Annotated in this window: 122 protein-coding genes and 2 pseudogenes (1 of these 124 running past the window's edge); 66 read left to right on the top strand and 58 right to left on the bottom strand. The window is 68.1% G+C overall.

Annotated elements, in window-relative coordinates; genetic code table 11:
• On the bottom strand, positions 1 to 341 hold the 5' portion of the coding sequence (locus ABD255_RS05505; RefSeq protein ID WP_344210433.1) for a DoxX family protein. Its footprint begins 52 nt before the window's first position; the window shows 341 of its 393 coding nt (coding positions 1–341); the start codon lies at positions 339 to 341; its stop codon lies off the left edge, out of view.
• Positions 342 to 638: 297 nt separating this feature from the next.
• On the opposite strand from ABD255_RS05505, the gene ABD255_RS05500 reads away from it, so the two are divergent.
• Complete coding sequence (locus ABD255_RS05500) at positions 639 to 1,493, top strand: SDR family NAD(P)-dependent oxidoreductase (RefSeq protein WP_344210431.1); 855 nt, start codon at positions 639 to 641, stop codon at positions 1,491 to 1,493.
• Between the two features lie 34 nt (positions 1,494 to 1,527).
• Here ABD255_RS05500 and ABD255_RS05495 read toward each other — a convergent pair.
• The 4 genes and pseudogenes from ABD255_RS05495 to ABD255_RS05480 all read right to left on the bottom strand — a co-directional run.
• A pseudogene (locus ABD255_RS05495) lies at positions 1,528 to 1,804 on the bottom strand (IS701 family transposase); the annotation flags it as partial.
• 515 nt (positions 1,805 to 2,319) lie between these two features.
• Entirely contained in the window at positions 2,320 to 2,715 is a 396-nt protein-coding gene (locus ABD255_RS05490) for a RidA family protein (RefSeq protein ID WP_344210429.1), read from the bottom strand.
• Between the two features lie 38 nt (positions 2,716 to 2,753).
• A complete protein-coding gene (locus ABD255_RS05485) occupies positions 2,754 to 3,104 on the bottom strand; it encodes a VOC family protein (protein ID WP_344210427.1) in 351 nt (116 codons plus the stop codon).
• 52 nt (positions 3,105 to 3,156) lie between these two features.
• The gene (locus ABD255_RS05480; RefSeq protein WP_344210425.1) at positions 3,157 to 3,651 is read right to left on the bottom strand and encodes an SRPBCC family protein; all 495 of its coding nucleotides are present in this window, start codon (positions 3,649 to 3,651) and stop codon (positions 3,157 to 3,159) included.
• 246 nt (positions 3,652 to 3,897) lie between these two features.
• On the opposite strand from ABD255_RS05480, the gene ABD255_RS05475 reads away from it, so the two are divergent.
• Complete coding sequence (locus ABD255_RS05475; protein WP_344210423.1) at positions 3,898 to 4,350, top strand: SRPBCC family protein; 453 nt, start codon at positions 3,898 to 3,900, stop codon at positions 4,348 to 4,350.
• On the top strand, positions 4,347 to 4,697 hold the full coding sequence (locus ABD255_RS05470; protein ID WP_344210421.1) for an ArsR/SmtB family transcription factor: 351 nt from the start codon (positions 4,347 to 4,349) through the stop codon (positions 4,695 to 4,697). The genes ABD255_RS05475 and ABD255_RS05470 overlap by 4 nt, the downstream gene beginning before the upstream one ends.
• Before the next feature lie 49 nt (positions 4,698 to 4,746).
• Here ABD255_RS05470 and ABD255_RS05465 read toward each other — a convergent pair whose 3' ends face one another.
• Complete coding sequence (locus ABD255_RS05465; RefSeq protein ID WP_344210418.1) at positions 4,747 to 4,878, bottom strand: hypothetical protein; 132 nt, start codon at positions 4,876 to 4,878, stop codon at positions 4,747 to 4,749.
• A 145-nt stretch (positions 4,879 to 5,023) separates the two neighbouring features.
• Positions 5,024 to 5,635, bottom strand: a complete 612-nt coding sequence (locus ABD255_RS05460) for a winged helix-turn-helix transcriptional regulator (RefSeq protein ID WP_344210415.1) — start codon at positions 5,633 to 5,635, stop codon at positions 5,024 to 5,026.
• Between the two features lie 260 nt (positions 5,636 to 5,895).
• Between ABD255_RS05460 and ABD255_RS05455 the strand changes: the two genes are divergently transcribed.
• The gene (locus ABD255_RS05455; protein WP_344210413.1) at positions 5,896 to 6,189 is read left to right on the top strand and encodes a hypothetical protein; all 294 of its coding nucleotides are present in this window, start codon (positions 5,896 to 5,898) and stop codon (positions 6,187 to 6,189) included.
• A 121-nt stretch (positions 6,190 to 6,310) separates the two neighbouring features.
• On the opposite strand, the gene ABD255_RS05450 is transcribed toward ABD255_RS05455, so the two are convergent.
• Positions 6,311 to 6,892 carry a dihydrofolate reductase family protein gene (locus tag ABD255_RS05450; protein WP_344210411.1) on the bottom strand — a complete coding sequence of 194 codons (582 nt, stop codon included), beginning with the start codon at positions 6,890 to 6,892 and terminating at the stop codon, positions 6,311 to 6,313.
• Between the two features lie 160 nt (positions 6,893 to 7,052).
• Between ABD255_RS05450 and ABD255_RS05445 the strand changes: the two genes are divergently transcribed.
• Positions 7,053 to 7,259 carry a hypothetical protein gene (locus ABD255_RS05445; protein WP_344210409.1) on the top strand — a complete coding sequence of 69 codons (207 nt, stop codon included), beginning with the start codon at positions 7,053 to 7,055 and terminating at the stop codon, positions 7,257 to 7,259.
• Between the two features lie 65 nt (positions 7,260 to 7,324).
• Here the strand turns inward: ABD255_RS05445 and ABD255_RS05440 are convergent, their stop codons facing one another.
• A complete protein-coding gene (locus ABD255_RS05440) occupies positions 7,325 to 8,206 on the bottom strand; it encodes a LysR family transcriptional regulator (protein WP_344210407.1) in 882 nt (293 codons plus the stop codon).
• A 102-nt stretch (positions 8,207 to 8,308) separates the two neighbouring features.
• Between ABD255_RS05440 and ABD255_RS05435 the strand changes: the two genes are divergently transcribed.
• The 10 genes from ABD255_RS05435 (at position 8,309) to ABD255_RS05390 (ending at position 18,798) form a co-directional block, all read left to right on the top strand.
• Positions 8,309 to 8,917 carry a dihydrofolate reductase family protein gene (locus ABD255_RS05435; protein ID WP_344210405.1) on the top strand — a complete coding sequence of 203 codons (609 nt, stop codon included), beginning with the start codon at positions 8,309 to 8,311 and terminating at the stop codon, positions 8,915 to 8,917.
• A gap of 184 nt (positions 8,918 to 9,101) precedes the next feature.
• Entirely contained in the window at positions 9,102 to 9,362 is a 261-nt protein-coding gene (locus tag ABD255_RS05430) for a hypothetical protein (RefSeq protein WP_344210403.1), read from the top strand.
• Between the two features lie 120 nt (positions 9,363 to 9,482).
• The gene (locus tag ABD255_RS05425) at positions 9,483 to 10,748 is read left to right on the top strand and encodes a S1 family peptidase (protein WP_344210400.1); all 1,266 of its coding nucleotides are present in this window, start codon (positions 9,483 to 9,485) and stop codon (positions 10,746 to 10,748) included.
• Between the two features lie 160 nt (positions 10,749 to 10,908).
• On the top strand, positions 10,909 to 12,174 hold the full coding sequence (locus ABD255_RS05420) for an ROK family transcriptional regulator (protein ID WP_344210398.1): 1,266 nt from the start codon (positions 10,909 to 10,911) through the stop codon (positions 12,172 to 12,174).
• Positions 12,158 to 13,021: an ABC transporter permease gene (locus ABD255_RS05415; RefSeq protein ID WP_344210395.1), complete on the top strand. Its 864-nt coding sequence runs from the start codon at positions 12,158 to 12,160 to the stop codon at positions 13,019 to 13,021. The genes ABD255_RS05420 and ABD255_RS05415 overlap by 17 nt, the downstream gene beginning before the upstream one ends.
• On the top strand, positions 13,018 to 13,833 hold the full coding sequence (locus ABD255_RS05410) for an ABC transporter ATP-binding protein (protein ID WP_344210393.1): 816 nt from the start codon (positions 13,018 to 13,020) through the stop codon (positions 13,831 to 13,833). Before ABD255_RS05415 ends, ABD255_RS05410 begins: the two co-directional genes overlap by 4 nt.
• A 15-nt stretch (positions 13,834 to 13,848) precedes the next feature.
• Entirely contained in the window at positions 13,849 to 14,856 is a 1,008-nt protein-coding gene (locus tag ABD255_RS05405) for an aliphatic sulfonate ABC transporter substrate-binding protein (RefSeq protein WP_344210390.1), read from the top strand.
• Positions 14,853 to 16,358 (top strand): sulfatase family protein, encoded by a 1,506-nt coding sequence (locus tag ABD255_RS05400; RefSeq protein WP_344210388.1) that lies wholly within the window; start codon positions 14,853 to 14,855, stop codon positions 16,356 to 16,358. The genes ABD255_RS05405 and ABD255_RS05400 overlap by 4 nt, the downstream gene beginning before the upstream one ends.
• Positions 16,355 to 17,803: a sulfatase family protein gene (locus tag ABD255_RS05395; protein WP_344210386.1), complete on the top strand. Its 1,449-nt coding sequence runs from the start codon at positions 16,355 to 16,357 to the stop codon at positions 17,801 to 17,803. Before ABD255_RS05400 ends, ABD255_RS05395 begins: the two co-directional genes overlap by 4 nt.
• Positions 17,800 to 18,798: a formylglycine-generating enzyme family protein gene (locus ABD255_RS05390; RefSeq protein WP_344210384.1), complete on the top strand. Its 999-nt coding sequence runs from the start codon at positions 17,800 to 17,802 to the stop codon at positions 18,796 to 18,798. Before ABD255_RS05395 ends, ABD255_RS05390 begins: the two co-directional genes overlap by 4 nt.
• A 9-nt stretch (positions 18,799 to 18,807) precedes the next feature.
• On the opposite strand, the gene ABD255_RS05385 is transcribed toward ABD255_RS05390, so the two are convergent.
• Together ABD255_RS05385 and ABD255_RS05380 are read right to left on the bottom strand one after the other, a co-directional pair.
• The gene (locus ABD255_RS05385) at positions 18,808 to 19,500 is read right to left on the bottom strand and encodes a hypothetical protein (RefSeq protein WP_344210382.1); all 693 of its coding nucleotides are present in this window, start codon (positions 19,498 to 19,500) and stop codon (positions 18,808 to 18,810) included.
• Between the two features lie 109 nt (positions 19,501 to 19,609).
• Positions 19,610 to 20,104, bottom strand: a complete 495-nt coding sequence (locus ABD255_RS05380) for a DUF1269 domain-containing protein (protein WP_344210380.1) — start codon at positions 20,102 to 20,104, stop codon at positions 19,610 to 19,612.
• A 340-nt stretch (positions 20,105 to 20,444) separates the two neighbouring features.
• Here ABD255_RS05380 and qcrC point away from each other — a divergent pair, with 340 nt between their 5' ends.
• Both qcrC and ABD255_RS05370 read left to right on the top strand, forming a co-directional pair.
• Positions 20,445 to 21,293, top strand: a complete 849-nt coding sequence (qcrC, locus tag ABD255_RS05375) for a cytochrome bc1 complex diheme cytochrome c subunit (RefSeq protein WP_344210542.1) — start codon at positions 20,445 to 20,447, stop codon at positions 21,291 to 21,293.
• 230 nt (positions 21,294 to 21,523) lie between these two features.
• Positions 21,524 to 24,085 carry a helix-turn-helix transcriptional regulator gene (locus tag ABD255_RS05370; RefSeq protein WP_344210378.1) on the top strand — a complete coding sequence of 854 codons (2,562 nt, stop codon included), beginning with the start codon at positions 21,524 to 21,526 and terminating at the stop codon, positions 24,083 to 24,085.
• An 11-nt stretch (positions 24,086 to 24,096) separates the two neighbouring features.
• Here the strand turns inward: ABD255_RS05370 and ABD255_RS05365 are convergent, their stop codons facing one another.
• Complete coding sequence (locus tag ABD255_RS05365) at positions 24,097 to 24,312, bottom strand: hypothetical protein (RefSeq protein ID WP_344210376.1); 216 nt, start codon at positions 24,310 to 24,312, stop codon at positions 24,097 to 24,099.
• A gap of 401 nt (positions 24,313 to 24,713) precedes the next feature.
• Between ABD255_RS05365 and ABD255_RS05360 the strand changes: the two genes are divergently transcribed.
• From ABD255_RS05360 to ABD255_RS05340, 5 genes are all read left to right on the top strand, one after another.
• A complete protein-coding gene (locus ABD255_RS05360; RefSeq protein ID WP_344210374.1) occupies positions 24,714 to 25,214 on the top strand; it encodes a DUF1269 domain-containing protein in 501 nt (166 codons plus the stop codon).
• A gap of 16 nt (positions 25,215 to 25,230) precedes the next feature.
• Positions 25,231 to 26,724: a Na+/H+ antiporter NhaC gene (nhaC, locus tag ABD255_RS05355; RefSeq protein WP_344210372.1), complete on the top strand. Its 1,494-nt coding sequence runs from the start codon at positions 25,231 to 25,233 to the stop codon at positions 26,722 to 26,724.
• An 8-nt stretch (positions 26,725 to 26,732) separates the two neighbouring features.
• Complete coding sequence (locus ABD255_RS05350) at positions 26,733 to 28,178, top strand: basic amino acid/polyamine antiporter (RefSeq protein WP_344210370.1); 1,446 nt, start codon at positions 26,733 to 26,735, stop codon at positions 28,176 to 28,178.
• Positions 28,179 to 28,224: 46 nt separating this feature from the next.
• Positions 28,225 to 29,481, top strand: a complete 1,257-nt coding sequence (locus tag ABD255_RS05345) for an arginine deiminase (RefSeq protein WP_344210368.1) — start codon at positions 28,225 to 28,227, stop codon at positions 29,479 to 29,481.
• Positions 29,482 to 29,627: 146 nt separating this feature from the next.
• Complete coding sequence (locus tag ABD255_RS05340; protein ID WP_344210366.1) at positions 29,628 to 30,200, top strand: HdeD family acid-resistance protein; 573 nt, start codon at positions 29,628 to 29,630, stop codon at positions 30,198 to 30,200.
• Positions 30,201 to 30,283: 83 nt separating this feature from the next.
• On the opposite strand, the gene ABD255_RS05335 is transcribed toward ABD255_RS05340, so the two are convergent.
• Together ABD255_RS05335 and ABD255_RS05330 are read right to left on the bottom strand one after the other, a co-directional pair.
• A complete protein-coding gene (locus ABD255_RS05335; protein ID WP_344210364.1) occupies positions 30,284 to 31,366 on the bottom strand; it encodes a hypothetical protein in 1,083 nt (360 codons plus the stop codon).
• Entirely contained in the window at positions 31,363 to 32,412 is a 1,050-nt protein-coding gene (locus ABD255_RS05330; protein WP_344210362.1) for a lysylphosphatidylglycerol synthase domain-containing protein, read from the bottom strand. The genes ABD255_RS05335 and ABD255_RS05330 overlap by 4 nt, the downstream gene beginning before the upstream one ends.
• Before the next feature lie 180 nt (positions 32,413 to 32,592).
• On the opposite strand from ABD255_RS05330, the gene ABD255_RS05325 reads away from it, so the two are divergent.
• The gene (locus ABD255_RS05325; RefSeq protein ID WP_344210360.1) at positions 32,593 to 33,702 is read left to right on the top strand and encodes a S1C family serine protease; all 1,110 of its coding nucleotides are present in this window, start codon (positions 32,593 to 32,595) and stop codon (positions 33,700 to 33,702) included.
• A 15-nt stretch (positions 33,703 to 33,717) separates the two neighbouring features.
• Here the strand turns inward: ABD255_RS05325 and ABD255_RS05320 are convergent, their stop codons facing one another.
• Positions 33,718 to 34,122 carry a DUF2550 family protein gene (locus ABD255_RS05320; RefSeq protein ID WP_344210357.1) on the bottom strand — a complete coding sequence of 135 codons (405 nt, stop codon included), beginning with the start codon at positions 34,120 to 34,122 and terminating at the stop codon, positions 33,718 to 33,720.
• Positions 34,123 to 34,334: 212 nt separating this feature from the next.
• Here ABD255_RS05320 and ABD255_RS05315 point away from each other — a divergent pair, with 212 nt between their 5' ends.
• A complete protein-coding gene (locus tag ABD255_RS05315) occupies positions 34,335 to 35,315 on the top strand; it encodes a GlxA family transcriptional regulator (protein WP_344210355.1) in 981 nt (326 codons plus the stop codon).
• Positions 35,316 to 35,317: 2 nt separating this feature from the next.
• Here the strand turns inward: ABD255_RS05315 and ABD255_RS05310 are convergent, their stop codons facing one another.
• The 3 genes from ABD255_RS05310 to ABD255_RS05300 are packed head-to-tail and all read right to left on the bottom strand — an operon-like array spanning position 35,318 to position 39,888.
• Positions 35,318 to 37,033, bottom strand: a complete 1,716-nt coding sequence (locus tag ABD255_RS05310) for an ABC transporter ATP-binding protein (RefSeq protein WP_344210353.1) — start codon at positions 37,031 to 37,033, stop codon at positions 35,318 to 35,320.
• Positions 37,030 to 38,859, bottom strand: a complete 1,830-nt coding sequence (locus ABD255_RS05305) for an ABC transporter ATP-binding protein (protein ID WP_344210351.1) — start codon at positions 38,857 to 38,859, stop codon at positions 37,030 to 37,032. Before ABD255_RS05305 ends, ABD255_RS05310 begins: the two co-directional genes overlap by 4 nt.
• Before the next feature lie 33 nt (positions 38,860 to 38,892).
• Positions 38,893 to 39,888: an alpha/beta hydrolase gene (locus tag ABD255_RS05300; protein ID WP_344210349.1), complete on the bottom strand. Its 996-nt coding sequence runs from the start codon at positions 39,886 to 39,888 to the stop codon at positions 38,893 to 38,895.
• Positions 39,889 to 39,964: 76 nt separating this feature from the next.
• Between ABD255_RS05300 and ABD255_RS05295 the strand changes: the two genes are divergently transcribed.
• On the top strand, positions 39,965 to 40,522 hold the full coding sequence (locus ABD255_RS05295; protein WP_344210347.1) for a TetR/AcrR family transcriptional regulator: 558 nt from the start codon (positions 39,965 to 39,967) through the stop codon (positions 40,520 to 40,522).
• A gap of 5 nt (positions 40,523 to 40,527) precedes the next feature.
• Here ABD255_RS05295 and ABD255_RS05290 read toward each other — a convergent pair whose 3' ends face one another.
• Positions 40,528 to 41,130 (bottom strand): dihydrofolate reductase family protein, encoded by a 603-nt coding sequence (locus ABD255_RS05290; protein WP_344210345.1) that lies wholly within the window; start codon positions 41,128 to 41,130, stop codon positions 40,528 to 40,530.
• Positions 41,127 to 41,972, bottom strand: coding sequence for a metalloregulator ArsR/SmtB family transcription factor (locus tag ABD255_RS05285; RefSeq protein WP_344210343.1), 846 nt, complete (start codon positions 41,970 to 41,972; stop codon positions 41,127 to 41,129). Before ABD255_RS05285 ends, ABD255_RS05290 begins: the two co-directional genes overlap by 4 nt.
• A 144-nt stretch (positions 41,973 to 42,116) precedes the next feature.
• Between ABD255_RS05285 and ABD255_RS05280 the strand changes: the two genes are divergently transcribed.
• From ABD255_RS05280 to ABD255_RS05250, 7 genes are all read left to right on the top strand, one after another.
• On the top strand, positions 42,117 to 42,293 hold the full coding sequence (locus tag ABD255_RS05280) for a hypothetical protein (RefSeq protein ID WP_344210341.1): 177 nt from the start codon (positions 42,117 to 42,119) through the stop codon (positions 42,291 to 42,293).
• Positions 42,294 to 42,379: 86 nt separating this feature from the next.
• On the top strand, positions 42,380 to 43,321 hold the full coding sequence (locus ABD255_RS05275) for an ABC transporter ATP-binding protein (protein ID WP_344210339.1): 942 nt from the start codon (positions 42,380 to 42,382) through the stop codon (positions 43,319 to 43,321).
• 50 nt (positions 43,322 to 43,371) lie between these two features.
• Complete coding sequence (locus ABD255_RS05270) at positions 43,372 to 44,124, top strand: hypothetical protein (RefSeq protein WP_344210337.1); 753 nt, start codon at positions 43,372 to 43,374, stop codon at positions 44,122 to 44,124.
• Between the two features lie 76 nt (positions 44,125 to 44,200).
• Positions 44,201 to 44,899 carry a response regulator transcription factor gene (locus tag ABD255_RS05265; RefSeq protein ID WP_344210335.1) on the top strand — a complete coding sequence of 233 codons (699 nt, stop codon included), beginning with the start codon at positions 44,201 to 44,203 and terminating at the stop codon, positions 44,897 to 44,899.
• Positions 44,896 to 47,484: a DUF4153 domain-containing protein gene (locus ABD255_RS05260; RefSeq protein ID WP_344210332.1), complete on the top strand. Its 2,589-nt coding sequence runs from the start codon at positions 44,896 to 44,898 to the stop codon at positions 47,482 to 47,484. Before ABD255_RS05265 ends, ABD255_RS05260 begins: the two co-directional genes overlap by 4 nt.
• A 142-nt stretch (positions 47,485 to 47,626) precedes the next feature.
• Positions 47,627 to 48,442 carry a matrixin family metalloprotease gene (locus ABD255_RS05255; protein WP_344210330.1) on the top strand — a complete coding sequence of 272 codons (816 nt, stop codon included), beginning with the start codon at positions 47,627 to 47,629 and terminating at the stop codon, positions 48,440 to 48,442.
• A gap of 71 nt (positions 48,443 to 48,513) precedes the next feature.
• Positions 48,514 to 48,912 (top strand): YchJ family protein, encoded by a 399-nt coding sequence (locus ABD255_RS05250; protein ID WP_344210328.1) that lies wholly within the window; start codon positions 48,514 to 48,516, stop codon positions 48,910 to 48,912.
• Between the two features lie 11 nt (positions 48,913 to 48,923).
• Here the strand turns inward: ABD255_RS05250 and ABD255_RS05245 are convergent, their stop codons facing one another.
• Together ABD255_RS05245 and ABD255_RS05240 are read right to left on the bottom strand one after the other, a co-directional pair.
• On the bottom strand, positions 48,924 to 50,099 hold the full coding sequence (locus ABD255_RS05245) for a serine hydrolase domain-containing protein (protein WP_344210326.1): 1,176 nt from the start codon (positions 50,097 to 50,099) through the stop codon (positions 48,924 to 48,926).
• A 47-nt stretch (positions 50,100 to 50,146) separates the two neighbouring features.
• Entirely contained in the window at positions 50,147 to 51,055 is a 909-nt protein-coding gene (locus tag ABD255_RS05240) for a DMT family transporter (RefSeq protein ID WP_344210324.1), read from the bottom strand.
• Positions 51,056 to 51,093: 38 nt separating this feature from the next.
• Between ABD255_RS05240 and ABD255_RS05235 the strand changes: the two genes are divergently transcribed.
• From ABD255_RS05235 to ABD255_RS05215, 5 genes are all read left to right on the top strand, one after another.
• Complete coding sequence (locus ABD255_RS05235; protein WP_344210322.1) at positions 51,094 to 51,597, top strand: MarR family winged helix-turn-helix transcriptional regulator; 504 nt, start codon at positions 51,094 to 51,096, stop codon at positions 51,595 to 51,597.
• A 104-nt stretch (positions 51,598 to 51,701) separates the two neighbouring features.
• Entirely contained in the window at positions 51,702 to 52,016 is a 315-nt protein-coding gene (locus ABD255_RS05230; protein WP_344210320.1) for a hypothetical protein, read from the top strand.
• Between the two features lie 49 nt (positions 52,017 to 52,065).
• Entirely contained in the window at positions 52,066 to 52,344 is a 279-nt protein-coding gene (locus tag ABD255_RS05225) for a hypothetical protein (RefSeq protein WP_344210318.1), read from the top strand.
• 59 nt (positions 52,345 to 52,403) lie between these two features.
• Positions 52,404 to 53,036 (top strand): hypothetical protein, encoded by a 633-nt coding sequence (locus ABD255_RS05220; protein ID WP_344210316.1) that lies wholly within the window; start codon positions 52,404 to 52,406, stop codon positions 53,034 to 53,036.
• 129 nt (positions 53,037 to 53,165) lie between these two features.
• A complete protein-coding gene (locus ABD255_RS05215) occupies positions 53,166 to 53,657 on the top strand; it encodes an MSMEG_6728 family protein (RefSeq protein WP_344210314.1) in 492 nt (163 codons plus the stop codon).
• Here ABD255_RS05215 and ABD255_RS05210 read toward each other — a convergent pair.
• Complete coding sequence (locus ABD255_RS05210; RefSeq protein ID WP_344210312.1) at positions 53,654 to 54,109, bottom strand: hypothetical protein; 456 nt, start codon at positions 54,107 to 54,109, stop codon at positions 53,654 to 53,656. The two genes, ABD255_RS05215 and ABD255_RS05210, sit on opposite strands and share 4 nt — an antisense overlap.
• A gap of 116 nt (positions 54,110 to 54,225) precedes the next feature.
• Between ABD255_RS05210 and ABD255_RS05205 the strand changes: the two genes are divergently transcribed.
• Both ABD255_RS05205 and ABD255_RS05200 read left to right on the top strand, forming a co-directional pair.
• Entirely contained in the window at positions 54,226 to 55,185 is a 960-nt protein-coding gene (locus ABD255_RS05205) for a ring-cleaving dioxygenase (protein WP_344210310.1), read from the top strand.
• Complete coding sequence (locus ABD255_RS05200) at positions 55,182 to 55,811, top strand: alpha/beta hydrolase (RefSeq protein WP_344210308.1); 630 nt, start codon at positions 55,182 to 55,184, stop codon at positions 55,809 to 55,811. Before ABD255_RS05205 ends, ABD255_RS05200 begins: the two co-directional genes overlap by 4 nt.
• A gap of 80 nt (positions 55,812 to 55,891) precedes the next feature.
• On the opposite strand, the gene ABD255_RS05195 is transcribed toward ABD255_RS05200, so the two are convergent.
• Together ABD255_RS05195 and ABD255_RS05190 are read right to left on the bottom strand one after the other, a co-directional pair.
• On the bottom strand, positions 55,892 to 56,014 hold the full coding sequence (locus ABD255_RS05195) for a 50S ribosomal protein L36 (RefSeq protein ID WP_344210306.1): 123 nt from the start codon (positions 56,012 to 56,014) through the stop codon (positions 55,892 to 55,894).
• Positions 56,015 to 56,077: 63 nt separating this feature from the next.
• Positions 56,078 to 56,428, bottom strand: a complete 351-nt coding sequence (locus ABD255_RS05190) for a UBP-type zinc finger domain-containing protein (RefSeq protein WP_344210304.1) — start codon at positions 56,426 to 56,428, stop codon at positions 56,078 to 56,080.
• Positions 56,429 to 56,572: 144 nt separating this feature from the next.
• Here ABD255_RS05190 and ABD255_RS05185 point away from each other — a divergent pair, with 144 nt between their 5' ends.
• From ABD255_RS05185 to ABD255_RS05170, 4 genes are all read left to right on the top strand, one after another.
• A complete protein-coding gene (locus ABD255_RS05185) occupies positions 56,573 to 56,872 on the top strand; it encodes a DUF4287 domain-containing protein (protein ID WP_344210300.1) in 300 nt (99 codons plus the stop codon).
• Positions 56,873 to 56,882: 10 nt separating this feature from the next.
• Positions 56,883 to 57,359 (top strand): nucleoside deaminase, encoded by a 477-nt coding sequence (locus ABD255_RS05180; RefSeq protein WP_344210298.1) that lies wholly within the window; start codon positions 56,883 to 56,885, stop codon positions 57,357 to 57,359.
• 71 nt (positions 57,360 to 57,430) lie between these two features.
• Positions 57,431 to 57,754 carry an alpha/beta hydrolase family protein gene (locus tag ABD255_RS05175; RefSeq protein WP_344210296.1) on the top strand — a complete coding sequence of 108 codons (324 nt, stop codon included), beginning with the start codon at positions 57,431 to 57,433 and terminating at the stop codon, positions 57,752 to 57,754.
• Entirely contained in the window at positions 57,751 to 58,005 is a 255-nt protein-coding gene (locus tag ABD255_RS05170) for an alpha/beta hydrolase (protein WP_344210294.1), read from the top strand. Before ABD255_RS05175 ends, ABD255_RS05170 begins: the two co-directional genes overlap by 4 nt.
• 21 nt (positions 58,006 to 58,026) lie before the next feature.
• On the opposite strand, the gene ABD255_RS05165 is transcribed toward ABD255_RS05170, so the two are convergent.
• Complete coding sequence (locus ABD255_RS05165; protein WP_344210292.1) at positions 58,027 to 58,722, bottom strand: hypothetical protein; 696 nt, start codon at positions 58,720 to 58,722, stop codon at positions 58,027 to 58,029.
• A 105-nt stretch (positions 58,723 to 58,827) separates the two neighbouring features.
• Between ABD255_RS05165 and ABD255_RS05160 the strand changes: the two genes are divergently transcribed.
• The 5 genes from ABD255_RS05160 to ABD255_RS05140 all read left to right on the top strand — a co-directional run bounded on the left by ABD255_RS05160 (position 58,828) and on the right by ABD255_RS05140 (position 64,310).
• Positions 58,828 to 59,583 (top strand): TrmH family RNA methyltransferase, encoded by a 756-nt coding sequence (locus ABD255_RS05160; RefSeq protein WP_344210290.1) that lies wholly within the window; start codon positions 58,828 to 58,830, stop codon positions 59,581 to 59,583.
• Positions 59,584 to 59,845: 262 nt separating this feature from the next.
• On the top strand, positions 59,846 to 61,489 hold the full coding sequence (locus tag ABD255_RS05155) for a type 2 periplasmic-binding domain-containing protein (protein WP_344210288.1): 1,644 nt from the start codon (positions 59,846 to 59,848) through the stop codon (positions 61,487 to 61,489).
• 2 nt (positions 61,490 to 61,491) lie between these two features.
• A complete protein-coding gene (locus tag ABD255_RS05150; protein ID WP_344210286.1) occupies positions 61,492 to 62,427 on the top strand; it encodes an ABC transporter permease in 936 nt (311 codons plus the stop codon).
• Positions 62,424 to 63,299: a carbohydrate ABC transporter permease gene (locus ABD255_RS05145; protein WP_344210285.1), complete on the top strand. Its 876-nt coding sequence runs from the start codon at positions 62,424 to 62,426 to the stop codon at positions 63,297 to 63,299. The genes ABD255_RS05150 and ABD255_RS05145 overlap by 4 nt, the downstream gene beginning before the upstream one ends.
• 24 nt (positions 63,300 to 63,323) lie before the next feature.
• A complete protein-coding gene (locus tag ABD255_RS05140; protein ID WP_344210283.1) occupies positions 63,324 to 64,310 on the top strand; it encodes a LacI family DNA-binding transcriptional regulator in 987 nt (328 codons plus the stop codon).
• Here the strand turns inward: ABD255_RS05140 and ABD255_RS05135 are convergent.
• A complete protein-coding gene (locus ABD255_RS05135; RefSeq protein WP_344210281.1) occupies positions 64,307 to 64,816 on the bottom strand; it encodes a methylated-DNA--[protein]-cysteine S-methyltransferase in 510 nt (169 codons plus the stop codon). The genes ABD255_RS05140 and ABD255_RS05135 overlap by 4 nt on opposite strands.
• Entirely contained in the window at positions 64,813 to 65,235 is a 423-nt protein-coding gene (locus tag ABD255_RS05130) for a DUF1622 domain-containing protein (protein WP_344210279.1), read from the bottom strand. The genes ABD255_RS05135 and ABD255_RS05130 overlap by 4 nt, the downstream gene beginning before the upstream one ends.
• A gap of 82 nt (positions 65,236 to 65,317) precedes the next feature.
• Here ABD255_RS05130 and ABD255_RS05125 point away from each other — a divergent pair, with 82 nt between their 5' ends.
• The 5 genes from ABD255_RS05125 (at position 65,318) to ABD255_RS05105 (ending at position 67,710) form a co-directional block, all read left to right on the top strand.
• A complete protein-coding gene (locus tag ABD255_RS05125) occupies positions 65,318 to 65,530 on the top strand; it encodes a hypothetical protein (RefSeq protein ID WP_344210277.1) in 213 nt (70 codons plus the stop codon).
• A 1-nt stretch (position 65,531) separates the two neighbouring features.
• Positions 65,532 to 66,062, top strand: coding sequence for a molybdenum cofactor biosysynthesis protein (locus ABD255_RS05120; RefSeq protein WP_344210275.1), 531 nt, complete (start codon positions 65,532 to 65,534; stop codon positions 66,060 to 66,062).
• Between the two features lie 161 nt (positions 66,063 to 66,223).
• Entirely contained in the window at positions 66,224 to 66,793 is a 570-nt protein-coding gene (locus ABD255_RS05115; RefSeq protein ID WP_344210273.1) for an RNA polymerase sigma factor, read from the top strand.
• Complete coding sequence (locus tag ABD255_RS05110; RefSeq protein ID WP_344210271.1) at positions 66,774 to 67,088, top strand: hypothetical protein; 315 nt, start codon at positions 66,774 to 66,776, stop codon at positions 67,086 to 67,088. The genes ABD255_RS05115 and ABD255_RS05110 overlap by 20 nt, the downstream gene beginning before the upstream one ends.
• Before the next feature lie 61 nt (positions 67,089 to 67,149).
• Entirely contained in the window at positions 67,150 to 67,710 is a 561-nt protein-coding gene (locus ABD255_RS05105) for a DJ-1/PfpI family protein (protein WP_344210269.1), read from the top strand.
• 27 nt (positions 67,711 to 67,737) lie between these two features.
• Here ABD255_RS05105 and ABD255_RS05100 read toward each other — a convergent pair whose 3' ends face one another.
• Positions 67,738 to 67,995, bottom strand: coding sequence for a hypothetical protein (locus tag ABD255_RS05100; RefSeq protein WP_344210267.1), 258 nt, complete (start codon positions 67,993 to 67,995; stop codon positions 67,738 to 67,740).
• Between ABD255_RS05100 and ABD255_RS05095 the strand changes: the two genes are divergently transcribed.
• Positions 67,994 to 68,491 (top strand): class E sortase, encoded by a 498-nt coding sequence (locus tag ABD255_RS05095; protein ID WP_344210265.1) that lies wholly within the window; start codon positions 67,994 to 67,996, stop codon positions 68,489 to 68,491. The genes ABD255_RS05100 and ABD255_RS05095 overlap by 2 nt on opposite strands.
• Positions 68,492 to 68,494: 3 nt before the next feature.
• Here ABD255_RS05095 and ABD255_RS05090 read toward each other — a convergent pair whose 3' ends face one another.
• Both ABD255_RS05090 and ABD255_RS05085 read right to left on the bottom strand, forming a co-directional pair.
• Positions 68,495 to 68,917 (bottom strand): hypothetical protein, encoded by a 423-nt coding sequence (locus tag ABD255_RS05090; RefSeq protein ID WP_344210263.1) that lies wholly within the window; start codon positions 68,915 to 68,917, stop codon positions 68,495 to 68,497.
• 43 nt (positions 68,918 to 68,960) lie between these two features.
• Entirely contained in the window at positions 68,961 to 69,695 is a 735-nt protein-coding gene (locus tag ABD255_RS05085) for an SAM-dependent methyltransferase (protein ID WP_344210261.1), read from the bottom strand.
• Positions 69,696 to 69,749: 54 nt separating this feature from the next.
• On the opposite strand from ABD255_RS05085, the gene ABD255_RS05080 reads away from it, so the two are divergent.
• Positions 69,750 to 70,184: a GNAT family N-acetyltransferase gene (locus tag ABD255_RS05080; RefSeq protein WP_344210259.1), complete on the top strand. Its 435-nt coding sequence runs from the start codon at positions 69,750 to 69,752 to the stop codon at positions 70,182 to 70,184.
• Between the two features lie 21 nt (positions 70,185 to 70,205).
• Here the strand turns inward: ABD255_RS05080 and ABD255_RS05075 are convergent, their stop codons facing one another.
• The 3 genes from ABD255_RS05075 to ABD255_RS05065 are packed head-to-tail and all read right to left on the bottom strand — an operon-like array spanning position 70,206 to position 72,136.
• A complete protein-coding gene (locus ABD255_RS05075; RefSeq protein WP_344210257.1) occupies positions 70,206 to 70,607 on the bottom strand; it encodes a PPOX class F420-dependent oxidoreductase in 402 nt (133 codons plus the stop codon).
• 31 nt (positions 70,608 to 70,638) lie between these two features.
• Positions 70,639 to 71,358, bottom strand: coding sequence for a hypothetical protein (locus ABD255_RS05070; protein WP_344210255.1), 720 nt, complete (start codon positions 71,356 to 71,358; stop codon positions 70,639 to 70,641).
• A 10-nt stretch (positions 71,359 to 71,368) separates the two neighbouring features.
• Positions 71,369 to 72,136 (bottom strand): SDR family NAD(P)-dependent oxidoreductase, encoded by a 768-nt coding sequence (locus ABD255_RS05065; RefSeq protein WP_344210253.1) that lies wholly within the window; start codon positions 72,134 to 72,136, stop codon positions 71,369 to 71,371.
• Positions 72,137 to 72,333: 197 nt separating this feature from the next.
• Here ABD255_RS05065 and ABD255_RS05060 point away from each other — a divergent pair, with 197 nt between their 5' ends.
• Entirely contained in the window at positions 72,334 to 73,530 is a 1,197-nt protein-coding gene (locus ABD255_RS05060) for a neutral zinc metallopeptidase (protein ID WP_344210251.1), read from the top strand.
• Between the two features lie 25 nt (positions 73,531 to 73,555).
• On the top strand, positions 73,556 to 74,878 hold the full coding sequence (locus ABD255_RS05055; RefSeq protein WP_344210249.1) for a neutral zinc metallopeptidase: 1,323 nt from the start codon (positions 73,556 to 73,558) through the stop codon (positions 74,876 to 74,878).
• A 21-nt stretch (positions 74,879 to 74,899) separates the two neighbouring features.
• On the opposite strand, the gene ABD255_RS05050 is transcribed toward ABD255_RS05055, so the two are convergent.
• Complete coding sequence (locus tag ABD255_RS05050) at positions 74,900 to 75,355, bottom strand: GNAT family N-acetyltransferase (protein ID WP_344210247.1); 456 nt, start codon at positions 75,353 to 75,355, stop codon at positions 74,900 to 74,902.
• 225 nt (positions 75,356 to 75,580) lie between these two features.
• Here ABD255_RS05050 and ABD255_RS05045 point away from each other — a divergent pair, with 225 nt between their 5' ends.
• Positions 75,581 to 76,540 carry a mechanosensitive ion channel family protein gene (locus tag ABD255_RS05045; protein WP_344210245.1) on the top strand — a complete coding sequence of 320 codons (960 nt, stop codon included), beginning with the start codon at positions 75,581 to 75,583 and terminating at the stop codon, positions 76,538 to 76,540.
• A 132-nt stretch (positions 76,541 to 76,672) separates the two neighbouring features.
• Here ABD255_RS05045 and ABD255_RS05040 read toward each other — a convergent pair whose 3' ends face one another.
• From ABD255_RS05040 to ABD255_RS04990, 11 genes are all read right to left on the bottom strand, one after another.
• On the bottom strand, positions 76,673 to 77,203 hold the full coding sequence (locus ABD255_RS05040; protein WP_344210243.1) for a hypothetical protein: 531 nt from the start codon (positions 77,201 to 77,203) through the stop codon (positions 76,673 to 76,675).
• A 55-nt stretch (positions 77,204 to 77,258) separates the two neighbouring features.
• Complete coding sequence (locus tag ABD255_RS05035; RefSeq protein ID WP_344210241.1) at positions 77,259 to 78,056, bottom strand: IclR family transcriptional regulator; 798 nt, start codon at positions 78,054 to 78,056, stop codon at positions 77,259 to 77,261.
• A gap of 65 nt (positions 78,057 to 78,121) precedes the next feature.
• Entirely contained in the window at positions 78,122 to 79,066 is a 945-nt protein-coding gene (locus ABD255_RS05030; protein WP_344210239.1) for a beta/alpha barrel domain-containing protein, read from the bottom strand.
• Positions 79,063 to 80,310, bottom strand: a complete 1,248-nt coding sequence (locus ABD255_RS05025; RefSeq protein ID WP_344210237.1) for a CaiB/BaiF CoA transferase family protein — start codon at positions 80,308 to 80,310, stop codon at positions 79,063 to 79,065. The genes ABD255_RS05030 and ABD255_RS05025 overlap by 4 nt, the downstream gene beginning before the upstream one ends.
• 27 nt (positions 80,311 to 80,337) lie before the next feature.
• On the bottom strand, positions 80,338 to 81,774 hold the full coding sequence (locus ABD255_RS05020; RefSeq protein ID WP_344210235.1) for a GntP family permease: 1,437 nt from the start codon (positions 81,772 to 81,774) through the stop codon (positions 80,338 to 80,340).
• Between the two features lie 160 nt (positions 81,775 to 81,934).
• On the bottom strand, positions 81,935 to 82,960 hold the full coding sequence (locus ABD255_RS05015) for an N-acetylglucosamine kinase (RefSeq protein WP_344210233.1): 1,026 nt from the start codon (positions 82,958 to 82,960) through the stop codon (positions 81,935 to 81,937).
• Between the two features lie 2 nt (positions 82,961 to 82,962).
• Positions 82,963 to 84,216 carry a 6-phospho-beta-glucosidase gene (locus tag ABD255_RS05010; RefSeq protein WP_344210231.1) on the bottom strand — a complete coding sequence of 418 codons (1,254 nt, stop codon included), beginning with the start codon at positions 84,214 to 84,216 and terminating at the stop codon, positions 82,963 to 82,965.
• Positions 84,213 to 85,112, bottom strand: a complete 900-nt coding sequence (locus ABD255_RS05005) for a carbohydrate ABC transporter permease (protein ID WP_344210229.1) — start codon at positions 85,110 to 85,112, stop codon at positions 84,213 to 84,215. The genes ABD255_RS05010 and ABD255_RS05005 overlap by 4 nt, the downstream gene beginning before the upstream one ends.
• Positions 85,113 to 85,122: 10 nt before the next feature.
• Positions 85,123 to 86,076, bottom strand: a complete 954-nt coding sequence (locus ABD255_RS05000; RefSeq protein ID WP_344210227.1) for a carbohydrate ABC transporter permease — start codon at positions 86,074 to 86,076, stop codon at positions 85,123 to 85,125.
• A complete protein-coding gene (locus tag ABD255_RS04995; RefSeq protein WP_344210225.1) occupies positions 86,076 to 87,404 on the bottom strand; it encodes an ABC transporter substrate-binding protein in 1,329 nt (442 codons plus the stop codon). Before ABD255_RS04995 ends, ABD255_RS05000 begins: the two co-directional genes overlap by 1 nt.
• A 102-nt stretch (positions 87,405 to 87,506) precedes the next feature.
• Entirely contained in the window at positions 87,507 to 88,706 is a 1,200-nt protein-coding gene (locus tag ABD255_RS04990) for an ROK family transcriptional regulator (protein ID WP_344210223.1), read from the bottom strand.
• Between the two features lie 225 nt (positions 88,707 to 88,931).
• Between ABD255_RS04990 and ABD255_RS04985 the strand changes: the two genes are divergently transcribed.
• Positions 88,932 to 90,629 carry an ABC transporter transmembrane domain-containing protein gene (locus ABD255_RS04985; protein ID WP_344210221.1) on the top strand — a complete coding sequence of 566 codons (1,698 nt, stop codon included), beginning with the start codon at positions 88,932 to 88,934 and terminating at the stop codon, positions 90,627 to 90,629.
• A complete protein-coding gene (locus ABD255_RS04980) occupies positions 90,626 to 92,398 on the top strand; it encodes an ABC transporter ATP-binding protein (protein WP_344210219.1) in 1,773 nt (590 codons plus the stop codon). Before ABD255_RS04985 ends, ABD255_RS04980 begins: the two co-directional genes overlap by 4 nt.
• Here the strand turns inward: ABD255_RS04980 and ABD255_RS04975 are convergent.
• The 6 genes from ABD255_RS04975 to ABD255_RS04950 form a co-directional block, all read right to left on the bottom strand.
• A complete protein-coding gene (locus tag ABD255_RS04975) occupies positions 92,376 to 93,053 on the bottom strand; it encodes a uracil-DNA glycosylase (protein WP_344210217.1) in 678 nt (225 codons plus the stop codon). The genes ABD255_RS04980 and ABD255_RS04975 overlap by 23 nt on opposite strands.
• A 5-nt stretch (positions 93,054 to 93,058) precedes the next feature.
• Entirely contained in the window at positions 93,059 to 93,787 is a 729-nt protein-coding gene (locus ABD255_RS04970) for a class I SAM-dependent methyltransferase (protein WP_344210215.1), read from the bottom strand.
• A gap of 228 nt (positions 93,788 to 94,015) precedes the next feature.
• On the bottom strand, positions 94,016 to 94,471 hold the full coding sequence (locus tag ABD255_RS04965; protein WP_344210213.1) for a GNAT family N-acetyltransferase: 456 nt from the start codon (positions 94,469 to 94,471) through the stop codon (positions 94,016 to 94,018).
• Between the two features lie 70 nt (positions 94,472 to 94,541).
• The gene (locus ABD255_RS04960; protein ID WP_344210211.1) at positions 94,542 to 95,063 is read right to left on the bottom strand and encodes a DUF1990 domain-containing protein; all 522 of its coding nucleotides are present in this window, start codon (positions 95,061 to 95,063) and stop codon (positions 94,542 to 94,544) included.
• 171 nt (positions 95,064 to 95,234) lie between these two features.
• Positions 95,235 to 96,248, bottom strand: coding sequence for an LCP family protein (locus ABD255_RS04955; protein ID WP_344210209.1), 1,014 nt, complete (start codon positions 96,246 to 96,248; stop codon positions 95,235 to 95,237).
• Positions 96,249 to 96,342: 94 nt separating this feature from the next.
• Positions 96,343 to 97,155: a helix-turn-helix transcriptional regulator gene (locus ABD255_RS04950; protein ID WP_344210207.1), complete on the bottom strand. Its 813-nt coding sequence runs from the start codon at positions 97,153 to 97,155 to the stop codon at positions 96,343 to 96,345.
• A gap of 72 nt (positions 97,156 to 97,227) precedes the next feature.
• Between ABD255_RS04950 and ABD255_RS04945 the strand changes: the two genes are divergently transcribed.
• Both ABD255_RS04945 and ABD255_RS04940 read left to right on the top strand, forming a co-directional pair.
• Entirely contained in the window at positions 97,228 to 98,037 is an 810-nt protein-coding gene (locus ABD255_RS04945; RefSeq protein WP_344210205.1) for a phytanoyl-CoA dioxygenase family protein, read from the top strand.
• A gap of 192 nt (positions 98,038 to 98,229) precedes the next feature.
• A complete protein-coding gene (locus ABD255_RS04940; RefSeq protein WP_133804103.1) occupies positions 98,230 to 98,523 on the top strand; it encodes an HU family DNA-binding protein in 294 nt (97 codons plus the stop codon).
• Between the two features lie 22 nt (positions 98,524 to 98,545).
• On the opposite strand, the gene ABD255_RS04935 is transcribed toward ABD255_RS04940, so the two are convergent.
• A complete protein-coding gene (locus ABD255_RS04935) occupies positions 98,546 to 99,667 on the bottom strand; it encodes an NHL repeat-containing protein (protein WP_344210203.1) in 1,122 nt (373 codons plus the stop codon).
• Positions 99,668 to 99,877: 210 nt separating this feature from the next.
• Between ABD255_RS04935 and ABD255_RS04930 the strand changes: the two genes are divergently transcribed.
• Positions 99,878 to 101,833 (top strand): M13 family metallopeptidase, encoded by a 1,956-nt coding sequence (locus ABD255_RS04930; RefSeq protein ID WP_344210202.1) that lies wholly within the window; start codon positions 99,878 to 99,880, stop codon positions 101,831 to 101,833.
• Between the two features lie 62 nt (positions 101,834 to 101,895).
• On the opposite strand, the gene ABD255_RS04925 is transcribed toward ABD255_RS04930, so the two are convergent.
• The 3 genes and pseudogenes from ABD255_RS04925 to ABD255_RS44010 all read right to left on the bottom strand — a co-directional run.
• Positions 101,896 to 102,384 carry an SAM-dependent methyltransferase gene (locus ABD255_RS04925; protein ID WP_344210201.1) on the bottom strand — a complete coding sequence of 163 codons (489 nt, stop codon included), beginning with the start codon at positions 102,382 to 102,384 and terminating at the stop codon, positions 101,896 to 101,898.
• Positions 102,385 to 102,409: 25 nt separating this feature from the next.
• A complete protein-coding gene (locus tag ABD255_RS04920; RefSeq protein WP_486336043.1) occupies positions 102,410 to 102,994 on the bottom strand; it encodes an NsdA family TPR-like regulatory protein in 585 nt (194 codons plus the stop codon).
• A 13-nt stretch (positions 102,995 to 103,007) separates the two neighbouring features.
• Positions 103,008 to 103,877 (bottom strand): annotated as a pseudogene (locus ABD255_RS44010) (NsdA family TPR-like regulatory protein); the annotation flags it as partial.
• Positions 103,878 to 104,054: 177 nt separating this feature from the next.
• Between ABD255_RS44010 and ABD255_RS04910 the strand changes: the two are divergent.
• The 3 genes from ABD255_RS04910 (at position 104,055) to ABD255_RS04900 (ending at position 106,680) form a co-directional block, all read left to right on the top strand.
• A complete protein-coding gene (locus tag ABD255_RS04910) occupies positions 104,055 to 104,291 on the top strand; it encodes a hypothetical protein (RefSeq protein WP_344210198.1) in 237 nt (78 codons plus the stop codon).
• Between the two features lie 314 nt (positions 104,292 to 104,605).
• Positions 104,606 to 105,580, top strand: coding sequence for an MvdC/MvdD family ATP grasp protein (locus ABD255_RS04905; protein WP_344210197.1), 975 nt, complete (start codon positions 104,606 to 104,608; stop codon positions 105,578 to 105,580).
• A complete protein-coding gene (locus ABD255_RS04900) occupies positions 105,577 to 106,680 on the top strand; it encodes a methyltransferase domain-containing protein (protein WP_344210196.1) in 1,104 nt (367 codons plus the stop codon). Before ABD255_RS04905 ends, ABD255_RS04900 begins: the two co-directional genes overlap by 4 nt.
• Positions 106,681 to 106,755: 75 nt before the next feature.
• Here the strand turns inward: ABD255_RS04900 and ABD255_RS04895 are convergent, their stop codons facing one another.
• Positions 106,756 to 108,189: an aminopeptidase P family protein gene (locus ABD255_RS04895; RefSeq protein ID WP_344210195.1), complete on the bottom strand. Its 1,434-nt coding sequence runs from the start codon at positions 108,187 to 108,189 to the stop codon at positions 106,756 to 106,758.
• Between the two features lie 53 nt (positions 108,190 to 108,242).
• Entirely contained in the window at positions 108,243 to 108,665 is a 423-nt protein-coding gene (panD, locus tag ABD255_RS04890; protein ID WP_344210193.1) for an aspartate 1-decarboxylase, read from the bottom strand.
• Between the last annotated feature and the right edge of the window lie 279 nt (positions 108,666 to 108,944).

The raw sequence follows: 108,944 nt of genomic DNA, 5'->3' as shown, positions 1-108,944 counted from the left end.
GCACCGAGGTAGAAGAAGTTCAGCGCGACGAATTTGTACTGGCCGTAGCGGGTATGGGTGAGCATCGCGCCGATCATCAACAGGATCCAGCAAACCGCGGTCACCGGCACCATCACCGGTGCGATGTCGAGCAGGGCAGGCAGGATCAGGCCGGCCGCGGCCAGGATCTCGAGCACGCCGAGGGTTCTGACGAAACTGGCGCCGGCGTGCTCGGTCCATCCCCCACCGGACTTTCTGCCCAGTTCGTCCAGCTTGTCCTTGGGCATCAACGCCTTGGTGGCGCCGCCGAACAAGGCGAGGGCGGCAAGCAGCCCGGCGACGATCCAGAGGGCGAGGTTCATCAGCTTCTCCTTGAGGTGCAGGCGCGTCGGGCCCGTTATCGATCCGGCCGAGCCGTTCGTCGCCGCCGGGCAGCCGAACGCTGCCGTTCGCGGCGTCACCGTTGGCTTCCCGACGGTGCAACTGGTCGGGCATCAGACCCCGCCCGTACCGGGTATGTGACACCACCTAGCTATGACGTGCGCCACATCAACTGATGTGGCGCACGTCATGTAGCTGCGGTGTCACAAAGGACGGAGTCGCCGGCGCCTTATGCCGGACCAGAGGGCTCGATCTCGGATCAGGACAGGAACCAGTTGATGACTATGACGGAGCAAGGAACGGGTTCGCTGGCAGGGAAGGTGGCGGTCGTGACCGGGGCGGGATCCGGTATCGGCGCGGCGACTGCGGCAACGCTGGCGGCCCGGGGAGCGCGGGTCTGCTGCGCCGGCCGTAATGTCGAGCGGGTTGAGCGGACGGTCGAGAAGATCGTGGCTGCTGGTGGCGAGGCGTTCGGGCTGCGGGTCGACGTGGCATCGCCGGAGGACAACGATGCGATGGTTCGCGAGACGGTCGCCCGTTACGGCGCCGTACATGTCGCCCATCTCAACGCTGGAACGGGGCACTGGGCCGGCGTACTGGATTACCCGTTGGAGGAGTGGGACCGCACGATGGCGGTGAACCTGCGCGGTGTCCTGCTCGGTTTGCAAGCGGCGGGCCGGGCAATGCGCGACGTGGGTGGTGGCTCGGTCGTGGTCACCTCGTCGGCGGCCGGGCTCACCGGTGTTCGGATGTCGTCGGCGTACTCGGCGTCGAAGCACGGTGTGATCGGGTTGGTGAAGTCGGCTGCCCTGGAGCTGGGGCCGGTCGGTATCCGGGTCAACACCATCTGCCCGGGGTACATCGCCAGCAACGACCTCATGCGGAAGATGGGCGAGGAGCTCGACGTCGACAGCCGATTTCCACTGCGCCGGCCGGGGCGCAGCGAGGAGGTCGCCGACCTGGTCGCGTTCCTGGCCAGTGACAGCGCGGCGTTCATCACCGGCAGCGTGTTCACCATCGATGGCGGCTGGCTGGCCGGCGGCATTGATCTCCTCCCGGACGATTCCGCGGAGCAAACAACCAGCGCCGACCGGGTTGCCGCCCTGGCCAACACGTACTCCCCGAACTTGTAGTGCTCGTTAGTACTACAGCCGTAGGTCGTGATCTTCATGCTTGAGCGGCTCGACGCCGGTAGTGGCTGGTCTGGGATCGAGCCTGCCGGCGGCGTCGCCAGAAGGACCAGCGAAGTCGGTAGAGAGGGTCGTCAAAGACGGTCCGGTTGACGAGCGTGATGAACAGTCGTTGGATCTCGTCACAAGTGAGCGGTATCAGCTCGTCGGGCGAGGGATACCCTCGTGTTCGTTCGCGCGGAGGACAGCGAGGAAGGCATGCGCGAGCATGGCCAGGGTGCCCAGCGGGACCAGAACGGGTAGCGGTGGACCTGCTGCTTGGCTTGCGCAGTGCCTCCTAAGCCGCTTAGGCGCGGTGGATCGCCCCGCCTTGCACGCAACCGACACTCGTGCTCCTCGCCGGCAGCGGGCAGTACCGCACGCGGTGGTTCTGCGAGTACCGCCACTGCCTGATCATGATGTCCAGCATTTCGTCGGCTTTGTGGCGTGGAGGCACCCGTCGGCCGAACGTCGTGGGGCAGTTTGGCCTTGTCGAGAATCGCTTTCCAAGCGTCGTTCTCGGTGGCTGTAACCGGCTTGAACCAGCGGGATTCCTGCACGCGACTGCGATCGTCGTGCGGATCGAACCCACACGACTCCAGATCGGTGTAGACGGTCTGGCGGGTTTAGCCGCGCGGCCTCGGCCAGCGTGCTGACGTTCGTTTCGCCGTAACGCCACGCAGTGAAGGGGCCCTGCGGATCACGCTACGGTCCGCTTGTCACCAAGTACAGTGAGTGCGCCTGCTGCAATTGATTGGGACGTGCGTTCGACGGCCGGTGACGGCGGCGGTCAGTCGGTGACGGCGATGGCGTCGATCTCGATCAGGTATCCGGGTGCGGCCAGTGTTTCGACTCCGATGAGTGTGTCGGTGGGTTTGTGGTCACCGAACAGCTCGATGCGGGCCTGCTCGATGATCGGCAGGTACTCGCGGCGGTGGCCGACGACGTGGATGCCGAGCCTGACGACCTGGCTGGGCCGCGCACCGGCCGCGGACAGCGCTCGGCCAAGGTTGGCGAACACCTGCTGGGCCTGGCTGGCGAGGTCACCAGCGTGGACCAGGTTGCCGTCGGAGTCGTCGGACATCTGGCCGGCGATGAAGACGAGTTTGCCTCCCGTCGCGGTGATCACGTGGCTGTACGTCGTCGGCCGGTCCAGGCCGTCCGGCTGGATGATCTCCAAGGGCATTGCTTCCGTCCTCCCAGGGGCTGACGAGCTGGTCGGCGTTATGTGTCCTGGCTGAACTGAATGATCTGAAGGTAGTTCCCGTCGGGGTCGGCGAACGTTCCGAACCGGCCGGATGGGCGGTCCGCGACCGGTGTCAGCCAGGCAACGCCGGCAGCCTGAAGCTGCGCCTCGACGGCGTCGAAGTCGTCGACGTGGAAGTTGAGGATCATCCTGCCCGGCTGGGTGTTCTTCGGGTCGACGTCGTCGCGCTGGTCGATGACCAGCAGGAAGCCGCCGAGGTCGATCGGCCCGTTGCCTTCATGGTCCGGCGCGAGCGTGTTGCGGTACCAGTCGCGCAGTTCCGCAGGCCGCCTCGAGCCGAGGAGGATGCTGCCGGGTCGTGCATTCATGAAAAGGGTCTCCTTGCCGTTGATGTAGCCGACTTCTGTGTTCAGCCGGGGTCTAGCCGGCGACGGATTCCATCCGGGCGCCGATGACCTCGACGTCGTCGGTGATCTCGTTGGGCAGACCTGTGCCGGTGGTGATGAGCTTGCGGAGGCTGTGTCCGACGTAGAAGCCCCAGCTCTTGTGGCAGACGTCGTAGCACTCGAATTCCGGTACGAGGCCGACGTGGGTGAAACGCAGTACGGTCCGGCCGTCAGCTCCCGCAGAGATCTCGAAGCGGATCTCTGTGTCGGTCCACTCCGCCTGGTCCTGGACGAAGGAGAAGGTGTTGTCGAGAACACGCCAGACCACTCGTTGGCTGGGAACTACGTCGACCAGCCGGATCCGGCTGTGGTGAACGTCCGGTACGTCGTACACGAACTCGTCCGCCGGTGCCGCGGTACTGCCGGTGATGTTCTTCGACCACCAGCCCCGGACGTCGATGACCGCCTCGAACACCTTCGCGGGCGTCTGGTCGAACTCCTGGATGATGCTGGTGCCCTGCTCGGTCACGGTCTGCCTGCTTTCGTTCGTGGGACGAGGCTGCGATGGAACGCAACGTTTGGTTGCGTCAGAATGTATCGAGAATTTGGGTGTAGTGCAACCGATGGTTGCTCTATATGATCACAGAGCAGTGGGAATCTGTGCCCAGAGCAGCGATGCCGTTCTTTGTTGCACAACCTTTGGTTGCGCGACGTCGGGCGAGCTGTTAGCTTGCCAGGCAACGACTGGTTGCATGTTCAGGAAGCGGTGAAGGGTATGGAGTACGGCAGCATCGAACGGGAGATCCACGTCGACGCCTCGCTCGAAGTGGTCTACGAGGTCATCAGCAGCCCCGAGCACATCTCGGAGTGGTGGGCCGACTCTGCTGCGGTCGAAGCGAGGCCCGGCGCGGTCGGTGAGCTTGTCTGGGGCGACCGGGTCGAGGTGGTTCCGATCACTGTGGTGAACGCTGACGCGCCTCGCTTGTTCTCGTTCCGTTGGGCCTATCCGGACGGTAGGGCCGACGACTCCGCCAACTCGCTGCTGGTCACCTTCGAGCTCACCCCGTCGGGCACCGGTACGAAGATCCGGCTCACCGAGACCGGGTTCCGGGAGATGGGCTGGGAGGCCGCGAAGCTGGAGGAGCAGTACCGCGACCACGGCGCCGGCTGGGACATCTTCGTTCCGCGACTGGGCGAGTATCTCTCGCGGCTGGTCTCGAGCCGATGAGCGTCGCCGTCGATGACGACCTGTGGTCCGCGGTCGGGGATCCGACTCGTCGGCGGATGCTCGATCTGCTCCTCGCCGAAGGCGACGGCACGGCAACCAGCCTCAGCGAGCAACTGCCCGTCACCCGGCAGGCCGTCGCGAAACATCTCGGTGTGCTCGACCGCGTCGGCCTGGTGCACGCCTCGCCGGCCGGACGGGAGAAGAGGTACCAGGTGGACGAGGCGCAACTCGCTCGCGCGGTCGCTCAGTTGTCCTCGGTAGGGGCAGCGTGGGACGCCCGGCTCCGACGTATCAAGCGGATCGCTGAGGCGATTCAACGCGGCCAGGACCAGCACGGAAAGCGATGACAGCAAGCATTCTGCTTCGCCGATGAGCTCGGGAAGAGGAAACCAACGATCATTCGTTGCGTAGGACCTCGGCGATTGCGACGCGGGCGGCGGAGCGGGCCGGGACGTAAGCGCCGGCGGCCGCGATCAGGATGCCGGCGAGGATGAGCAGGACGAGCAGGGCGACACGGTGATGCTTCACGCCACAGGCGCGCTGGGATGCGTCCGTGTCGCGGGCGTCGATGGAACAGCTTCTCGAGCACGAGAATCCTGCGGTCAGGAAGGCTGCACGGACTGCTGTTCGTAGGTTCGATGCCGGCTGGGGGACGGGCGGTCGTCGAGAAGATCTATGCGGTGGCTCCGTATAGCGATAACAGGTGGTTGAGGGCCTGGAGGTCGCCGACGAGGGCGACGGTGCCTTCGGTGAGGGCGGAGTCGAGGGATGCTGGGTTGGCCAGCAGGCTGCCGAGTGTTTTGGGGTCCGTGCGGAGCGAGATGTCGGCTGTGGTGGGTTCACCGGTCCGTACCTCGACCTTGCCGGAGTCCACGGAGACCGTCCAGACCGAGCCGTCGAGGTCGAGGCGACAAACGATCGGCGGTGCTGCCGGGTCGGGATGGGCGCCGATTCGCAGGAAGTTCAGCACCGAGGTGGCGCTGAGCGAGGTGGGCTCTGGGGGGTGCGGGGCATCGATCCCCCATTCGCTCAGGCCGAGGACGATCGGTTCCAGCTTCCGGCCCCACTCTGTCAGTTCGTAGACCTGCGGGCCTGCCGTTGGCGCCAGTTTGCGGCGACGGATCACCCCGTGATGTTCGAGTTCTCGAAGTCGGTCGGCAAGCAGGTTGGAGCTCGCGTTGGGCAGGGCGTGCCGCAACTCGGAGAAGCGTTGAGGGATCAAGGTCAGCTCCCGGATGACGAGCAGTGCCCACCGCTCCCCGACGACGTCGAGAGCCCGAGCCATCCCACATGAGTCCCGGTAACTACGGCTGGTCGGCATGGCTACTCCCTCTCGGCATGACCACTCCCTGCTTGCATCCAACCCGATCCTAACTCAGAACCAATAATGGTTGTTTTTAACAACTCATTGCGGTTATCGTCGGCAGCAGAGCCTGGCGGACCAGCGCCAAGGTCGCGCAACAACCCGGCAGACAGGAGCCTGCAATGAGTACTTCGCTTTCGACACAGACCCCAGCCTCAGCTCAGAAGCCCCATGCGACGATCGTGGATCCCGATGCGCACCAGGTCTTGTTCGAGAATGAACACGTTCGGGTGATCCAGGCGCGCGCCTCACACGGTTGGGAGAGTGCGATGCACTCGCACCAGCCGATGCTCGTGGTCAACCTCGGCTCCGGGCGACAGAAGGTGACCTGGGCGGACGGGACGACGCAGATCGTGGATCTGAACCCCGGTGCGGTCGTCTGGCAGGAAGACGCTTTCGATCACGCCTGGGAGTTGCTGGCGGGCGAAGTGAACGTGGTGCTCGTTGAGGTCAAGTCGGCAACCGACGGTAAATAAGGGCTCGCGGGGGCTACCGGGTCTGGTTGCCGTCGAGCTTCACACAGCCGGTCAGGCCGCAGCCGGGATCTCGGGGCCAGCTCGCTGTACTTGCAGTGGGCGGTGGGCGTGCAGGACGGGCTCAGGCATGCAGGGTGGGTCGGTAGATGAGTTCTTGGGTGTGGCCGTCGAGCGTGCGGGTCTCGATCAGTTCAAGGTCGAAGTCGGCCGCATCCTGGAAGATCGGATCGACCCCGGTCTGACCGGTGATCACAGGAAAGAGCGTTACCTGGACGCGGTCGACCAGACCGGCGGCCATCAGGGCCCGGTTCAGCGACAGGCTGCCGTGTGAGCGCAGCGGCACCTCGGACTCCTCCTTGAGGCGGGCGACGATGTCGACGACGTCGCCGCTCACGACGGTTGCGTCCGGCCAGTCGAGGGGTCCTTCCAGCGTGCTCGACACCACTGTTGCCGGGAGGTTTCTCATCCGGGTGACCCATGGGTCAAAGGCCTCGGAATCCTCGGTGCTCGAGGCCAGCATCTGCGCGTGCGCCCGATACGTGTTGGCCCCGAAGACCATCCGCTGCTCCTCGCCGTACAAGGCGAGGCGGTGCGCGAGCAGTTCGGGGCCTTGCTTGCCCCAGTAGCCGCCCCAGTCGCCGCCGTCATAGGCGCCGAAGCCATCGAGGCTGGAGAAGACGTCGAAGGTGTAGGTAGCGGTCATGATGCTCTCCCTGAGTACGGCGGGTCGCCCGGTCGGCGGCCGCTTACCCCCACTACGAACACCTCGGCGCCGATTCGACCGCCTCCCGGACTTCTTTTAAGGCTGTCTGAAGGGTGGGGCGGACGCTGGTGGTGTCCGGTACCACAGGGAGGGGAAGGTCATGGATAGCGTGTACACCGAGGAGACCGCGGGGAAGCAGGAACGGCCGAAGTTGCGGTTTCCGATGATGAAGAACGATCAGGGTGGGATCGGGGGCGTGCATCTCGGCGATGTCTGCCACAACCACGTCCTCACCGAGGTCTACGCCGACTTCGACGGTGAGGGGCACCTCGTCGAACTGCACACCCACGACATCGGTAGCTGCTGACCGCAGCAGCCAGGCTGGCGATTCGGCGGCTGTCAGGCAGCCGTCGGATCCCACTCCGACTGTGTTCAGCGCGATGTGGTCGGCGGCGTGGTTGCTTCGGTGAGGGCGGCCAGTACTGCGGCGACGGCGGGTGGGTCGGGTGGGTCGCCGTAGGTGGCGGCGTAGATCTGGCGGTGGAAGCTGGGGAGTTCGGCGGCGTGGATGTCGGGTCGGCGGTGGGCTTGGAGCGCGAGGCCGGGCAGGGTGGTGACGCCTATGCCGGCGGCGACGAGAGCTTGCACGACCACGATGTCGTCGCTGTGTGAGGCGATCCTGGGGGTGAAGCCTTCTCGCCGGCACACGGCGAGCAGTTCCGCCTCGCACCGAGCGCAGCCGCCGATCCAGGCGGAGTCGCGGTGGTTCGCGAGGTTGTCGTCGGGTTGCCGGCTGATGAGGTAGATCGGGTCCTCGCCGACATGGAGGAGGCGGAATCCCTCTTCCCCGACCGGGGCGTCGGCGTACCGGAAGACGAGCGCGACGTCGATCTCGCCGTGTCGCAGCATCTGTAGCGCTTCGACCGGGTGCTGGTCGATCAGGCTCAGCTCGATGCCCGGGTGCGCCCGCGTCAGCGCGGCAGCCGCCTTCGGCACGATGGTGCTCAGCGCCGATGCGTTGGCGGCCAGCCGGACCCGCCCTGCCTGCAAGCCGACCTGGGCCGCGAGTTCGTTGGTCGCCGCGTCGACCCGTCCCAGGATCTCGGCGGCCCGGTTGGCGAGCAATCGCCCTTCCGGCGTCAGCCGGATCCCGCGACCTACCCGTTGAAGGAGCTTGACGCCGGTGGTCGCTTCCAGGCGGGACAGGTGGTGGCTCACCGACGGCTGGGAATAGTGCAGCTCTCTTGCCGCTTCGGTCACCGACCCGTGCCGGGCCACCGCGGCCAGCACCTTGAGATGGACCAGATTGAGCATAGATCAAAGATATCGATGTGATCCGCGCCCAATTGGCATTGGACGGCATGCTTCGTCTCTTTGATGCTGTTGCTACGGAAGCTGACGGGAAGGAGAGAGCAAATGGGCAGGGTGATCAGCGACATCACGATCTCGGCCGACGGGTACTCGGCCGGGCTCAACCAGAGCGAGGAACGCCCGTTCGGCGACGACGGCGGCGACGGCTGGGCCGACAAGCTGCACGCCTGGTACGCCGAAACGCCCGAGGAGAACCGGGAGGAGGTCGACCAGACGATCGCCGCCAAGGCATTCATCATGGGGCGCAACATGTTCGGCCCGGTGCGTGGCGAGTGGGATCGACAGTGGAACGGCTGGTGGGGCGACAATCCGCCGTACCACGCTCCGGTGTTCGTGCTCACCCATCACGCGCGCGAGCCGCAGCCGATGGACGGCGGTACGACGTACTACTTCGTCACCGACGGAATCGAGTCAGCACTGGCACAGGCTCGCGCGGCGGCCGGCGACGGCGATATCGCGATCCAGGGCGGCGCGACCACCGTCAATCAGTACCTCGCCGCCGGTCTGATCGACGAGTTGCGGCTGCACATCGCGCAGTTGACGCTCGGCGCCGGCACGCGGCTGTTCGAGGGTGTCCCACCGCTGAAACTCGAGCAGGTGAAGTCGCGGGCGACGACCGTGGCCACGCACGTGACCTACCGCGTGCTGCGCTGAACTGGAGGGCTCGGTGAACGGATAATCGGTTGCCTGGTGGTGACGGTGCTGGATGCAATGTCCGGCATGGTCACCCAGGTACGCCCGTCATCGGAGCGGACTGACGGATCAGCCGTTCAGATCGGCGCTCTCGTTCCGCTGACTCGGCCTGGCTGGGTCGAGGCAGACGGTTCTCCGCGAGCGGTTGGCCGAGGCGCCCTCGTTCGTCGCCTTCGAGGGCTACGACACGATCGCCGTCCTCGCCGATGTACTGCGCTCTCACGGCGCGGACCGGGCGCGCACTGCCGAATCCTGGCCGCGCGTCGCAGTCGAAGGCACCCGCGGGCAGATCCAGTTCTCCCGCACACCAGGCATCAGCGTCTGGCAATGGGCTCGGACCCCAATCCAAGTTGTCGATCGAGATCCGGCGAGCCCCGACCGCTTCCGGATCCTCCACGCCAGCTGAGAGAGCAGACCTCAAGTTCGCGGTGTCGGATTTGCCGGTAGTTGCAGAGCGGATCCGTATCGCCGGGTCCTGTCCGCTGCCTAGGGTCGACTGTATCCACAGACTCAGTGAGGAGAGTTCGTGCACAGACGTTTCGTCGCCGGCCTGGGATTTGCGACCATCCTGATCGCTTCCCTCGCATTGGCGCCAGCCCAAGCCAGGCAAACCCAGAACGCTGATCCAGCCAAGCCGACCCTGATTCACGGCTACGACCGCTCGATGCTCGAGGCCTTGGCCACGTCGCGCAACTCGACGATCGAGGCCGCGGCGGCGCACCTGACCGCACAGTCGAAAGCCGTCTCCGCTCTGCGGAAACTGCAGGCCTCGTCGCCCGATGTCGACGGGTCGTACTTCGTCGACTCCGACGAAGCGCTGCGGGTCAACGTGTCCTCGGCCGCGACCGCGGCGAAGGCCCGCGCGGCCGGGCTCGTCCCTCGGATCGCCATCCGTGGGCTCAGTGATCTGGATGCGCTCTCGAAGCAGGCCGCCCAGTTGGCCGAGGACGCAGGCGTCGACGACTTCAGGTCCACCAGGCTCGACGTGGAGGCTCAGGAGGTCGTCGTCACGTTGGGCCAATCGCCCGGCGCCAAGAAGCTCGGTCTGCGCCTGGACAAGATTCCGGGGGTCGGCGTCGAGTACGCCGCACCCGGCGACAAGTTGCCGCAGCCCGCTGCCACGCACATCGGCGGCAACGGGATGGAGATGTCCAGCGACGGCGTGAACGGTTCCGGAGTCTGCACGCAGGGGTTCAGCGGTCTCAGGCAAGGGGCCCTGATGATGCTGACCGTCGGCCACTGCTTCCTGGGCTCCGGCGACTACGCGTATGCCGGGCCACCGAGTACCTCCACTTATCTCGGCCGGATCATCGGCAACGGGTACCGGTACTTCGCACCGAAGACCGCGCCGGCGCCCGACGTGGCGCTGCTGGCCCTGACAGCCTCGGCAGGGGCCTACTCGAGCATCAACACGCATGTGGCGGAGGGTTACCGCCCGATGGCGACCATGCAGGTCCCATCGAAGAACTTGTCAGTCTGCAAGTCCGGCACGAGGTCGGGATGGTCCTGTGGGCTGGTGGGTGATCCTGCCGGATCGGTCGAGTGGGCCAACGAGCACGGAGCCTCCATCGGGTACGTCGGGCCGCTGTGGTTCGCGGACTTCTGTGTGGTCGGCGGCGACAGCGGCGGACCCATCGTGGCGGGCAACAACGCGATCGGGCTCGTCTCGGCCAAGTACACCAACAACTGTCCCGTCAACTCGGCGTGGACGCACCGGATTCACAATCAGACGCTGTTCACCGCGTTGAACGTCGTCCTGAACTCCTACCCCGGCACCACGACGAACTTCTGATCCCCGAGCCCACCCACTGCCGGCGGTAGTCGCAGTGGGTGGGCTCGTATGACGCCGGCGCCCGGCCGGCGCCGCGGTCACTCTCCAGAGTCCGAACAAACTCGGGCTTAATTTGTCCGGAGTCTTGACGGAAAAATTCGGTCGTCCCTACGGTGCGGGCATGTCGAGCCAGCCGGGAGTGCACGCACTCGTTCGCCGTACCCATGAGGAACGCGTACTGCGTGCCCTCCGGGAGGGCGGCGCGATGAGCCGCGGCGAGATCGGGGCGATCGTCGGTCTGTCCCGCTCGACCCTGTCGGAGATCACCGGGCACCTGTTGCAGCGCGGCGCGATCGTCGTGGTCGACACCGATGCCGGGCGGCGAGAGGGTAGCGGGCGGCCCGCCGAACGGCTGGCGCTCGACCCGGGCTCCGGCCAGTTCATGGGGATCGACTTCGGCCACCGGCGGGTCCACGTGGTGGTGGCCGACGCCTCCCACGAGATCTTGATCTCGGGCTCGACGCCGTACCACGACGACACCCCCTGGGCGGAGCGGATCAGCCACGCGTTCGCCATGATCGACCGGCTGAGCGCCGAGGCGAAGGTCCACTTCGGCGCGTTGCAAGGCATCGGCATCGGCGTCCCCGGGCCGTTCCCAAGGCCACCGGCCGCGAGCCCGCGCCCCACCACAGGGCCGGCCGGGCGCGGCTGGGCGGACGGCCTCAACGCGGCCTTCACCGACCGCTTCGCGGCGCCCGTACTGATCGACAACAACACCCGGCTGGCCGGTCTCGCCGAGGCGATCAGTGGCGGCAACGGCGGCGGCAACGGCGTCGATGACCTCGTCTACGTAAGGCTGTCCGACGGTGTCGGCGGCGGCCTGGTCGTCGGCAGCCGGCTGGTGACCGGCTCGGCCGGACTGGCCGGAGAGTTCGGGCACGTCACCGTCGAACCGGACGGCACCGAGTGCCGCTGCGGCAAGTTCGGCTGCCTGGAGACCGTCGCCTCGGTCCCTGCCATCCTGCGCCGCTGCCAGGAACTCGGCGTCCCGCTCGCCGACCTGACCGAACTGGAGTCGGCGGTCCGTCGCTCCCATCCGGTCGTCGACCAGGTACTACGCGCTGCCGCGGCCGCCGTCGGCCGGGTCGTCGGCGTCACCGCGATGAGCTTGAACCCGGCCAAGATCGTGATCGGCGGCGAGATCACCCGGATCGCCCCGGTGATCGTGCAGCAGGTCGCCGCCACGGTGGCGTACGAACTGTTCCCCAGCAGCGCGCCGGGACCTGCCGTCCTCGCCGCCCAGTTGTCGCACGAAGCCGGCGCCGTCGGCGCGCTGGCCGCACTGTTCCACAGCAGTCCGCTGCTGGTGGGTTATCCCGAGGCCGACGCCTGGCCCACCCCACGCCACCTCACCCCTGAAGGAGTGGCTCATGGCCGTTCTCACTAACCGCGACACCGCCGGCACCGCACCGCCGGCCGGCGACCGTCCCCAGGACACACCCAGACGGCGGCCTCCGAAGGCACCCCAGGTGTCGGCGGGCCGGGTTCAGCGCCGCGGTCTGCCGCTCGCACTCAACGCGGTCTCCGTGCTGCTCGGCATCGGGCTCTGGTGGCTCCTTGCCGAACTCGGCCTGAAACTGCCGACGCCACCTGAGGTGGTGAAGCAGGCAGGCACGTTGATCGCCAACGGCACGCTCGGCAAGGACGTCCTGGCCAGCCTGATCCGGGTACTGGCCGGCTTCGCGCTGGGCACCGCGGCCGCCGTACCGATCGGCTTCCTGATGGGCTGGTACGGCGTCGTCCGCGGCCTGGTGGAGCCGTGGGTGCAGTTCTTCCGGACCATCCCGCCGCTCGCGATCATCCCGCTCGCGATCGTGTTGATGGGCATCGGCGAGGCGCCGAAGATCTTCGTCATCTTCCTGGCCGCCTTCCTGGCGTGCGTGATCTCGACCTTCCAGGGCGTCGTGAACGTCGACAAGACGCTGATCAACGCGGCCCGGGTACTGGGCGCCAACGACCTGACCATCTTCGCCCGGGTAGTGGTTCCCGCGTCGACGCCGTTCATCCTCGTCGGCATGCGGGTCGGGCTCGGTTCGGCCTGGGCGACCCTGGTGGCCGCCGAGTTGATCGCCGCGCAGCAGGGACTCGGCTACCGGATGCAGAACGCCCAGTTGTATTACGACCTGCCGACGATCTTCGTCGGCCTCATCTCGATCGGGATTCTCGGCCTGCTGATGGACCGGCTGCTGTTGCTGGCCGAGCGCAGGCTGACCGGCTGGCAGGAGCGACGATGACGACCGATGCCCTCACCACCACCAAGATCTCGGTCCAGGGCGTGACGAAGACCTATCCGCTCGGCCGGGAGACCTTCACCGCCCTCGACCGGGTGTCACTCGACATCGCCGACAACGAGTTCGTCACCGTGGTCGGGCCGTCGGGCTGCGGCAAGTCCACCTTGATGAACATCCTCGCCGGGCTGGACGAACCGACCGACGGCAAGGCGCTGGTGGACTCGGTCCAGGTGTCCGGCCCGTCGCCGGAACGCGGCGTGATCTTCCAGCAGTACGCGCTGTTTCCCTGGCTGACCGTCCGGCAGAACGTGGAGTTCGGCCTGCGGACCGCGCACGTACCGCGGGCCGAGCGGCGGGCGCGAGCGCAGTACTTCATCGAGATGGTCGGTCTGGAGCAGTTCGCGGACGCGCTGCCGAAGATGCTGTCCGGCGGGATGCGGCAGCGCTGCGCGATCGCCCGGGCGTACGCCGTCGATCCGTCGATCCTGCTGATGGACGAACCGTTCGGCGCGCTCGACGCGCTCACCCGGGTGAAGCTGCAGGAGCAGTTGCTGGACACTTGGAGCAAGGAACGCCGCACGGTGCTGTTCATCACCCACGACGTCGACGAGGCCGTCTTCCTGGCCAACCGGGTGATCGTGATGGCCGCCCGGCCGGGCCGGATCTACGACGTCGTCGAGGTCGACCGGCCCTACCCACGGACCGAGGAGTTCCGGCTCAGCCCGGAGTTCGCCGCGCTGCGCAACCGCGTCTGGCACTCCGTCTACCACCAGGCAGGCCGTACGGCCGCCGACTCGCCGTCGCCGACGGCCTGACCCCGAAGGATCCAGATGCCTTCCTCTATCACCCGGCGGCGCTTCGCCGCCGCGCTGGCCGGGCTCGCCCTGACCACCACGATCGTGGCCTGCAGCAACGACCCGGAGAGCGGCGGCGCGGACACCCAGCAGGTGACGTTCGGCTACATCGCCGACTACAACGGCACCAGCCTGCTCGCGATCGCCGACGACCAGAAGCTGTGGAGCAAGCACGGCCTGAAGGTGGACGCCAAGGTCTTCACCAACGGCCCGCTGCAGATCCAGGCGCTCGGCACCGGCGACCTCGACTTCGGCTACATCGGCCCCGGCGCGATGTGGCTGCCCGCCTCCGGCCAGGCCAAGGTGGTCGCGATCAACACCCTCGGCAACGCCGACCGGGTGATCGCCCAGCCCGGCATCGACTCGATGGAGCAGCTCAAGGGCAAGACGATCGGCGTCCCCGAGGGCACCTCCGGCGACATGATCCTCACCCTGGCCCTGCAGAAGGCCGGGATGACCAAGGCCGACGTCAAGGTGGTGCCGATGGACGCCTCGACGATCGTCGCGGCGTTCGCGTCGAAGAAGATCGACGCGGCCGGCTTCTGGTACCCGGCGATCGCCACCATCAAGAAGCAGTTGCCCGATCTGGCCGAGCTGGCGAAGAACTCCGACTTCTCCGCGCAGGTGTCGTTCCCGACCGCGTTCGTGGCCGGCAACGACGTGGTGGCCAAGGAGCAGGACAAGACCTCGAAGGTGATCGCGGTACTGCGCGAGGCGATGGAGTTCCGGAGCGCGAACGCGGACAAGACGATCGAGCTGACCGCCGAGATGCTCAACGTGCCGGTCGACCAGGTCAAGGCCGACGCCGGCAACGTCAAGGTGCTCAGCGTCGCCGAACTGGACGCGATGACCAAGGACGGCACGATCGGCAAGTGGCTGACCGGGATGAACAGCTACTTCGTCCAGATCGGCAAGCTGAAGCAGCCGGTGGACCCGAAGACCTACTACACCGGCGACAACCTGTTCACGGCGGCCGCGCAGTGACGAGACCGGCCAACATCCTGTTCCTGATGACCGACCAGCACCGGGTCGACACACTAGGTGCCTACGGCAACAAGTTGGCGGCGACGCCGGTGCTGGACGAGCTGGCCCGCACCGGCACCCGGTTCGACCGCTGGTACACCCCGACCGCGATCTGTACGCCGGCCCGGGCCAGCCTGCTGACCGGCCAGGCACCGTTCCGGCACAAGCTGCTGGCCAACCACGAACGCAACGTCGGGTACATCGAGGATCTCGCCGACGGCCAGTTCACCTTCTCCGAGGCGCTGCGCGAGCAGGGCTACAACTGCGGCCTGATCGGCAAGTGGCACGTCGGCACGCACAAGGCGGCCGCCGACTTCGGGTTCGACGGGCCCGACCTGCCCGGCTGGCACAACCCGGTCGACCACCCGGACTATCTCGCCTACCTGGCCGAGCACGAGCTTCCGCCGTACCGGATCAGCGACCAGGTCCGGGGCACCCTGCCGAACGGCGGGCCGGGCAACCTGCTCGCCGCGCGGCTGCACCAGCCCGTCGAGGCCACCTTCGAGCACTACCTCGCGACGCGCGCGATCGAGACGCTGGAGCGGTACGCCGCGGACCGGGAGGCCAGCGACCAGCCGTTCTTCCTGGCGCTGCACTTCTTCGGCCCGCACCTGCCCTACATCCTTCCCGACGAGTACTACGACCTGATCGACCCCGCGGACGTCGAACTGCCGAAGTCCATCGCCGAGACGTTCCAGGGCAAGCCGCCGGTGCAGCGGAACTACAGCGCGCACTGGACGTTCGACACGATGCCGATCGAGACCACGCGCAAGCTGATCGCGGTCTACTGGGGGTATGTGGCGCTGATCGACCGGCAGATCGGCCGGGTGATGGCGGCGATGGAGCGGCTCGGCCTGGTCGACGACACCGCGGTCTTCTTCACCTGCGACCACGGCGAGTTCACCGGCGCGCACCGGCTGCACGACAAGGGCCCGGCGATGTACGAGGACATCTACCGGACTCCCGGGCTGCTCCGGGTTCCGGGTGCGCCGGAAGGTGTCGTCCGCGACGAGTTCGTCAGCCTGCTCGACTGCACCGCGACGATTCTGGAGTTGGCCGGCCTCGACGCCAAGCTCGCGGTCGACTCTCGCAGCCTGCTCCCGCTCGTCGGCGGTGCGGAGGCGGAGTGGGACGAGGACCTCGTCTGCGAGTTCCACGGTCACCACTTCCCTTACCCACAACGGATGCTGCGCACCGAGCGGTACAAGCTGGTCGTGAATCCCGACTCGGTGAACGAGCTCTACGATCTGCGACTCGACCCCGACGAGTTGCTGAACGTCTACGAACACCCCGAGCACGCGGAGCTGCGCAGCCGTCTGTTGCGCCGGCTGTACGGGCTGCTGCGCGACCGGGGCGACAACTTCTACCATTGGATGACGTCGATGTACGACGTCGGCGAGGTCGGCTACGACCCGACGCTGAGCGGACTCGACGAGGCGACGTACCAGGGAGGGCGCCCGTGACCGGGCAACGACGTCCGAACATCGCGATGATCCTCACCGACGACCACGCGGCGCACTCGATCGGCGCCTACGGCTCGGTGGTCAACCGAACCCCGCACATCGACGGGATCGGCGACCGGGGCGTCCGCTTCGACGCGTGCTTCGCGACCAATTCCCTGTGCGCTCCCAGCCGGGCGACGATCCTCACGGGCACCTACAGCCACGTCAACGGCGTACGGACGCTGGTGACGCCGATCGACGCGTCGCAGCCGACGTTCATCAGCCGGCTGCGGGCCGACGGCTACCGGACCGCCATCGTCGGCAAGTGGCACATGGGCGACGGACCCGGCCACAACCCGGAGGGCTTCGACTACTGGGACGTCCTGATCGACCAGGGCGAGTACCACGACCCGCGCTTCCTGTCCGCCGCCGGACTGCGCCGGGAGACGGGGTACGCGACTGACGTCGTCACGGACCTGTCGCTGAGCTGGCTGGAGTCGCTCGAGGGCGACGATCCGTGGTGCATCCTGATCTACCACAAGGCCCCACACCGGCCGTGGGAGCCGGACGAGGCGCACAAGGGCATGTACTCCGACCCCATCGCCGTGCCGGCCACCTTCACCGACGACTACGCGACCCGGTCGGACTCGGCTCGCCGAGCGGCCATGCGAATCGCCGAGCACCTCAATGCCGAGGACCTCAAGCAACCCGTTCCGGAGGGGCTGTCGGCGGAGGAGGAGGCGCTGTGGAAGTACCAGCGGTACATGGAGGACTACCTGGCCTGCGTCGCCTCGGTCGACGACAATGTGGGTCGCGTCGTCGACTGGCTGCGGGACCGCGGCGAGTACGACGACACGGTGCTGATGTACTCCTCCGACCAGGGGTTCTTCCTGGGTGACCACGGCTGGTTCGACAAGCGGTTCATGTACGAGCAGTCCCTGCGGATGCCGTTGCTGCTGAGCTATCCGCGAGCGGTGCCGGCCGGGCAGGTCCATGACGGGATCATCACCAACGTCGACTTCGCGCAGTCGATCTTGGACGCGGCCGGTGTCGAGCCGCACGAGCGCATGCAGGGCCGGAGCTTCTGGCCCGACCTCATCGGCGCTGAGGGCGAGCTGCCGGCCGAGGGGATGTACTACCGCTACTGGGAGCACGACGACCCCAACCACCAGGCGCCGGCGCACTACGGGTACCGGACGGACCGCTACAAGCTGATCTACTTCTACAACGACGGTCTGGGCATCCCCGGCTCGTCGACGGTCCGGTATCCACCCGAGTGGGAGCTGTACGACCTACAAGCGGACCCGGAGGAGCTCAACAACGTGGCCGAGGATCCGGCGTACGCCGCGATCCGGGACGATCTCGAAGTACGGATGTGGCAGGCGCAGGCGGCGGTCGGTGACGAGCCGCATCCCAGCCAGCCCGTTCCCGTCCGGCTCGGCGCGCAGGAGAGCGTACGGCGATGACCTCCGGCCACGACGAAACGCAAGGCGGGCAGCGGTCCTGTTGCTCGCCTGCACGTTCCGGGGAGCAGCAGCTGCCCGAGCGGCTGCTGGAGCCTCCGGAGAACTCGGCTGTGGCGTCCGAGCCGGTGGTGTCCGGGCCTCGTCACCAGATCGAGCAGGTGCTGCTCGACGGCGGCGTCTTCGCCATGGGCGACAGCTCCGGCGACCGCAATCCCGGCGATGGGGAAGGCCCGGTCCACCGAGTCCGGATCGGGCCTTTCGGCATCGACGCGACCAGCGTCACCAACGCGGACTTCGCCCGCTTCACCGCGAGTACGGGATACCGCACGGAGGCGGAGACCTTCGGGTACTCGGCTGTCTTCCACCTGGCCCTGAAAGCCGCTCCGAGCGACATCATGGGCCCAGCCACCGGTACTCCGTGGTGGCTCGGCGTCCGCGGCGCCGACTGGCGTCACCGCGGCGGCCCGCTCGACGAGCCGACCGGGCTCGACGACCACCCGGTGGTGCACGTCAGCTGGAACGACGCCATGGCGTATTGCGGCTGGGCCGGCCGCCGGCTACCGACCGAGGCGGAGTGGGAGTTCGCCTCGCGAGGCGGCCTCGACGCCGCTCGGTACCCCTGGGGCGACGAACTGCTTGACGGCGACTCTTGGCGCTGCAACATCTGGCAGGGCCGGTTCCCGGTCAGCAACGAGATCAGCGACGGCCACCTGTTCACCGCTCCGGCCCGGTCGTTCCAGCCGAACGGGTACGGCCTGTGGCAAACCGTCGGCAATGTCTGGGAATGGTGCGCCGACTGGTACGACCCGCAGTACTACGGACGCTCGCCGGCGGTTGATCCGCAGGGTCCGGGGGAGGGCTCGACCCGCGTGATGCGCGGCGGCTCCTACCTGTGCCACGACTCGTACTGCAACCGCTACCGCAACGCCGCCCGCTCCTCCAACACCCCCGACTCCTCCTCGGGCAACACCGGCTTCCGCACCGTCGCGCTGTAGCAAGGTCGGTCAGCCGGGGAAGCGAGGCTGGTAGTCACGGGTGATGGTGCGGACCTTTCGGTAGCCTATGTAGGCGCTGAGGAAGGCCGCCGCGAGGGTCGTGACGATGCCGATGACGGTGCGGAGGGTGGAGCCGGCGCCGGCTGCGTTGCCGATCACCGCGGCCAGTACGCCGACTACTACGGAGTTGATGATGCCTACGACGATGTGCGAGCCCGAGAGCCAGTGGGTGATGCCGACCCGGTTGCGGAAGCTGTAGGTCTGGAGTATGCCGGGGGCGTCGTCGTGTGGGCTGGCGACGAAGTACGGCTCGAGTTCCGGGGCGAGTTCCAGGTAGGCGTGGCGGAGGCGGTTCATGCCGATCACGAGCCAGGCGTCCTCGATGTCCGCCTCGATCAGGCGGAAATACGTTCCGGTTCCGATCAGGACCGCGACCGGGAGGACCAGAAGAGCGAACGTCCGGAAGTTGTGGCCGAAGCCGCTCGCATTCGCGACCAGGGAGAGGGCGATGGCGGTGGCCGACAGCACGGTCAGGTAGGTGCCGGTCCGGCTGAAGATCTCGTTCCAGGTCATGCTGCGGGTGGCGAGCAGGCTCCAGTGCTCGGTCGCGAGGAAGTGCGCCTGCAGGTCCCCGCCCCCTTGCAAGCCGCTCAGCGACGGCGGGCTCTTGAGCCCCGGCTGCTGCTTGATCGGATCTGCCATGCTGCTACCGCCCCTTCCGCGGCTTCCACACCCTGCATCGAGTGTGGATGGCGGGGGGTCGTACGACCAGCCTCAGATTCAATCCAATGATTGAGTCGGTCGAAGCCGGCTAGCCGGCGAACATCTCCCGGAGGGCCTGTTCCTGTTCGGTCGAGAGGTTCGACTGGATGAGCTGGGGCTTCTGCAGGCCGGTCGCGTCGAACGTCGCCTTGACCTTGTCCTGGACCGCGTCGCTGGTCATCAGGAACAGCGCTGACGTGCCGGGCGTGATCTGGTCACGGGTCGCCTTGATGAAGTCGTCGTCGATCCCCACGTCGGCCAGCGATCCCGCCAGCGCGCCCGAGGCCGCTCCGATGGCGGCGCCGGCCAGCGGCATCAGGAAGATCAGGCCGAAGAGCATCCCCCAGAACATGCCGCCGATCGCGCCGGCACCGGTCAGGTTGCGGATCTGCCGGGTCTTGGGCCGGCGCGCCTCGGGCTGCCACGAGACGGACGCGGCATCGTGCACCTTGATCAGCCCCTGCTTGGCCAGTGCCTCCAAGGTCCCGATCGCTTGGTTCGCCGCGTCCCAGCTGTCGAACTTCCAGACCGTCAGTGTCGCCATCGTGCTGCTCCCTCGCTGCTCGCCCGCGGACTGCCAGCGTGCCGCGTCGAAGACCGGATCGCTTCACCCCGGCCGGGTGATCGTTGCTCCGAGCTCCCTCGAAGGTTGCCAACGGCATCGTCGCTTCACGCCATCGTTTGCTTGATCGCCCTATCCGGGCAGCCACGATCTGCCGCTGCGCGCTGTCATCACCCCGGAAGGGTGAATTTCCCGGCCACCGTGGTCGGCCCTTGACAGCTTGTGGCCGAACCGTATCGAGACGGCGCCGGACGGCGTTACAGTGAGCGCCGTGGCCGCCCGGGCACTTCAGCCACGACGACTGCTCGACGAGCGAGAAGAGATTCGGTTGTCACCGGGACGCTTTCTTTCCGCGCGACGACGGCACCGGTCAGCCGGCCTCGTCGTACTTCTGGTCGGCCTCCTGACGGTCGGTTCCGCGTACGCCGCGTTCGTTCCCGACAACGCGGTGGCCGACTCGTCCCAGTCCCAGCAGATCGAAGAGGGCAGGAAACTCTTCGCGGTCGGCTGTTCCAGTTGCCACGGACTGAACGCCGAGGGCGGTGGCAACGGCGAGGGTGAGGTGGCGGGGCCGTCGCTGATCGGTGTCGGCGCGGCCGCAATCGACTTCCAGGTCGGCACCGGCCGGATGCCCGCCGTCCAACCCGGCGCGCAGATTCCGGAAAAACCCCCGGTCTACACCCAGGCGGAGATCGAGGCCCTGGCCGCGTACGTCGCCTCGCTGGCGCCCGGCCCGGCGGTACCGGCCGAGGAGTCGTACGACATCACCAATGTGACCGACGATCAGATCGCTCGGGGTGGCGAGCTGTTCCGGACCAACTGCACGGCCTGCCACAACTTCGCGGGTAAGGGCGGAGCGCTCCCCAACGGCCGCTACGCCCCGTCCCTGATGGACTCCACCCCCCGGCACATCTACCAAGCCATGCTGACCGGCCCGCAGCAGATGCCGGTCTTCTCCGATCAGGTCCTCCAACCGGACGACAAGCGAGACCTCATCGCCTACGTGGTGGCGCTCCAAGAACAGAAAGACCCCGGTGGCTTCGGCCTGGGCCGACTGGGCCCGGTCTCCGAGGGTCTGTGGGGCTGGCTGGTCGGTATCGGCCTGCTGGTCGGCGTAGCGGTCTGGATCGGCGCCAAGGGCGTCAAGGTGAGGCGGACGGACGCCGACTGATCGACCCCCCGGCGCCCCGGCGCGCGTCGACTCCGCCCGTCAGCACCGACAGGCCCTTGCCATCCTTACCGACACGGCGCAGTCTGCAATGGAAAGGGGGAGGTTCTGTGGGCTATGTGCAGGAGCCGATCAGCCGGCGAACCAACCCACTCCAGCCCGGGGGCGCGGGCACTGTAGGTGCCCCGATCCGGCCGGAAGCGATCCGGGTCTGGGTGGAGCGAACGGCCCTCATGAGGATGCTGGACGACTCGACGCGGGGTGCGTTGACCGTCGTGAGCGCCCCGGCGGGCACCGGTAAGACCCTCACCGTGGCGCGCTGGTGCGCCTCCCGGCCCGACCTACCGGTGATCTGGCTGAACGCCGTCGGCGGCGTGCCCCCACAGGTCCTCGCGAACCATCTCCGCGCCGCGGCGGGCATGCCGTCGTCGGTGGCCGGGCGGGTCCAGCAGAACGTGCTGATCCGGCAGGTCGCCCATGACCTCACCGGGTGCGAGGCGGAACAGGTCGTCGTGATCGACGACGCTCATCTCCTCAGCGCGCAGTGCTTCGCGCTCCTGAACGAGCTGGTCAGCAGGTACCCGCAGGCCGTCCGGCTGGTCCTGATCTGCCGGTGGGACCCGCCGATCACCCGGCTGGCGCATGCCCTGAGCGGGAACCTGTCGGTGATCCGAGGTACCGCGTTGCAGATGTCTCGCCGGGAAGCCTCGGAACTGGTGCTGGCCCATGCGAGCCATCTACCGCCAGAGGTGGTCGACGCGATCCTGGACCGGGCCCAGGGGTGGGCGGCGCTGATCGTGCTCGCCACCCGCACCGTGGCGCTGTCGCCCGATCCGCTCACGGCCATGGACTATCTGACCCAGCGGGGGTGGGTGCTCGCGGACATGCTGGCGAGCCAGGTCTTCTCCACTCTGTCGAGCCGGACCCGGCACTTGTTGCTGTGCATCGCGTTCGAGGAGACGGTGACGCCGGAAATCGCGGTACGGGTGTCCGGGGATTCACGTGCCGGGCAGTTGCTGGCGGACCTCGCCATGTCGGGTCTTCTGGTCATCCGCGAAGGCCGGGAGGCGGCCCCCGAGGCCGAGTTGTACAGGATTCATCCACTGCTGCTGGAAGTGCTGCAGCGCCAGACGCGGTCAGGCGGAGTGGACGTGATGCGGGCCCGGGCCGTGGTCCGCCGGGCGGCCCGCTGGGACGCCACCCACGGTGACATCGACCAGGGATTCCGTCGCCTGGTCGCCGCGCAGGCGTGGGACGACGCGGTACAGCTGATCGCCGACCACGGCGCCGAACTGCTGATGCTCGGGCACGCCCGGCAGATGGTCGCCGTCGCCCACGCGGCCCCGGAGGCCATCGAGCAGGCACCCCACGCCTGGACGGTGCTCGCGCTCGAGCGATCCCTGCGCTCCGACTACGACGGCGCCCGGCGGTGGCTGGACCGGCTCCGACGCAACCCCCGGTACGCCGAACGCACGGCCAAGTCGATCGATGCGGCGCTGGTGGATCTGATCCAGGCCAGGACCGACGGGTGGGCACTGCCGCCCACGGTCGACCGGGTCCGGGGTCTGGTCGAGTCGATCGCCGCGCGAAGTGCCCCCAAGGCACCGCTCATCTGGTTGCTCACCGAACTGGGGGCCGCGGAGAACTGGCTCGGCCGGCTGCAGAACGCCGAGAAGCACCTGCGACGGGCTGCCAGCACCGCCAGGTCGCTCGGGCTTTCCGGCCTGGCGGCGACCGCCATGTCCCATCTGGCGCTGACGGCGTACATGCAGGGTCACGCCCGGCTCTGCGGCATGCTCGCCGATCGTGCTCTGAGCATGGTTCCGGCGGGCGCCCACACCGAGGACCAGACATACACCCGAGCCATCATCGCCCAGGAACTGGCGGCGTCGTGCGAGCTCACCGAGACCCCAGGTCCTTCCGACCTCGCCGACTCACCGCTGCAAGCCGATCCGACCACGGCGGTCTGGCAACTCATCCTCGCGGCCCGTCGGCAACTGCCCGGCGACTCGGGCGGTGACGGCCCGGCGCTGGTCGATCTTCCGACCGAGCTGCCGCCGACGCCGCCGCTGATGTCCGCCTTCCTGATCGGCGAGCGGTGCTTCCGGGCCCTGGTGCACGAGGACCAGGTCCTGATGGACAAGCTGGCGAACGACTTCGCGGCGATCGGAGCCGACGCGGAGGCCGCGGTCGCGCGCGCACTGTGCGCCGACCTGGCCGGCGACCCGCAGGCTGCCGCCGCGAGCCTGGCGCCGGTGGTGGAGGACAAGGCCCGGCGGCTCCTGCCCACCACCCATCTGGTCGCGCTGGTCTACGCGGCCCAACTGCAGGACAGCCTCGGCTTCCACAGCAGTGCCGAGGACATGCTGCTCGAAGCGATCCGCGACACCGCCGCCCAGCGGTTGACGACGCCGTTCCTGCACTGGAGCGCGAGTGGCACCCCGATGCAGGATCTGCTGCACCGGGTGGCCGATCTGCGGCCTTCACCCTGGCTGCGCGAGCTGTGTGACCACCTCGACGAACACCTGGGCGCCGGGGCACTCCTCGAGCGGGCCGCTCCCGCGCAGGACGCGGCTCAGCTGCTGGATGGCCCGGCCCACATTCCCACGCTCACCCAGCGGGAGCACGACGTACTGGTGCATCTCGCCCGCGGCAGCTCGTACGCGGACGTCGCGGACGCCCTGTACATCAGCAAGAACACGGTGAAGACGCACGTCTCGTCGCTCTACGCCAAGATCGGCGCGAGCCGGCGCAGCGACGCCCTGACCATCTCGCGCACCTTGCGCCTGATCTGAATCGGGCGCCGTCAACCGGGCGGTTTCTCGTCCGGGATCCGGACCAGATCGACGATCGTCACGCCGAGCGCGGTCAGATGGTTGATGATCCCGGTCAGCTCGGACGCGTCCTCGACCGGTCCCATCAGCACGGTCTGCAGGATCTCCAGATCGGCGGTCAGCTGAGGAAAAGCGGACACCAGGCCAGGGGAAAGCTCGCCTTCGACGCGGATCAAGTACCGACTCACGTCACCCCTCCTTGCCGGAGATCCGGCCGGCGCGGTCGGTGACGTAGCCGGACCGGATCGCCGACCTGCGCCGCCGGCAGCGCAGTACTGGTCAGCGCTCGCCATCGACTGCTGGAGCCGGCCAACTTCTCGGTCGAGTGGACTGCCACGGGTCACCTGCTGGGGGATCAGCGTGCAAGGGATTGTTCGTCCTCTCACGATGACGTGGCGGGTCCGCCGTCGCTTCGCCCGGATCGGGCGAGCTGCGACGGGTTGCCGACCGCAACGGCCCGGCGGACCGAGCCTGGCCGGTCCATCTCACCCGGATCGGGGGAAGCGGGTCCGAGCGCCGATGGGAAGGCTGGCACGGACGGGCGAGCTGCCCGTCCGTGCCAGCCGTACATCGCCGGAGGGACAGGTTCATGGGCACCTTGACCGTGTGGAGATTCGACTCCCCTGAGGGCGCCGCGAAGGCAGTCCAGACCTTGCGGGAACTCGCCAGCCAACAACTGCTCACCATCCACGACGCCGCCACGGTGTCCTGGCCGGAGGGCAAGAAGAAGCCCGCCATCCGCCAGTTGACGAATCTGGCCGGTGCGGGCGCGCTCGGTGGTGCGTTCTGGGGGATGTTGCTCGGGATGATCTTCCTGGTGCCGTTGCTGGGTGCCGCCCTCGGCGCCGCGGCCGGGGCCCTGTCGGGATCGCTCCAGGACATCGGCATCGACGACCGCTTCATCAACCAGGTGCGCGACGAGGTGACACCGGGAACCTCGGCGTTGTTCGTGCTGACCTCCGACGTGGTGGTCGACAAGGTCCGCGACGCCTTCGCCGGTGAGAAGCCCGAGCTGATCTTCACCAACCTGAGCAACGAGCAGGAGCAGGCGATCCGGGACGTCTTCGCCGACGAGCAGCCGGTCGGCTGACGGGCAAGGGGGTCTGATGGCGGCGAGCGGCGGTGAGACGGACAGCCCCGTCCGGGCGCCGTCGCTCACGGACGCGATCGCGCCCCTGCTGGTACTCGCGGTCCTGATCGGCGGATCGCTGGCCCTGTTCGGTCTGGACGCGCTCGACGGACCGATCCAGGCCGCGCTGGTGCTCTGCGCCCTGTTCGCTGCCTTGATCGCGTTGAAGAACGGTTACCGCTGGGCGGCGGTGCAGCAGGCGGCCCAGGGCGCGATGTCGTCGATCACCAGTGCGATCTTCATCCTGCTGGCGGTCGGAGCACTGATCGGGATCTGGAACCTGTCCGGCACCATCCCCACCCTCGTGTACTACGGGATCCAGGTCCTCTCGCCGGGCTGGTACTACGCCGCGTCCGCGCTGATCTGCGGCATCATCGCGCTGAGCATCGGCAGTTCGTGGACCACCGCGGGAACGATCGGCGTCGGCCTGGTGGGAATCGCGACGATGCTCGGCGTCTCTCCCGCGATCACCGCCGGGGCGGTCATCTCCGGCGCCTATCTGGGCGACAAGCTCTCACCGCTGTCCGAGACCACGATCCTGACCGCGCAGATGGTCAAGGTCGACCCGTACCAGCACATCAGACGGCAGGTCTGGACCTCGGTGCCCGCGTTCCTGCTCGCGGTCGTCGTGTTCGCAGTCCTCGGGCTGTTCAACGGTCCCGAGGTGAACGACACCGTCGCCACCACCACCGAACTGGCCAAGCTCGGCGAGATCTACCACATCACTCCGCTCAACCTGTTGCCGCTGGTGCTGCTGGCGTTCCTGTCGATCCGCAAGGTCCCGGCCTCGCTCGCCCTGATGACGTCGGCGGTCTTCGCCGGCATCCTCGGCGCGGTGCTGCAGCCCGACGTGATGCGCGACTTCATCGGCGGGACCGGCTACAACCCGGTGGTCGGCTCGATCAAGGGCATCTGGCTGGCGATGGCGAACGGCTTCGACATCAACTCCGGAATCGGCGAGATCGACAGCCTGCTGTCCCGCGGCGGGATGGACAGCATGCTGCTGACGCTCTGGCTGATCATGGCGGCGGTGACGTTCGGCGCCCTGCTCGAGGAACTCGGGCTGATCGCCCGACTGGTCGATCCGATGATCCACGCCGCCAGCAGCACCGGGCGGCTGTACCTGACCGTGTTCGCCTGCGCCTTCGGCCTGAACGTCGTCGCGGGCGACCAGTACATCGCGCTTGTCCTTCCCTCGCGGGTGTTCCGGGTGGAGTTCGCCCGGCGTGGCCTCGCGCCCACCAACCTCTCGCGGCTCGCGGCCGACAGCGGCACGGTCACCTCGCCGCTCGTGCCGTGGAACTCGTGCGGCGCCTTCATGAGCGCCGTCCTCGGAGTACCGACGCTGCTCTACCTGCCGTACTGCGTCTTCAACATCGCCAGCCCGGCGCTCAGCGTCCTGTACGGCATCACCGGCTTCAAGATCGAGAAGACCGATCCGGTCGCCGCACCAGTCCCCCAGTCCGACTAGGAGAAGAGATGGCCGGCACAGACACCGTCTCGCAGACGTCATCGGCGCAGAAACTGACCTTCCTGACCATGACCGCGATGGTCGTGGGCTCGATGGTCGGGGCCGGTGTCTTCTCACTACCGCGTCGCTTCGCCCAGGAGACCGGGGTGGCGGGCGCGCTGATCGCCTGGGCGATCGCCGGTTCCGGGATGCTCATGCTCGCGTTCGTCTTCCAGACGCTCGCCGTCCGCAAACCCCACCTCGACGCCGGCGTCTACGCGTACGCCAAGGCCGGCTTCGGCGAGTACCTCGGGTTCTTCTCGGCGTTCGGCTACTGGGCCAGCGCCTGCGTCGGCAACGTGACGTACTGGGTGCTGATCATGTCGACGGTCGGCGCCATCGTCCCGGGCCTCGGGGACGGCGACACCATCCTGGCGGCCGTGCTCTCCACGATCGGCATCTGGGTGTTCTACCTGCTGATCCGGCGCGGGGTCAGGGAAGCCGCCATCATCAACCGCATCGTGACCGTGGCCAAGCTGGTCCCGATCCTGGTCTTCATCCTGGTGGCGGCGATCTATCTGGACCCGAAGGTCTTCGCCGACAACTTCAGCGGCAACGGCGACACCGGAACGCTGTGGAACCAGATCACGGGCACCATGCTGGTCACCGTCTTCGTCTTCCTGGGCGTCGAGGGCGCCAGTGTGTACTCGCGGCACGCGAAGCGGCGGGAGGACGTCGGGCGCGCCACCGTACTCGGCCTGCTCAGTGTCCTGGCCGTGTTCGCCTCCGTCACGGTCGTGTCGTACGGCATCCTGCCGGCCGCCGAGATCGCCGAGTTGCGGCAGCCTTCGATGGCCGGCGTGCTGGAGGAGGCGGTCGGCACCTGGGGCAAGGTGTTCGTCAGCGTCGGCCTGATCGTGTCCGTGCTCGGCGCGTACCTCGCCTGGACGCTGATGTCCGCCGAGGTGCTGTACGTGGCCGCGCTGGACGACGACATGCCGCGCTTCCTGCGGCAGGCCAACTCCGCCGACGTGCCGACCGCGGCCCTGCTGATGACCACGATCCTGATCCAGGTCGTGCTGGTCGTGACGATGTTCTCCGAGGACGCGTTCAACTTCGCGCTGGACCTCACCAGTGCGCTCAGCCTGATCCCGTTCCTGCTCGCCGCCGGCTACGCGCTGAAACTCGCCTCGACGGGCGAGACCTACGGCGAGGCGCCGCGCGGGCGAAGGCGGGAACTGGTGGTCGGCGCGCTGGCCACCGCCTACACGGCGTTCCTGCTGTACGCCGCCGGCTACAAGTTCATCCTGCTGTCCTTCATCATCTACGCCCCGGCCAGCGTCCTGTTCGTGATGGCCCGCCGCGAGCAGGGCCGTCGGCTGTTCTCGCCCAGTGAACTGGTCATCCTCGTCCTCTCGATCGTCGGCGCCGTCGTCGGAGTCGTCGCTCTCGCGGCCGGCTGGATCTCGATCTGAGCCGCGTGATCTCCATCCTTCTCGAGCCCAGCTAGGAGCTATCGGCATGACCAGTCCAGACAGTACGACGACGTACGGCGTCCACTCCGAGGTCGGCAGGTTGCGCAAGGTGCTCGTCTGCTCGCCCGGCCTCGCCCACCGCCGGCTCACGCCGACCAACGCCGACGACCTGCTGTTCGACGACGTGATGTGGGTGGAGAACGCGCAGCGCGACCACGCCGACTTCGTCAACAAGCTGACCAACCGGGGCGTCGACGTGGTCGAGTTGCACGACCTGCTGGCGCAGACGGTCGCGCTGCCGGAGGCTCGATCGTGGCTGCTCGACCGCAAGGTGATCGCGAACGACGTGGGACTCGGACTGGTTGACGACACCCGGAGCTTCCTCGAGTCACTGGAGCCGCGGCAGTTGGCGCAGTACCTGATCGGTGGGCTGGCCACCTCGGACCTGCCCGACGACTTCCGCAGCGGTTACGTCGGTCTCGCCCGCGAGGCGACCGGCGCCCGCGAGTACCTGATGCCGCCATTGCCCAACACCCTCTACACCCGCGACACCACCTGCTGGCTGTACGGCGGAGTGACGCTGAACCCCTTGTACTGGCCCGCGCGGCACGACGAAACCCTGCTGATGAAGGCGATCTACCAGTTCCACCCCGACTTCGTCGGCTCGACCGTCTGGTGGGGCGATCCAGAACTCACCTGGGGCCAGGCCACCTTCGAGGGCGGCGACATCATGCCGGTCGGCAACGGCGTGGTGCTGATGGGGATGAGCGAACGCACCTCCCGGCAGGCGATCAGCCAGGTCGCCGCATCGCTGTTCGAGAAGGGCGCGGCCGAGCAGGTCGTCGTGGCCGGTATGCCGAAACTGCGGGCGGCGATGCACCTGGACACCGTGTTCACCTTCGCCGACCGGGACCTCGTCACGCTCTACCCGGCGATCATGGACGCGGTCCACACCTTCTCGTTGCGGCCGAGCGACACCGCGCCCGGGGTTGAGGTCATCGACGAGGGGTCGAGGAAGTTCGTGGACGTGGTGGCGGAATCGCTGGGCCTGAAGGAACTGCGCGTACTCGGGACGGGTGGCGACGCGTACGCGTCCGAGCGGCAGCAGTGGGACAGCGGCAACAACGCGGTCGCGCTCGAGCCGGGTGTCGTCTTCACCTACGACCGCAACACCTACACCAACACGCTGCTGCGCGGTGCCGGGGTCGAGGTGATCACCATCGTCGGCGCCGAACTCGGCCGCGGCCGGGGCGGTGGTCACTGCATGACCTGCCCGATCATCCGCGACGCGGTCGACTTCTGACCGCCGGCTGTCCTGCCCCCGATCAACCACTGGAGTGCTCAGATGAGACTGCTCAGAACTGCCGCACGTACCGCCGTGGTCACCAGTACCGCGACCCGGGTGCACCGCCGCGTCTCGGAAGTACAGAAGACCAAGATCCTCCGGTGATGGCGACCATGGATCGGGACCTGTTCGCCATCGGCTGGAAGGCGCTGGTGGTCCGCGGGGCGATCGGTATCGTCTTCGGCGTGCTCGCCCTCGCCTGGCCGATCTCGACCGCGCTCGCGTTGATGATCTTGTGGGGGTTCTGGGCGTTGGCCGAGGGCGTCGGCCTGCTGGTGCAGGCGTTCCGCCCGGAGCCGGGGCAGGGCCGGATCGCGCTCGTCCTCGTCGGCCTGCTGGGCCTGGTCGCGGCCTTCTTCGCGATCTTCAGCCCGGCGGTCACCGCGACGACGCTCACCTGGATCCTCGGGATCTGGCTCATCGTCCGTGGCCTTCTCGAGGCGGTCACCGCGTTCAGCAGCCGGCTGGCCACGCCGCGATGGCTGCTCCTCCTGAGCGCGGCGCTGTCGATTCTGCTGGGCATCTTCTTCGTCGCCAACCCGGGGCGCGGCGCCGTCGGGATCGCCGTGCTGCTCGGCAGCATCGCGATCTGCTGGGGCGTCGTGTTCGTCGCGGCGGGGCTGCTGCTGCGCGGTGGTGCCGATCGAGACGCGGTCGATCAACAGACCGCCCACTAGTGTCCTGTCTTTCTGGGACAGCTTGTGGTCCATCGTCGTCGGCGTCTCGTTCCTCGCCTACCTGATGCCGGAGTTCGAGAGCCTCAAGGCGAGGGCACTCGCCGCGTGACGCGGTACTCGTTCACCGGGCGGTACCGGTCGTAGAGCATCGTCAGGATGCTGAACAGGAAGACGAAGAACAGCGTGTCCACCAGCCGGAGGTCGCCGCCACCCTGGAGCAGCAGCAGGTTGGCGACCACGACCAGGACGACATTGGTCAGGAAGACCACCGCGAACGAGAACGCCGCGGAGTCCCAGGAATAGCCGCGTTTCGCCGACCACAGGCCGATCGCGGAGTTGACCACCACGAAGCCGCCGATGCCGGCGAACAACCGCAGGTCACTCGTCTCCACACCAGGCAGGACGCGGCCGAAGATGACGCTGATCAGGCCGATCAGGAAGACCTTCTCGATCGCGGTCGAGTCGAAGACCTTGCGGTGCCGGGCCTGGTGCGCGGCCCGCTCGTGCGCTTCGTCGATCTCGGCCGGCAGCGGCTCGGCGCGGTACCGCCAGGCGCTCCAGTCGGCCGGCATCAGCCGGGGCCGGACGACGAAGTACGCGAGGGCTCCGACGGCCAGCAGGGCGACGACGAGCGCGGGGCCGAACCAGGAGACGTCCCGGATCGCGTCGGTCAGGTCGAGTTGGGCGACGTGGATCCAGTACTCCTGCGGGAGCTTGACGACGACCCAGATCAGGCCGGCGGTCACGATCCAGAACTTCAGGCCGAAGCGGGCGGGGTTCCACCGGGTGCGGATCGCCTCGTAGGCGATGAAGAAGTACTCGAAGGTGTTCGGGAACAGCAAAAGCACCCAGCGCACGCCGCTGAACTCGAAGGCCAGTACTCCGACCATCCGGAAGAAGAACAGGAAACGGCTGACCTGGACGGCCCCCTGGCTGGTCCAGTTGCGCAGGCTCGCCAGGAACGCGATGGACAGGTAGAACACGTCCATCGCCTTGTCGTAGCTCTGGTAGAACGGCGGGTCGTAGCCGAAGGCCTGGAAGATCGTCTGATCGACCCCGTCGAGCAGGAGGCAGCCGATGATCGCGGGCAGGGGGAACAGGGGGATGAGCAGCGGCAGGCCGAAACGCGCCACCACGATGAACCAGAACACGATCTCGGCGCTCACGCCAACCTCCGGGACTCTGTACCGACCGCGGCGGATCGCCGCCACCAGGCTAGCGTTGCCAGACCGATGATCACGGGAACGAACTGCACCGCCAGGCGCCAGAGGACCAGGCCCGCGACCACGTCAGTCGCCACAACCGTGCTGTGGTCGGTCACGAAGGCGACCAGGGTCGCGTCCAGGACGCCCAGCCCCATCATCGGCAGACCTGTCATCGGGTAGACGACGAGGAAGCAGCAGGCGATCACCAGTACTGCGGACGGCTCGGGCGGGCCGCCGACGAACGCGACCCCGAGGACGACCACCGTCGTCTCGACCATCAGGAATCCCAGCAGGAGCAAGCCTGCCAGCGCGCCACGCTCGCGCATGGTGCTGGCGGTGTGCGATTGAAACCCGACCAGGCGTTCACTCCACTCCTCGGGGCCTCCTGCCGCCGGTCGCAGGCGGCGGAGAATTCTGCCCAGGAGCCGTCCGACCATGGCGGCTGTACTTGCCGCTCGCAGGGCGAAGAGGAGCCCGCCCAGCAGGAGCACCGCGGCCGTCCCACTCAGCACCGCGAACCACGCGAACGTCGCCTGGTAACTGCGGGTGGCCCAGAAGATGATGAAGCCGAGAACGGGCGCGGCGAGCCGCAGTACGTAGAAGATGGTTGTGCGCAGGGCTATGCCGGACGCTGCGGCGGTGGTCTCGATCGCCCAGGAGCGGAACATGGCGAGGCGCAGCATGACGTCGCTGGGGTCGGGGGCGATCGTGGCCACCGCCGCGGCCGTCACCTCGTTCTGCAGCGCGCGCCTGTAGCCTAGGCCGTCGATCAGGAGTGTCAACGGGCCACCGAGGATGGCGAGCCGGAGGCAGGCGAGGAGCAGCAGCAGAACTGCCTGCCATGCCGCCAAGTGGGTGACCGCATGTGTGACCTCGCGCCAGTCGATCCCGCGGATCAGGCGGAGTATCAGCCAGGCGACCACGACTATGCCGACCACCCGGCCGACTGCCAGTAGAGGTCGCAGCCACGGCCGCGGGGCAGTGCTGGGCGCACGCGGATCGCTCACACTTTCCCCTTCCGCTGCCACAGCTCAGCCTGGGCGGACCAGTACGTCGCTCGCTTCCCCTGATCCGGGTGAGATCGGGCGGCCGGCCGGGGATCTGGCCCGATCCGGGTGAGCCCCTGGTCGGTGGTCCTGGGGCACGGTGAGAAAACACCAACTCCCACGGACTCGATGAGGCGAGACATGGACGAACCGCCCACCACGGACGGCGTACCGCCCGAAGGACGGCCCACGCCTCCGCCTCCCGAAGCCGGGCGGCCGGCCAGGACTTGGTCTGATCGGCTTCCGCAGGCTGCGCTTGCGGCTGTTTCGGTTGTCGCGCTGGTGGCGGTGATCGGCTGGGCGCGGAGCGCTGACAGCGGCTCGTGCGACGCCCGCGGCGTGGCCCGGAAGGCGATGCCCTCGGTGGTGACCATCTACGTCTCGTCCGCTCAGGGTGCCCGCAGCAACGGTTCGGGGCAGTTCCTCGACACAGCGGGGCACATCCTGACCAACAACCACGTGATCTCGTCGGCGGTCGGCGGCGGCAGCATCTCCGTACTGCGCCCGAACGGCGAGGAACTGACCGCGACCCTGGTCGGCCGCGACATCCAGACCGATCTCGCGGTGATCTCGGTGACGCCGAAGTCGAAGGTGACCCCGATCCAGTTCGGCAAGCCGCCGGAGGTCGGCGACCAGGCGTTCGCGATCGGCGCACCGCTGGGTCTGACCGACACGGTGACGTCCGGCGTGGTGAGCGCGCTCGGGCGATCCACCCGGGTCCCCGCGGACAACAACACCACCGCGTTGCTGACGTCGGCGATCCAGACCGATGCCTCGATCAACCCCGGCAACAGCGGCGGAACTCTGGCCGACTGCGAGGGCAAGCTGATCGGCGTACCGACCGCCGGCGCGACCGCCGACGACTCCCGCGGGCAGCCCGTTGCCGGCAGCATCGGTCTCGGCTTCGCCATCCCCGCCGCCACGGCCCGGCAGATCGCGGACCGGCTGATGGCCGACGGACGGGTCCAGCACGGCGACTTCGGACTGGCCGTCGTGCCGATCTCGCGCGGGGACAGCGTCATCACCCCCGACGCGTTGTACGTCTCCGCGGTCCGGCCGAACGGCCCCGCGGCTCAGGCGGGACTCCGGCAGAGCGACATCATCACCTCGGTCGACGGTCAAGCGGTCAACAACGGCGACCAGATCCAGGCGGTCTCACTGTCCAAGCAAGCAGGCGCCACCGTCGAGGTCGGCTACGACCGCAACGGCGAGGCCCGAAAGACAACCATCACGCTCGGCAACCAACTCTGACCGCGGGATTCAGCCTCATCCGGCTTGCTGGAGAAGCTGTACTCGGTCGGCCGTCCGGGTGACGACCTCAACTCGTGAATCACCAACGGTCAACGGCAGAATGACCGGCTCGCTGCCAAGCCGTTTCACCTCGCCAGGCCCCGCCACCCGACTCTCGTCAACGAGAGCGTCCGCCTCGAACATCGCGTTCTGCAGCAGCACCGGCGATTTCGTCCACACCAGAACGTTCCCGATCCACCGCCCGTACCCGCCCTTCCACTTCTCCTTGAGCCCCGGCACTGCGCCCTCGACAACGCGGATAGCCCCCTTGAAAGCCCCAGGCCGCGTGCTCACCCATCGCCGCCGCGCGAGCAGGGCCACCACCAGAGCAACGATGGTGATCAGATCGACCCCGAGCAACGCGAGTACGGCGATAGTCATACCGCCATGCTCAACCGCCCACCTTCTTGCGCCATCACCCGCTACGGGTGACCGAATTTGGCTGGAGAACTCGGTGGGCGAGCCAACCCAGGAGGACGAAGAGGGACAGGGCGATGACGTACACGAGGATTCGAAGTAACACATGTTCATCGTTCAGCGTGAGGTCTCGCTGAGACAGTGGCAAGAATGACGTTGTTCGATAGATTATGGTCATGCATCGTGTTGCTGTTCTTGCCCTTGATCGAGCCGCTGTCCTCGATCTGGCGATTCCTGGACAGGTCTTCGGGACCGCGCGGGCGCTGGAGAAGGAGCCGGGGGAGGCGTACGGGGAGCGGCTGTACGAGGTGATGGTTTGCGGGGAGCGGCGCGGGCTTGGGGTCAGGGGGCCGGGGGATCTCGAGTTGTTTCAACTGACCGCGCCGTACGAGTTGGCTGAGGCGCGCGAGGCCGACACGATCGTTGTGCCGGGTGGAGGTCAGGCTGCTTCTCCGTCGGGCGAGGTGATCGAGTTGCTGCGTGATGCTCATGCGCGCGGGGTACGGATCGCGTCGATCTGCAGTGGGGCGTTGGTGCTGGCCGCGGCGGGGCTGCTGGATGGGCGGATGGCGACGACCCACTGGACCTCTGCCGACAGTTTGGCCGAGCGGTTTCCCGAGGTGCAGGTGGATCCCAATGTGTTGTTTGTCGACGGTGGTGACGTACTCACCTCGGCCGGCGTCGCGACCGGGCTCGACCTCTGCCTGCACATGGTGCGCAAAGACTTCGGTGCCGCGGTCGCGGCCGAGGTGGCCCGCCACATCGTGATGGCGCCGCAGCGGGACGGCGGGCAGGCGCAGTTCATCGTCCACCCGGAACCCAGGCCGGGCTTCGGCTCGCTCGAGCCCACCATGCGCTGGATCCGTGACCAACTCGCCGAACCGATCACCCTGGCCGACATGGCGGGGCACGCGGCCGTCAGCCCGCGCACTCTGAACCGCAAGTTCCGCGAGCAGACCGGGACGACCCCGCTCCAGTGGTTGCTCAGGCAACGGATCCAGCGCGCCCAGGAGTACCTCGAGACGTCGTCGACCCCGGTCGAGGAGATCGCCCGCCAATGCGGCTTCGGCACGTCGATCAACATGCGCCAGCACTTCACCCGACAGATGAAAACCTCCCCGCACAACTACCGCCGAGCCTTCCAGCAGCGCGCATGATGCTAGAGGTTGGCGGCCGGTGTCATGGAGGCCTTCCAGAAGTCCGAGTAGCGGGGGTCCCGGTGTAGGAGGTCGTTGTGGTTGCCCTGGGCAATAATTCGACCGTTGTCGAGGAAGATGACGTGGTCGGCGCGTTGGACGGTGCGGAGGCGGTGGGCGACCATCACGACTGTGCGGCCTTTCATCAGGCGTTCGATGCCGTCGTGGACGGCGGCTTCGTTCAATGGGTCCAGGGCGGAACTCACCTCGTCCAGCAGCACGATGGGCGCGTTCTTCAGCAGGGCTCGTGCGATCGAGACGCGTTGGCGCTCGCCTCCTGAGAGCAGTGCGCCGCCTTCGCCCACGGTCGTTGCCGCGCCGCCGGGAAGGCGCTCGATCACTTCGTCCAAGCGTGCCGCCGTTACCGCCGCCCGTACGTCGGCGTCGGCGGCGTCGGGCCGGCCGAGGCGGACGTTCTCCTCGATTGTCGCGTCGAAGAGATAGACGTCCTGGAAGACGATGGCGATCTGCGCCATCAACACCTCGGTAGTGATCGCGCGAACGTCCACGCCACCCACCCGCACCGCGCCCGCGTCCACGTCGTAGAACCGCGCGAGCAACTGCAGCAAGGTGGACTTGCCCGCGCCCGACGGTCCGACCACGGCGAGGCGCTGTCCCTCGGGTACGGACAACGACAGGTTCTCGATGACCGTGCGATCGCCGTGCCGAAAGGCGACGGACTCGAACTCCAGGTCGTGGCGTTCCGGCTGGATCGGTTCGCGGGGCTCCGGCAGCGGCTCAGTACGCAGTACGGTGTCCAGCCTTGCGAGTACGGAACGGGCGACGCGTAGTTGGCCGCCGACCTCCGCGAGCGACAACAGCGGATCCGCGCAGCGGGCGGCCAGCACCAGGATCGCCAGAATCTCGGCCGCACCGATCTGCCCGCCGAGCGCCAGATAGGTGCCCAGGACAAGCAATACGGTGAACATCGCCTGCACGGTGAGCGTCAAGCCCAGTACGCCGGGCAGGGTCGACAGCGTGGAGCGGCGGGACGCGCGCTGGAGTTCATGCAGCGAGTCGTCGAGCAGGCGGAAGCGTTCAGCGGTCCGGCCGCCGGCGCGCAGTACGGGCTGGGCTTGGAGGAACTCGATCACTCGCCCGGTCGCCTCGTGGTCGCGTTCGGCGCGTTGCGCATCACCGGCGGCCATCGAGCGTCCGGTCCAGCGCTGGATCGCCGCCACAATCGGTACGCCGACCAGCGCCGCCAGCCCAAGCTGCCAATGGAAAGCAAGCATCACGACGACGATCGTCAGGGGAGTCACGGCCGCGGAGATGAACGGTGCGAGCAGATGCGCGATCACGCCCATTGCCTGCAGAACTCCACGGCTGGCCAGGACCGACACCTCGCCGACCCGGCCGGCGCCGTACCAACCGATGGGCAGGCGGGCCAGATGATCGCCGAGCCGCACATACATACCGCGCAACAACGTGGTCCCGACGCGGAAACCAGACAGATCGCTGACATAGCGCAGTACTGCGTACACCGCGACCGCGGCGCCGAACGCGATCAGCCAGGGCCAGACATCGTCGGGCGTGCTTCCGAAGAGTGCTCGCAGCACGGGAACCAACAGCGCGTACGACAGACCTTCGACCACAGCGGTCGTCGTCATCAGAGCCACCGTGCGACGTACCGGCGGGGCGTACTCGGGTCCGAGCGCGCGCAGCAGCATTCGAATCATCGGGGCTCGTCTCCTTGCGGTACGTCGGCGTGGGCTTGGTCGGCGGCCGCCGATCGGTGGGACTGCCAGAACGCGGCGAACTTTCCGTTCCCGGCCAGCAGTTCGGCGGGTTCGCCCCGCTCGACGATCTCGCCGTTGTCCAGCATCACGGCGGTGTCGGCGTGGGCGACCGTCTCCAGCCGATGGGCGATGACCAGAATGGTCTTGTCGCCCGCCAAGGTCGCCAGGGCACGGCGTACCGCGTGTTCGGTCCGCGGGTCGGCGAAGGCGGTCGCCTCGTCGAGCACGAGAACAGGCGCGTCGGCGAGCAGCGCGCGGGCGATCGAGATCCGCTGTGCCTCGCCACCGGACAGCCCGGACTCCTCCTTGAGGATCGTGTCGTACCCACGCGGCAACTCGAGGATCCGGTCGTGGATGTTCGCCAGTTTTGCGACGCGTACGACGTCGTCGAGGTCGGCCTGCGGAACCGCCAGCGCGATGTTGTCCGCGACCGACGCGCGCAGCAGGGAGGTGTCCTGGAAGACGAAGGAGACCGTCCGGTAGAGGTCCCGGCTGCCGAGCTCGCGCAGATCGACACCGCCGAGGGTGACCGAACCGTGGGTCGGGTCGAAGAACCGCGGCAACAGCTGAACCATCGTGGACTTTCCGCTCCCCGACGGCCCGACGATCGCGGTGACCGTCCCCGGCTCGAGGACCAGATCGATCCCGCGCAGTACCTCGTGATCGGTGACGTAGCCGAATCGAACGTCACGGAGTACCACGCGGTGGCCCTGTGGCGCGGTCGGATTCGTTGGCTCCGGCAACGACTGGACCGTGAGCACGTCCTGGATCCGGCCGACCGCGCGCCGAGCGGCCTGCAGGTCGTCGAAGCCATGGCCGAGGGCCGCCACCGGAGCGGTCAATCCCAACCCCAGCAGCAGAAAGGGCAGCAGGTCGGCCGGGGCCATGCCACCGCTCGTGATCCGGGCCGTACCGCCGATCAGTACGACCAGCAGGACGAACGGCGGCGACAGCGCCAGTTGCATCCCCGCGGCGATCCCGGACAGACCGCGGACCATCCGGTAGAAGCTCGTCACGAATTCGTCGACGGTCGTGCGGAATTTACGGTGCGCACGCTCGCCTCCACCGAATGCCTTGACCACCGCGATGCCCTGGACGAACTCGACGACCGAGTTCGAGATCCGTCCCATCCCCGCGTCGAACTCCTTCTGCTCGCGCAACCGGGTCGGGGTCATCATCAGCGGGACCAGCGCCACCGCCAGCAGCACCGGTATCAGGGTGATCAGCGTGAGCCGCGAGTCGACGGTGAACAGGTAGATCAGCGACACGATCGGCACCACGAAGGCGGAGACCAGCTCGCTGGGGGTGTGGGCGATGAACGGGTGCACGGCACTCACGTCTTCCCCGACCACCTTCGCCAGCTCGCCGGTCCGGCGCCGGGAGAACCAGCCGATCGGTACGCGGCCCAGCCGCGCGGCCAGTTGGCGGCGGAACGACAGTTGCACCTGGTCGTCCAGGACATGGCCGATGCCGGATGCCGTTGCCGTGAACAACAGTCGGACGAGCAGGCCGATCGCGCCCGCGATCACGACGGTCCAGACATACCCGTGGTCAGGCGGATCGGGCGACAGCAGGGCACGGCCCAGTTCGACGACTGCCAGCAGTGGCGCCAGGCCCACGACCGCGCCGATCACTTGCAGGATCACCACGGCGGCGAAGCTCCCGAGGTACGGGCGCAACAGTTGGACGAGGCTCTGCCGCACCCCGGTGTCATCCGGCGGTGAGGTGGACTGCACTCTCGCCTCGGCAAGATCAGTGGTTGTCATTGGTCTCCCTCGACGTCGACGCGGCCAGTTCCATCAGCCGGCAAGGCGGTCTCGGAGGAACTCGGCGATCTGAGTCCGCGCAGCCTTCGCCTGTGGAACCACGCCCGGCATGCTGAGGAACGCGTGGCCGGCGCCGGGGTGTTCGCTCAACTGCACGGAGGTCCCGGCCTCGCGAAGACGAACGGCGTACGCGCGTCCGTGGTCGGCCAGCGGGTCGAGGGTCGGGACCACCACGAGCGCCGGAGCCAGGCCGCTCAGGTCGTCGGCGTACAGCGGGGATACCGCTTGAGGGTCCGTCCCTTCCGGAACAGCCAGTCGACGGAACAACTTCATCTGCGTCACGGTGAGCGTCGGACTGTTGGCGTGCTCGATCATCGAGGCGTAGTGGAACGCCGTCGAGGTCAGATCGGCACAGGGATTGACCAGTACCTGCGCCCGCAGCGGCAGACCGGATTCCCGGGCCCGGATCGCGGCCAGGGCGGTGACCATCGAGCCGGCGCTCTCGCCGAAGACAGCGATCCGCGCTGGATCGACTCCCCACTCCGGGGCGTGCTGCACCACCTGGCGCAGTACGTCCCAGCCGTCGTCGGCAGCCGCTGACAATGGCGTCTCGGGGGCGAGGAGGCGGTGCTCGACCGACACGACCACTGCGGGCAGCCGCGCGGCCAGGTGACTGTTGACCCAGTCGCTCTGCGCCGCCGTGCCGACGAATCCGCCGCCGTGCACATGGAGGACGAGCGGCAGGCCGGCCACGTCGGCGGCTGGGCCGCCGCGCTTGGGCGACGGCCGGTACACCCGGACCCGCAGTACGCGATCGGGCAGCGTCAGTTCCTGCCAGCCGATCGTGGCGCCACGGTCCGGACAGCCGGTGATCACCCGAGCCAGGCCAGAAGACCGCCTGCGGTTCTCCGCCTCGCGGAAGGCGACCAGCGCCTCGGCCGGCATCGTCAACCAGTCGGGCTCCTTTCGCAGAGCATGCAGCAGCCGGATGCCCAGCGGCGGCCGCAGGACAGTGGTGGTCTCGCTCATGGCTTCTCCTCGATAGATCGATTTCGCTACTAGAAGTATCGATACCTTGAGTAGCATAACTCGCTATCGTGGGACCATGGCCCGAGCAACCCCCACCAGACCCCCCGGCCGCCCCCGCGCCGGCGTTGACGCGGTGGTCTTCGCCGCAACGCTGAGCACCGTCGACGAGGTCGGGTACGCGCACGCCACCGTGGATCGCATCGCCGCCGCGGCAGGGATCGCGAAGACGACGATCTACCGGCGGTGGCCGTCGAAGGGCGCGCTGATTGTCGCGTGCCTCCTCGACGCCTTCGGTCCGGCGCCGCTGAAGGGCGCCGACCGGGAGGAGGTTCTGGCGTCAGCCATCCGCTGGGTCGCGGCGAAGATCGGCGAACCCGGGATCGGCGCGGCCTTCGCAGGCGTGTTCACCGATGCCGTCAACGATCCCGCCCTGCGACAGATCCTTTCCACCCAACTGCAGGACCCGTACCGGCTCGCGCTCGAGGAGGCGCTGGGTGAACCGGAGAATCGGGTCCTCTTCTTCATCGACGTCGTCGTCGGAACCCTGCTCCACCGCCTGGGCATGACCGGCGAGCCGATGGTCGACGCAGACGTGGACGCCCTTGTTGAGATGGTCCTCCGCGTACTTCGCTAGCTCTTTCAGCGGATTCGGTCGTAGACGAGAGCCAGCGTGCCGTGGTCGCCCGCAGCCTGGCTGGCGAGCGTCCATTGGCCTGCGGGGAGCCCGTCGTCGAAGAGTCGTGGGCCGCCGCCGAGGAAGATCGGAAAGACTGTGAGGGCCAGTCGGTCGACCTTGTCGGCTGCCAGCAGAGCCTTGATGACGCTGGCGCTGGAGAGGACGAGGATGTCGCCGCCTGCGGTCGCCTTGAGGTCCGTGACGACCTCGGCGGCCGGCTTGTCGGCGATCGTGGTCCGCTCCCACGGTGCCTCATCGAGAGTGGAGGACAGGACCACCTTGTCGGTGTCGACGAGCCACTGCGCGAAGCCCTCGTCGCGGGGATCGGCACCCTCCATGCCGATGACGGTGGGCCAGAAGCCGAGGAAGCCCTCGGCGTTGACCCGGCCGAGCATGGCGGTTGTCGCCGACTCCCGGAGGGTGGTCAGGTGGTCGCGGGCGACGTCGGTGACGGCGTACGGCATCACCCAACTCATGTCCAGCGGGTCGGCCGGCGCGGCATAGTGGCCGTCGAGGGACAGGGCGATGTTGGTGACGACCCTGCGGCCGCCGGTCTGGTCGGTCATCTCGTTCTCCTCTTGCGAGTTTTGCTGTCGTGGGAAGCCGCGGCGAGGGTGGCCGCGAGTTTGTCGAGGCTCTGGCCGAAGCCGATCTCGATGCCTGCGATGAAGTCCGCGGAGTCGACCGTGCTGTCCGTGATTCGCCAGCGGGCCTCGAGATCGGTGCCGGTAGTGGTGGGCCGGAGGTCGAGATCGACATGAGCGGTGAAGGCGACGCTCCCGTCGGGAAGCCGTGGAGAGAGCCGGTACGCGAGGTGCTCACCAGCACGTACGTCGTCGACGACCCCTTCCCCGCGCCCGGCGACCACATCGGAGCCGTCCGCATCCTCGACATCGCGGTACTCCAGGACGATCCGCCCACCCGGCCGCGCCTCGAAGGCGAGTTCCGAGACGCGGAGATCCTCGGGGGTCCACCATCCGGCGAGCAGTGCGGGCTCGGTCAGGTGACGCCAGACCAGTTCAGGACTCCCTGTAAGTGACCGGAGGAACCTGAACGACCGATCGTCAGCCCAGCCCGGCTCCTCGGCGGCGAGCCGCTCCGCGTCGAGGCTGAGACCGTAGCGGTCGTAGGTCTCGCGCGGACCCTCGCCGGCTGCGTCGGCGAGCCGACTGAGCGCGGCCGCCAAGTCCCGCAGAGGACCGGAGCGAAGCGCGTACACGCGGCGCTGACCGCTGCGCTGGGACACGACGAGGCCGGCGCGCTCAAGGGTCTGCAGGTGCTTGGTCGTCTGCGGTTGACGCGCGTCGGCGAGTTGAGCGAGTACCCCGACCGAGCGCGGCCGCTCGGCCAACAGGGTGACCAGCCGCCATCGTGCGGGGTCGGCCAAGGCGGTGAGTAGGGCGTCCATGAACCAAATCATTCTCCACAACGAATATTCGTGTCAAGGAATAATTTGACCGATGGACGCGGAGAACGATCCTGACCCTGCGACACGTTCACTCTTCACCAGCGGAGCGCTCGCGGTTCGGCGGATCTCTTCAAGGAGCGACGGATGACTGACAGCCCGGAAACCGACCGCGACGACGACACCGGCCCCGAGAAGTTCCGTCACCTCCCGCCGGCGGTGAAGCTCGAAGACACCATCGCCACGCACGACCCGGACCCGGAGCCGGATCCCGAACTCGGCGGGGACACCCAGACCGAGTTCACGATTCGCTACTCCGGATAGACCGCCCGGACGGCGGGTCAGGACCTGCACAGAACCTTCGCAATTCGTTCGCAAAACCCGACCAGGCGGGCTTCTAGGGTCGCGTCATGATTCAGATTCGCGGGCTGACGAAGCGGTACGGCGAGGTGCTGGCGGTCGACGATCTGAGCTTCGACGTCGAGCCGGGAAAGGTCACCGGATTCCTCGGGCCGAACGGGGCGGGGAAGTCCACCACGATGCGGATGGTCCTCGGCCTCGACCGGCCCAGTGCGGGGCAGGCGCTGGTGAACGGCCGCCCGTTCGCCTCGTACGCCGAACCGCTCCGCGAGGTCGGCGCGCTCCTCGACCCCGGCTCGGTGCACCCCGGACGCACCGGCCGCAACCACCTCCGGGTGGCTGCCCGGACGAACGGGCTCCCGGAGCGCCGGGTGGAAGAGGTGATCGAGCAGGTCGGGCTCGGCAGTGCGGCGCGTCGCCGGATCAAGGGCTACTCGCTGGGTATGCGCCAGCGGCTCGGAATCGCGGCGGCCCTGCTCGCCGACCCGCGGGTGCTGCTGTTCGACGAGCCGATCAACGGGCTGGATCTCGACGGCGTCCGGTGGATCCGTGAGCTCCTGCGCCGGCTCGCCGACGAGGGCCGCACCGTGCTCGTGTCCAGCCACTTGATGAGCGAGATGCAGCAGACGGCCGACCGGCTGGTCGTCATCGGTCGCGGCCGGTTGATCGCCGACGCGACGACCGAGGATCTCCTTGCCGGGTTGGGGCGCCGCCAGGTGCGAGTCCGAAGTTCACAGCCGGAGCCGCTCCTCAGGCGGCTGCGGGAGCACGGCCTCACGGTTCAGCGCCTCGACGCCGACGAGTTGCAGGTCGAGGACAGCACCGCCGAGGAAGTGGGCGAGCTCGCTCATGTCCTGCGGATTCCGCTTCATCACCTCTCCGATGTCGCGCAGTCCCTCGAAGAGGCCTTCATCGAGCTGACCGGCGACAGCGTGGAGTACCACGGCCGCAGTACCGAGTCCGTCGAAGCGACAACGGAGGTAGCACCGTGACCGCCCAACCTGCTCTGGATGTCTTGCCTGACCAGGTTTCCGGAGGACGCGTGTTCGCGCGTACCTGTGCTGCCGAGTGGACCCGGCTGTGGACGATCAAGGCCACCTGGTGGTTCCTGGCCGTGGCGGCCGCGATGATGCTGGGGTTCGGCACCATCGCGGGCCTCGACGCGGCCGGGAACCCGAATCAACCCGTCGGTGACCCGGCGTGGACGGCGTCGACGTTCACCGCGCTCCCGGCGCAGTTCGCCTTCCTTGCTCTCGTGCTCACCGCGGTGACGTCGGACTACGCCACCGGCGGAATCGTGCCGACCCTGCAGTGGACGCCACGCCGGACGATCTTCTTCCTCGCCCGCACTCTCGTGGCCGTGGTGACCGCCACGATCGCGGGTGCGCTGCTGGCGCTGGGGTCGGCCCTGGCGGGCTTCCTCGCGGCCCGGCCGGTCCTGACTCTCCCGCTGGACGAAGGCATCGATGTGCTCGCCACCGTCGCCTTCGTGTTCGCGGCGGGGACCGCGCTCGCCGCCGGCCTCGGATTCGTGCTCCGCAACACGGCCGGCGCCCTGGTCTCGGTATTCCTCCTGATCCTCCTGCTCCCGCTGTTGCTGCCACAGTTCGGCTACCAGTGGCTGACCGACGTCGCCGACCTGCTGCCAGGATCGCGGGCGGTGTTCCTCCTGACCGGTGAGCCGACTGACCGGGGAATGACGACCACGTCCTCGGTGATCACCATGCTGGCCTGGGCCTTGGGCACGCTCCTGCTCGGCTGGCTGCGGCTGATGCGAGACGACGCCAACCGGTGAGCGGCATGGCAGACCTGCACAGAACCTTCACGAGTCGTCCCTCACTCTGGACCGAGCGGGCTCCTAGTCTCACAACATGGCAGTCAGCGGAGCGGCGCCCAGGATCCTTGTCGTCGAGGACGAGCCGGTGATCAACCAGGCGGTCACGGACCGGCTGCGCGGCTCGGGGTACGAGGTCGTCCAGGCCTGGGACGGACCGGGCGCGGTCGCGCAGTTCACGGACACGACGCCTGATCTGGTCCTCCTGGACGTCATGCTGCCCGGGTTCGACGGGCACGAGGTGTGCCGGCGGATCCAGGCCGAGCGGCCGGTCCCGGTGCTGATGCTGACCGCGCGCGACGACGAGGCGGACATCCTGGTGGGGCTCGGTGTCGGTGCCGACGACTACCTGACCAAGCCGTTCCGGATGCGGGAGTTGGTGGCCCGCGTTGCCGCCCTGCTGCGCCGGGTCGATCGCGCTGCGCACCTGGCGGCCCGCTCTGCGAACGATCTGGGCGACCTGCGGGTCGATGCGGCCTCTCGCCGGGTCTGGGTCGCCGAGACCGAGGTGCATCTGACGCCCACCGAGTTCGATCTCCTGCTCTGCCTCGCCGGCAACCCGGGCGTGGTCCTCACGCGCGAGCACCTGTACGCCGAAGTCTGGGGCTGGCCGGGCGCCTCCGGGACCCGGACGGTCGACAGCCACGTGAAGGCGCTGCGAGCCAAGATCGGTGCCGAGCGGGTCCGCACGGTGCACGGCGTCGGCTACGCCCTCGAGCCCAGGAGCGCAGCATGAGCAGCCCGCTGCTGGACCAGGTCACTTCGGTCAAGGTCAAGCTCGGGTTGCTCGTCGCGGTCAGTGTCACCGTGGCTTCGGTTCTGGCGGCGGTCGGTGCCGTCGGCACCGTTCCGATCTGGCTCAGCGTCCCGGTGACCGTGGCCCTGGCTCTCGGGGTGACCCAGTTGCTGGCCGTCGGGATGACCTCACCCCTGCGCGAGATGACCGCCGCGGCCCGGAAGATGGCCCGCGGCGACTACTCCGGCCGGGTCACCGCGACCTCGAGCGACGAGGTCGGTGAACTGGCCCGAGCCTTCAACCGGATGGCCGAGGACCTGGCCGCTGTCGACCGCCAGCGCCGCGAACTGGTGGCGAACGTCAGCCACGAACTTCGTACTCCGCTCGCCGCCCTCTGCGCCGTGCTCGAGAACCTCGTCGACGGCGTCGCCGAGCCGGACCCGGTGATGCTTCGGACGGCGCTCGACCAGGCCGAACGGCTCTCCACCCTCGCCTCCGATCTCCTCGACCTGGCCCGGGTGGACGCCGGCAAGGCCCAGTTGTCCACCACGCAGGTGGCCGTCCAGGAGTTGCTCGAGCGCGCTGTGGCCGAGGCGGAGGTGACCGGCCGCGAGGTGCGGTACGACGTACGGGTCGCGCCGCCGACGTTGACCGCCTCGGCCGACCAGGCGCGGCTCCACCAGTTGGTCGCCAACCTGCTCGACAACGCATCCCGGCACAGCCCTGCCGGTGGGGTCGTCCGGATCACCGCGCAGGACACGCCTACCGGCTGGCGACTGGAGGTCGCCGACGAAGGGCCCGGCATCCCCGCCGCCGACCGAGACCGCGTCTTCGAGCGGTTCGGAACGCTGACGGACGCCGAGGGTGGCGGTGGTACCGGCCTGGGCCTCGCGATCGCCCGATGGGTGACCGACCTCCACGGCGGGACCATCCACTTCGTCGAGCCCGAGCCGCGCAGTACCGGGGCCAGAGTGCGCGTCGATCTCCCGCACCAGCCCCGGCAGCACGCTCATGCAACCAAGATGGCCAAGGAGCCGATCATGTCGAAGCCCGTCGATAGTCCGCCACCAACCGCGTCCGCGGCCCCAACCGCACCTGCGTCACCTGCGGCGCCCATCGTGGCCCGCGCGCCGGAGCCGGGGATGGACATGCTGTTCGGCAGGTTCTGGCCCGACGCTCGGGTTCCGGGGAACGTCCGCGCGCTGCTCTGCAGCCTGGGGGTCGGCCTATTGGCCGGCATCATCCTGCCGTTCCGCGACCTCGGCATCGGTACGTTCGTGGTGTTGCTGGCGGCCGGCGGTGTGATCCTCGGGTTCAGCGTCAACCGTCGATCCCGCTTCACACTGACCTGTGCCGCGCTGTGCCTGCTCCTGGCCGCGACCGTTTTCGTCCGGGACGCGGAGTGGATCGCGGTCCTGTGCCTGATGGCCGGTGGCGCCGTCTGCATGGCCGCGCTGGTGAACGGCCGAACCCTGCCCGCCTTCATCCTCGCAGGCATCTCCTGGCCGCTCGCTGGACTCCGTGGGCTCCCATGGCTGGGTCGCTCGCTGCAGGCCGTCACAGGTCTGCGGGAACGAGCAGCGGCGTTGCGGACGATCCTGTTGTCGCTGCTGGGGGTCCTGGTCTTCGGACTGTTGTTCGCCTCCGCCGACGCGGTTTTCGCGAAGTGGGCGGGTGCGATCGTCCCGGACCTTGAGCTCGACTCGTTCGTACTGCGGGCGTTCCTCACCGTGGCCGTCGGAGGCGTGGTGCTGGCGGCGACGTACCTCGCCCTGAACCCGCCCAACGTCGAACCGGTAGCCGGTACTGCGCGGCCGGTCGCGCGCCGGTACGAGTGGCTCGCGCCGGTGCTGCTCGTCGACGCGGTCTTCCTGGTCTTCCTTGCAGCGCAGGCCACTGCGAGTTTCGGCGGCCACGAGTACCTCGAGCGCATCACCGGGCTCACCTACGCGGAGTACGTGCATCAGGGCTTCGGCCAGCTCACGGTGGCCACCGCCCTCACCCTGCTCGTCGTCTGGGTAGCCGCCCGCAAAGCACCCCGTACTACGGCCGCGGACGTCGCCTGGTTGCGTGGGTCGCTTGGCCTGCTCTGCGTGCTGACTTTGGTCGTTGTCGCCTCCGCGCTCTACCGGATGCACGTCTACCAGGAGGCGTACGGCTTCACCCAACTCCGCCTTCTGGTCGACGTCTTCGAGGGCTGGCTCGGGCTGCTGGTGGTCGGCGTGATGGTGGCGGGTGTGACGCTGCGGGCGAGTTGGCTGCCTCGCGCCGCGTTGCTCAGCGGCGCCGGCCTCCTCCTCGCGATCGCCGCGATCAACCCGGATGCCTGGATCGCGCAGCACAACGTCGACCGGTACGCCGAAACGGGCAAGGTGGATTGGCGGTTCCTGCAGGACCTTTCCGACGATGCGGTGCCGGTGCTGGCCACCCTCCCGGCCGATGTGGTCGGGTGCGCGCTGAAGGGACACGATCTCGCCGACGACGACTGGCTCGAGTGGAACGTCGGACGGCACCGCGCGGAGCCTTTGCTGCGTTCCCATCTGGCGAGCTCGGGGCCTGCCCCGGTCTGCAGGAGCGTCGGCTGACTGGGATACGCAAAAGCTGAACTACCGGCAGAAGGCCAACTGCCGGTAGGACTGCCTGTCCTCACCTTCGCCCGACCGGTGTCATGGAGTGACCGGCCGATCACTGATCGGCATCGCTTCAACGGGAGGAACATCAGTGAGGATGATCAACCGCCGTGCCGTCATCGCAACAGCTCTGTCGCTGTTCGCGGTCACGGTCTGCGTCACACCCTGGGGGGCCGCCGCCGCTGCCGCAGCCGGCACTGCAACCTCTTCAGTCGCGGTACAGGCCGCGGCCACCGAGGCGGCAAGCGGCGATGACGAGGTTGTCGTCGTTCAGCGGAACGCTGTGGGAGCCGTCACGAAGGTGACCCGGTACGAGCCGGCCGGCTCCGCCGAGAAGCTCAGGGCCGAGCTTCGGGCCCGGGGCGTCACCGGCATCGTCCCCGCCGGGGAGATGGGGCCGAACAAGATCCAGGCCTGTGCTCCGTTCGTCGGTACCGCGGCGGCTTGGTGCAGTCACGCCTGGGCCTACAACCAGTTCAACGATCCGCAGGTCTACTTCCTCGACCACACGCCCGCGGGCTACCCGGTCACCGACGCGGTGGCCGACTGGTACCAGTCGCCGGGGATCGACTCGTACTACCGCTGGCACACGCAGGGCTGCCCCGGCAACGGGCGACACTGTGTCCACGTCTACGCGGTCAATAGCCCGCTCAGCTGGTACGGCCAGACCAGTTGGGCGGCGAACGCTCCGCAGGGCCCGGCCAAGGTCGAGCTGAACACCAGGTTGCTCGGCAACGCGACTCAGCGGCGCAAGACCACCTGCCATGAACTGGGTCACGCGCTCGGCCTCGACCACAACTCGTCCACCAACAGCTGCCTGAAGAGTGGCACCGTGGGAGCGGGCTGGTCGGTCCGTCCGTCCGGTGACGACTTCCAGGTACTCAATCAGCTCTACCCCAAGCCCGGTACCTGATCGACAGGTTCCACCACGCGTGAGTCCCGTGCTGCCGGCAATCCCTGCCGGCAGCACGGCACAATCGGTGGATGGCCAAACGAAGCGATCGCCGCGCGGTTGCATCCTGTCCCTGCGGTTCGGGCGCTCCCTACGACCAGTGCTGCGGCGCTCTGCACCAGGGCCGCGCAGCAGCCGCCACCGCCGAGCAGCTGATGCGCTCCCGCTACGCCGCCTTCGTCGTAGGCGACGCGGACTACCTCCTGCGCACCTGGGCTACTGCGACACGACCCCCGGACCTGAGCCTCGACAACGACCTGCGCTGGACCGGTCTGGAAATCCTGGCCACAACCGCCGGAACCCCCTTCCACACCGAGGGATCCGTCGAGTTCCGCGCCGGGTTCATCGCGGACGGCCACCCGGGCGACCAGTACGAGCACAGCCGTTTCGTCCGCGAGGACGGGCTCTGGGTCTACGTCGAAGCCCTTTGATACTTGCGACTTCAGCTGCAGAGGGCTGTGTCGAGGGTTGCGTCGAGGTGTTTCACGTTGGCTTCGGTGGTGGGGAGCGCGGTGACGGTGATGGTGGCGGCGCGGCCGTCGGGGGTGGCGGCGTTGACGGTGCTGTAGCCGGGGATGTTGCCGCCGTGGGACCAGGCGAAGCCGCCGCAGCTGAGGTTGAAGGTGGCCAGGCCTAGGCCGTAGCGGGAGCCGCCGACGCTGTCGAAGCCGGGGGCGTCGACGGTGGTCTGCATCTCCTTGAGTTCCTGGGGGCGCAGGAGTTTGCCCCTGACCAGGGCGCTGAGGAAGCGGTTGAGGTCGCTCGGGGTGCTGACCAACGCGCCGGCCGACCACGCCATCGACGTGTCCTGGTCGGTCACGTCGAGCAGTTGACCGGACTTGGTGCTGAAGTAGCCGTGCGGGTGCCGTTCTCGGAGGTTCTGCTCGCCCACCGCCGGCCAGTACGTGTCGCGAAGCCGGAGAGGGTCGATGATTCGGTGGGTGATCTCCTCGCCGATCGGCCGGCCCGTGACGCGCTGGACGAGCAGCCCGGCGACGACGTAGTTGGTGTTGCTGTAGCTCCAGCCCTTCGTGGGTTGAAGATTCAGGGCGAGATCGACCAGTTGGCGCGGTTCGAAGTACGTGTGCTGGAGCGACGGGAAATTGGCGATGTCGCCGTTCATCGCGGCCAGGACGTAGTCGGGCAAGCCGCTGGTGTGTTGCAGCAACTGACGGGTGGTGATCTTGCGGCCGTCCCCACCCGGGCCGCGGATGATGCCCGGCAGGTAGCTCTCGATCGGCTCGTCGAGCTTCAGCTTGCCCTCGCCAACGAGTTGCAGCACGACGGTCGCGACGAAGATCTTGGTATTGCTGCCGATCCGCACCTGTCCGTCGACCGGCACTCGCGCACCTGAGGCTCGGTCTCCGACACCGGCCACGTAGTTCCGCTTCCGCCCGTCCCGCTTCTGTACTGCGGCAAGCGCGCCGGTGAACTTGTCATCGTTGACCAAAGCATCCAAACGCCCCTGTACTGCGTCCGGACGCGACGCCGTCTCGGTGGCACTGGCCGAGGCGGGCAGAACCGCGGCTCCTCCCACTGCAGCCAACGCCGCGATGGTCGCCACCACCCTCCGGCGACCGAAGGACTTCGTACTACCGGACGGCGGGCGATCGGACATCGGAATCTCCTGGGTGCTTGACGATTTCGGGTCCCACCACGATCTCGTCAGACAGGCCCGCGGATCGATCCCGCGGACTGGAGTCCCTCGGTAGAGCTGGCCCCACCAACCGGTCGGCGCGGGCGGATCAGCAGGATGCCGCCCAAGATGAGCAGCATCCCTAGGAGCTGCTTGATCGTCAGGTGCTCGCCGGACAAGGTGGTGCCGAGGAGCACCCCGGTCAACGGGTTCAGCAGGCCGATGATGCCGACCGAGGCGGCACTGAGATGGCGCAGACCGGCGAACCAGGCCAGGTACGCACCCGCCGTCGCCACCAGTACGACGTACACGAAACCGGCGGCCGCCGGCAGATCCAGGGACGGCGGAGCGCCCTCGACGATCAGCGCGAACGGGACCACGGCCAGCCCGCCGGCGATCAACTGCCAGGAGGTGGTGGCGAGCAGATCGCCGCTGCGGCCCCACTTCTTGCTCAGGGCGTAGCCGAAGGACGACATCGTCACCGCTGCGAGTGAAGCCGCGACGCCTCGCAGGTTCACCCCGTCCTGTGCCGTCCCGAGCATCAGGCAGACTCCGGCGATGCCGGCGGCCGAGCCCAGCACCACCGCCAGCGTGGGACGTTCCGCGAGGAGGGCCCAGGCGAACAGCCCCATCGCCACCGGGGCCGTCGACATGATCGTCGAGGCCACACTCACCGGAAGGAGCTGGGAGGCGAGGTAGATCAGGGCGAAGAAGGCGCCCACGTTGCAGACGCCGAGCACGAAGGACTTCCACCACCAGTCGCCGGTCGGCCTGCGACGGGCCAGGCAGAGCAGGAGCAGGCCGGCGGGGAGCGCGCGGAAGACAGCACCGTACAGCGGGTGGTCGGCCGGCAGGTAGTGGTGGGTGACGTAGTAGTTGGTGCCCCACGCGACGGGCGCGATCGCGGTGATCGAGGCCCAGCGCAGCGTGGTGTCCATGGTCGCAGTATATCTTCCATGGAAGATATACTGCTCGGGTGAACCAGCACCTGGACCACGTCGACCGGATTCAGGCCGCGTGGCGGACCGAGCGCCCGGACCTCGACGTCAGCCCGCAGCGGGTGATCGGCCGGCTGCACCGGATCGCCGTCCGCCTGACGGACGAGCTCGCCGTTGTGTACGCGCAGTACGGGCTGTCGGAGGGGGAGTTCGACGTACTGGCGGCGCTGCGGCGCGCCGGTGAGCCCTATGAACGGGCGCCGGGTGAGATCGCCCTGCACACCATGGTGACGACGGGTGCGGTGAGCAAGCGCCTCGATCGGCTCGAGGAGGCGGGCCTGGTCAGCCGGCACCGCAGCGACGCCGACGGCCGGGGTCGGGTGGTTCGGCTGACCTCGGCTGGGGAACGCCTTTTCGACAAGGCGTTCACGGCGCACATGGCCAACGAACGACGGCTGCTGGCGATGCTGACGCAGTCCGAGGCCGACCAGTTGGAGACGCTGCTGAAGACCTGGCTCGGCCGAATCGAGCCCGGCGACTAGCCGAGCGCGCGGTTACCGGGGGTGGAGGCTGGGTACTGGCGGGAGACGCAAACTCAGCCGGCTGCCCGCGGCCTGTTGAACCACGCCGTCCGGGGAGGCAGGTCGTGTCAAGTCCAAACGATCCCCACCAGATGGCCGGTGTCCTGGCGCCGTTCCTCGCGGAGCACCTCCACGCGACCGGGCAGGACCTCACCGCGGTGGCCGCGACAGACGACAAACTGCTGGTGCTGGCCGCTGTCTACGCCCGCCTGCCTGCCGTCGCTCAGGGGGTCGGCGAGGCCAACGCGGCCATGCCCGCTCCCAGCCCGGCGGTCGAGGACGGCCAGCAATTGCTGGTGCAGGTCAACGACCTCCTCGGCGAAACAGCCGACGCCATCCGCCACCGTCTCCGCACACTGTCCGACCGCAACACCTGCTGACAAAGTTGTGCAGACGTAACCAAGCAGGGCGGCCGAGCGTTGACCGGTCATGGACGTCAACGGGGACATCAGTCAGTCGAGCCCGCCCGAAATAGATCCCAGCCTCGCCGCGGCGGCGCTGGTCGTGTTTGCCCACCGCCACGAAGTGGTGCACCTCCTGTACGCCGCCGCCGACGAAGCAGACGCGGTACTGCGGATCGCCCGCCTGCTGGAGCTGGAGGAATCCACCGTCGACCGGGTCCTGGACCAGCCGATGCGCTGGATGCTTCCGCAGTTCCGGGACGAACTGGACACCCTGACGGCACCACCGGTGCTCGCCGCGGACTGAGCTCACCGCTCGCTGCTCGTCACCGCTCGTCGACCGGTCGATTGGGTACGGTCGGGAAGGTGCGCATCCTCTATGTGGGCAACAGCTTCACCGGGCGGAACAACCTGCCCGGCCTGGTCGCCCGGTTGGCGAGTGGTCGAGGGATAGCGGTCGAGCATCGGCTGATCTCGGCCGGTGGAGCGTCGCTCCGGCAACATCTGAACGCCGGGACCGCGCTCGAGGCGCTCGCGGACGGCGAGTACAACGTTGTCGTCCTGCAGGAGCAGAGCACGCTGCCGGCGAAGAACGCGGCCCGTATGCAGGAGAACGTCCGCGACTTCCACGCCGCGATCGAGGCGGCCGGCGCCCGAACCGCCCTCTACCAGACGTGGGCGCGCAAGAACGCCCCGGAGACGCAGCAGACGATCAGTACGGCGTACGCGGGGGTGGCGGCGGAGCTGGGCGCCACCCTGGTCCCGGTCGGGATGGTCTGGGAGCGCTTCCTCCAGACTCACGACCAGCCCGTCCTGCATGACGCTGACGGCAGTCATCCGGCGCTGGCCGGGTCCTATCTCGCCGCCTGCGTGTTCCTGATCGCGCTGCTGGAGGAGGACCCGGTCGGCCTCGACGCGCCGGTGAAGGGGCTCGACGCGGACACCGCGGCGCTCCTGCGCCAGGCGGCCTGGGACATCTGCGTGGAGCTCGCCGGCTGACTGGTCGAGGGTCCTGGCTGTTTCTCGAGTTGCTCATCGTCGCCGCCAACAGCCGTCTGGCCGCGTACGGATCGACCGAGCGGGTACCGGGCCGCGCGACCTGAAGATTACCGGCCCAGGAGCGAGGAGATGCAGTCCTTTCTGCCGTTCCCCGGCTTTGCGGAGACCGCCGCTGTGCTCGACCCGCGGCGGCTGGGCAAGCAGCGGGTGGAAGCTCTGCAGATCCTGCGCGGGCTGACAGTGGCCGGCTACGGCTGGCGGCACCATCCGGCCGTCAAGATGTGGGCCGGCTACGAGGAGGCGCTGGTCCGGTACGGGCTGGAAATCTGCTCCGTCTGGACCGGGCAGGGCCGCGCGGACACCTGCGCGCCGACCCTGGTGGCCGACCTGGTATCCGCCTGCGGACCCGTCCAGGTGCGGAGCCAGGAGGAACTCGCCCGGGCCGGCGACCTGCCGCCCTGGCTGGGCGACGAGGACCTGCACCGGAGTCACCGGTCGGCCCTGCTTCGAAAGGACCCGGACTACTACGCCAGATTCTTCGACGAGCAGCTGGATCTGCCGTACGTCTGGCCCGCCTCCGACCGGAAGCCGACCTGTCCTCCGGGCGAGTTGAGCCCCTAGAGCTCGTGACCGGGCTGGCCGGGGGTGACCCGCCGCTGCTTCATCTCCGCTTCGTTGAGATGCCGCTTGCCGCCGGTGAGCTGGTCCCGCGCCTGCTTCTCGAGCTCGACGAACAGGTCGTAGTAGTTGTCGTCGTACTCCTCGATGATCCGGAAGGTCCAGTGGTCAGGGATCACGTTCCGGCCGATCAGTTCGGTCGTGATGCGCTCGGCGATCTCGTGGTGACCGGCTTTCCGGAGCAGTTCGACGGCGTCGTCGAGGCGGTGGTCGGCGCGGCCGGTCAGTTGGTGGAAGGCGTACAGATGGCCGCGCGCCCGGATCACCGTCTCCAGCGCGTCGGTCAGCGTGCCGACCGCCGCGACGGTGATGTCGTCCACTCCGGCCGGCCGCTCGTGGCCGGGGGGCGGTGGGGCGATCTCGAGGTCAGGTTGCAACTTCGCGGGCTCACTCATGACGAGGCGGTACCCACCGCCGACGCCCCCGATGCATCCACCGACCTGGCCCGGGGGGCTACTTTCCTGGGCCGGGAAGAGGCAAGCTGAGGTGGTTGAAACAGGGAGGACTCGAGATGGCCGCTTCGGTTGCGCCCCACGGGCTTCACCACGTCACGGCGATTGCGGAGGATCCGCAGCGCAATGTCGACTTCTACACGACCGTGCTCGGCTTGCGCCTGGTCAAGCGCACGGTCAACTTCGATGCTCCTGACACCTATCACCTGTACTACGGCGACGAGTCCGGCCGGCCGTCGACGCTGCTGACGTTCTTCCCCTGGCCCGGGGTCGAACCGGGCAAGCAGGGGACCGGGCTGACGACCGCGACAGCCTTCAGCATCCCGCCGGAGGCACTCGGCTGGTGGCAGAAGCGGATGAAGGACCTCCGGGTCGACGCCGACGACCCGGTCGCGCGCGCCGACGAGGAGGTACTGCGGCTGCGCGACCCCGACGGACTGGTGATCGAACTGGTCGCGTCCGACGGTGATTCCCGGTCCGGGTGGGACGGGGCGGCCGCAGTACCGGCTGACAACGCGATCCGCGGGCTGTACTCGGTCACGATGACCGAGCAACAACTCGACCCGACGGCCGAGATGCTCGGCGGGATGCTCGGCATGCGGTACGGGCACAACACCACCGACCGGACCAGGTTCGTGATGTCCGGCGAAGAGGACGGTACTGCGGTCGACGTCCTTCCCAGCAAGGATTCCCGCGGGCTCCAGGCGGCCGGGACCGTCCACCACATCGCCTTCCGGGCGCCGGACCGGGAGACCCAGGCCAAATGGCGGCTGGAACTGATCGAGGCCGGAGTCCGGGTCACGGAGATCCTCGACCGGCAGTACTTCACCTCGATCTACTTCCGCGAGCCCGGCGGCGTCCTGCTGGAGATCGCGACGGACCAGCCCGGGTTCACCGTCGACGAGCCGCTGCTGGAGCTCGGCCAGCACCTCAAGCTGCCGCCCTGGCTGGAGCCGAACCGCGAGCAGATCCAGGCCTCGCTGCCGGCTCTGCGGATGCCGTCGGACACACAGGAATGAACGCCGGGCTGCAGCGGCCGCACGTCTGGGAGCCGGGGACGGGCAGCCCGCCGCTGCTGATGCTGCATGGCACCGGTGGGAACGAGCACGACCTGCTCGGGCTGCGGGAACACCTCGCGCCTGACGCACCCGTGCTCTCGCCGCGCGGGACTGTGCTGGAGCACGGGATGGCCCGGTTCTTCCGGCGGCTGCGCGAGGGCGTGTTCGACGAGGATGACCTGCGCGAGCGTGCCGACGAGCTCGCCGAGTTCCTCACCGCGGCCGAGCAGAAGTACGGCGTCGCCCCGGGCTCGTGGGTGGCGGTGGGGTTCTCGAACGGGGCGAACATGGCGTCCGCGCTGCTCCTGCGTCACCCTGAGGCACTGGCCGGTGCCGTACTGCTCGCGGCGATGGTGCCGTTCAACGAACCCGGCAAGGTGGATCTCGCCGGGAAGCAGGTGCTGATCGCGAACGGTGCTCGCGATCCGATGGCGACTCCGGAGCTGACCAGGACTCTGTCCGAACAGTTGCGGGGGCGCGGCGCCGAGGTCGAAGTACTGACGTTCGCGGGCGGTCACACGATCGATCCGGAGTCGTTGCCGCGGATCAGGGAGTTCGTCGAAGGAGTCGCCAGGCGAGCAAAGTGACCAGGGCCATCCAGCCGGCCAGGACGGCGGGTGGTTCACACGGAAACGGCCCTCAGAGCGATCTGAGGGCCGTTGCTGGTTCAGCCCTGGCGGGCCTGCAGGCGGGGGTTCTTGCGGTTGAGGACGTAGACCCTCTTACCGCGCTTCACCACCTGGGCGCCGTCCTTAAACTTCAGGGCGCGCAGTGACCGTCGTACCTTCATGTCGCATCCTCCCTTTCGCGGGGTCGCAGGAGGCGCAACAGGAAACGGGCCGCGGGCATTCCCCTACTGGTGGATGTGCCGCGTCCAGTCAGCCGGTACTGCGCCCGCCGGGCCTGGGGCCGGCTGGTTGAGCGGGTGGCAGTCGGGGGCCGCGAGCTCCGGACCGTCGACGATCTCCTCGGTGGTGTAGTTCCAGAACCAGTCCTCGCCCGGCTCGAAGGACTGGATGATCGGGTGGTTCTCCTTCGCGGCGTGTGCGCTGGCGTGCTGCTCGGGGGAGCTGTCGCAGCAGCCGATGTGCCCGCACTCGGCACAGCGGCGCAGGTGGAACCACCAGCCGCCACCCTGCAGACACTCGACACATCCCGGGCCCGAAGGCGGGACCTCGGGCCGGATCCCGGCGTCGTTCGTCATCCCATCACCCTTCCGTCGACTGCTGGCAGGGCCAAGCCTGGCACAGTGGCCGGGAAATTCCGCGCGACGGTGTCGAAATCCGGGCGACCCGGTCGACGCCCTGGTGTGACGGCCACCCGGGCCGCCCCCGAAGGAGGTGTCGAGATGTCGTTCCAGGCGTACTTGGACAAGATCGAGGAGAAGACCGGCCTGACCCCGCGGCAGTTGGTGGAACTCGCCCGCGAGCGCGGGTTCGAGGGGCCGCAGACGAAGGCCGGGGAGGTCGCGGACTGGCTGAAGGAGGACTACGACCTCGGCCGGGGGCACGCGATGGCGCTGGTGCACGTGATCAAGAACGGGCCGAAGATCGGCACCAAGCACGTCGGCACCACCGGCGTGCACCGGGACGAGTCGGACACGCTCTGGCTGGACGGCAAGGCCACCAAGCCGGTCGCGCCGAAATAAACTGACGCGGGTGATCAGCGAAACGGACCTGCGGCATCTGCGCCGCTGCGTGGAACTGGCGGCCGACGCGCTGGCGGACGGTGACGAGCCCTTCGGCTCGGTGCTCGTCGGCGCGGACGGGGCGGTGCTCGGCGAGGACCACAATCGGGTTGCCTCGGGCGACCGGACTCGGCATCCCGAGTTCGCCCTGGCGAGGTGGGCCGCCGAGCACCTGAGTCCCGAGGAGCGGCGCACGGCGACGGTCTACACGTCCGGCGAGCACTGCCCGATGTGCGCCGCTGCCCACGGCTGGGTCGGCCTCGGGCGCATTGTCTACGTCAGTTCCTCAGAGCAGTTGGCCTCGTGGCTGAGCGACCTCGACGTCCCGCCGCCTCCTGTGAACACGCTGCCCATCCAGAGCGTGGTCCCCGACGCCCAGGTCGAAGGTCCTGTCCCCGAACTCTCCGACCAGATGCGAGAACTACACGTCCGGTTCCACCGCGGATGAGTCGGGCCGGCCGGTTGTCGGCGTCACCGGGGTCCCCCAGCCGGGAACGATTGTCAGCCGGTTTGCACTGGTTGGGATCGGCTGCACTGCTGGTTCCGGAGGCGTTGCCTGAGGGGCCGACTCCGCTGGTGGTGATGCTGCACGGCGCGACCTCGAATCCTCGGCAGGCCCTGCCCTACATGCAAGAAGAGGCCCAGCAGCGCGGCTTCCTGCTGCTCGTGCCGAAGTCGCAGGACTACACGTGGGACGTGATCCGCGGAGGTTTCGGGCCTGATGTCGAGGCGATCGACCACCTGCTGGAGGACCTGTACGACCGGTTCCGGGTCGACCCGCCAGGCTGGCGATCGCGGGGTTCTCCGACGGAGCGTCGTACGCGTTGTCGCTCGGGCTGGTGAACGGCCTCCGGTTCAGCCACGTGCTGGCCTACTCGCCGGGCTTCATGGTCTGGGCGGCTCGGGAAGGGCGGCCGAAGGTGTTCGTCTCGCACGGCACCGAGGACCGGATCCTCCCGATCGACCGCTGCAGCCGCCGCATCGTCCCGCTGCTGGAGGACGGTGGCTACGACGTCGAGTACCACGAGTTCACCGGCGGGCATGTCCTCCGGCCGGAACTCGTTGCCGCAGCCACCGATCTCTTCCTGGCTTGATCCTCTCGTTCTCCGGGTGTTTCAGGGCTGCTGGATCGCCGCCTCGCCGGTGGAGATCTCGGGCAGGTGCTCGCGGACCATGAAGCCGCTGGCGCACGCGATCCAGACCGATGCCACCAGCAACGGAATCGTCGTCATCAGGGTGCCGCCGGCCACGAAGGCGCCGTCGGAGGCGAAGATGCCGAAGGCACCGAGGAACGCCACCGCGGCGGCCAGCATCGCCAGATATCCCAGCCAGTCCGGCATCAGGTGCGTCCGCAGTACGCCGATCCCCGCGGCGGCCAGCGGCAGCGCGGCGGCGAAGCCGATCATCGTGGTCAGCACCGCCGTCAACTGGTACATCATCATCGTCACGCCGGCGTCGCGGCCGTCGACGCCGTACGCCGTCGCGGCCATCACCACGGCGTCGACGAAGATCGCGCTGCCCACCAGCACCGAGCCGGCCAGCAGCGCCATGTGCACATCACTGCGATCGTTCCGTTCCCGGATCGCCTCCGCGAACGCCGATCCGAACCAGATGATCAGTCCGGCCGCGGCGCTCCACATCAACGCACCGACCAGGATCGCCGTCCTGCCGTCGGTGAGGAAACTGGTGATCTCGTTCGCGGACGCGTCGACCGCCGGCGGGTTGCCGGGCAGGAACCTGCCCAGTACCAGCAAGACGACGACGGCCAGTCCGGCGAAGCCACCCCAACGTAGTTCGTGTCGCTCGGTCATGGGGAACCACCTTCCAGTAGACACACCGCTGACCTGTGGTGCGTCTACTGCTGATGTTCCACCGTTCCGCCGTGGCGTCAAGGGGCCTGGTTGTACGGTACGGGGGTGGATCAGCAGGCGCGGGACAAGTTGTCTCCCCGGGACAAGTGGATCACCATCTTCGGGCGGAAACCGGTGCTCGAAGCACTGCACGACCCTGCCCTGTCGGTCGCGAAGGTGGTGGTCGCGGACAACGCCGGCGGCCACTCGATGGACGACATCCTGCAGGCCGCCGCCCGGACCGGTACGCCGGTCGAGCGGGCCACCGCCTCCCGGGTGAAATGGCTGGCCGGGAACGGCAAGCACGACCAGGGCGTGGTCGCCGACGTCAACGCGCCCAGGATGACACCACTGGCCGAGTTCGTCCGGGCTCGCGGCAAGCGGCCCACCAAGGTCTTCCTGCTCGACGGCGTCACCAACCCCGGCAACGTCGGCATGATCCTGCGCACCGCCACGGGCGCCGGCTTCGACGGCGTCATCCTGCCCCGAGCCGGTACTCCGCACGTCGGACCGCTGGTGATCAAGGCGTCGGCAGGCGTCGCGTTCCAGGCGCCGATCGTGAACGTGAACACGGCGAAGGCGGCCGTCGACCTGCTGACCGAGGCGGGCTACCGCATCTACGGCCTGTCGGCGCGTTCGCAGCAGTCGCTCTTCAGAGCCGAACTGGCACCGCGGTCCGTCTTCGTCCTGGGCGGCGAAACCAACGGCATCTCCGTCGCCACCGACGAAGACCTCCAGATCCCCCTCCACGCAGGCGTCGAGTCCCTCAACGTGGCCGTAGCCGCCGCAGTCGTAGCCTTCGAGGTCACCAACCGAAACTGACCCGGCTGCGGGAGGTTTCTGCGACCTGGGCCAGCCGGTGGGCTCGGGCCGGCGTGGCCACCACCAGTTCAACTGCTCCAGTTGCGAGCACGCTGAAGCGCCGCGCGACCCCGCTGTTGCCGAGGTGTGAATTGTGGGCTCGGCCTTGCGTGATCGGGACGGTGGGGTTTACGGTCCCGGTTAACGTTTAAGTGATCGTTAGTGAGTGTTTTATGCAAAGACAGATCACAAACGGTCAGGCCGAGTAGAGGTGAGGGCAGTGATGGAGAGCAGGTTCGGACGGCGGCGGTTCCTGGAGGCCGGTGGCGCGGTGGCGGGCGCGGTCGTGCTCGGCCCGACGCTGGCGGGATGCGGCGACGGCGGTACCACGGACGGCGGCGCCAAGGCGTCCGGCGACGTGGCGCTGCCGACCTACAAGCCCTTCGACGGGCTCAAGCCGGATCTGCCCGGCGCCGAGTCGGGGCTGGAGCCGGGCTTCCTGCAGTTCCCGGAGAACGCGATCGCGAGCGTGCAGTCGCCGCCGCTGAAGAACGCCGTCACCGCGCTGACCGAGACGTTCGCGACTCCGCCGCCCCCGATGGGCAGCAACCCGATGTGGCAGGCGCTGAACGGCGCGCTCGGCGCCGAACTCAAGCTCACCATCGGCACCGACCCGGGCTATCCGGAGAAGTTCGCCACCCTGCTGGCCGGCGACTCGCTGCCGGACCTGATGTGGCTGCCGCCGAACCAGGGCATCCCGAACGTCGGCCCGATGCTCGAGGCGAAGTTCCAGGACCTGACCAAGTACCTGTCCGGCGACGCCGTGCTGGAGTACCCGAACCTCGCGGCACTGAAGCCGGCCTCCTGGCGGACCGCGGTGGTGAACGGCAAGATCTGGGGCGCCCCGATCCCGTCCACGCCGTTCGGCCAGGTGATGATGGGCAACCCGAAGACCTGGGCCAAGGTCGGCGGCCTGCAGTGCGCCACCGCCGACGAGTTCTTTGCCAAGTGCAAGGAACTGACCAGCGGCACCAACTACGCGCTGGAACCGGCCATCATCAACATGCTGCACATGTTCGGCGAGTGGTTCGGTGCCCCGAACGGCTGGCGGGTCAACCAGGACCGGTCGCTCACGCACCTGTACGAGACCGACAACTACAAGGCCGCCGTCGAGTACGCCGCCAAGCTGTGGGCCGCCAAGGTCTTCTACCCCGACCTCAACCTGGCCGACGCGACCCCGAAGACGGTGAACGGCCAGATCGCCACCCAGGTCACCGTGGGTCCGCGCGCGACCGCCGACTTCCGAGCCGCCGACCCGACGCTCTTCGTCGACACGCTGATCCCGTTCGGTCATGACGGCAAGGCCAAGCCGGTCTACGACATGGGGTACGGCACCGTCGGCTTCACCCCGTTCAAGAAGACCGACGAGGGCCGAATCCGCGAACTCCTTGCCCTGATCAACTACCTGTCGGCGCCGTTCGGCACCAAGGAGTACCTGCAGAAGAACTTCGGCACCCAGGGCCTGCAGTACTCCCTGGACGCCCGCAAGAACCCGGTGCTCAACTCGGCCGGCACCCAGCAGGCGCCCGGTCTGGTCAGCGCGCTCCAGATCATGACCTCGCCGGAGAGCGTGATCTTCAATCCGGCGTTCCCCGAGGACACCCGGAAGATCCACGCGACCGAGCAGAAGTTGCTGGAGAACGCGATGCGCAACCCGACCGCGGGCACGTACTCCGACACCAGCAGCAAGGTCGGCACCAAGCTGACCGCGGCCTTCCGCGACACGATCGTCGACATCGTCACCGGCCGGCAGAAGATCGGCGCGTACGACGAGGCGCTGAAGCGGTGGAAGAGCGGCGGCGGCGACAAGATGCGTGGTGAGTTCGAGGCCGTACTGCCCGCCGGCGTGCCGGTCACCCAGTCCTGAGCATGGGGAGGCAAGAGCAACTGCCGTTCGCCGTACGGCTGCGGCGGGACTGGCAGATGCTGGTCCTGATGGTTCCGGGTGTCGTGTTCCTGCTGCTGTTCTTCTACGTGCCGGTGCTCGGCAACGTGGTCGCGTTCCAGGACTTCCAGCCGTACCTCGGGATCATGCACAGCGAGTGGAACGGCATCCAGAACTTCATCAACCTGTACGCCAACCCGGACTTCTGGGACGCGTTGCGGAACACACTGGTGCTGGCGTTCGTGCAGCTCGTGCTGTTCTTCCCGGTGCCGCTGGCGATGGCGCTGATCGTGGACTCCCTGGTCAGCAACAGGATCCGGCGCGCTTTCCAGACGATCGCCTATCTGCCGCACTTCCTGTCCTGGGTGCTGGTGATCGCGCTGTTCCAGCAGTCGCTGGGTGGTGCCGGGTTCGTCAACAACCTGCTCCGGCAGGCCGGGGTCGACCCGATCCCGTTCATGACGAACCCGGACACCTTCCCGTTGCTGGTGGTGGCGCAGCTGGTCTGGAAGGACGCGGGCTGGGCGATGATCATCTTCCTCGCGGCGCTGTCCGCGGTCGACGTCTCCCTGTACGAGGCCGCCGCCGCGGACGGCGCGGGCCGGTGGCGCCGGCTGTGGCACATCACCCTGCCGTCGATGCGGACCGTGATCGTGCTGCTGCTGATCCTGCGGATCGGCGACATCCTGAGCGTGGGGTTCGAGCAGTTCATCCTGCAACGCGACTCGGTCGGGCCCGGGGCGGCCGAAGTACTGGACACGTTCACGTACTACGCCGGCGTGGTCGGTGGTGACTGGAGCAGCGGGGCCGCGGCCGGTCTGGCCAAGGGAGTCGTCGGCGCGCTGCTGCTGTGGGGTGCGAACTCGCTGGCCCATCGCCTCGGGGAGCCGGGGATCTTCCAGAGGAGAGGAGAGTCGTGAGGCCGATCTGGAAGGAGCGCCCGGCGCCGGCGTACCAGGCGATCAAGGCGGTCGTGCTCGGCGGCTTCGCGCTCGCGATCATCGTTCCGATCATGGTGGTGATCTCGACCTCGCTGGCCAGCGACCAGGACATCATCGAGGCGGGCGGGTACGTGCTCTGGCCGTCGCACCCGACGCTGAAGGCGTACGACACGCTGTTCAGCGGCGGGTTGATGGGCCGGGCGATCATGGTCAGCGTCTTCGTCACGCTGGTCGGTACGGCGATCGCGTTGTTCACCACGATCGCGCTGGCCTACGCGACCTCGCGGCCGGTGCTCTTCGGGCGGCCGGTGCTGCTGCTGGTGCTGTTCACCCTGCTGTTCGCGCCGGGCATCATCCCGATGTTCCTGATCGTCAAGCAGCTCGGGCTGATCGACAGCCTCTGGTCGCTGATCCTGCCGGGCGCGCTGGGCGCCTTCAACTTCGTGGTGATGCGGACGTTCTTCATGAACGTGCCGCAGGAGATCCTGGAGAGCGCCCGGATGGACGGCGCCAGCGACTTCACCATCCTGCGGCGGATCGTGATGCCGTTGTCCAAGGCGGTGATCGCGGTGGTCGGGCTGTTCTACGCGGTCGGCTTCTGGAACGCGTTCTTCAACGCTCTGCTCTACATCAACGACACCGCGAAGTGGCCGGTGCAGGTGATCCTGCGGACGTATGTGCTGCAGGGGAAGTCGCTGTCGGCGGACCAGTTGGGCGTCGAGCCGTTGCCGCAGCCGCAGTCCCTGCAGATGGCCGTGGTCGTGGTGGCGCTGGTGCCGATCGCGATGGTCTACCCGTTCCTCCAACGGCACTTCAACAAGGGCGTCATCACCGGAGCCGTGAAGGGCTGATCGGGCTCTGAGAGAATCGGTCCTATGTCCATGGGGATGACCGAGAAGCCGACGTTGCGTACGGTCGCCAAGGCGGCGGGGGTTTCGATCGCCACCGTGTCCTACGTGCTGTCCGGACATCCCCGCAGCCAGACGATCTCGGACACGACCGCCGAGCGGGTGCGGGACGCGGCGGCCAGGCTGGGCTACCGGCGCAACGACGCGGCGCGGGCGATTCGCACCGGGAAGTCCGACCTGGTCCTGCTGTCGCTGAGCGTGCTCGCCGATCCGTGGGCGCAGGCGGTGGCGGCGCAGGTCAGCGCGGCGGTGACCCCGTTGGGCAAGACCGCGCTGATCGTGGCCGACGGCGACTGGCGGACCGTGCTGGCGAACCGCACGCCGGACGTGATCTTCATCGATCACGTCCGCGACGACCCCGCGCTGGTCGCCGATCTGGAGGCGTTCGCCGCCCAGGGCGTGCAGATGGTCGTCTTCAGCGAGGTCCTGGAACCGCGCGGGTTCGACGTGATCCGGTCCGGCGCCGAGCCGCGCTGCCACCTCGCCGTGGAGCACCTGCTCGAACGGCACACCCGGATCGGCGCCCTCACCTCCCGGCTGGAGGGCTATCCGCGCTTCGACGCCTACCTCCAGACGATGGCGACGGCCGGTCTCCCGGTCGGCGACGTGGCCACCTTCGAGCCACATCCCGAAGGCGCCTACCGGGCCGCGATGTCGTTGCTCAACCGCCCGGGCCGGCCGAGCGCGCTGTACTGCACGACGGACTTCGCCGCCATCGCCGCGATCCGGGCCGCGCACCGGCTGCGGCTCGACGTACCGGGCGATCTCGCGGTGATCGGCGTCGGCAACACCCCCGAGGGCGAGCACCTCGACCCGTCACTGTCGACCGTCGGACCCGTCGGCTTCAACGCGGCCCTCTGCCGGATCATGGTCGAGCGCCTGACCGACCGGGAAGGCGCTGCCGGGAAGGTCTTCGACTTCCCCTGGCAACTGATCGTCCGCGAATCCTCCTAGAACAGCCGGCCGGCCTTCACGGTGGCGGGCTCCTCCAGGTCGAGCAGGAACTGCTTGCGCTTCAGGCCACCGGCGTACCCGGTCAGCTTGCCGTCCTTCCCGACCACGCGGTGGCACGGGACGATGATCGAGAGGGGATTGCGGCCGACGGCCTGCCCGACCAGTTGGGCCAGTTGCTTGTCACCCAGCCGCTCCGCGAGTTCGCCGTACGTCGTGGTCTCGCCGCGCGGGATGCCGTCCAGCAACGCCCACACCCGCCGCTGGAAATCGTCGCCACCCTGCAACTCGATCGACAGGTCGAAGGTCTCCCGCTCACCCGCGAGGTATTCGTCGAGTTGCCGCGCCGCTTCCACCAGCAGCGGATCGTGCTCGACCTTCGCGCCGAGGGTGGACGGCTCCGGCTTGACCCAGTGGTGCGGGAAGTAGACCCCGGTCAGCGCGTCCCCCGAAGCCACCAGTGTGAGATCGCCCAGTTCAGTGCTGACGATCGCGTGCCGGTTCGTCATGTCTCCTCCAGTCGAGTCTGTTCTCCTTGTTCTCCTGGTTGAACGGTCCGGCGGCCGGACGTGTGAGCCCGCTGCTGCTGCCAGGGCCAGCGGCCCGAGATCTCGACCTCGAGGGCGAAGCTCAGCACGGTCCGGATCAGGACGATCAGACCGAGGGCCAGCACGCTCTCGATCGAGGTCTTGACGATGATCGTGCCGACGATGTCGCCCACGATCAGGATCTCCAGGCCGAGCAGGATCACCCGTCCCATGCTGACGCGCAGTTGTTCGTAGCTGCTGAGACCGTCGGGGCGGCTGCGGCCGGTCAGGGTCGAGTAGCAGAAGCGCGCCAGCACGACGACCAGTCCGACGGTCATGATCACCACCCCGACGCCTTCGATCCCGCGGGCGACGTCGGCAAACAGCGACTCGAAGCTCATCCGTAAGGACTACCAGAGCGCGATGGATCCGTGTGTGAGCATTGCGGGATAGCGTTGCCGGTTTGAGCGCAGGCTGGAGGACGTGGTCAGCCAGGCGGCGGACGTAGTACGGAGGGGTGCTGTGAATCCTGACTTCCTCACGGACGAGTGGCGGCTGGTCCCGCCGGAAGAACTGCTGGCGCGGCTTGAGGCCGAGTGGTCCGCCGACCCCACCGACTTCTTCACCGGTTATGGCCTGCCCGACCCTCAGCAGCTCACGTTCTACCGGCTGCTCGATTCGCTCTCCTGGGGCTGACATGGCTGAGCTTGTCGAGGTGCGAATCGTGGCGCTGGTCGTCTCCGCCATCCACGCCTACGAGGGCCGGCCGGCGGATGGACCGCGGAGCGAGCCGGAGTCGGTACTGCGCGAGGAAGTGCGGATCGAGGCCGGTCTCGGCATCGTGGGCGACCGGTACTTCAACCAGCCGGTGCACCGCAACGCAGCCGTCACCGTGTTCGACGCGGACGCCTTCGAGGCGGCCGGCCTGCCTCCGGGACTTGATCCGGCGTTGACCCGGCGGAACATCATTCTTCGCGGCTACCCGATCGACCGGCTCACCCGCCGGCGTACGCCGGCGGGTGAGCGGGTCCCCGGCGCTGTCTTCACCCTTGATACCGGCTCCGGGCCGATCCGCTTCCAGGCCAATCGTCCGGCGAATCCCTGCGCCTGGATGGACGTAGTCCTGGGACCTGGCGCCTTCAAGGGACTCCGCGGACGCGGCGGGGTCCGCTGCACACCGCTCGACTCCGGCACCCTCCGCCTCGGCCGAGCCACCCTCGGACGCTAGGCAGAATCCTTTCGGCCGGCCGGCGCCTCTTATCTCCGTGTGCCGGCGGACGTCGGCACCGAGGATGGAGGATGTCATGATCATGGGAATCGCCGCCGCCGTTGTCATCGCGATGCTCGGCACGTGCAGCTTCGTCGTCCTGCGCCGACGGGCGCGGGCACGTGGCTGACTCGACCTGGCCCGGTGAGCACGTGATCGTCGGGGCGCAGCACGGTGATCTCGAGTCGATCACCGCCCTGGTGTCGGGCTCGCACCCGAACGTACGCCGGTTCGCCCGCTCGCTCTGCGCCACCCCCGAGGACGCCGAGGACGCGGTCCAGGAGGCGCTGATCATCCTGTACCGCAAGATCGGCATGCTCCGCGCGACCGGCGCTCTGGCCTCCTGGATGTTCCGGATCGTCCGCAACGAGTGTCTGCGGCGCGCGCGGAAGATCCGGGACAGTGCCCCGCTGCCGGACGCCGCCGTGCGCTCGGCCGAGGATGAGGTCATCCAGCGCCTGGAAGCGGGCCGTGTGGCGGCGGCGATCGCCGAGTTGCCCGACGACCAGCGCCGGGTGCTGATCATGCGGGACGTCCAGGGCTACAGCGGCCGGATGGCCGCGGACGTCCTGGGCATCACCACCGCCGCGATGAAATCGCGCCTGCACCGGGCCCGCGCGACGGTGCAGCAGGCTCTTTCTTCCACCCCTGAAGTGACGCTTGGAGGCGACGATGACCGGAACGGAGACTGACGGCAGGGACTTCGCGAGCGCGTCACTGCCTCGGCACCTGGTGCGGGGCGTGATCGGACTCGGCGCCCTGATCGGGTCGGTCGCCTTGATCCCGGCCGTCGGCCTCGTCAGCCTGCTGCTGCTGCCGGTGGGCGCGCTGGCGCTGCGCGGCTGCCCGACGTGCTGGACGATCGGTCTGCTGCAGACGATCTCGAAGGGCCGCCTGCAGCGCACGTGTGAGGACGGCCAGTGCAAGCTGACCGTCGCGGGCCGCGAGGCCGAGTCGGACGGCTCCTTCCAGAGCCGGGCCTCTTGACCGGATATTGGGCGCGGCGGAGGCTGGCAGCAACGGCAGCGCGGCTGAGGAGGTTCGGGTCATGGCGAAGGTGTTGATTCTTACTGGGGACGCGGCGGAAACGCTGGAGGTGTTCTACCCGTACCAGCGGTTGCAGGAGGAGGGGTACGAGGTTCATCTCGCGGCACCGGAGGCCAGGAAGTTGCAGTTCGTGGTGCACGACTTCGTCGACGGGTTCGACACCTACACGGAGAAGCTCGGGCACACCTGGCAGGCCGATATCGCCTTCGCCGAGGTGAATCCCGAGGACTATGTGGCGTTGGTGATCCCCGGTGGGCGGGCGCCGGAGTACCTCCGGAACGACGCGGACTGCCAGCGGATCGTGCAGCACTTCTACGGTGAGGCGAAACCCGTCGCGCAGCTTTGTCACGGACCACTCATCCCGGCCGCGGCCGGAGTACTGAACGGCCGGAAGACGTCCGCGTACCCCGCGCTGGCGCCCGACGTACGGGCTGCCGGTGGGGAATGGGTCGACGGCGACGCGGTCGTGGACGGAAATGTGGTGAGCGGCCGGGCCTGGCCGGATCACCCGGGCTGGATGCGGGCCTTCATGGCGGTTCTCAAAGAGCACGCTCCCGCCTAGTTTTCGGCAGGTTTTCGGCGCTGCGGGCTAGGTTCCGGGCATGGTGAGGCGGTTAATGGGTGCGGTGGTGCTGGTGGGCGCCCTGGCGGGGTGTGCCGATGTCGCCGGATCGGTCGCCGGTACTCCGAACGCCACGTCGCCCTCGGTGACCAGCCCGACGGCGACGACCCCGACGCCGTCGACCAGCCCGTCAGCGCCGACGGCGACGCCGAGTGCCAAGCCCTCGCCGGCGCCGAAGCCGTCGCCGACGGCCAAGCGGACGATGACGACGGCGGTCACGAGCATGGCGGTCCCGGCCATCGGGGTGCGCCGGCTGCGGGTCGTGGCCTACACCGGTACCGCGGACGACCGGCCCGGCACCGTGATCCAGGACCGCGCGGTTGCCGCCAGCCCGCGCGGAAAGGCCGGCGGAGTCGGACCGGGCGAGATCGGAAACTTCATCGTCACCGCGCACCGGACCACCCACGGGCGCCCGTTCGGCCAGGTCCCCGAACTGAAGAACGGCGACCATGTGCTGGTCACCGCCAACGGGAGGGTCTACGACTACCTGATCAACCGCACCATGACGATCTCGTTCCGCAAACCGGCCGAGCTCGCCCAGCAGAACGCGGCCGTGCCGGGCCGGCCGGGGGAGCGGCCCACGCAGGCGATGATCACCTTGTCCACCTGCGCGACCCCCGAGGACCACGCGGCCGGCAACTACTGGAAGGACGCGCTCGGCAACCCCGAGCACCGGATCAACAAGATCGGCGTCCTGGTCGCCACCCGCCCGGCCGCCTGACGGTCAGCCGCGGCCGAACTTCCACCACTTCGGCTTGTTGGCCTTGATCTCGTCCTCGGTCAGCGGCGGCGGCACCGGCGGCCGGGACTGCTCGGTGAGGAAGTTGCCGGACTCGGTGTCGTACGGCGTGACGCCCAGCTTGCTGCTGATCTCCATCACCACCGGGATCGAGCGCGGGCCGTCGTTGATGTAGAAGGTGATGTCGCGAACCTCGACGCCCTTGCCGATCGTCATCTCGACGTCGTAGTCGTCGCTCTTCAGCAGCAACCAGGACCGCTTGCTCGCGTCCACTCCCGGCGCGATCTCGCGGACCCGGTCGACCACCGACTCCGCAGTACCGAGAGAGGGCGGTTCGTACCCGTCCGGAATGTCCTCGAGGCGGCGTACGCCTCCTGGCCCTCGCATCGCGTAGATAGCCCAGCTCATACCGACAGCATTGCTCAGTACTGGTCGGGCTCGTACACCCGGGCTACTTCTTACGCGCTGTGACGAGCGCGAAGCTCAGGTATTCGCCCTGGTCGGTTTCCAGCATCTCCAGGCTCGCGTCGGGGGCGCCGTTGCGCTCGGAGGCGGCCTGGGCCCAGGTGAGCCAGTCGTGCCAGCCGGAGTCCTGCAGCCGGGCGGAGGTGACCTCGACGAGTTCGGTGATCTCCCAGTGGAACCGCCACCAGTCGGCCGTGTGCCAGGCGATCGCCTCCCAGCCGACGAGCTTCTTGATGTGCTCGGGGATGTAGCCGAGTTCGCGGATCTCCTTCGTCAGCGCGGGAGTGGCGATGCCGAGCTGACCACCCGGCTTGAGGAATCCGGTGAGGTAGGCGAGGTAGTTGTCCGCAGTACCGAAGTACTCGTAGGCGTCGATGCAGACGATCGCGTCGAAGAACTCGCGGGCGAACGGCAGCGTGTGTGCCTCGGCCTTCAGCGCGGTGACGTCGACGCCGTGCGCGGCGAAGTTCGCGGCCGCCTCGCTCGGGTCGACCCACAGATCCGCGGCCCAGACCTGGACGCCGTACTCCTTGGCGAGGAAGACCGACGTCGCGCCCTTGCCGGAGCCGAGGTCGAGCACCTTCATCCCGGGTCGCAGGTCGAGGTCGCGGGCCAGATCCTCGAGCAGCCAGAGCGGGTGCGGTCCCATGTCGCACTCCAGCACCCAGTCGGCGTCGTACTTGGACGAGAGCGGGTACTCGGCACGCTTCAGATCAGCCACCCGGCCAGCCAATCGGGTCGGGCGCCTTGGTGGCAAGCAGATTAGAGTTGCCGGATGCAGGTGAGGCCGATCGACACCGACGGACTGCGGCAGGTCGAGCAGTGGCTGGCGGCCGATCCCGTCGGCGGCGCGATCTTCGGCGGCTTCTACGGCCACGCGGTCGCGCGCTGGACGCCGTTGCTCCAGGCACCGAGCCGGCACGGCTGGCTCACCCTCGACGACGAGGGCCCGATCGGGTTCATCGACCTGGAGATCCTCGACGACGAAGCCGAGATCACGTACTACGTCAGCCCCGCTCGCCGCCGCCAGGGCCACGGCCGGTCGACCCTCGACGAGGTGGTCCGCCTGGCCGCCGCCGCGGGCGCCCGCCAGATCCACGCCACCGTCGAGCCGACGAACACCGCCTGCCTGGCCACCCTCCGCTCCGTCGGCTTCACCGAACTCGGGACGAACGAGTTCGACGAACTCGAGTTCACCTGCACCACCTGAGCCCGCCGGCCACAGCGGTGATCAGGCGGCAGGACCAGTCAGTCTCGTCGGCGTGATCCGGATGACCGTGCGGATGACTTCGGGTGGCAGCGCGAGATATTCGTCGCCCGCTCCTTCGCCTTCGTAGACCTCGGCCAGGCGTACGGCGACGGCGCGCCCGGCGTCTTCCGTCACGGTCGCAGTGCCGCGGATCTCGACGTACTCGTCCGGGTCGTCCTCGGCGATCACCAGCAGACTCGCCCGCGGATCCCGGCGCAGGTTGCTGTCCTTGCGCCGCCCGGCCGCCGTCGAGATGACCACCTCGTCGTCCTCCCGCCCGACCCACACCACCGACGTCTGCGGACTCCCGTCCGCGTTGATCGTCGCCAGGACGGCCGGATTCCCCCCGTCCACCAACTTCCGCGCCCCATCACTCAAACTCATGCCAGCGACCCTAAAGCACCCCACAGACAAGCTAGCCGTGGAGGACCGTAAGGGGTTGGCCGCTGGCGTTGATGAGGACTCGGTTACCCAGTGGTGCCGCCAAGTGGGCGGTGATCGGACGGTCGACTGCTACCAAAGGGACTGAGTCGAAGCCTTCGTGCATGGTCTCTTCAGTCAGCACCAGCACAGCGGTCGTCGTTTCCAGGACAGCAGTGACCCGGACGTCGCTGTACACCGGCGGCGATCCGATGACCACCTGGCTGAGGGTCAGTTCGTTGTGCGTCATCACGACGGGTAGACCGGTCCACAGTCCCCGGATTCCCAGATCCAGGTCGGGCGGCCACCAGGTGATCGCGTCGATCTCCGGATCCAGCAGACAGACGGGGCCGGGTGCGTACTGGATCTCCAACTCGTACGCCGGAAGCGGCCGATGCCCGCGATCGGTACCGAACTCCCGGGTGACTCCGCGGATCGAGCGCACGTGGATCGGCTCACCCTGCCAGTGCGGCTTCGGGTAAGGCCGCAGTACCTCCATGAGGCCGGGCGGCAGTTCGACGTCAGAGACCATCGGTGCCTGCGAATACGCCTCCTTGGCCTCCCACGACGCGAAGCCGCCCCCAGATCCGCCTGTCCGGCTGGTCAACACGATCGGCCGCGGCCGCGCCTCCACCGGAAAGTCCGCCCAGAGCGCCAGGGTCGCGTCCGGCTCCAACGGTCCCCGCCACCGCGCTCGCCGCTTCGAGGTCCCCATGGCTCAGAACCTAGTAAACCGAGTAGCCGCCGTCGATGAGGAGGACTGAGCCGGTCATGAAGGAGGAGGCGGGGGAGGCGAGGTAGACGACGGATGGGGCGATCTCCTCGGGGGTGGCGTAGCGCTGGAGTGGGGCGTCGAGGATCCAGTTCTGGCGGAACTCGGGGCGGTCGACCGGGGCCATCTCGGTTTTCACGTAGCCGGGGGCGATCGCGTTCACCCGGATGTTGTGCGGCGCCCACTCGGCGGCGAGGCTTCTGGTCAGGTGGTGCACGGCGGCCTTCGAGGCGTTGTACGACGCCTGCCACTGCGGGCGGTTCACGATCTGCGCGGACATGCTGCCCACGTTGACGATCACCCCGCCGCCCGCGTCGATCATGCCGCGGGCGACCGCCGTACTGGTGTTCCACAGCGCGGTCAGGTTGAGATCGAGGACCTGCTGCCACTCCTCGTCCGGGACCTCCAGCGCCGGTCGGTGGATCGCGATGCCCGCGTTGTTCACCAGCACGTCGATGCCGCCGAACGACTCGGTGACCTCGGCAACCATCCGGGTCACGTCCGCCCGCACCGTGATGTCAGCCTGTACTGCGAGCGCGCGCCGCCCGCGAGCCGCGATCTCGTCCACCGCCCGCGCGTTCAGAGCCTCGTCCCGCGCCGCGATCGCCACGTCGGCACCGGCCTCGGCGAGCGCGACGGCGAAGGCCCGGCCGAGCCCCCGGTTACCGCCGGTCACCAGGACCCGTCGGCCGTCCAGCGCGAAACTGTCCAGCACAGTCATTCAGTACTCCTGTCGGTACGCACGGTAGTCAAACCGGGAGGTAGGTCGCGATGCGATGTCAATAGCTGCAATCCAGTACATCCAACGATCGTTTGCGACGTAGCATCATGCGGCGGTTCGGGGTGGGGGGCGTCTCGTTCCGCAGCAGACTTTGGGTGGACCCGGCCGAGTCCGGGACTGGGGAGAAGCGGGGACGTATGGCCGACGAACCGGGCGCGAAGCCCGGGCCGAAGGCAGGACACTTTCTGCCCGGCGGTGCCGGAGACGTGACGCCCGCGGACCCCGCGGCGAAGGACGAGCAGCCGAAGTACGCGTCGTCGGTGCCGCTGACGGCGCCGACTCCGCGACTCGGCGCCGGCGCTGAGGCTCCGTCGGGGCCGCCCGTGCTCAGCGGTTCACGACTCGGACCGCCACCGCCCGGGGACCGGGCCGCGGCCGCGTTCCAGGCGCGCTACCAGCCGGTGCCGGTCCCGTTCGAGCCGAGGAAGAAGTCGAAGGCGCTGATCGCGGGCATCGTGGTGGGCGCGCTGGTCGTGGTCGCGGGTGGCATCTTCGGCGCCACCCGGGTGCTGCGGTCCTACGACGAGTTCGTCGCGAACCCGCTCGGCACGCCCTCGGTCCAGCAGGACCAGCCGATCGGCGTACCGACGGACGAGCCGACCAGCAAGCCCAAGTCCGACCACCAGGTGACGAAGGAGAACCGCCTGTACGCCGGGGGCAAGCTCGCGCCGGTCGCCTGCCGGGAGCCGAAGTACCGCCCGACCTCCAAGGACAACGTGAGGTCCTACTACCAGGCGCTTCTGGTCTGCCACAACAAGACCTGGGAGCCCGTCGTCCGCGCCGCCGGGTTCGACTTCCGGCCGCCGCAGTTGATCATCTTCGACGACGGCGAGGAGACCGCCTGCGGTGTCCAGAAAGAGGTCTCCTCGTACTGTCCCTCGGGCGACGGCAGCGTCGCGATGCCCTGGGAAGACCTGTTGGACAAGTACACGAAGAACCCGGCGCTGGCCCGGGTCGACATGGCCGACGCACTCGGCTACGTCTACTCCGTCCACGTGCAGAACCTGACCGGCATTCTCGACGCCGGCGGCGGCCTGCGCGACGAGGCGGTGACGCCGGCGCTCCGGCTGGAGCAGGAAAGGCGGCTGGCGCTGCAGGCGACCTGCCTGTCCTCGGTTTTCCTGGGCGCGGCGAAGGCCAGCTTCCCGGTGACCGGCAACCTGCTGGAAGAGTGGACCTGGCGCAGCAAGAACAGCGGCGATGACATTGCCAAGGGCACGGTGCGCGACCACGGCTCCAGCGCGAGCGTGCGGCTGTGGATGACCAAGGGCTTTTCGACGGCGAACCCTGCTGCCTGCAACACTTTCGTGGCAGCGGCGGCCGAGGTCCGCTGAGTATCGACGGACTTGGGGACGATTGATGGCTGACGACGAGCAGGCGCCCACGTCCGGGCCGACGGTGGGGCACTTCCTGCCCGGCGGTGCCGGCGACCAGGGCGAGGCAGCACCGACCGCCGCCGGCGAGCCCCGTGCTACGCCGCCGCCCGCGACCGTCAATCGTCCGCAACTCGGGCTCGGCCAGGCCCGCCCGGTGAGCGGCCCGGTGAACCCTCCCCAGAAGAAGGGGGCCCCGCTCCCGACCGACCCCGCGGACGCAGGCGGGTTCGGTGCGCCGCCGCCCGCGCCGCTCCCGGGAGCACCCGCCACGCCGCTGAAGGGCACCCGCCAACTCGGTGGTGCCCGGCCGACGGGCTGGCACAGCACGTCCACTCGGAGCGGAGTACCGCAGTTCACCGCGCAGCCGCCGGACCTGCGGCAGCAGCGGCGGTTCTCCAGGGCGATCGTCGCGACCTTCTCCGTGCTGGTCCTGGTCGTGCTCGGCGGTGGGGTGGTCGCCAGCTACAAGTTGATCGACTCGTTCGACAACACCGTCGAGAACCCGCTGGCCCGCCCGTCGGTCCGGCCGTCCGAGGAGCCTGCCCCGGCGCCGCCGCAGCCCACCGTGACGAAGACGGTCCAGCCGGTGCCGGACGAGGTACGGGTGAAGCAGAACAAGCTGTACACGGTCGGCAGGCTCGCGTCGGTGAAGTGCGCCGAGCCGAAGGTCAAGCCGAACAGCGAACTGAACGTACTGCGGTACTACCGCGCCCTGCTGCCCTGTCTCAACGAGACCTGGGAGCCGCTGGTTCTCGAGGCCGGCTACCCGTTCCGCCAGCCGAAGCTGACCGTGGTGACGAAGAAGTCGCCGTCGCAGTGCACCGGCGAGATCGACACGGCGTTCTACTGCGGCAACGACGAGTCCATCAACATGGACTGGCAGGACGATGTGAAGGCCTTCAAGCGGAGCGAGCTCAGCGCCCGCGCCTGGATGCTCGACACGATGGCCCACGAGTACGCCCACCACGTGCAGATGCTCACCAACATCGCGATCTCGTCGGCCTCGCGGGAGGGCTGGATGAAGTCCCCCGCGGCCAAGCTCGAGGAGAACCGCCGCTTCGAACTGCAGGCGACCTGCCTGGGCGCGGTCTTCCTCGGAGCGAACAAGGACTCCCTCGGCCTGCGCGGCCTGAAACTGGAGACCTGGGAGTACCAGACCAAGCACAGCGGCGACCAGTACAACCCGAAGAAGATCCGCGACCACGGCTCCCGGCAGAACCAGTGGGCCTGGGCCGGCCCGGCCTTCAAGTCCGCCAACCCGGCGTCCTGCAACACCTTCACCGCCCCCGCCGCCAAGGTCTCCTGAGACCCACCGCAGAACGAGCGGTCAGCTGAGGGTGAGCTTGAAGCCCTCATGAGTGTTGGTGAAGCCCAGGCGGTCGTAGAAGCGGTGGGCGTCGGTGCGGGTCTTGTCCGAGGTGAGTTGGACCAGGGCGCAGCCGCGGGCGCGGGACTCCTCGATCGACCACTCGATCAGGCGGGTGCCGAGCCCCGTACCGCGGGCTGACGCGGCGACCCGGACGCCCTCGACCAGGCCGCGGGTGGCGCCGCGGCGGGACAGGCCCGGGACGATCGTCAGTTGCAGCGTGCCGACCAGTTCGCCGTTGCGGTCGGCAACTACCAGGACGTGGTTCGGGTCGGTGTCGATCGCCGCGAAGGCGGCTCGGTACGGGGTCAGGTCGTCCGGGCTCTCCCGCTGGGCGCCGATCTCGTCGTCGACCAGCATCGAAACGATGCCGGGGACGTCGGTGGCGGTGGCACGGCGGATCACGACATCGGTCATGCGGTCAGCATCTCAACCAGGCGTGCGCTCCGAGTTTGCGGGGGTCAGGAGCGTCCGGCCGTCACGGTAATTGCCTTACGCAATCACTTTGCGTTAGGAAAATCCGTTTGCGGAGTTGTTCACCGGGCACGAGGGAATCAGACACCACTGCATCCGCCCGTAGCCGGAGTCGCGCGGACGGGTGCGTGGCGGCGGATGCGGGCCAGTCCGGAAGGAATTGGTTCGATGTCCGCGCTAGCGATCGACTTCACCCAGCCCTTCGAAGATGCCTTCGGCAAGCTTCTGGGCTTCATCCCCAACCTGCTCGGCGGCCTCGCCATCCTGGTGATCGGCTACTTCGTCGCCAAGGTGCTCGGCAAGCTGGTCGGCAAACTGCTCGGCAAGGTCGGGTTCGACCAGTGGATGGAACGAGCCGGCGTTTCCGGCGTCCTGCAGCGGTCCGGCACGGGGCTGACCGCTTCGGCGATGCTCGGCAAGGTCGTGTTCTGGTTCGTCTTCCTGATCAGCTTCACGATGTTCGCCTCGGCGCTCGGGGTGCCGGAGATCTCGGCCTTCATGAGCGACATGCTCGCCTACATCCCGCGGATCTTCGCCGCGATCGTGATCATCTGCCTGGCCGCGCTGTTCGCGAACTTCCTGGCCGCGATCATCCGTGGTGCGACCGGGAACGAGACGCTGGCGAAGGTGGGCAAGTACGCGATCCTGGTGTACGCCGCGTTCGCCGCGCTGACCCAGCTGGGCATCGCGGTCCAGCTGACCGGCAACACGCTGCTGATCGTGCTCGGTGGTGCGGCGCTGGCGCTCGGTCTCGCTTTCGGCCTCGGGGGCCGGGAGATGGCCGCGCAGGCGCTGCAGACCCTGTTCGAGCGCGGCTCGGCGATGAGCGCCGACCGTACGACGGGCTCGAACGGTACTCCGGGCTCGAACGGCATGGGTGGCTCGAGCGGCGTCGGCGGTTCCAGCGGCGTCAGTGGTACGAGCGGCGTCAGTGGTACGAGCGGCGCCAGTGGTGCGAGCGGCACGGGCGGTTACCCGGAGCAGGGCGGCTACCAGCAGAGTGCGCCGGGCTATGCGGACCAGGGGACCGGGGAAACGCAGTACCCGGCCCACCACGGCGCTCCGCACGGCTCGAACGGCAACTGGCAGACCGGCGACAACGGCTACCAGGGCAACCAGCCGCGGTAGACCCACACGCCGGACGGGGTCACCTCCGGCGTGTGTCACCCCGGGCGGGTGCGATCGGATCGGATCGCACCCGCCCGGTCAGGCCCGGCCCTCGCAGTACGGGCCGGTCATTCTGGTTTTCGCGGGACGGGACTACTGGGTCGCTGCGTCGGGACCGGCGCGGCGGACGTCGTCGACCTTTGCCATCGCCTCGCGGAGTTCGGCGAGCCAGCTCTCGCTGTGCTGGGCGACGAGCTTGACGCACCAGCCGAGCGCGTCGCTGCGGGAGCGGGCGACGCCGGCGTCGACGAGCGTGTCGAGCACCTGCCGCTCGGGCTGCCGCAGCCGCGTCATCACCGGCGCGGACAGCGACGTGAAGATGGTCCTGGTCTCACCGGCCTGCACGCCCCAGGCGACCTTGCGCCGGGTCGCGTGCTCCAGTTCGCGGGCGATCTCGATCCGCTTCTCCCGGGTGTCCTCCCGGAACTGCTTGATCCGGCCCTCCTCGGCGGCGGAGCGCGCGGCCGCGCTGACCTCGCCCTCCTGCTGCGGGGCCGGAATCCTGCCGACCACGAGAATCTCGTCGCGGTCGATGCTCACCTCTGGCTCGCCCTCGAACCAGTCCGCGGGAAGCCGGCCGGTCAGCCAGCCCCTCACGCGCTCACCCTCTTGCTGTGTACTCATGTAATCATAATTACACCTACGCCAAAATCAGGCGCAAGACGCCGCTGAAGAAGACTTAGATGGCGATCGAGGAGGTGGTCGGGAACCGCCCACCGAGCAGCCGGGTGGACTGCTCGGCCGCCTCGACCAGCAGATCCAGCCAGTCCAGGCACCGATCCAGCGGCATCCGGATCGTCGGGCCGCTGATCGTCAGGCAGCCGGCCAGTTCGCCGTTCGCCTTGAACACCGGCACCGACAGCCCGGAGGCGCCCTGCTCCCGCTCGCCGATGGTGATCGCGTAGCCGTCCGCGCGGGTCTGCCGGATCACCGCGGCCAGTTCGTCCGCACTGGTGATCGTGCTGTCGGTGATCGACCCGAGCGGCTGGGACAGGATGCTCCTCGCGAGGGACTCGTCCCAGGCCAGCAGCACCCGGCCCGCCGAGCCCGCGTGCAGCGGCATGATCTTGCCGACGTGCATCTCCCGGCGCAGGGCGTGCGCGGTCTCGGCCAGGGCGACGCAGACCCGGTGCCCTTGTTCGGCCCGGAAGAAGGATGCGGTCTCGCCGGTCTCGTCCCGCAGGTGCTTGAGCACCGGCACGATCAGGTCGAGCACGTCGACGCCCTTGACCGCGGGCGCCGCCCAGTACGCCATCTTGACGCCGACCCGGAACTGGTCGCCCTGCCGGTCGAGGAAGCCCAGCGCGACCATGTTCGTCACCAGCCGCTGCACGGTCGAGGTCGGGAAGCCGGTGGACTCGCGGATCTCGCCCAGCGTCAGCGACGGCCGGTCGAGCGAGAACGCGTCCAGGATCTCCCCGATCTTGCCCAGCACCAGCAGAGGTTGACTGCTGTTGCCGCCGTCTACTGTCGCCATGGCCTCAGGGTATTCGACCGCCTGGCGCCCCTCGCCGCCCTGTCGCGCGAGCACGCAGCCGCTGTTCATGAGGCCCAGGCGAACGCGGTGGTGCTGGCCCGTGCGCCGGCTCCGGCGCGGGATCGGTTCGGTTCGCCGAGATCGGTCAGCAGGCCCTCGGCCAGCCGTACGAGCCGGCCGAAGGTGTCCGGGGTCAGCCAGTCGGGCCGCAGCGCGAAGACGAGGTCTTCGGTCGCCGTGTTGCCTGCCGCGCCAGGGGCGAACGGGCATCCGCCGAGACCGCCGAGCGAACCGTCGACGGTGGTCGCCCCGGCCTCGATCGCGGTCAGACTGTTCGCGACTCCGAGTCCCCAGGTGTCGTGCCCGTGGTAGACGATCGGCCGCCCGTCCGCGGCCGCAGTACGGGTCACGAGGTCGCGTACCTGCTGGGGAACCGCCTGGCCCAGGGTGTCGCAGAGAACCACCTCGCCGGCGTCCGCGGTGCGGGCGTCGGTGACGATCTCCAGTACTCGGTCCGGATCCACCTCGCCCTCGAACGGACAGGTGAATGCCGTCGCGATGCAGAGTTGTACTGCGCCGTCGACCCGCGCGGCCAGGTCGAGCGCGGAGGGCATCGCGGCGAGGCTGTCCTCGGTGGATCGGCCGAGATTCGCCTTGTTGTGCTGGTCTGACGCGGACAGGCAGTACTGGAAGTTCCGCGCGCCCGCCTCGGCGGCTCGTTCGACGTGACGCGGGGTGGCGACCCAGATCCAGCACTTGGCCAGCTCGGCCGGCGTCAGGGCGCGGATCACGTCGAGGGTGTCGGCGACGGCGGGCACCAGGTCGGGCCGGGCCATCGAGCCGATCTCGAGCGAGGGGACGCCGAGGTCGAGCAGGGTCCGGATGACCTCGACCTTGCGCGCGGTGGGAAGCGGCTTGCCGGTCAACTGCAGCCCATCCCGCAGCGTCACGTCCCGCAGCTTCACGTCCTGCCAGTTCACGTCCCGGGAGGTCACGTCGGCCGGAGTCATGACGCCTCCTCCAGGTCGTGTACCTGATCGATCTCCGCGTCAGTCAGGCCGAGCAGCCCGCCCAGCACCTGCTGGGTGTGCTCGCCGAGGTCCGGGCCGAGTGTCCGCACCGGCAGCGACTTGCCGCCGATCACCGGCACGACCCCGGGGAAGCCGACGTTCACCAACGTCTCCTCCCCGTTCGAGACGTCGAACCGCTGGATCATCTCCCGCGCCGCGTACTGCGCGTCGCGGGTGATCTCGCGCGCGGTGTAGATCGGTCCACAGGGCACTCCGGCCGACTCCAGCGCCTCGATCGCCTCGGCCGCGGGCAGTCCACCGGTCCAGGCACCGATCGCCTCGTCGAGTTCGTCGCGGCGGGCCCAGCGGCCGGCGTTCGATCGCAGTTCCGGGTCGTCGGCGAGGTCCGGCCGGCCGATCAAGGTCATCAGCCGGTGGAAGATCCGGTCGCCGTTGCCCGCGATGATGATGCTGTCGCCGTCGGCGCACAGGTAGGCGTTGGAGGGCGCGATGCCTTCCATCCGGCCGCCGATGCGTTCGCGCAGCACGTCGTACGCCTCGTAGTCCGGGATCAGCGACTCCATCATCGACAGCATCGACTCGTTCAGTGCCACGTCGATGACCCGCTCGGCCAGCGGCGCCGGCCCGAGACCCGCGGTACGGCGGACGTCGCGCTGGTAGAGCGCCATCACCGAGCCGAAGCCGGCGTACAGACCGGCGATGGAGTCTCCGATCGAGATGCCGACCCGGGCCGGCGGGCGGTCGGGGTGACCGACCAGGTCGCGGAAGCCGCCGTGCGCCTCGGCGACCGCCGCGAAGCCCGGCCGGTCCGCCATCGGGCCGGTCTGGCCGAACGCCGAGATCCTGGTGATCACCAACTCGGGATTCGCCTCGCTGAGCACGTCGGGTCCGATGCCCCAGTTCTCCAACGTGCCCGGCCGGAAGTTCTCCAGTACCACGTCGCACTGCCGGACCAGGTCGATCACCGTACGGCGGCCGAACTCGCTGCGCAGGTCCAGCTCGATCGACAGCTTGTTGCGGTTGATCGTCCGGAACAACAGCGAGGTGGTCCCGGCGTACAGCCGCCAGTTGCGGAGTTCGTCGCCGGTGCCGGGACGCTCGACCTTGATCACCTCCGCGCCGAAGTCCGCCAGCAACCGGCCCGCGGTGGGCGCCGCGATGTAGTTGCCGAGCTCGAGAACTCGTACGCCGGCCAGCGGTGCCGGGGACTGACTGGGGGTCATAGCGGTTTCTCTCCAGGGAGTCGTGGATCAGAACAGCAGGCTGATCGGCAGCAGCAGCAGGATCGCGACCACCGAGGCGATCGACACCCCCACCGTGCAACTCTTCAGCGTGCCGCGGGTGGTCTGGCCCATCAGCGACTGCAGCAGCCAGAAGGTGTTGCTGGTGACGTGGACGGCGAACAGGGAACCGGCGCCGGCGGCGAGGGCGATCAGCACCGGGTCGAGGCCGAGCGCGGGCGCGATCGGGGCGAGGATGCCGGCCGCGGTGATGGCGGAGATGGTGACGGAGCCGACCGCGACGTGCAGGACCGCGGCGATCGCCCAGACCACCAGGAGCGGGGCGAACGTGTTGGCGTTGAAGTAGCCGCGGAGGATGTCGCCGAGGCCGCCGGCCGCGACCACCGCGGCGAGTGAGCCGCCGACCGCGGTGAGGATGAGGATCTGGCCGCTCTCCTTGAAGCCGCGGGCGATCGCCTTCTCCACCCGCGGCTGGCCCATCGCGTAGCGGCCGATCAGGCAGGTGCCGATCAGGCCGATCAGCAGCGCGAAGACGGGGTCGGAGACGAACTGGACGACCTTGTTGTCCCACTCGGCGACCTCGGCGATGGCGCCGAAGCCGATCAGCAGCAGGGCGGCCAGCATGGGCAGGAACAGCAGCACCAAGGAGGGCTGACCGGTCTCCCCGTCGTCCTCCCGGCCCGTGTCGACCGCGGCGGCAGTGGCGTCACCGGCGCCACCATCGCCACCCCGGCCGGCGGACACCGTCGAGCCGTCGGCGGCGACGCTGACCAGTTCGGCCTCGGCGTCCGCGACGACGGCCTGCTGCTCGTCGACCTCGCTGTTCCAGAAGCCGCGGCGGAACAGGAACGTCATGATCGCGACCGAGATCAGGATGGTCGGGATGATCAGCAGCAGGCCGAAGAGCAGCATCTTGCCGAGCGGGACGTGCAGCAGCGCGGCCAGCGCGAGTGCTCCGACGCCGGGCACCATCAACACGATGCCCGTCTCCAGACCGATGGCGAGGGCGGTCGCCATCCGGGCGGTGCCGAGCGGGCCGATCCGCTTCGACGCGGTTCTGGCCAGCGGAGCCGAGATCACCAGCAGGACGTCCAGGTAGATCGACTGCAGCAGGGTGCCGATCGTCAGCGCCATCGAGTACGGCAGCCGCTTCGGCCCGAACAGCCGGAGCAGGTGCTTGACCAGGCGCTCGATCGCGCCCAGTTCCTGCAGGATCGAGCCCTCCAACACGCCGAAGGCGATCAGCAGGCCGACCTCGGCCATGATCTCGCCGAATCCGCCGGTGATGGTCTCGATGGTCTTGTCCAGCCCGAGCTTGCTGGCCAGTCCCAGGTAGAGCGATCCCACCACCAGCGAGATCACCGGATTCACCCGGAACCGGACGATGAGGATGACGATGGCGAGGATCGCTACCGCGGTGTTGATCAGGACTCCGACGTCTGACATGGGCAAGGTCCTTCGCTGGGGAGGCGGATTACTCACAATGTGAACATAGACCCACGAAGTAGGCAAGATGTCGGACCCGTTACACGCTGAAATAGTTATGGAAGCAAAAACTACGACCGCCGTCCCCGATGGGGGCGGCGGTCGTAGGTGGTGAGCGGGTTCAGGCGGCCGGCGGTGGCGCGAAGGCGGCTCGCAACTGGAGGTGGGCGGTGGGGGCGGCGTTGGTGTGGTCCAGGCCGAGCAGGGCGGCACCGACGACAGGCGGGACGTCCACCACTCGGGGGATGGCCTTGGCCGCGGCTGCGGACAACAGTCGGACCACCGTCTCCATCAGGAGAGGGTGGCCGGCCGTGAGCACACCCCCACCCAGTACGACGTCCGTCGGCTCGTCGAGCAGGTCCAGCCGGCGCATGGCGACGGTGGCCATCGACACGATCTCCTCGGCCTGCCGCTGGACCACGGCGGTCGCTACCGGGTCACCGGCCGCCGCCACCTGGAAGAGGAGAGGAGTCGCTTCCAGGCGGCGGTTGAACGGGATGTCCCCAAGGTGGACGGCCTCGATCAGGGCAGCTACCGAGTCCAGTCCGTAGTGCGCAGGAAGCGCCTCCTCCAGTGCCGTGGACGGTCCGCGGCCGTCGGCTGCCCGAGCTGCCGCCCAGAACGCCTCATCCGCGAGTTGCTGCCCGCCGCCCCAGTCGCCGGAGATCTTGCCGACCGCCGCGAAGCGCGCAGTACGGCCGTCGGGCAGGAGGCCGGCGCAGTTGATGCCGGCGCCGCAGACGACCGCGACGCCGCGGGGCTCGTCCACTCCCGCGCGCAGCAGGGCGAAGGTGTCGTTCGCGACGTGCACGGCCGTAGCCCAGCCGAAGGACTCGAACGCCTTGGACAGACGTTCTTCCTCGATCGGCAGGTCCGCGTTCGCCAGGCACGCGGAGATCTGCTGCACCAACGGGACTTCGCCGACCACGAGCCCGGCCTCGGCGGCCGCGGCGGCCACCAGTGGTGCGAGACCGTCCACCGCCGCTTGCGCCCCGATGATGTGCGGCTCGAAGCCACCACCACGCGCAGTACCGAGGACTGTGCCGTCGGCGGACACCAGGGCGACGTCGGTCTTGCTGTTCCCGGCGTCGAAGGCGAGCACGCCTCCTGGGACCAGTGGCCGGAGCATGCTCACCTCGTCCGCCATCGTCACGCCCACGGCAGGTACTCGCGGTTGTGCGCGAGCAGCTTGTCGGTGAGGGCGTTCGCGGACTCGATCTGCCCGATCAGCGGATGGGCCAGCAGCGCCGTGAACACTCGGTCCGCACCACCCTTCAGAGCCGCTTCGAGAGCAAGATTCTCGTACGCCGTCACGTTCGCCACCAGGCTCGCGTACAACGGTTCGAGCGGCGCGATCGGCAGTGGCGCGGTACCGGCTGCTCCCACGGTCGCCGGGACCTCGATCACCGCGTCGTCCGGCAGGAACGGCAATGCCCCGTTGTTCAGCGTGTTCACCACCTGCACGTCGCCGGTGTCGTTCAGCAGCGACGAAGCGAGCGCGACCGCGGCCTCGGAGTAGTAGGCCCCACCTCGCTGCTCCAGCAGTGCGGGCTTCTCGTCCAGCGTCGGGTTCGCGTAGAGATCCAGCAGTTCCTTCTCGATCGCAGCTACCTCGGCGGCCCGCGGCGGCTTCTCCAGCAGCTCGCGAACCACCTCGTCGTGGGCGTAGAAGTACCGCAGGTAGTACGACGGCACGACCCCGAGCTGCAGCAGCAACTCCGCCGGCAGGTGCAGGTCGTCGGCAAGCTCGGCGGCATGCGACGCGAGCAACCGCGGCAGCACGTTCTCCCCGTCGACCCGTACTGCGCGCTCCCAGGTCAGGTGGTTCAGCCCGACGTGATCCAGCGCGACCTGCTCCGGCGTCACCCCGAGCATCCGGGCGAATCGCCGCTGGAAGCCGATCGCCACGTTGCACAGCCCGACGGCCTTGTGTCCCTCGGACAGCAGCGCCCGGGTGACGATCCCGACCGGGTTGGTGAAGTCGATGATCCACGCGTCCGGGTTGGATCGGCGGACCCGCTCGGCGATGTCCAGTACGACGGGGACGGTGCGCAGCGCCTTCGCCAGCCCGCCCGCGCCGGTGGTCTCCTGGCCGACGCAACCGCATTCCAGCGGCCACGTCTCATCCTGGTTCCGGGCGGCCTGACCGCCGACGCGAAGCTGCAGCAGTACCGCGTCCGCGCCGTCGATCCCCTCGTCCAGGTCGGACGTGGTGACCACCCTGCCCGGGTGACCTTGCTTGGCGAAGATCCGCTGGGCCAGCCCACCGACCAGTTCCAGCCGGTCTTCGGCCGGGTCCACCAGGACCAGTTCGGAGACCGGCAGCGAGTCGCGCAGCCGGGCGAAGCCGTCGATGAGTTCGGGAGTGTAGGTGGATCCGCCGCCTACGACTGTGAGTTTCAACCTTTGACCCCTGTGAGTGTGACGCCTTCGATGAAGGCCTTTTGGGCGAAGAAGAACACGATGATCACCGGTGCCAGGACCAGCAGGGCCGCGGCCATGGTGAGGTTCCAGTTGGTGTGGTGGGCGCCCTTGAACGACTCCAGGCCGTAGCTCAGGGTCCAGGCCGCCGGGTTCTCGCTGGCGTAGATCTGTGGTCCGAAGTAATCGTTCCAGCAGTAGAAGAACTGGAACAGGGCGACGGCCGCGATGGCCGGCCTGGCCATCGGCAGGATGATCCGGACCAGCGCCCGGAAGTCGCCGCAGCCGTCCACCTTCGCCGCGTCGACGTAGTCCTTCGGAATCGTCAGCAGGAACTGCCGGAGCAGGAAGATCGAGAACGCGTCGGTGAACGCCATCGGGATGATGAGCGGCCACAACGTCCCGGACAGGTGCAGTTCCTTGGCCCAGAACAGGTACATCGGCACGATCACGACCTGCGGCGGCAGCATCATCGTGGAGATCACCAGCATCAGCGCCAGGTTGCGGCCGCGGAACTTGAACCGGGCCAGCGCGTAGGCCACCGGGATGCTGGAGAGCAACGTCAGCGCGGTGCCCAGCCCGGCGTACAGGAGGGTGTTCTTCCACCAGGTCAGGAAGCCCGGGGTCTCCCACACGGTGCGCAGGTTCTCCCAGTGCCAACTGTCCGGCCACAGGTCGCGGGTCAGCGCCTGCTGGTCGCTCATCAGCGCGGTCAGGAAGACGAACACGAACGGCAGTACGAAGAACAGGCCCGCCGCGATCGCCAGCGCGTGCACGGCGACCCAGTGCAGAAATCTCGTCCGGCGGGCCGCCCGTCCCGCCGCGGTCAGGCCGGGGACGGCTGTCGTGGGTGCTTCGAGTGAGGTCGTCAGAGTCATTCGCCGGTTCCTAGTCGTTCGTGGCCAGGAAGCCACTGCCGCGGCGCATCAGCAGCGCCGTGAACACCATCGCCAGACCGAACAGCACCAGCGCGATCACGCTGGCACCGCCGGTGTCGAACCGCTGGAAGCCGAGGTTGTAGACCAGTTGGGGCAGGGTCAGCGTCGACTTGTCCGGGTAGCCGGGCTCGAACTGCTGCCCGGAGCCACCGATGACACCGCTGGCGACTTTCCCGGCGATCAGTGGTTGCGTGTAGTACTGCATCGTCTGGATCACGCCGGTGACGACCGCGAACAGCACGATCGGGGAGATGTTCGGCAGCGTCACGTGGACGAACCGCTGCCAGGCGCCGGCGCCGTCGAGCGAGGCCGCCTCGTACTGCTCGAGCGGTACGTCGAGCAGCGAGGCCATGAAGATCACCATCAGGTCGCCGATGCCCCAGATCGCCAGCAGGGTCAGGGCGGGCTTCGACCAGGCCGGGTCGTTGAACCAGCCCGGCTGCGGCAGCCCGAGCCTGCCCAGGATGCTGTTCACCGGCCCGGTGCCCGGGTTGAGCAGGAAGGCGAACGCCATCGTCGCGGCCACCGGCGGCGCCAGGTAGGGCAGGTAGAAGGCGGTCCGGAAGAAGCCCGCACCGGTCTTCACCTTGGTGATCAGCAGGCCGATGCCGAGACCGAAGACCACCCGCAGGCTGACCATCACGATGACCAGCCACAGGGTGTTGCGCAGGGCCGGCCAGAAGAACGGGTAGTCGGTGAAGACGTACTGCCAGTTCCTCAGGCCGGTCCAGACCGGCGGCGTGAATCCGTCGTACTTCATGAAACTGAAGTAGGCGGTCGAGATCAGCGGGTAGAGGAAGAAGACGCTGACCCCGATCAGCCAGGGGGACAGGAAGGCGAGGTTGCGCAGCCGCTCACGCCGCCGCTTGTGCCTCAGCCCGGGGGAGATGGTTGCCGTTGACATCATTTTGCCTGCGCGATGTCCTTGTCGATCTGGGCGTCGGTCTTCGCCAGACCGGCGGCCAGATCGGTCTGCTTGCCGGCCTCGAAGGCGAAGCCGAAGTCCTGCAGGGTGAGCTGGTTGGCGCCGCCGTTCGGGCTGGCCGGAGTACTGCTGCTCTTCGGGTGCTGGGCGATCGCGAGGAACGTCTTGAAGTTCTCGTCGGCCTCCAGCTTGGGCGACTTCAGCGCCTCCAGCGTGGACGGCACGTTGTGGATCGCGTTGGAGAAGCTGACCACGGCGTCGGTGTCGGTGGTCATGTACTTGACCAACTCCCAGGCGGCGTTCTGCTTCTGGCTGGTGTTGGCGATGCCGATGATGGTGCCGGACAGGTAGCCCTTGCCGTAGCTGTCGACCTGGTCGTCCGGGACCGGGAACGGCGCGACGCCGATGTCGAACTTCACGCCGGCTTCCTTGGCCATCCCGAGCCGCCACTCGCCGTCGAGCGACATCGCGACCTGGCCGGTGTGGAAGGGGTTCTTGGCGCCCCATTCGTCACCGAAGGTGGCGCGGTACTTCTCCAGCTTGGCGAAGCCGCCGAGTTCCTTGACCAGGTTGGCTTGCCAGGTCAGCATCTTGCCGAACGCCGGGTCGGCGGCCAGGTTCGACTTGCCCTCGGGGGTGAAGTACGTCGGGTTCCACTGCGCCGCGAAGTGCGTGGTGGTCGACTCGTAGCCGTGGAAGGTCGGCATGAAGCCGAGCTGGGAGTAGCCGTCGCCCTTGGGCTTGGTCAGCTTCTTGGCCGCCGCGTCGAACTCCGACAGCGTCTTCGGCGGCGCGGTGATACCCGCGGCCTTGAAGGCGTCCTTGTTGTAGTACAGGCCGTACGCGTCGTTCAGCAGCGGCAGCGTGCAGCGCTTGCCCTGGAACTGGGTGTAGTCCTGCAGGGGCTTCGGGAAGGTCTTGTCCAGATCGATCCCGGACTTGTCCAGGAACGGCTTCAGGTCCGCGAACACGTTCGACGAGCAGAAGGTGCCGACGTTGTCGGTGGTGAAGGACGACACCACGTCCGGGGCGTTCGGGCCGCCCGCGCGCAGCGCCTGCTTGATCTTGTCGTCGTTGATGTTGCCGACGACCTTGACCTTGATGTTCGGGTGCTTCGCCTCGAACGCCTTCACGTTGGCGTCGATCGCCTTCACCTCGCTCGGCGCGCTCCAGCCGTGCCAGAAGGTGATCGTGGCCTCCTGGGTGGCGTCGTCGTTGGCCTGCGGAGCGCTCGACGTACCGGTGCAGGCGGTGCTGAGCAGCGCGACCGCCGCGGTGGCGATCAGTGCTTTGTGGACTCGCGGCATTTCCGTGTCTCCCTGATCCTGGCTGCTTCTGGGTGTGCGGATCCGCCGGGCCGGGTGGGTGCTCCCGGTCCGCTGGATGTGTTGTGGTTTGGGGTCTGAGCTCTAGTCGGCGCCGCCCCCGGTCGTGGTACCGGCAGTGTCGAAGACTTCGTCGCGGGTGTAGCTCAGGGCCGACTGCAGGGCCCCCGCGAGGACGGGGTCGGTGGGGATCGCGGTCATCAGCAACCGCGGCCGGGGTACGGCCAGCTCGGCCAGTTCGTCCTGGACCAGGCCGCGCAGCCGTTCGCCGCCGGCCGTGATGACGCCGCCGGCGAGCACGATCAGCTCGGGGTCGACGACCGCCACGATCGCGGCCAGGCCGACCGACAGGCGATGCGCGAACTCGGTGAGCACGGTGTCACCCGCGCCGGGGGTCTGCAGGGCGGCGGCGATCGCGGCTTCCGGAGTACGGGCTTTGAGGCCGTGGGCGCGAGCCAGCGCGAGCACCGGTTCGCCACCGGCCAGTTCCTGGAAGCCGCCGGCGTTGTTGCGGCCGACGTTGCGCACCAGCGGGGTGCCGGGCAGCGGCAGGAAGGCGACCTCACCGGCGCCGCCGGTCGCGCCGCGGACCAGCCGCCCGCCGATCACGATCGCCGCACCGATGCCCTCCTCACCCCACAGCAGGACGAAGTTGTCGCTGTTGTTCGCGTGGCCGACGCGCTGCTCGGCCACCGCCGCCAGGTTCACGTCGTTCTCGACCTCGAGCGGTACTGCGATCGCTCCGGCCAGCTCCTCCAACAGATGCGGGGCGTGCCAGCCGGGCAGGTGGGTCGCGTAGCGCAGCCGTCCAGTGGTCGGGTCGAAGCCGCCGGGGGTGCCGATGGAGACGCGATGCAGGCGGTCGCGGGTCAGCCCGGCCTCGCCGAGAGCGCCGTCCAGCGCCTTCACCACTCGCTCGACCGTGCCCTTGGCGCTCCGGCCGGGGGTGGGCAGCTCGTACCGGCCGACCACCTTGCCGGTCAGGTCGGCGATGGCCGAGCGGATCCGGGTCGGCGTGACGTCCAGGCCGGCGACGTACGCGATGCCGCCGTTGATCTCGTACAGCTGCGCGTTCGGGCCCGGGCGGCCGGCGCTGGTGCCGCTGGCGCGGACCAGGCCCGCGCTCTCCAGCCGCGCGAGCAGCTGGGAGGCGGTCGGCTTGGACAGGCCGGTGAGGTTGCCGAGGGTGGTGCGGGAGAGGGGTCCCTGCGCGAGGAGCAGGTCGAGTGCGGCGCGGTCGTTCATCGCGCGGAGCAGGCGGGGTGTACCGGGTGTGCTGGCCATGGCTTAACCCTGCCCTCCTTCCGCCTCCGTGTAGCCGAACCACGCTGCTCGATTTCGCAGCGCCGCCAACTGTTAGGAAAGTTTCCTATTACCGCGAGACCGTACGGCGGGATCCGGGCGGGTGTCAATCGATCGGGGGCTTCGGTTCCGGAACCACCGGCGGTTAGGGTGGCCTAAGTAGTCGGTCCGGTGAGGGGACGGCGCAGATCCGGGGGAGCTCTTCGCGTGGAATCGACCGGGCTGACGGCCGGCAGGCTGATGCGGCGGGCGGTGCGACGGCACCGCGGCCGGATGACTGTCGGCGTGCTGGTGCTCGCGCTGCACCAGGCGACCGAGGCGGCGGTTCCCGTCGCGATCGGCATCTTCGTGGACCAGGCAGTCTCCACCGGCGGGCTGGAACCGCTGCTGTGGTGCGTGCTGATGATGGTCGTCTTGTTCGCGGTGCTGTCCAATGCCTGGAAGACAGGTGCCCGGCAGGTGGTGCGCGCGATCGAGTACGAAACCCACCTGCTGCGGCTGGAGATCGCCCGGCGCGTGCTGGATCCCCGGGGCCACCAGACCGGCCTGAGGTCGGGAGAGTTGCTGTCGATCGCCACCTCTGATGCGGAGAAGGCCGCACTGGTCCTGCGAGCAGTCTCGGTCGGCGTTGCCGGAAGTACTGCGCTGGCTGTCTCCTCCGTCGCGCTGCTGCTGGTCGACGTACCTCTCGGGCTGGGCGTCCTGATCGGCGTACCGCTGCTGGTGATGGGGATTCAAGCCCTCTCGCCACTGCTCACCCGACGGACATCAACCCAGCAGGAGGCAGTCGCCAGTACTACGGCCCTCGCCACCGACCTGGTTGGCGGGCTGCGGACCCTGCGCGGAATCGGCGCGCAGACCAACGCTGCCGAGCGGTACCGCCGGTCCAGCCAGGCAACGCTCAAGGCGACTCTTCGGGCGGCCTCTACCAACGGCCTGCAGGATGGCCTGACCGCTGCCCTGAGCGGCCTGCTCCTGGCGGCAGTAGCCGGTGTGGCCGGGTGGTTCGCGCTGAACGGCCGAATCAGTGTCGGAGAGTTCATCACGGTGGTTGGCCTGGCCCAGTTCGTCGCCGAGCCGGTGGGCACGCTCGGGTGGTGCGGGCAGGTCTTCGTGACGGCACGAGCCTCGGCCGGTCGGCTGGCTTCGGTTCTGAGCTCGCCCTGGTTGATCCGATCTGGGGGTTCCGCGGCTGTCGACGCCGCACAGCCGCTGCTCTCGCTGGAGCGGGTCAGTTACAAGACCCTGTCCGCAGTGAGCTTGGCGTTGAAGCCGGGAGAGCTGGTCGGAGTGCTTTGCTACGACCTGCGCGATGCCGACGCGCTGCTGGCCGTAGTGGCGGGCAAGGCGCCTGACCACGAGGGCAGGGTGTTGGTGAGCGGCGCGGCGATGGAGGAGTTGGACATCGACCTCGTTCGTCGCTCTGTTCTGGTCGAGCAGCACGACACCGACCTGTTCGAAGGGACGCTGCGGTCGAACCTCTTGGTTGGCAGCTCAGCTACTGCTGATCTGGGGAAGGTTGTCACCGCTGCTGCGGCTACTGACGTCGTCGACGCCCATGCGGACGGGTTGGACCACCCACTGGCTGACCGAGGCCGCACGCTGTCGGGCGGCCAGCGCCAACGACTCGGCCTGGCGCGCGCACTCCTGGCGAAACCACCCGTACTCGTGCTGCACGACCCCAGTACTGCGGTCGACGCCGTCACCGAGGAGCTCCTGGCCGAGGGACTCGCGGAGGTCCGTGGTGTTCCCGGGCTCGCGACCCTCGTACTGACGAGCAGCCCGGCGCTACTCGGCAAGATGCACCGGGTGCTGGTGATCGACGACGGTCGCGTGGTCGCGACGGGCCTGCACGCGGAGCTTGCCGAGAACGATCTGGTCTACCAGGAAGCGGTGCTCCGATGAGTTCCGAAGTACTGCCGATCGCCGGGTCGAAGGAGACCTGGCGGGTGCTGTGGCAGGAGATTCGCCGGCTCAAGATGTTGTCGGTGGTGGCGGCGGTCGTCATCACCGGTGCGTCCGCGGCCGGTCTGGTTGCGCCCTGGGCGCTCGGCGTGCTCGTCGATGACATCTCCGGCGACGCGGACCGGTCGGCCGTAGTACGGGTGGTGTTGCTGATCGGTGGCGCCGCGCTGCTGTCCGGCGTACTGACTGCGGTCGGGGTGACGCTGGTCGCGCGGGTCGGGGAGACCGTGCTGGCGCGGATCCGGGAGCAGGTGGTCGACCGGGTGCTGCGGTTGCCGGCGCCGGCGCTCGACAAGATCCGCACCGGCGACCTGCTGTCGCGAGTGGGCGACGACGTTGCGTCGGTGGCGGCCGCGCTGACCGAGATCGGGCCGGTGCTGCTGTCGGCGTCGTTGACGATCGTGCTGACGGGTGCGGGGATGTTCGCCCTCGACTGGAGGCTCGGCCTGGCCGGGCTGCTGGCGACGCCGATGTACCTGCTGGCATTGCGGTGGTACCTGCCGCGCTCGGCGCCGTTCTATCGCCGGGAGCGACTCGCGATGGGAGAGCGGTCGGAGGCGATCATCACCTCGCTGCGCGGGAGCGCGACCGTCCGGGCCTACCGGCTGGAAGAGGCGCAACTGGAGCGGATCGGCGATCGCTCGGCCGTCGCGAGGGACCTGTCGCTGAACGTCTTCAAGCTGTTCAGCACCTTCTCGTCGAGGATCAACCACGCCGAGTTCGTCGGACTCACGGCGATCCTGGTGGCGGGCTTCTACCTGGTGCGGGCCGATGCTGTGACCGTCGGAGCGACCACTGCGGCCGCGTTGTACTTCCATCGGCTGTTCAACCCGATCGGCGGACTGCTGATGCAGTTCGACCAGATCCAGACGGCCGCGGCAGGCCTGGCCCGGCTGGCGGGGGTGCTGATGCTGAAGCCCACCGAGGAGGCGCTCGCCGGCCCTGCGCCTGCCGACGCGTCGGTGGAGCTGACTGGCGTCGGCCACTCGTACGACGACGGGCCGCTCGTGGTGGACGGGGTATCGCTGCGGATCGAGCCGGGCGAGCGGGTTGCGCTGGTAGGTGCGAGTGGAGCCGGAAAGACCACCCTGGCAGCGATCGCGGCCGGAGTACTGATGCCGACTGCTGGGGTCGTCCGGCTGGGTGGAGTGGATATCCGCGAGCTGGGTGAGGCTCGGACGCAGCAGCAGGTGGCTCTGCTGAGCCAGGAGGTCCACGTGTTCTCGGGGCCGCTGCTGGACGACGTACGGCTGGCGAAGGCTTCCGCGACAGTCGAGGAGGTTGAGGCGGCTCTGGAGTTGGTCGGGGCGCTGGCGTGGGTCCGAGCACTACCGGAAGGGCTAGAGAGTCAGGTCGGGGAGAACGCGCATCAGTTGACGGGTGCGCAGGCGCAGCAGGTCGCGCTGGCTCGGCTGGTGCTCGCGGACCCGGCGGTCGCAGTACTGGATGAGGCTACGGCTGAGGCTGGTAGTGCGGGTGCTCGTGAGCTGGAGCGAGCCAGCGCGGCGGCTACGGCGGGTCGGACGACGCTGGTGGTGGCTCACCGGCTCACCCAGGCAGAGCAGGCGGACCGAATCGTCGTACTGGACCACGGGCGGGTCGTGGAGTCCGGCACGCATGCCGACCTCCTTGCTGCGGGTGGGCGCTACAGTCAGCTCTGGCATAGCTGGACTGGCACTGGAACCGCTAAGGAAGGCGCCAGTCGATAGGGGTGCCGCCCTGCTGGACCAGCAGCTCGTTGACGCGGCTGAAAGGCCGCGAGCCGAAGAAGCCGCGGTCTGCCGACATCGGGCTGGGGTGCGCGCTCTCGACGTACGGGGTGTCGCCAAGCATCGGCTTCAGCGTCTGGGCGTCGCGACCCCACAGGATCGCCACGAGCGGCCCGCCGCGCTTCACCAGCGCGTGGATCGCCTGCTCGGTCACGGCCTCCCAGCCCTTGCCCCGGTGCGAGGCAGAGTTGCCGGGCCGCACCGTGAGCACCCTGTTGAGCAGCAGCACGCCCTGCTCGGTCCAAGGCGTCAGGTCGCCGTTGGACGGTGCGGGCACGCCGACGTCCGCCATCAGTTCGCGGTAGATGTTGGCCAGGCTGCGGGGAATCGGTCGGACGTCCGGCGCCACCGAGAAGCTCAGCCCGACCGGGTGCCCGGGCGTCGGGTACGGGTCCTGCCCGACGATGAGCACCTTCACGTCGTTCAGCGGCTGCTGGAAGGCGCGCAACACGTTCTCCCCGGCCGGCAGATACGGCCGGCCCGCGGCGATCTCGCCGCGCAGGAACTCACCCATCTTCGACACGGTCTGCTCGACCGGCGCCAGCGCCTCGGCCCAGTCCGGTGCCACCAGGTCGCTCAAAGTCTTCGGACTCACCCGGCCTAGCTTTCCATCTCGCCCGGCTGCTCCGCATCCGGGTAGCCGACGTACACCCAGTCACCCCGGAGGTTCTGGATGTCGTACTTCTTCAGCCCGATCAGCCGGGGGAGTTCGTAGTCGAACCAGAAGAAGTTGAGGTGCATGTCGAAGGTGTAGCGGTACGGGCGCTGCTTGGGGGTGACGATGATGATCTTGCCGCGCGCCACCCGCTTCAACTCGCTCACCATCGCGGTGAGGTCGCGGACGTGCTCGATCGTGTGCGACGAGAAGACGATGTCGAACGAGTTGTCGTCGAACGGCAGTTGCTCGGCCGATCCGGGCACGTACTTCGCGTTGCGCAGCGGTACGTCGGCCAGCACGTCGACACCGGTGAGCTCCACGTTCGGCGCCTTCTCGGCCAGCAGGTCGAGCCAGTAGCCGCGGCCGCAGCCGACGTCCAGGAGCGTCTGGTGGGTATTGCCGACGGCGTCCAGACAGAAGTCCAGGGACTCCTTGTTCATGTCGGTCGGACGGGCGGTGCCGACGCTTTCCATGTTCTCGTAGGCCGCCGCGAACTCGTCCTCGGTCAGGTCGAAGGCGGTCTTCTTGAACTCCATGTACTCGTTGACGCGCTTGCCCTTGTAGGTGAGCCAGAAGGCACCCCACAGCAGCCACTTCCGGTCCCGCAGAATCGGCGGCAGACACTCATCCAAGAAGAACCGAATGACATTGGTGACATTCCTGCTGAGCATGTGCGATTACACCGTGATCCTGTGTGGTTGTGCTCCGAATCACGCGATTGTTGCATATGGCCGGTTCGTCGCCCTACCGAACGACTGTTGGAGGCCTGGAGGTCTTGTTCTGTTGGTGTGTCGGTCGCCTGCGGGGTCGTTCGGGGTTGGTAGAACTGGGGGCGGCCCCGCAGGGTATGAGTCTGCGGGGCCTTTGCTGTGCGGCTTGGCGGCTGGGCCTGTGGGCGCTCAGGCCGTTTGCCAGCCGAAGTTGAGCGAGTGGCTGGTCGGCTGGTGCCGGTTGTAGAAGCGGTGGGCGTCGGTCCGGGTGGTCGCTGAGTCGAGCTCGAGGTGGGTGGCGCCGTGGTCCGCGGCCCACTGCCGGGCGCGGCTGAGCAGGGCGGCGCCGATGCCGGTCGAGCGCTCGGCCGGGCCGACGGCCAGGTCCTCCACCCAGCAGCGCTGGCCGAACCGGACGGACTCGATGTCGAGATACATCGACCCGAAGCCGACCACCCGCTCGCCGTCGACAGCAACCAGTACTGCGCTGCGTGGGCCGGCCAGGGTGCGCTCCAGCCGCTCCCGCGCGGTGTCCTTGTTCCAGTCGGCCGGGGTGATCCCCGGCGGCGCGAACAGCCACTCGTACGCGTCGATGAGCTGGGGGATGTCTGCAGAGGTGGCCTCACGGACCGCGACGTTCGCCATGGTTCTTGAGCCTAAGAACACCCGTGTGCCTCAGACAGGTCCATTCAATGGCGACTTGGGCAGTCCACTGTCAATTGGCCAGGCGCTTCAGAGCACTGGCGTAGCGCTGGCCGAAGAAGGACTGTCCGGCGCGGCCGACGGGTCCGCCCAGCCGGGTGTACCAGGTGCCGGGGCGGCTGTAGGAGAGAAGAGTGAAGTAGACGCCGTCTGCCTCGCGAGTGACCACGAAGGACTCCTCCCCGGACGCCGGGTGACCGTGCAGCGTGCCGTAACCGAAGCCGATCCGGTCGGGCTCGTCGACCACCCAGACGACGCGGCACGGCACCGGCAGGCCGACCGGGCCGACGCCGAGCCGGCCGAGGGAGTTCGTGCCGATCACCGCCGGGCTGTCGGTCGCCTTGACCGCCACGCCGGCCTTCTTGTGCATCTGCCACGTCATCACCGCCTTGCCCGCGCGCCGGAAGGTCTCGTCGCCGGTGCCGATCTTCGTCCGCTGCTCGAGCCGGTGATAACCGGTCGGCGTCTCGCTGAACCGGGTCGACCCCACCACGTCGTAGCTGAACCTGAGCCCCGCCAGATCCGCCAGCTTCATCCGAACCTCCCTCTCAGCCGTCGCCAGGCCAGTAACCCGCACAGGGCGAGCCCAACCGCGTTCGCCACTCCGTGCGTCGCGACCAGCCACTCCAGCGGAAGGTACGGCGTGTCCCGAGCGGCACGATGACGAGCATGCCCAGGCTCACGACCAGGTGGACGAGCGCGATCACTAACTGCTCTTGAGACCCGTGGTCTTGTCGTCCTTGAGGGCCTGGAAGAGCGCCTTCGCCTTCGCGGTGTCCCACTTGACCGCGTCGCCGTGCCGCGTGCTGTAGCTGGAGTCGGAGATCGGCACGGTCAGGGTGATGCCGTCACCGCCGCCCGCGACCGCCTTCATCGCGCGGGCGAACTTGAACAGGTCGAACACGCCGCTGTCGTTGTCGACGGTCAGCGCCTCGGCGCTCGCGGTGCCGAGCTTGTAGTAGCGAACCGGGTTGATGAAGGTGGCCGGCGAGATCGCCTTGCCCGCGACCGCGCCGATCATCTCGCGCTGGCGCTGCACCCGGCCGAGGTCGCCCAGCGGGTCGGAGTACCGGGCCCGGACGTAGCCGAGGGCGTTGGTGCCGTCGAGCTCCTGGCAGCCCTTCGGCAGGTCGATGTGCGCCTTCTCGTCCTTCATTGCCTTAGGCAAGCACATCTCGACGCCGCCCAAACTGTCGATGATCGAGGCGAAGCCGCCGAAGCCGATCTCGACGTAGTTGTCGACGCGCAGTCCGGTGACGCCCTCGATGGTCGTGATCAGCAGTTGCGGGCCGCCGAGCGCGAACGCTGCGTTGAGCTTGTTCCGGCCGTGGCCGGGGATCGGCACGTAGCTGTCCCGCGGCAGGCTGACCAGCACCGTCGGCCCGGACTCGGGCACGTGCAGCATCATGATCGTGTCGGTGCGCTGACCGACCGCCTTGCCGGTGTGCAGCTTGGCCCGCTCCGCGCGGCTCAGCCCCTCCCGGCTGTCGGACCCCACCAGCAGGTACGTCGTACCGGCGGTGGCGGCCGGGCGTTCTCCCGCCGGCATGGCGTCGACCTTGTTGATCTTGCTCCACGCGAACAGCGGGACGCACACCAGCATCAGCACGAACAGCAGGACGACCAGTCCGAGGATCCGGGCGAACCAGCCACGCCGCTTCTTGGGGCGCACGGGCGGCCTGCTCACGTAACGCGGGTCGATGGACTGCGGTTGACTCATGCCCCGACCGTATCGGGCCGCGGCCAGATCATGCGTCAGCCCGGCGAAGGGTCTTCGGCCCAGACTTTCAGACCGTGGACAGACGTCGCCTCGATCAAAAGGATGAACTTGGAGGCGAGATCGAACCAATCCGCCGGAACGTGCGTGGCGCCTGGCCGACGCGTGCGCTGAACAGCCTGCTGAAATACGCCGGATCGTCGTATCCGACCCGCCGCGCGATCGCTGCCACCGGCAGGTCCGACTCGGCCAGCAGCGCCTTCGCTTCGTTCAGTCGCGTGGTCAGAATCACTTCCTGCGGGGTAGAACCGGTCGCACTCCGGACGGCCTCGCGCAGTCCGTCGACGGTCAGCCGGAGTTCGTCGGCGCACTGCTTGATCGACAGACGCCGACAGGCGAGCGCTTTGAGCCGGTCGATGACGTCGCCGCCTGGTTCGTGGTATGCCGCCGCTATCAGGTCGTAAAGAGCCGCCGCAGCCTGTACTTCGGTACTGCGTCCGCCGGTGCGGGTGATGCGGAGGAGCTTGGCGAAGGCTCTCTCGAGCACGCGCGGGTCTGCGTACCGGCGTACGGGGGTTGTGGGGTCCAGGTGGCCGAGTCTGGTCAGCGCCTCCGTGGCTGGTCCGCTGAAGAGGACCCAGGACTGGTGCCATGGGGTGGACGGGCGATAGCCGTGCACTAGGCCGGGGAAGAGCCACAGCAGCGCCGGTGCTTCCACCTCGTGAAGCACTCGGTCTGGGCCGTGCAGTAGGTGGCCGCTGCCTCTTCTGACGAAGACGGCGGCGTGGCAGCCGAGTGCGCGCTCCGGTGGTGCTCCGGGCGGGTTGCGCTGCTCACCGGCGCCCAGGCAGAAGAGTCCAAGTTGGCGCTCGACTGATCCAGGGGTCAGGTAGACCGACCAATCCTCCATGCCGGCAAGAATCCAAGAAGCAGCCGATCTAGTCCATTCCGGCGGCGGGCTCGGGCGGCTGGACTGGGGGCTGTGCTGACATCCAATGGGTATGTGCTGACCGCTGACCGGCTCGGGGTACTGGAGGCGGTTCCGGCGCGGGAGTTGTCGGACCGGGACGTGTTGCGGGAACGGTTGGCGCGAGACGGGTATCTGTTCCTGCGGGGCTTGCTGGACCCGGCAGACGTGCTGGCGTTCCGGCGGTACTACTTCGAGCGGACCGGGGTCGCGGATGCCCACGGGGTGCCTCGGGAGGTCGATCGGGCCGAGTTCCGGCGGGTGCTGTTCGGGGAGGTGGTGCCGGGGTCGCAGTACGGGGCGTTCTGCGCGCAGCCGGCGCTGCGGTCGTGGTACGAGTGGTTCCTGGGCGGGGAAACGTTCCTGCACCGGCGGAAGATCATCCGGCACATCGCACCCGGGGAGAACGGGATCGGGACGGCGACACAGGCTCACTACGATCTCGTCTACCTGCGGGAAGGCACGGACCGTGTGCTGTCCGCCTGGATCCCGCTCGGCGACTGCCCGGTAGCCCGTGGCGGCCTCACCTACCTGGAGGGCAGTCACCACCGCGTCCTGGCCGAGGAGGCCGCCGGCACGCTCAAGCGCCCGGCCGCCTCGATCACCGCGGACCTCCCGAGCTTGGCCGACGAGTACGAGGCGCGCTGGCTGATCGCCGACTACGCGGCCGGTGACGTCGTCATCCACACGGCTCACACCATCCACGCTGCTCTCGACAACGTCTCGGACCAGGTCCGGCTCTCGACCGATATTCGGTATCAGTTGTCCACCGCCCCGATCGATCACCGCTGGCAGGCCGACTGGCACGACCGTGACGGGCTCTGAGCGACGGGCTCTAAGCGACCGGCCTCTGAGCGACGGGCCTCTGAGTGACGGCCTCTGAGCATGGAAGTGCGCGGGTTTTCCCCTGTCCTGAGATCACTCTCGCTAACGACATTCATTTCGGTTAAGGTTTTCGAGGACCGACCGGAGCGACGGGTGGAGAGTCGACCGGCGGCACGAGAGTTGAGGAGAGCCGTGAATCGCAACGAGCTGGTCGCCGGCGTGGCGTCGAAGGCGGGCATCCCGCGCAACCAGGCCGAGAAGGTCCTCGACGCGCTCGGCGACGTCGTCACCGAGGCCGTGCACAAGGGCGACAAGGTCTCGCTGACCGGCCTGCTGAGCATCGAGCGGGTGATGCGCGCGCCACGCACCGGCCGCAACCCGCAGACCGGCGAACCACTGTCCATCCCGGCCGGCTACTCCGTCCGCTTGTCGTGCGGAAGCCGCCTCAAGGCCGCGGCCCGAGGCGACCTCCGCACCATCTCCTGACCCTGCTTCCGGACCGCGCGGACTAGCGCGGCACCGCCGTCACCCAGTACGGCGTCGTCGGCGTCGGCGGGGTGGTGAACCGGGCGTTGGGCAGGTAGATCCGGTTCCCGAAGAACGCCGCGGTGGTCGGTACGTCGAAGTCCGGACTGGTGATCTCCCGAACCAGCCGGCCGCTGGTGCCGGACCTGTTCAGGTCGAGCACGGCGATCTTGTTCAGCCGGTTCTGGACGACGTACAGGATGTCCTGCCGGAGCAGCAGGCCGTCCCCGTTCGTCATCAGCACGCCGCCGAGGTCGACCTGCCGGGTGACCCCGGTGCGCGGGTCGACCCGGAACAGGAACCCGGTCGCCGACTGGATGATGATCAGCCCGCGGCCGTCCGGGGTGAGCGAGATGCCGTTCCCGTTGTTCATCGTCGGGTTGTGCTGGTAGTCACCGCTGAGCGGGATCGTCCGGACCGCCGACTGCGCGGGCAGCTTGCCGTTCCGGCCGAGCGGGACCTGGTAGATCACGGGCTGACGGGAGTCGGTGAAGTACGCGCCGCCCTTGCCGAGGATGACGTCGTTGACGAACGTCGGCGTCGCCGTGGTGAACGTGTAGCTCGCCAGAACCGCGCCGGTGCGGGTGTCGATCACCCGGCCGTTGCCACCGCCCCCGCCGGCCACGAACAGCCGGCCCTTCCCGTCCACCTTCATCCCGAGCGAACCCGTGCCCGGGCCCGGGGTGATCACGCGGCCAAGCCCGGTCCGGAGGTCCGCGGCGTAGATGTCGCCGTTGGCCCGCGACCCGAAGTACGCCTTGCCGCGGGCGATCGCGATGCCTTCCGGCTGGAAACCGGGCGGGAGGTCGAAGCGGGCCGGGAACCGGTCAACTGTGGCGCTCTTGGCCGCGGCGCCGTTGGCCGCGGCCGCGGCCGCCGCGGCGGCGATCGTGGTCGCCGCGCGGAAGCGGTACGGGTCGCACATCTCCTCCATCTCGGCGTGCTTCGCGGCCTTCGCGGCGGCGGCGGAAACCGGTGTCGACGCGGGCGGGCCGGCGGGTGCGGAGGTGACGGCCGAGGCGGCGAGGGTGCCTAAGAGCAACGCGGGGAGCCCGAGCGTCGCGGCGAGTGCGCGACCGAGCTGTCGTGGCAATGGGCGAGACATGGCGGAGATTCCTCCTGTGGCTGACCTGGGCCGCCCGACGTCCCCGTTCGCCGACGCAGCGGCTGGTTGTGCTTTCAACATTAGATCAACGGATGAGCGACCTGAACGGTTCGATGCCTGTGGATTTCACTCCCGGGCGCTGGTGCGCACCGGGTAATGTCACGGTCAGTGGTTGTGATGGTCAGGACCCAGTAGAGGAGCGGGGCAGCAATGGCAGCAGGGATCGACAGCTCGAATCTGTCCACCACGGTCCGGCCGCAGGACGACCTGTACCGGTACGCGAACGGTCCGTGGCTGGACCGCACCGAGATCCCGGCGGACAAGGCGATCTACGGCGCCTTCCACGCTCTCTGGGACACCGCGGAGCTGGACGTCCGGACCATCGTCGAGAAGACCGCGGCCGCCGATCACCCCGAGGGCACCGAGGCGCGCAAGATCGGCGACCTGTTCAACAGCTTCATGGACGAGGAGACGATCGAGCGGCTCGGCGCCGACCCGATCGCGGACCAGCTCGCTCTGGTCGCCTCGATCGAGGATGTCAGCGGCCTGGTCGCGGCACTCGGCAGCCTCGAGCTGCAGGGTGTGCCCGGCGTCTTCCACTACGGCGCCGACATCGACGCGATGAAGTCCGATGAATACATCCTCTACATGAGCCAGGGCGGGCTCAGCCTCCCGGACGAGTCGTACTACCGGGAAGACTCCTTCGCCGACGTCCGTACTGCGTACGTGGCGCACGTGGCCCGCATGCTCGACCTCGCCGGGCTTCCCGACTCCGAGGCTGCCGCCGAGCGGATCATGGCGCTCGAGACCCGGATCGCCAAGGGCCACTGGGACCGGGTGAAGAACCGCGACGTCCGGGCGACCTACAACAAGGTCGACCGGGCCGCGCTCGAGGAGCTGACCCCCGGGGTGGACTGGGCCGCCTGGCTGTCGAACGCCGGCGTACCGGAGGACGCGTTCGCCCAACTGGTCGTCCGCCAGCCGGACTACCTCACCTCGGCCGCGACCGCTCTGCACGAGATCGAGCTCGACCACTGGAAGGAGTGGCTCAGCTGGCGCGTCGTCCACACCGCGGCCCCGCTGCTGAGCAAGGCCTTCGTCGACGAGAACTTCAGCTTCTACGGCCGGACCCTGACCGGTGCGCCGGAGTTGCGCGAGCGGTGGAAGCGCGGCCTGGGCGTCGTCGACTCCGCCCTCGGTGAAGCCGTCGGCCAGTTGTACGTCGCCGAGCACTTTCCACCGGCCGCCAAGGCCCGGATGGTCGAACTGGTCGCCAACCTGGTCGAGGCCTACCGGCAGCGGATCGAGGCGCTCGACTGGATGAGCCCCGAGACCCGGCAGCGCGCCCTCGAGAAGCTCGGCACCTTCACCCCGAAGATCGGCTACCCGGACAAGTGGAAGGACTACAGCGGCCTCGAGGTCCGTCCTGACGACCTGGTCGGCAACGTCCGCCGCTCGGTCGCCGTCGAGACCGCCCGCGACCTGGCCAAGCTCGGCCAGCCGATCGACAAGACCGAGTGGTTCATGACGCCGCAGACGGTCAACGCGTACTACAACCCGCGGATGAACGAGATCGTCTTCCCGGCCGCGATCCTGCACCCGCCGTTCTTCGATCTCGACGCCGACGACGCGGTGAACTACGGCGCGATCGGCGCCGTGATCGGCCACGAGATCGGCCACGGCTTCGACGACCAGGGCTCGAAGTACGACGGCGAGGGCAACCTCAACGACTGGTGGACCGACGACGACCGCGCCGCCTTCGAGCAGCGCACCGCCAAGCTCGTCGCGCAGTACGACGTCCTCGAGCCGATGGACGCCCCCGGCCACACCGTCAACGGCGAGCTCACCCTCGGCGAGAACATCGGAGACCTCGGCGGCCTGTCCATCAGCTACGTCGCCTACACCCTGTCCCTCAACGGCGCCGAGCCCCCCACGATCGACGGCCTCACCGGCCCGCAACGCTTCTTCCTCGCCTGGGCCATGGGCTGGTCCACCAAGGCCCGAGAAGCCGAAGCCATCCGCCGCCTCGCCATCGACCCCCACTCCCCACCCGAATTCCGCTGCAACGCCGTAGCCCGCAACATCGACGAGTTCCACGCCGCCTTCGCCATCACCGACTCCGACAACATGTGGCTCCCCCCGAAAGACCGCGTCCGAATCTGGTAGCCCCCGCCTCGCGGCGGGTTCCACACGGTCGACAAGGTGTGCCGCACCAGCGCCGTCGCTGGCTAGTCCGTGTGCCCGGGGGCGAAGTAGTCGCCAAGCATCTCGGTGGGCCAAGACGGTTGGTGGAGCGGGCCTCGGGGCCCGAACTCGGCGAACCAGGGCTTGATGTCGAGGATCGGGGTGCCGTCAACCGCGTCCAGATCCTCGACGCGAAGGTCGAGCCCGTCGACCTTCAGCAGTCGACAGCGGGAGACGCCAAGCCAGTTGACCCGGCGCATATTGCGATGCCCGAAAATGCCCACCTCGGGCCACGCTGGGTTGTCCCGCGGCCTGCGGGCACCGAGGTGGAGGTCGGACTGATCGGTGAGATGGAAGTGGAAGACCACCTCGAGGTGAGAAAACTCTTCGAGTCCCTTGGTCGAATCGGCATCGAACCGCGGATCATCGATACGAATGATCGCCCGCGTGCCACCCCAGTAGTCGTCAGTGGGCTCGACTCGGCCTCCGACCACGTGGGCGATTGGATGGACGGTGATCGATTGATCAGTCATCGTTTCCTCTTCGAGTAGAGATCATTTAGCGACCCACCGAAGCCAGATATCTGGCCGCCCGCCCATCGAGCTCAGCGACCGACCGAATGCCTTTGGCCCGATAGACCGACAGGCTGGAACGCATGTCGCGGACCGCCTGCCGAGCCCGTCCGGAGTGAACTCCGTCCATGACGTCAAGTGCTTCCGCCCACGTCCCGCAGGCCTCTTCGATGCTCCCACCCCTGGCCTGCACCGCGCCCAAGTAGCCAAGCGTTACCGCGTGCGTCCGTGTGAAGGTGGCTGCCTTCCGGGTGCGGACGCTGCGGTGGAACTCCTTGGTGGCAGACGCAAGGTCACCCATGTCTCGCAGTGTGCAGGCCGTCTCGTGGGCGAGGCTGGCCTCGCCGAAGAAGAACACCCGGCCGGGTTCGTCGTCGCCGGCCTCCGCGGAGGCCAGATCGTTCTCAGCCCGAAGAAGTGCTCGCGCGGCGGCCGCGCGCTGTCCGTCGACGGCGAGGGCTCGTGCGTGGACCACTCCGATCAGGGAACGTTCGCGTGGACTGGCGGTCTTCGTAGCGGCGCCCGTCCAGTGACGCCTCGGCGACGCGTACCGCCTGCTGGTGATGCCCAAGATCAACAGCCTGGTGCGCCATGGCTCGAAGGATATGGCCCGCAAGCGGGGCGTCGTCGGCTTCTGCAGCGAGCTTCACCGCTACGGCGAAGTACCTCTGGGCGATCGCATGCTCGGAATTGTCGAACGCCATCCAGCCGACGAGGTAGGCCAGTTCACCGGCAGTGGAGAACATCCCGCGCCGTACGTCCTCATCAGCGTAGGAGGCACGCAGGTAGCCTGCGACGTCAGAGGTCAAGTACTGAACGACGGCCGCACGGGCATGTCCTCCGCCTCGGCGCTGATCGATGCGCGTGAAGAGCTGGACCGTCTCCCGGACCGCTTCAAGGTCTCCTGCGCCTACCAGCCGACCACCCTGGTGAACGCGACGCTTGGCGGTGCCCTCCGCCAACCGGTCCCACCAGGGCTGATCTGGCAGTGCCAAAGCGGCGGCGGAGTAACCGGCCGCCCGCAGTACCGACCTGCGCTCGACATCCAAGGTACTTCTCCCGAGATCGACCAGCGCCGTCAGCGTATCGGCATGCCAGTCGAGTATCGGTGACGAGGCCACAGTCGTGAGGCCGATCTCATTGGTTGTGACCGTCCGGCCGAGCCGACGGGACAGAGTCTCCGCGAGGATGTCCGGAGCGAGGCCGGACGGCATGGAGCCGGCAACCCAATGAGAGACGTGCGATCGGCCGACACCCGCACGGTCCTCAGCTCGCCACTCGGCTGCGACCCGGCCGAAAGCGAGTGCCAACTGGGCATGAGACCAGCCAGCCTCGGCGATCGCTGCTGCGAGCTTCTCGTTACGTTTTCGGGCCTTCGACACAGCGGCGCCTCCCCTCGGCGCCCGGCCGAGTCTGGTCGGCCGTTCACCACTTTCACCACACCTGATCCTCATCACGGGTACCGACTCACCGTAACCGATGGTTCGCTCAACGTATCGAGAACCCAACGTTTGATCGGTCGCAATTCCGGTGGGGAGTAGCAGTGAACACACACATGCGAGTGCTGACCCTGATCACCGCCGTTTGGCGGTGGCCAAGGCCATGGACCTGTTTCGCGATGTGCGGCGTCGATGAGCAAGCACGAGCGCCGCAAGGTGCAGGTCTGGTTCGGTGACCGCGTGATCGCCGCCTACGTCGCCGACAGGCCGCTCGCCGAGAGATACGCCGCAGCCATGGCCCGTCGATTCGCCGGTCTTCGGATCACCGTTGACCCCCTGCCGCCTGTGCTCTCAGCGCATGGCGGCCCCGTCTCCGACTACCCACCGATTCCTCCCGAGCAGCGGCTGTGGCCGTTGACAGAGTTATGACTCAGACCCAAGGAGAACGACATGTGGCGAGACCAAGATCGATTCCCTGTCAGCAGCATCGGAGCAGCAGAAACCAAGCCCGATGAGCCTGTTCGACCGTTCGGGCTGCGATTCGTCGACTACTCAGCTGGACGGCCGCGGTTCAGCCGCCCAACGGTCTCGCTCTGCCGCTCGCGCCAGATTGGCCTGGTGGATGGACGAGTGGCAACCGAGGTGATGCCAATGGCTGCGTCCATGACCCAAACAGAGTCTGACGGCAAGGATGTGCTCGCTGTGGACTGGTGTGTCGACGACAAGTAGCGGAGACGATCTCGATGACGGAGCCCGCGCCCATCCTGGTGCTCACCCATGATGATGACCCCACCGCCGATGTCGTCTTGCATGAGCTCAACCTCCGAGGGACCCCGTTCGTGCGTTGTGATCCAGGCGACTTCCCCATCAGCCTTCGTCTCACGGCAAGACTCGATGCTGGGGGAATGGTTTGGGACGGCCGTTTCGAGGGAGCGCCGCGCGAGATCGATCTTCGATCGATCCGGGCCATCTACTACCGCAGGCCATCCGATTTTCGACTCCCGGATGGTCGATCGTCGGGGGTGGAGGCCTTCGCCCGATCCCAAGCTCGGCATGGGTTCTCGGGTGTCCTCAGCAGTTTGCCGGATGCTGTCTGGCTCAACAGCCCCTCGGCAATGGCGGATGCCAGAGTGAAGCCTCACCAGCTCGCCGTTGCCAGTCGCTGTGGCCTGCAAGCACCGGCGACGCTCCTCACCAACGAACCAGCGGCGGTCAGCGAATTCGCGAGATCGGTCGGCGGCCGGATCATCACGAAGTCGTTGGCCACGATGGTGACCGTCGACGATGAACAGGGCAGCGGTGTTCTGTACACGTCTGAGGTGGCTGAAGACCTGTGGGGCGATCCCGGTATCGCCGCTACTGCCCATCTTTTTCAAGAGTTCGTGACGGGTGTCGACATCCGCTTGACCGTCATCGACGGACAGTTCTTCGCTGCCGAGATCCATCCGGAGGACCTCGACGGACCGATCGATATCCGGGCTCATCACGAGAGCGTCAGCTACCGGCCGATCGAGGTTCCCGCTGACGTGCGTCGAGCGGTGCTCGACCTGCTGCGAGAGCTGCGCCTTGTCTTCGCCGCCATCGACTTTCGGAATGTCCCTGGGCGTGGCTGGGTCTTTCTGGAGGTTAATCCCAATGGACAATGGGCGTTCATCCCACAGCTACGACATGTCATCGCCCGAGCGATCACGGAGTTTCTGGAGAGCAGCAGCCGATGAGTGATGCGAGATTGGAAATCGAGGGCGAGGCAACCGCAGTTCTAGCTGAGCTGGTCGGAGAGCTTGTCGCGGCGGGGCACCTCACCGATCCTCTCTGGCAGGCGGCCTTCAAGACAGTCCCGCGTCATCTGTTCGTGCCGAGGTTCTATCGGTACAGCAGCCAAGGCAGCGCGGTCGTCGACGCGACGCATGGCCGTGACTGGTTGTCGGCCGTCTATTCCGACATCCACCTGGTCACCCGGGACGACGTCAGATCCTCGTCCACCGCGCCGAGCCTGATGGCGACCATGCTTCAGGCGCTGGAGCTCACCGGCGGTGAGACAGTGCTCGAGATCGGCGCCGGGACCGGCTACAACGCGGCGCTGCTCTCGGAGAGGTTGGGTGATAACCGAGTGGTGAGCGTTGACATCGACCCGGACTTGGTCGACCAGGCTCGTCGTCAACTCGCGTTGGCAGGTTATCGGCCACTAGTGGCCGTCGCCGACGGCATTGACGGTTTTCCGGGCGCCGGCCCGTACGGCGCCGTCATCGCCACCTGCCGGCTCGACTTTGTTCCGCCCTCCTGGCTCAGTCAACTCGAGCCTGGCGGAGTCGTCGTTACCCCGATGGGCGCCGGCATTGCCAGGATCCGGAAAGACAGAGACGGTGAGGGTGCGACGGGTGCGTTCCTGCCGGACCCCGCGTACTTCATGCCGCTGCGCCACGAACCAGGTCAGGTCAGCGTCGGTGAGCTGATCGAGATCGCGACGTCGAGCGCCGGCATCAGTCGTGCGTACTCTTTTGACGCGACGATCTATCGCGACAACGAGGCGCGGTTCTGGCTCGACCTGACAAATCCAGACGTTCGCACTGCTTCTGTGGACGGTGCCTCAGTTGCCTATCGCTCGGACGGATCCTGGGCGCGTCTTGCCGACGGTCTGGTGGTTCAAGGAGGGCCCAGCACCGTCTGGGATGACGTTGAGCTGGCTTACCGAGACTGGATTGCCGCCGGGCGCCCGGTGCGTGAGCGCTACCGGTTGACGATCACGGACCAGCAGCAAGGTGTCTTCCTCGACGGTCGTCCGGATCCGGTACATCTATTGAAGCCGCTGTCCAAATGAGGGCGGACCACCTCCTGGGAGCCTCAGCTCGGGCGGTGGTCCGTTCTCTGTCTGTCCCTTTGCGCTGGGAGTGGTTCAGCTCGACATCCAGGTTTGGATGGCGTCGATTTCTCGGGGCATGGCTTCGGAGAGGTTTTCGGTGCTGTTGTCGGTGATGAGGATGTCGTCCTCGATGCGGATGCCGATGCCGCGGAGGTCTTCGGGGACGGTGAGGTCTTCGGCCTGGAAGTAGAGGCCGGGTTCGACGGTGAGGACGTAGCCGGTTTCGACGTTGCCCTTGTTGTACTTCTCGTTGCGGGCGGCGGCGCAGTCGTGGACGTCCAGGCCGAGCATGTGGCTGACGCCGTGCAGGGTGTAGCGCTGGTAGATGCCGCTGCTCGGGTCGAGGGCCTCGTCGGCGGTGACCGGGAGCAGTTCCATCGCCTCCAGGCCGCGGACCAGGACCTCGATCGCGGCCTCGTGGCCGGAGCGGAACGGTACGCCGGGGCGCAGGGCGGCGATGCCGGCGTTCTGCGCGTCCAGGACGAGTTGGTAGAGCTCGCGCTGGCGCGGGGTGAACTCGCCGTTGATCGGCAGGGTGCGGGTGATGTCCGCGGTGTAGAGGTTGCGGTTCTCCACGCCCATGTCGAGCAGCATCAGGTTGCCGTTGTCGACGGTGCCGTCGTTCTCGATCCAGTGCAGGGTGGTCGCGTGCGGGCCGGCCGCGGCGATCGAGGTGTAGCCGACGTCGTTGCCCTCGGCGCGGGCGCGGCGCCAGAAGGTGCCCTCGATCCAGCGCTCGCCGTACTTGCGGACCTTGTCCATCTCGCTGAGCACGTCGGAGAAGCCGCGGTGGGTGATCGCGCAGGCCTCCCGGAGTTGCTCGATCTCGAAGGCGTCCTTGACCAGCCGCAACTCGGACAGGGTGAAGGCGAGTTCCTTGTCGCGGTCCGCGTCGGTGGTCACGCCGCTGAGCAGGGAAGCTATCGAGCTCTCCTCGCCGCGGCGAACGCGGGTCGGTACGTCGCTCTTCAGCACGTCCGCGAGCCGGTCGACGTGCCGGGTCTCGATGCCGTACTCCTTGGCGGTCTCGGTCAGCGACGGACGGCGGCCGGCCCACAGCTCGCCGTACATCCGGTCGCGCCAGAACTCCTCGCCCTCGCTGCGGTCCGCGCGGGGCCGGAAGTAAAGCACCGAGTCGTGGCCGGAGGTGCCGTTCGGCTCCAGCACCAGGACTGCGTCGGAGGTCTGGTCGCCGACCAGCCAGACGTAGTCGGTGTGCGGGCGGAACGCGTAATCGGTGTCGTTCGAGCGGACCTTGAAGGTGCCGGCCGGGATCACCAGCCGCTCACCGGGAAACGCCTGGGAGAGGGCGTCGCGCCGCTTGGCGGCCCAGGTGCCGACGTCGCTGAGAGTGACGTCGGTTCGCTCGATTTCGCCCCACCCGGAGTTCATGAACTCCCGCAACTTCTCGCCCGACGCGGTGTCGTGGCTGGCCGTCTTGGGGGCTTTGTCGGTGCTCTCGGTCATCGTCGACCCATCTCCATCCAGCACGCGGGCCTCACCTGGCCCGCGGCCTCATCTCAGCGCGGGGTGTGCAGTTGGTCGCCGCGGACGGTGCCGCTGTTCGGTAGCGCCTCGGCGGCGTCGGAGCCGATGCGGGTGATCGCATTGTGCTCGTCCACGAAGACTACGCTCGGCTCGAAGGTCTTCGCTTCGGCTGGGTCGAACATGCCGTAGGCGATCAGGATGACGAGGTCGCCGGGGTGGATCAGGTGCGCGGCGGCGCCGTTGATGCCGACGATGCCGGAGTCGCGCGGGCCTTCGATCAGGTACGTGGTGAGGCGGTTGCCGTTGGTGATGTCGACGATGTCGACCTTCTCGCCGGGCCAGAGGTTCGCCGCGTCCATCAAGGTCGCGTCCAGGGTGCAGGACCCGACGTAGTCCAGGTCGGCCTGGGTGACGGTGGCCCGGTGCACCTTGGACTTCATCATCTCGCGCAGCATGGCGCCATCATCCAGCCCACACCCATCACTGTCAGTGGCGGCCGTCACTGCCGCCCGTACTACGTACGCACGGTGGGCGGGCGCGGGTCTTGTGGCGCGTGCTGAGACGGAGGGTGGCGAGGGTGAGGGAAGGCGGAGTGTGGCGGCTGCGAGGGCCAGCGGGCGTTCAGTGGTGGAGGTGGATGAAGAGGAGCGGGCGGCGCCGCGGTGAGTGCCGGGCGACCGGCGCGGCTGGTATGTCGAGGTGAGCGAAGGTGCTGGGTGGTGGCGATGCGGGGC

The organism is Kribbella sancticallisti, assembly GCF_039530625.1.
Classification (GTDB): domain Bacteria; phylum Actinomycetota; class Actinomycetes; order Propionibacteriales; family Kribbellaceae; genus Kribbella; species Kribbella sancticallisti.
Note: the sequence above shows the minus strand (reverse complement) of the source record. Positions and strands in the feature narration are given on the sequence as shown.

Coding starts and splice junctions, on each gene's coding strand:
- ABD255_RS05370 (WP_344210378.1), top strand. CDS start 21,524: ATGAGGATGCTGGACGACTCGACGCGGGGTGCGTTGACCGTCGTGAGC.
- ABD255_RS05240 (WP_344210324.1), bottom strand. CDS start 51,055: ATGGACACCACGCTGCGCTGGGCCTCGATCACCGCGATCGCGCCCGTC.
- ABD255_RS05320 (WP_344210357.1), bottom strand. CDS start 34,122: ATGACTATCGCCGTACTCGCGTTGCTCGGGGTCGATCTGATCACCATC.
- ABD255_RS04910 (WP_344210198.1), top strand. CDS start 104,055: ATGAGCAAGCACGAGCGCCGCAAGGTGCAGGTCTGGTTCGGTGACCGC.
- ABD255_RS05000 (WP_344210227.1), bottom strand. CDS start 86,076: ATGTCAACGGCAACCATCTCCCCCGGGCTGAGGCACAAGCGGCGGCGT.
- ABD255_RS04970 (WP_344210215.1), bottom strand. CDS start 93,787: ATGCTCAGCAGGAATGTCACCAATGTCATTCGGTTCTTCTTGGATGAG.
- ABD255_RS05420 (WP_344210398.1), top strand. CDS start 10,909: ATGTCGAGCCAGCCGGGAGTGCACGCACTCGTTCGCCGTACCCATGAG.
- ABD255_RS04965 (WP_344210213.1), bottom strand. CDS start 94,471: ATGGCGAACGTCGCGGTCCGTGAGGCCACCTCTGCAGACATCCCCCAG.
- ABD255_RS05080 (WP_344210259.1), top strand. CDS start 69,750: ATGCAGGTGAGGCCGATCGACACCGACGGACTGCGGCAGGTCGAGCAG.
- ABD255_RS05435 (WP_344210405.1), top strand. CDS start 8,309: ATGGGCAGGGTGATCAGCGACATCACGATCTCGGCCGACGGGTACTCG.
- ABD255_RS05345 (WP_344210368.1), top strand. CDS start 28,225: ATGACCAGTCCAGACAGTACGACGACGTACGGCGTCCACTCCGAGGTC.
- ABD255_RS05015 (WP_344210233.1), bottom strand. CDS start 82,960: ATGGCGGACGAGGTGAGCATGCTCCGGCCACTGGTCCCAGGAGGCGTG.
- ABD255_RS05040 (WP_344210243.1), bottom strand. CDS start 77,203: ATGAGTACACAGCAAGAGGGTGAGCGCGTGAGGGGCTGGCTGACCGGC.
- ABD255_RS05305 (WP_344210351.1), bottom strand. CDS start 38,859: ATGACAACCACTGATCTTGCCGAGGCGAGAGTGCAGTCCACCTCACCG.
- ABD255_RS05470 (WP_344210421.1), top strand. CDS start 4,347: ATGAGCGTCGCCGTCGATGACGACCTGTGGTCCGCGGTCGGGGATCCG.
- ABD255_RS05405 (WP_344210390.1), top strand. CDS start 13,849: ATGCCTTCCTCTATCACCCGGCGGCGCTTCGCCGCCGCGCTGGCCGGG.
- ABD255_RS04895 (WP_344210195.1), bottom strand. CDS start 108,189: ATGACCGAGAGCACCGACAAAGCCCCCAAGACGGCCAGCCACGACACC.
- ABD255_RS05020 (WP_344210235.1), bottom strand. CDS start 81,774: ATGTCAGACGTCGGAGTCCTGATCAACACCGCGGTAGCGATCCTCGCC.
- ABD255_RS04980 (WP_344210219.1), top strand. CDS start 90,626: ATGAGTTCCGAAGTACTGCCGATCGCCGGGTCGAAGGAGACCTGGCGG.
- ABD255_RS05300 (WP_344210349.1), bottom strand. CDS start 39,888: ATGAGCGAGACCACCACTGTCCTGCGGCCGCCGCTGGGCATCCGGCTG.
- ABD255_RS05440 (WP_344210407.1), bottom strand. CDS start 8,206: ATGCTCAATCTGGTCCATCTCAAGGTGCTGGCCGCGGTGGCCCGGCAC.
- ABD255_RS05350 (WP_344210370.1), top strand. CDS start 26,733: ATGGCCGGCACAGACACCGTCTCGCAGACGTCATCGGCGCAGAAACTG.
- ABD255_RS05390 (WP_344210384.1), top strand. CDS start 17,800: ATGACCTCCGGCCACGACGAAACGCAAGGCGGGCAGCGGTCCTGTTGC.
- nhaC (WP_344210372.1), top strand. CDS start 25,231: ATGGCGGCGAGCGGCGGTGAGACGGACAGCCCCGTCCGGGCGCCGTCG.
- ABD255_RS05490 (WP_344210429.1), bottom strand. CDS start 2,715: ATGCCCTTGGAGATCATCCAGCCGGACGGCCTGGACCGGCCGACGACG.
- ABD255_RS04955 (WP_344210209.1), bottom strand. CDS start 96,248: ATGAGTCAACCGCAGTCCATCGACCCGCGTTACGTGAGCAGGCCGCCC.
- ABD255_RS05225 (WP_344210318.1), top strand. CDS start 52,066: ATGGACGTCAACGGGGACATCAGTCAGTCGAGCCCGCCCGAAATAGAT.
- ABD255_RS05130 (WP_344210279.1), bottom strand. CDS start 65,235: ATGAGCTTCGAGTCGCTGTTTGCCGACGTCGCCCGCGGGATCGAAGGC.
- ABD255_RS05415 (WP_344210395.1), top strand. CDS start 12,158: ATGGCCGTTCTCACTAACCGCGACACCGCCGGCACCGCACCGCCGGCC.
- ABD255_RS05205 (WP_344210310.1), top strand. CDS start 54,226: ATGGCCGCTTCGGTTGCGCCCCACGGGCTTCACCACGTCACGGCGATT.
- ABD255_RS05475 (WP_344210423.1), top strand. CDS start 3,898: ATGGAGTACGGCAGCATCGAACGGGAGATCCACGTCGACGCCTCGCTC.
- ABD255_RS04935 (WP_344210203.1), bottom strand. CDS start 99,667: ATGTCTCGCCCATTGCCACGACAGCTCGGTCGCGCACTCGCCGCGACG.
- ABD255_RS05135 (WP_344210281.1), bottom strand. CDS start 64,816: ATGACGAACCGGCACGCGATCGTCAGCACTGAACTGGGCGATCTCACA.
- ABD255_RS05275 (WP_344210339.1), top strand. CDS start 42,380: ATGATTCAGATTCGCGGGCTGACGAAGCGGTACGGCGAGGTGCTGGCG.
- ABD255_RS05065 (WP_344210253.1), bottom strand. CDS start 72,136: ATGACTGTGCTGGACAGTTTCGCGCTGGACGGCCGACGGGTCCTGGTG.
- ABD255_RS05095 (WP_344210265.1), top strand. CDS start 67,994: ATGGCGGTCCCGGCCATCGGGGTGCGCCGGCTGCGGGTCGTGGCCTAC.
- ABD255_RS04925 (WP_344210201.1), bottom strand. CDS start 102,384: ATGACTGATCAATCGATCACCGTCCATCCAATCGCCCACGTGGTCGGA.
- ABD255_RS05460 (WP_344210415.1), bottom strand. CDS start 5,635: ATGGCTCGGGCTCTCGACGTCGTCGGGGAGCGGTGGGCACTGCTCGTC.
- ABD255_RS05110 (WP_344210271.1), top strand. CDS start 66,774: ATGACCGGAACGGAGACTGACGGCAGGGACTTCGCGAGCGCGTCACTG.
- ABD255_RS05310 (WP_344210353.1), bottom strand. CDS start 37,033: ATGATTCGAATGCTGCTGCGCGCGCTCGGACCCGAGTACGCCCCGCCG.
- ABD255_RS05360 (WP_344210374.1), top strand. CDS start 24,714: ATGGGCACCTTGACCGTGTGGAGATTCGACTCCCCTGAGGGCGCCGCG.
- ABD255_RS05005 (WP_344210229.1), bottom strand. CDS start 85,112: ATGACTCTGACGACCTCACTCGAAGCACCCACGACAGCCGTCCCCGGC.
- ABD255_RS05485 (WP_344210427.1), bottom strand. CDS start 3,104: ATGAATGCACGACCCGGCAGCATCCTCCTCGGCTCGAGGCGGCCTGCG.
- ABD255_RS05445 (WP_344210409.1), top strand. CDS start 7,053: ATGGATAGCGTGTACACCGAGGAGACCGCGGGGAAGCAGGAACGGCCG.
- ABD255_RS05120 (WP_344210275.1), top strand. CDS start 65,532: ATGGCTGAGCTTGTCGAGGTGCGAATCGTGGCGCTGGTCGTCTCCGCC.
- ABD255_RS05060 (WP_344210251.1), top strand. CDS start 72,334: ATGGCCGACGAACCGGGCGCGAAGCCCGGGCCGAAGGCAGGACACTTT.
- ABD255_RS05325 (WP_344210360.1), top strand. CDS start 32,593: ATGGACGAACCGCCCACCACGGACGGCGTACCGCCCGAAGGACGGCCC.
- ABD255_RS05075 (WP_344210257.1), bottom strand. CDS start 70,607: ATGAGTTTGAGTGATGGGGCGCGGAAGTTGGTGGACGGGGGGAATCCG.
- ABD255_RS05250 (WP_344210328.1), top strand. CDS start 48,514: ATGGCCAAACGAAGCGATCGCCGCGCGGTTGCATCCTGTCCCTGCGGT.
- ABD255_RS05050 (WP_344210247.1), bottom strand. CDS start 75,355: ATGACCGATGTCGTGATCCGCCGTGCCACCGCCACCGACGTCCCCGGC.
- ABD255_RS05185 (WP_344210300.1), top strand. CDS start 56,573: ATGTCGTTCCAGGCGTACTTGGACAAGATCGAGGAGAAGACCGGCCTG.
- ABD255_RS04960 (WP_344210211.1), bottom strand. CDS start 95,063: ATGAAGCTGGCGGATCTGGCGGGGCTCAGGTTCAGCTACGACGTGGTG.
- panD (WP_344210193.1), bottom strand. CDS start 108,665: ATGCTGCGCGAGATGATGAAGTCCAAGGTGCACCGGGCCACCGTCACC.
- ABD255_RS05385 (WP_344210382.1), bottom strand. CDS start 19,500: ATGGCAGATCCGATCAAGCAGCAGCCGGGGCTCAAGAGCCCGCCGTCG.
- ABD255_RS05340 (WP_344210366.1), top strand. CDS start 29,628: ATGGCGACCATGGATCGGGACCTGTTCGCCATCGGCTGGAAGGCGCTG.
- ABD255_RS05090 (WP_344210263.1), bottom strand. CDS start 68,917: ATGAGCTGGGCTATCTACGCGATGCGAGGGCCAGGAGGCGTACGCCGC.
- ABD255_RS05280 (WP_344210341.1), top strand. CDS start 42,117: ATGACTGACAGCCCGGAAACCGACCGCGACGACGACACCGGCCCCGAG.
- ABD255_RS05105 (WP_344210269.1), top strand. CDS start 67,150: ATGGCGAAGGTGTTGATTCTTACTGGGGACGCGGCGGAAACGCTGGAG.
- ABD255_RS05260 (WP_344210332.1), top strand. CDS start 44,896: ATGAGCAGCCCGCTGCTGGACCAGGTCACTTCGGTCAAGGTCAAGCTC.
- ABD255_RS05165 (WP_344210292.1), bottom strand. CDS start 58,722: ATGACCGAGCGACACGAACTACGTTGGGGTGGCTTCGCCGGACTGGCC.
- ABD255_RS05410 (WP_344210393.1), top strand. CDS start 13,018: ATGACGACCGATGCCCTCACCACCACCAAGATCTCGGTCCAGGGCGTG.
- ABD255_RS05055 (WP_344210249.1), top strand. CDS start 73,556: ATGGCTGACGACGAGCAGGCGCCCACGTCCGGGCCGACGGTGGGGCAC.
- ABD255_RS05150 (WP_344210286.1), top strand. CDS start 61,492: ATGGGGAGGCAAGAGCAACTGCCGTTCGCCGTACGGCTGCGGCGGGAC.
- ABD255_RS05215 (WP_344210314.1), top strand. CDS start 53,166: ATGCAGTCCTTTCTGCCGTTCCCCGGCTTTGCGGAGACCGCCGCTGTG.
- ABD255_RS05265 (WP_344210335.1), top strand. CDS start 44,201: ATGGCAGTCAGCGGAGCGGCGCCCAGGATCCTTGTCGTCGAGGACGAG.
- ABD255_RS05195 (WP_344210306.1), bottom strand. CDS start 56,014: ATGAAGGTACGACGGTCACTGCGCGCCCTGAAGTTTAAGGACGGCGCC.
- ABD255_RS05245 (WP_344210326.1), bottom strand. CDS start 50,099: ATGTCCGATCGCCCGCCGTCCGGTAGTACGAAGTCCTTCGGTCGCCGG.
- ABD255_RS05190 (WP_344210304.1), bottom strand. CDS start 56,428: ATGACGAACGACGCCGGGATCCGGCCCGAGGTCCCGCCTTCGGGCCCG.
- ABD255_RS05140 (WP_344210283.1), top strand. CDS start 63,324: ATGTCCATGGGGATGACCGAGAAGCCGACGTTGCGTACGGTCGCCAAG.
- ABD255_RS05045 (WP_344210245.1), top strand. CDS start 75,581: ATGTCCGCGCTAGCGATCGACTTCACCCAGCCCTTCGAAGATGCCTTC.
- ABD255_RS05295 (WP_344210347.1), top strand. CDS start 39,965: ATGGCCCGAGCAACCCCCACCAGACCCCCCGGCCGCCCCCGCGCCGGC.
- ABD255_RS05210 (WP_344210312.1), bottom strand. CDS start 54,109: ATGAGTGAGCCCGCGAAGTTGCAACCTGACCTCGAGATCGCCCCACCG.
- ABD255_RS05030 (WP_344210239.1), bottom strand. CDS start 79,066: ATGACTCCGGCCGACGTGACCTCCCGGGACGTGAACTGGCAGGACGTG.
- ABD255_RS05315 (WP_344210355.1), top strand. CDS start 34,335: ATGCATCGTGTTGCTGTTCTTGCCCTTGATCGAGCCGCTGTCCTCGAT.
- ABD255_RS04900 (WP_344210196.1), top strand. CDS start 105,577: ATGAGTGATGCGAGATTGGAAATCGAGGGCGAGGCAACCGCAGTTCTA.
- ABD255_RS04930 (WP_344210202.1), top strand. CDS start 99,878: ATGGCAGCAGGGATCGACAGCTCGAATCTGTCCACCACGGTCCGGCCG.
- ABD255_RS04995 (WP_344210225.1), bottom strand. CDS start 87,404: ATGCCGCGAGTCCACAAAGCACTGATCGCCACCGCGGCGGTCGCGCTG.
- ABD255_RS05500 (WP_344210431.1), top strand. CDS start 639: ATGACTATGACGGAGCAAGGAACGGGTTCGCTGGCAGGGAAGGTGGCG.
- ABD255_RS05450 (WP_344210411.1), bottom strand. CDS start 6,892: ATGACCGCTACCTACACCTTCGACGTCTTCTCCAGCCTCGATGGCTTC.
- ABD255_RS04905 (WP_344210197.1), top strand. CDS start 104,606: ATGACGGAGCCCGCGCCCATCCTGGTGCTCACCCATGATGATGACCCC.
- ABD255_RS05255 (WP_344210330.1), top strand. CDS start 47,627: ATGATCAACCGCCGTGCCGTCATCGCAACAGCTCTGTCGCTGTTCGCG.
- ABD255_RS05035 (WP_344210241.1), bottom strand. CDS start 78,056: ATGGCGACAGTAGACGGCGGCAACAGCAGTCAACCTCTGCTGGTGCTG.
- ABD255_RS05025 (WP_344210237.1), bottom strand. CDS start 80,310: ATGACCCCCAGTCAGTCCCCGGCACCGCTGGCCGGCGTACGAGTTCTC.
- ABD255_RS05290 (WP_344210345.1), bottom strand. CDS start 41,130: ATGACCGACCAGACCGGCGGCCGCAGGGTCGTCACCAACATCGCCCTG.
- ABD255_RS04950 (WP_344210207.1), bottom strand. CDS start 97,155: ATGGAGGATTGGTCGGTCTACCTGACCCCTGGATCAGTCGAGCGCCAA.
- ABD255_RS05100 (WP_344210267.1), bottom strand. CDS start 67,995: ATGCTCGTGACCGCCGTCGTCATCGTCCGCTTGGCCGTCGGCGACGGC.
- ABD255_RS04990 (WP_344210223.1), bottom strand. CDS start 88,706: ATGGCCAGCACACCCGGTACACCCCGCCTGCTCCGCGCGATGAACGAC.
- ABD255_RS05070 (WP_344210255.1), bottom strand. CDS start 71,358: ATGGGGACCTCGAAGCGGCGAGCGCGGTGGCGGGGACCGTTGGAGCCG.
- ABD255_RS05200 (WP_344210308.1), top strand. CDS start 55,182: ATGAACGCCGGGCTGCAGCGGCCGCACGTCTGGGAGCCGGGGACGGGC.
- ABD255_RS05380 (WP_344210380.1), bottom strand. CDS start 20,104: ATGGCGACACTGACGGTCTGGAAGTTCGACAGCTGGGACGCGGCGAAC.
- ABD255_RS05285 (WP_344210343.1), bottom strand. CDS start 41,972: ATGGACGCCCTACTCACCGCCTTGGCCGACCCCGCACGATGGCGGCTG.
- ABD255_RS05155 (WP_344210288.1), top strand. CDS start 59,846: ATGGAGAGCAGGTTCGGACGGCGGCGGTTCCTGGAGGCCGGTGGCGCG.